Raw genomic sequence first — 111,506 nt, forward strand, 5'->3', positions numbered from 1 at the left:
GCCGAACGACATCTCGCGCGAGACGCGCATTCGCATGCTGCCGGGCCGTGCGGCGATGATCCCGATGATCACGCACTGCATCCTGGCGACGCGCGCTCATGGCCTCGAGATCCTCGACGGTCCCTATAGCGACATCGCCAATTCCGACGGCTTTGCCACCGAATGCGCGCAGGGCCGCGATCTCGGCTTCGACGGCAAGACGCTGATCCATCCCTCGCAGATCGAAGCCTGCAACGTGATCTTCACGCCGCCGGAGGAGGAAGTCGCGCGTGCGCGAAAGATCATCGCGGCGTTCGAGCTGCCGGAGAACGTCTCGCGTGGCGCGATCCGCCTCGACGGCGCCATGGTCGAACGCCTGCACGCCGACATGGCGCGCCGCACGATCGCGATCGCGGATGCGATCGCTGCGATGAGCAAGGGCTGAGATTGCTCGAACTACGCTTCGTCCTGCGCGACGGAGCAAGGGGAATTGCGGCTGGGAACTCGGCTAATCCATTGATTTGGCTGATGCTGCGGCAGCTTTCGATCACGTCCACGCGAAGAAGCGTCGCGGCGGCCGCCGTTGACTTGCGCAAGGCCCACGGCGCAAGGTAACTCCAGCAACAGTTGAACATATTTGGCCCAACTTGGACGAGGTGTCCCCATGACGGCGCTTGCGGAAGTCGCGGCTCCTGCCAACCTGGTTGACGAACTGACCGCACATGCGGTGCGCAGCATCGAGGCCGCCGATCATTCCGCGGCTCCGTTTCCGCACATCGTCTTCCGCGAGTTCTTTCCCGCCGACTTCTACCGTGACCTGATCCGGAGCGTGCCCACGCAGGGCTACGATCCGATCACCGGGACCGGGACGCGCATGGCGCTGCGCCTCTATGGCGAGAACGTCGACAAGATCGAGCCGTCGCTGCGGCCGGCATGGGCTGCGGTGTCGGCCATGCTGACGTCGAAGAGCATCGAGCAGGCGATCCGGAAGCGGCTGCACGACGGGCTCGAGATTCGCGCCCGTGGCGACAAGGTCGCCGGCGCCGACGACCTGACCCTGGTGGCAAAGCCGGTCGTCTACGTGGACAGGGACGGCTATCAGATCAAGCCGCATCCGGACACGCGCAAGAAGGTCGTGACGATGCAGCTCTATTGCCCGGCCGACGCCAGCCAGGAGGCTTTGGGGACGACGCTCTACAAGGCCTCGCTCAAGGGACTGCTTCACGTCGGCTCGTATTGCCTGGAGCCGGTGAAGACGATCCCGTTCCTGCCCAATGTCGGCTACGCCTTCGTGGTGCTGAAGGCCTATCACACGCTGACCAAGATGAGCTGGCACGGCCGCCCGCCGATCCAGACCGATCGCGACCGCGTCACCATCCTCAACACGTTCTATGTGAACGAAAAGGTCGGCTTCTGATCTGGTGCGCGTTAAGCGCGCCGCTGTCAGTGCGGCGCGATCGAACAATTCCAGATGACCGTCCAGCGTTCGACGCCCGGTAGCTCCCGGAGCGACCGCGCGCGATATCTCGTCGCGCAGCGATGTCTGATGTAATCCAGCAACTCATCTCGCGTCTCAAATCCTGTCTGGCGCTGCGACAAACACCCGCATTTGCGCGCGTGGCGGCCGCTCGATGCAGGGTTCGAACCGGCCTCGCGCATACGCACGCCATGCGGACATGCGCAGGAATTCACGGTGTCGCGCGTCATTGCGTGAAACCGAAACGTCAATTGGCGACATTCTCCTGCGTGTGAGGCGCCGGCGTCTGTCTCGAACATTAGATGGCTTCCATTAGGCGATGGCCGTCTCGCGGTTTATTGCACGTCGTGTCTCGTCGACGTGACGAGACGGGCGTCAAATAAGAAAGTCTCTGGCGTGTTATGGCTCGCGACTTGAGTTGCGCGCGCGCATTCGCGCTTGCGTGCGTGCCTATGCTGTTGTCTGCGACATCGTCGTTCGCGCAGCAATCGAACCATCCATCGTCGACGGAGACCGGGCAATCACTTCCTGCCGTGACCGTATCCGCACCGGAGCGTCACGCCAGTCCGGAGGCAGCATGCGTCGACCGCAATGCGCGCGAGACGTCAGGCCGCACGAATTGAAAGCGCGGCAGCGACAACAACGAGACCAGCGACGGTCGGCGCACAGCGGGCCGCATTGCCGCTGCCCTATGTCGGTGGACAAATCGCGCGCGGTGGTCAGCTCGGCCTGCTCGGCAACAAGGACTATATGGAAACGCCGTATAGCCTCACGAGCTATACGGAAAAGACCATCCGTGACCAGCAGGCGACCAGCGTCGCTGAAGTCCTGACCAACTCCGATCCGTCGGTGCGCGCCGCAATCGGCAGCAGCAACCGCTATGATGCACTGACCATCCGTGGCTTCCGTGTTGAAAACAGCGAGATCGCGTTGAATGGGCTGTACGGTCTCGTGCCGGCCTATCGCATCAACCCGGCACCGATTGAACGGATTGAGTTGCTCAAGGCCCCGGGGGCATTCCTCAGCGGCATGGCCCCGCAGGGAAGCATCGGTGGCAGCGTCAATGTCGTGACCAAGCGTGCCTATGAAGACCTGACGCGGTTGACCGTCGGGTACATCTCGAATGCCCGCCTCGGCACCGAGGTCGACGTGGCGCGCCGCTTTGGCGATCAGAAGGAATGGGGCGTCCGGTTCAATGGCGGGGTCGATGGTGGGAACACGACGATCGATCGCCAATCGGTGCGTGACGGCGTCGGTTCGCTCGGCGTCGACTATCGGGTGAGCGCTTCCGCTGGTCGGCCGACGTCATCTATCAGGACGACTGGATGAAGGCTGCGGCGCGTGGCTATACGCCGGTCAAGGGCATCGCAGTGCCGAATGCGCCCGACGCTCGCATCAATCTAGCCCAGCCTTTCGACTATGCTCGCGCCAAGAGCCTGACAGGCCTGACGCGCGCCGAATACGATCTGTCGAACTATGTCACTTTGTTTGGTGCCATCGGCGGCAACCAGTTCGGTTACGACAAGCGGCAAGCACCGGGAGCGACGCTGCTCATGGCCTCAGGCAATGCGCTATCAACGTCGCGGTTCCAGACCGGCAAGTCCGAGGGCGTGTCTGGCGAGGCCGGTGTTCGGGCCCGCCTCGACACCGGCCCGGTCAGTCATGAGATGGTTGTCAGCGGCAGCGCCTTGAACCGCACGGATTGGCTCGGTCAAACAAACTATGGAAACTATCTGACGAACATCTACACACCGACAATTCTGGCGAGCCCGGGTATGCCCTTGTCGTCATTCCCGGAGGGCAAGTCGGCCTTTCTTGGACTTCGCAGCGTTGGCGTTGCCGACACCCTCTCGACGATGAACGGGATGCTCCAGCTGATCGTCGGAGCCAGGCAGCAGCAGGTCATCGCGAACAATTACGACACCGTCAGTGGGTTGGAGACGACCCACTACGATCAGAGCGCCACATCGCCCTCCGTGGCGCTGTTGGTGCGACCGATCAAGGAGCTGTCGTTCTACGCCAGCTACATCGAAGGCCTCACGCCTGGGCCAACGCCTCCGTCCGGTGCAGCCAACACCAACCAGGTGTTTGCGCCATTCAAGACCAGGCAATATGAGGTCGGTACCAAGCTCGATCTCGGTCGCTTCGGCGCGAGCCTGGCGGCGTTCCAGATCAGCCTGCCCAGCGGCGTCACCGATCCCGTCGGCAAAATCTACAGCCTCGACGGTGAACAGAGAAACCGCGGCGTCGAGTTCAACACCTTCGGCGAAGTCGGCCCCGGCATTCGGGTGCTCGGCGGCGTGACCTATCTCGATGCGCGCCTGACGAAGACCGGTGGGCACCTCTATGACGGCAATCATGCGATCGGTGCGCCGGGCTGGCAGAGCAATTTCGGCATCGAGTGGGATGCCCCATTCCTGCCCGGACTGACGGCGACGGCGCGCAGCATCTATACCAGCCGGGCCTATGTCAGCGCCGACAACATCCAGAGCGTGCCGGCCGCGGACGCTGTGGCTGTCGATGTCGGTCGATTTCTAGAGCATGATTCGGAAAAGTGTGCAGCGGTTTTCGCTCGCGACAAACGCGGAACGCGTTTGCGCGGAGATCATGCTCGAACAATAGAACGCGGATTGGCTTCGTCGCGCCGTCAGTTCGGCGCGACGTCGGCGCGATCGAGCGACTCCAGCGTCGAGGCATTGCCGCAATAGCCGTGATAGGTCTCCGCGGCGGTGCCGCTGGCGAGATCGCGGTCGCACTGCCCCTTCTGATTGCAGAGCGAGCAGACCCGCTCCATGTCGCGCAACAGCAAAGGTTGCGCCTGTCCGAGCCGCTCTGCGTCGATGCCGAGCTGCTCCAGCATCCTCGGCAGCTCGTCGGCGGCATGCTTACCGTGACGGACCAGTTCCTCGAGATCGTCAGGCGCGATCCTGAGATCGCTCGCGATCCGGTCGAAATCGGCGCGGTCGAGCCGCCGCATCTCGTTCATCTCGCGGCGATGCTTCAGCCAGGCGGCAAAGGACTCGATGAGATCCTGGACGATGGGATACGGCCTGCTTGCGGTGCTCATGCGAGGCTCCATTCGGGTCGTGGAATTGGAGCGAGACTACGCACAATGATGCAGAGGCGCGTTGCGCTGGATCAAATTGGGAACGATTGGAGCGTGACACGTTGGCGATCGATCTCGTGTCCCGGACGCGGTGCGGCGCGAAGTGCCGCTCCGCGGAGCCGGGACCCATCTCACCGCTCACTGGGCACCGGTTCAGCGGCGCATCACTAAGGTGCTGCGCTACGTCCGGGGCACGAGCGGAGAGCTACGCGAACCGCTCCGCCGCCCACGCATACAGGCTGCCGGGCACCGCCGGCTGCTTGCTGCGTCCCTTGCCCGAGATGTGCAGGCCGATCACTTCGGGGTCGGTGACGATGCCGAGATAGTTCGAGGGCTCGAAGAACAGTTTCGGCTCGGAATGCACCGCGTAGAACGATTTCTTCGGCAACGCCTTTGAAAGATCGCCCGAACGCTTGGCGAGGATGGTGAGTGCCGGCGGCCCGTAAATGGCGATGCGCAGGTCGGACAGGCGCTGCGAGCCGCCGCTCAGCCGTCGCATCGCAAAGCTCAGGCGATGGCTCAGCGACAGCCATTCCGGCGTCAGCTCCTCCTGCTCCATCAGCGCCTCGAAGGCGCGAACGATCTGGTGTCCATGCGGCAGATAGAGCACGGAGTTGCCGAGCCGGCGCGATCGCTCCCAGGCGAAGTATGGTTTTGCCGGATCGATCTCGACCGGTCGCAACAGCACCACATCGGCATCGAGCCAGAGCCCGAGGCCCATCGCCATCAGCTTCATGCGGAAGAAGTCGCTGAACTGAAGCGTGGTCCAGTCGCGCCAGCTGCCGTCCGGCTGCGGCGGCCGCAGGCGTTCTGAGAACGCGTGCGGCAGCACCGCCTCGGCATCGGCGTTGGCGACGCCCGCGGGCAGGCCGGGAATGGGGTCGAAGCTGTAGAGCGTGACCTTGTGGCCAGCAGCCAGCTGCGAGCGCAGACAGGTCTGGCGCAGTGCATCCATCGGGCCGTGCCAGAAGGTGACGATGTCGGGCAGCATCAGGGAGAAGCTATAGGGTATATCGAGGGCAAAGAAAAAGCCCCGGCGCGTCAGGCGCCGGGGCTCGAACGGGATGTCGATCTCAGGCCCAGGCGCGTTCGCGCTTGAGCTTATCCTCGTAGCGGTCGATCGAGGCCTTCTTCTCCATCGTGAGACCGATGTCGTCGAGGCCGTTGATCAGGCAGTGCTTGCGAAATGGGTCGATCTCGAACTTGACCTTGCCGCCATCGGGGCCGCGGATCTCCTGGTTCGGCAGGTCGATCGTCAGCGTCGCGTTGGCGCCGCGCTCGGCGTCGTCGAACAGCTTGTCGAGGTCTTCCTGCGAGACACGGATCGGCAGAATGCCGTTCTTGAAGCAGTTGTTGTAGAAGATGTCGCCGAACGAGGTCGAGATCACGCAGCGGATGCCGAAGTCGAGCAGCGCCCAGGGCGCGTGCTCGCGGCTCGAGCCGCAGCCGAAATTGTCGCCAGCGACCAGCACCTTCGCATTGCGATAGGCGGGCTGGTTGAGGACGAAATCCGGGTTCTCGCTACCGTCGTCCTTGTAGCGCTGCTCGGAGAAGAGCCCCTTGCCAAGGCCGGTGCGCTTGATGGTCTTCAGGTACTGCTTCGGAATGATCATGTCGGTGTCGACATTGATGATCTTCAGCGGCGCCGCGACGCCTTCGAGCGTGGTGAACTTGTCCATGGTTGCGCTTTCCGGGGTGGTTAGGGAACGCGTATTTATCCCGATCGGGAGCCGAATCCTAGGCCGATTTCGGCAGATCTAGTCTGCCCGAGCCTCAATCGCCGCCATATCGTCGTCGGAGAGGCCGAAATGGTGGCCGATCTCGTGGATCAGGACGTGGCGGACGATGTGGCCGAGGCTCTCGTCGTGCTCGGCCCAGTAGTCCAGGATCGGCCGGCGGTAGAGCCAGACCATGTTGGGCAGCCGCGCGAGGTCGCCAAAGCTCTGCTGGGGCAGGCCGACGCCCTGGAACAGGCCGAGCAGGTCGAACTCGCTCTCGCATTCCATCTCGTCGAGGACCTCGTCGGTCGGGAAGTCGTCGACGCGAAGAATCACGCCCTCGCAGAGGCTGCGAAACTCGGCCGGCAGGCGCTCGAATACGTCATGAGCCATCGCTTCCATCTCGGCCAGCGAGGGCGCTTTCAATTCCGTCCACATGGGCTTCTCCAGAGCGTTTTCGAGCGAAGTGGACACCGGTTCGCGTCAAGAAAACGCGTCAAAATAGCAATCTAGAACCCCGCTCCGATTTTACCGGAACGGGGTTCTAGCGCGGGTTCCGCCGCGATGCATCCGGCTTTATAGATGGGGCGTTGACGCCGCGCGCGAAAACGGGGAGCGTACGGCGCATCAAGGGGTTGGCAGAGGTCAGCGGTGGTGTGATGCGGGCGGGAACAGCGATACGGGTTCTACTGTGCATGGGGTTGTTTTCGACTTTTTTTGTCGGCGCCGAAGCTCAGGCCCAAACCCAGGCTCAAGCCCAGACGGCCGGTCCCGAGATCCGGCTGGCCCAGGCGACCTTGCCCGACGACGTGCCCCCGCCGCGTAGGCGGCCTCCAGCGCGCTTGCGCGTCACGCCCTATTACAGCCCCGACGGCGTCTATCCGCGCTACAACCCGGGTCCCGATGCGGTCCGCGAATGCAACGTCGCCTATGTGCAGGAACACAGGCCCAGCGGCACCGTGATCACGCCGCATATGAGCTGCTTCTGGCGGCGGGGCTGACGGGCCGGTTCAAGAGGCAGCGTGGAGGCCTCGTGAGGGTGGTCATGGCGAGACGGATTGCACTAGCCGCCGTTGCCGTTGCGCTTGCCACCGGCCTGCCCCGCGCATCCGCAGCGCATAGGATGACGATCCCCGAGGCCTCGGCGGGGATCGCGGTTTTCGATGCGCGACACGCGCGAACCAGTGAGATTGCGCGGCCTGCCGTGCGCCGTGACCCCCGCTATTACGCGCGGCCGGTTTACTACCGTCCCTATCCTTACGCCGTGCCTGCGCCCTTCGTGCTCGGCTACGGGCCGTTCCGGTGATCCGCTAACCGGCCGGCGCAAATCCCTTCACCAGCAGCACCGTCGCCTGTGCGCCCGCCTTGCGATCGCGCGAGATCTCTTCGTACTCGGGTGAGTTCGACAAGGCGAGAAACGCGGCTTCGTCGGAAAACGACATCATGACGAGCTTGTCGTGCGGCCATGCGCCTTCGAGCACGCGCGGATGTTCATCGGCGGCGAGCAGACGTCCGTCGTACTTCCTGAACACGTCGAAGAACCGCGCCTGATAGCGGCCGTAGGCCGTGCGGTCCGTCATCTTCAATTGCGCAATCGCATAGACAGTCATCTCGACTCCTCACCTCGCGGCACGGCGTCGCAGCACGTTGCCAGCAACGTCGTTCATTCATGGCGCATTCACGTCGCCGTTCCTAACTTCATCTTGGGAGCGACTGCAAATGAACAGGGATGATGCGCGCCGATCACGAGCGTCGCAACTCCGCTGTCCAGTTTCAGGGAGAAGTCCATGCTGAGGAGTTTGGGTCTCAGAGCAAGCCCGATGCGCCTGCTCGGGATCGCGGCGGCCGCGACGTTGATGCTGTCGGCCGGCCCTGCGCGCCGTGCTGACGCGCTGACCATGATCAATCCGGCGACGTCACCCGCGACGAAAGCTGCGACCGACGATCTCGTCACGCAGGTTCGTCACGGCGGTGGTGGCGGGCATGGCGGTGGCTTCCACGGCGGAGGTTTTCACGGCGGCGGCTTCCATGGTGGCGGCGGACATTTCGGCGGCTTCCGCGGTGGTGGTTTCCATGGCGGCGGCTTCCGTGCCGCACCGGCGTTTCACGGCGGCGGCTATCGCTATGGCGGATTTCGTCATTATGGCGGCTACCACCGCCACTGGGGCTATCGTCCCTATTTCGGCTATCGCCACTTCCACCGGCGCTATTATTACGGCGGCTACTATCCCAACTACCACTATCCGCGCCGCTGCCGGATCATCTGGACCTATTACGGCCCGCGCCGCATCTGCCGCTGGCACCGCTGGCATTATCCGTACCGCTATTGGTGATGTGAGTCGTCATTCCGGGATGGCGCATCAGCGCCAGACCCGGAATCTCGAGATTCCGGGTTCGCCCTTCGGACGCCCCGGAATGACTGCGGATAGTGGCGACGGCGCTCGTTGGCTACAGCCAGTCCTTCAGCTTCCAGGACGCCGACTTCCATCGCATCAAATTCTCAATCTTCCACTGCCGAAACATCGCCGGCGGCCAGCGGCTGAGCTTGGATGTCTCCTCCACCTCCGGCTTGGCGACGACGTGCAAGCGCGCCGGGCGCCGGCGGTGTTGGCGCGTCGCCTCGCTGATCAGGTCGACATATTCAGGCTTGTTGGCCATCAGAGGTGTCCTCGCGAGATCGTCGCGAGGACACTGTCGGCGCTGCCGCTTAACGGCCGTTTGCCAGGTTAGCTCAAATTGCAGGGACGGGCTTAGCGCCAGTCCCTGATGTCGACGAAGTGACCCGCGATCGCGGCTGCGGCCGCCATCGCCGGCGACACCAGATGGGTGCGGCCCTTGAAGCCCTGGCGGCCCTCGAAATTGCGGTTCGAGGTCGAGGCGCAGCGCTCTTCCGGCTTCAGCTTGTCCGGGTTCATCGCGAGGCACATCGAACAGCCCGGCTCGCGCCATTCGAAGCCGGCCTTGATGAAGATCTTGTCGAGACCCTCGGCTTCGGCCTGCTCCTTCACGATGCCGGAGCCCGGCACCACCATCGCGTTGACGTTGGCTGAGACGGTCTTGCCTTCGGCGATCTTCGCCGCCGCGCGCAGATCTTCGATGCGGCCGTTGGTGCAGGAGCCGATGAAGACGCGGTCGAGCTTGATATCGGTGATCTTCGTCCCCGCGGTCAGGCCCATATATTTCAGCGCGCGGTGCTTGGAGATGCGCTTGGCTTCGTCCTCGATGTTGTCGGGATCAGGCACGATGCCGGTGACCGAGATGACGTCCTCGGGGCTCGTGCCCCAGGTCACGATCGGCGGCAGCTTTGCCGCGTCGAGGCGCAGCTCGTGGTCGAAATGCGCGCCTTCGTCGGAGCGCAGGTTCTCCCAATAGCGCATCGCCGCATCCCAGGCCGCGCCCTTAGGCGACTTCGGACGGTCACGCAGGAAGTCGTAGGCCTTCTGGTCGGGCGCAACCAGGCCGGCGCGCGCGCCGCCTTCGATCGACATGTTGCAGACCGTCATGCGGCCTTCCATCGAGAGCGCACGGATCGCCTCGCCGGCATATTCCAGCACGTAGCCGGTGCCGCCCGCGGTGCCGATCTCGCCGATGATGGCCAGGATGATGTCCTTGCCCGTCACGCCGTCGGGCAATTTGCCGTCGACGGTGACGCGCATGTTCTTGGCCTTCTTCTGGATCAGCGTCTGCGTCGCCAGCACGTGCTCGACTTCGGAGGTGCCGATGCCGTGCGCGAGCGCGCCGAACGCGCCATGCGTCGAGGTGTGGCTGTCACCGCAGACGATGGTGGTGCCGGGGAGGGTAAAGCCCTGCTCGGGGCCGATGACGTGAACGATGCCCTGGCGCTTGTCGAACTCGTTGTAATATTCGATGCCGAATTCCTTGGCGTTCTCGGCCAGCGCCTTGATCTGCTCGATGCTTTCAGGATCGGGATTGGGCTTGGTGCGGTCGGTGGTCGGCACGTTGTGGTCGACGACGGCGAGCGTCTTCTCGGGCGCATGAACCTTGCGCCCGGTGGCGCGCAGGCCTTCGAACGCCTGCGGCGAGGTCACCTCGTGCACCAGGTGACGATCGATATAGAGCAGGCAGGTGCCGTCCTCGGCTTCGTGCACCAGATGGTCGTTCCAGATCTTGTCGTATAATGTGGTCGGCTTGGACATGAGCGTTAGCTCCGGAGAATGTGTGTAGGCGATGAGCGCGATCACGCGCGGGCAACAAATCGTCAGCGCAGCTTTCAGGCTGCGCGCGTAAGCTCTGACGTTGCCGAGGTCGCGAAGCGTCCGAAGAACCGGCCAGGCAGCCGCGAGCGATCGTCGATGACGATGCGCTTGACGGGGGCGAAGCTGGTCAGATCTGGAAACATTCCAAGAATATATAGCAGGCCGATTTGGAATCGCGAGTGGTTTCAAATGAACCGCCACGCGCACCATGCATGAGGAGGCGCTGGACACGCCGCACAAGGCAACAAAAAAGCGCGGAGCCGAGCCCCGCGCTTTTGAAAAGCTTGCCTTCTGGCGAAAGCTTATTCGCCGACGGCAGCCTGACGGTCCTGCTTCTCGACGATGCGGGCCGACTTGCCGCGAAGGTTGCGGAGGTAATAGAGCTTGGCGCGACGCACCTTGCCGCGGCGCACGACCTTGATCGAGTCGATCATCGGGGAGAGCAGCGGGAACACGCGCTCGACACCTTCGCCATAGGAGATCTTGCGGACGGTAAAGCTCTCGTTGAGGCCACCGCCGGAACGGCCGATGCAGACGCCTTCATAGGCCTGCACGCGGGTGCGGTCGCCTTCGACGACCTTCACGTTGACGATCACGGTGTCGCCGGGGGCGAATTCCGGGATGTCCTTGCCGGCGGAGAGTTTGTCGAATTGCTCTTGTTCGAGCTGCTTGATCAGGTTCATGGGTAAATCTCCATCGACGCGCCCAGCCTTCGAAACGGGGGCTGCGTGAAATTCGTCTATCCAGCCATTGCGGATTTGGCCGCTCCTATAAGGCAAGCCGGAGCGTTTGTCACCCGTCTGTCTTGTTTTTTGGCGTTTTTTGGCGGCCGGGCCGATTCGGGGGCTTGTTCGAGATCTTGGGCGGGATTTGGGCCCATAAATCCGGCCGCCGGGCCGCGGTCAGGGCCTCCGATTGCGCCCGCCGCCAGGCCGCGACCTTGGCATGGTCGCCCGAGGTCAGGATCTCGGGGATCGGAACCCCCTCGAACAGCTGCGGCCGGGTGTATTGGGGGTATTCGAGGAGGCCGTCGGAGAAGCTTTCCTCGGTTCCCGAAGCTTCCTTGCCCATCACCCCCGGCAGCAGCCGGACGCAGGCATCGATCAGGGCCAGGGCTGCGATTTCGCCCCCTGAGAGCACGAAATCGCCGATCGAGACCTCCTCCAGGGCCCGGGCGTCGATCACCCGCTGGTCGATCCCCTCGAAGCGGCCACAGACGATCAGGGGGCCGGGGCCCTGCGCAAGCTCGGCCACGCGGGCCTGGGTCAATGGCCGACCGCGCGGGCTCATCAGCAGGCGCGGGCGCCCCTTTAAAGAATGTTGGCCGATCTCCGCGGCATCGATCGCCGCCGCCAGAACATCGGCCCGCAGCACCATGCCCGGGCCGCCGCCGGCCGGCGTGTCATCGACGCTACGGTGGCGGTCGGTGGCGGAGGCGCGGATGTCCCGCGCCTCGATCTGCCACAGCCCGGAGGCCAGCGCCCGGCCGGCCAGGCTCACGCCAAGCGGTCCCGGAAACATCTCCGGAAACAGCGTCAGCACCGTCGCGCGCCAGGGTGAGGAGTTCGTCATCGGATCTCAGTTCTCGTCATCCCTGGCGCGCGAAGCGCGAGCCCGGGATCCATAACCACCGCAGCCAGTCTTTTGACGGATCGAGCCACCAGCTTAGCCAAAAACCACGGCCTGTGGTTATGGGTCCCCGCCTTCGCGGGTACGACTCGCGGATAGGGCTTCGTCGCGATCCTCGCCCTCGATCTCCTGCGGCAGCGCGATCACGACGCGGCCGCCGTTGAGATCGACCTCCGGCACCACTGCGTTGGAGAACGGCAGCAGCAGCGTGGGCCCTTTGAGTGGAGCGATCTCGATGATGTCGCCGGCGCCGAAATTATGGATCGCGAGCACGCGGCCGAGCGCATCGCCGTCGATGGTAACGGCGGTGAGCCCGATCAGATCGGTGTGGTAATATTCGTCCTCGTCCGTCGCGGGCAGCTTGTCCCGTGGAACGTAAAGCTCGATGCCGTTGAGGCGCTCGGCCTCATCGCGGGTCGTGACGCCCTTGAACGTCGCGACCAGATGATCTCCGGCCTCGCGCGCCGTTGCGACCTCGAACTGGCGCTTGCCGTCCTTGGCGAGAAGCGGACCATAGCGGCGCACGGCAAAGGGATCTTCGGTGAAGGTCCATAGTTTGACCGCACCGCGCACACCATGCGCGGCGCCGATCCGCGCGACGCAGACCAGCGCCGACATGATCCTGCCTTAGGCCTTCGCGGCGGCTTCGGCCTGCGCCTTGCGCTCCTTGCGCGGCACGGCCTTCTCGGGGTTGTTGCGCGCTTCGCGCTTCTTGACGCCGGCGGCATCGAGGAAGCGCATCACGCGGTCGGACGGCTGCGCGCCCTTGGCGAGCCAGGACTTCACTTTCTCCATGTCGAGCTTCAGGCGGGTCTCGTTGTCCTTCGGCAGCAGCGGGTTGAAATAGCCGAGACGCTCGATGAAGCGGCCATCGCGGGGAAAGCGCGAATCGGCGACGACGACGTGATAGACGGGACGCTTCTTGGTGCCTGCGCGGGCGAGGCGGATAACGACGGACATTTAGTTCTCCTTCAAAGTACGTTTTGTTCGGTTGATTGGTATTCCGCGTCACGTGAGACCGCTGTGATCCCGTGCGACGAATTCCTCATTTCTTCTTGCCGGGGAAACCGCCGAGACCCGGCAGCGTCGGCTTGCCGCTCAGTCCGGTCAGTCCCGGAAGATTGGGCAGGCCAGTGCGGAGACCGGGCGGCAGATCCTTCGGCAAATTGGGCAGACCCTGTCCGCCGCCGCTCTGCATTTTTTCCTGCAGCGCCTTCATCTCTTCCGGCGAGGGCATCTTCATGCCGCCGCCAAAGCCCATCGCCTGCGCGATGCCGGCGAGCGGGCCGCGCTTGCCCGAGCCCATCGCCTTCATCACGTCGGCCATATTCCGGTGCATCTTGAGCAGCTTGTTGACGTGCTCGACGCTCTGGCCGCTGCCTGCGGCGATGCGCTTCTTGCGGCTGGCCTTGAGCAGGTCGGGATGACGGCGCTCGTCGCGCGTCATGGAATCGATGATCGCGACCTGGCGCTTCAAAATCTTGTCGTCGATGCCGGCGGCCGCGATCTGGTTCTTCATCTTGGAGATGCCGGGCATCATGCCCATCAGGCCGCTGATGCCACCCATGTTCGACATCTGCAGCAGCTGCTCGCGCATGTCGTTGAGGTCGAACTGACCCTTGCGCATGCGCTCGGCGGTGCGCGCCGCCTTCTCGGCGTCGATATTGGCGGCGGCGCGTTCGACCAGCGAAACCACGTCGCCCATGCCGAGGATGCGGCCGGCGATACGGTCGGGATGGAAATCCTCCAGCGCGTCGGTCTTTTCACCGGTGCCGATCAGCTTGATCGGCTTGCCGGTGACCGCGCGCATCGACAGCGCGGCGCCGCCGCGGCCGTCGCCGTCGACGCGGGTCAGCACGATGCCGGTGAGGCCGACGCGCTGATCGAAGGCGCGCGCGAGGTTCACCGCGTCCTGGCCGGTGAGGCTGTCGGCGACCAGCAGCACCTCGTGCGGGTTTGCAGCGGCTTTGATGCTCGCTGCTTCCGCCATCATCTCTTCGTCGAGCGTGGTGCGGCCCGCGGTGTCGAGCAGCACGATGTCGTAGCCGCCGAGCTTGCCGGCTTCCAGCGCGCGCTTCGCGATCTGCGGCGGCTGCTGGCCGGCGACGATCGGGAGGGTCGGAATGTCGAGATCGCGGCCGAGCACGGCCAGCTGCTCCATCGCCGCCGGACGATAGACGTCGAGCGAGGCCATCAGCACCTTGCGCTTGTCGCGCTGGACCAGGCGGCGGGCGAGCTTTGCGGTGGTGGTCGTTTTACCCGAGCCCTGCAGGCCGACCATCATGATCGGCACCGGCGGCACGGCATTGACGTCGATGGTCTGGCCTTCCGCGCCAAGCGTGTTGACCAGCTCGTCATGGACGATCTTGACCACCATCTGGCCGGGGGTGACCGACTTGACGACGGTGGCGCCGATCGCCTGTTCGCGGACGCGCTCGGTGAAGCTGCGCACCACTTCGAGCGCAACGTCAGCCTCGAGCAGCGCGCGGCGCACCTCGCGCATCGCGGCGTCGACGTCCTTTTCGGTCAGCGCACCGCGCCCCGTCAGACGATCGAGAATGCCACCAAGCCGTTCCGACAGATTGTCGAACAATGCCGTTGTCCTGTTGCTGTCTTCCCGACGGGAAGAACGCCGCTACTCTCACCGCTGTCATGTCCCGCGAAGGCGGGGCATCCAGTACGCCGCGGCGCCTCGGTTCCTGCCGCGACGCCTCTGGGGATACTGGATCCCCCGCCTTCGCGGGGGATGACCACGTTCTCGAACGCGATCTTCCAAACACCTTTGCGCCCGAGGGCGCACAGCGCTGTCGGGCGTTGACCTCCGGCCTCCAGGGCCGGTCGGCGGGTCGAAAAGAAAGCCTTTCCGAGAAAGTGACGGGGTTAAACGCCGCTCCCGCCCGAAAGTCAAGGAAAGTTAGGGTCACCGGGCGCCCTTGCCAGGGGCAAGCGACGAAATAAAGCTTTGAAATCTGGCCATTTCCGGCGGCGGGTTCCCTTTTCGCCCGTCCCGCCCATATAGCCGATCATGACTTACCTCCGCTATCATCGCTGAAGCCGCCCGTGCCCATCACCCGCCGCCGCCTGTTTGGAGTGTTGGCCGGCGCCGGCGCGCTGGTCGGCGTTCCGTCCTTTTGGATGTCCCGCATGAAAACCTATGATGGCCCCGTCTCCGATCATTTCGACGGCCTGCACTTCTTCGATCCCAACGGGGCGTCGCCAAGATCACTTGGCGAGGTCCTGCGCTGGCAGTTCGGCGGCGGCCGCAAGCGCGAGACTTGGCCGGACTGGGTCCCCAGCCCCCATGCCGACATCCCGCCCGCGCGGGTCGATGGCGACAAGGTGCGGCTCTCCTTCGTCGGCCACGCCAGCTGGCTGATCCAGACCGGCGGCCTCAACATCCTGGTCGACCCCGTCTGGTCGATGCGGGCCTCGCCGGTCGCCTGGGCGGGACCGAAGCGGCACAACGTTCCCGGCATCGCCTTCGAGAAGCTGCCGAAGATCGACGTCGTGCTGGTCTCGCACGGGCACTACGACCATCTCGACATCGCGACGCTGTCGCGGCTCGCCAAGAATTTCGCTCCGCGCGTGGTCACTCCGCTCGGCAACGATGTGACGATGCGGAGCGCCGATCCCACCATCAAGGTGGAAGCCTTCGACTGGCACGACCGCGTCGAGCTCGGAGGCGGCATCGTCGCGCACCTGGTGCCGACGCGGCACTGGACCGCGCGCGGCGTGTTCGATCGCAACAAGGCACTGTGGGCGAGTTTTGTGCTGGAGACGCCGGCCGGGAAAATCTATGTCGTTTGCGATTCCGGCTATGGCGATGGCGGGCACTTTCGCCGCGTCGCCGAGAAGCACGGGGCGCTGCGCCTTGCGATCCTGCCGATCGGCGCCTACGAGCCGCGCTGGTTCATGCGCGACCAGCACATGAACCCGGAAGACGCGGTGAAGGCGCTGGCCGATTGCGGCGCGCAGGCCGCGCTCGGGCATCATCACGGCACGTTCCAGCTCACGGACGAGGCGATCGACGCGCCGGCAAAAGCGCTGGTGGAAGCGCTTGATGCCGCGAAGATTCCGCAGGAGCGGTTCGTCGCGATGAAGCCGGGGCAGGTGGTGGAGATTTAGCGTTACTCTCCGCTGTCGTCCCGGGGCGCGACGAAGTCGCGAACCCGGGACCCCATAACCACAGGGAGACGCTTGGCGAGCACTCGGAGTGCGCGTTGCCCCACACTCCGCCCCGTGGTTATGGTCCCCGCGTGCGCCGGGGACGACACCGTTGTTGCGGCGAGCGGCGTGCCCTTAGCCCCGCCTTACTGTCCCTGCTTGATCGCCCAGCTCACGTTCACCGTCACCGACAGCGTCTCTTCGCCCGGCGCGACCGCGGCGGGCGCAGCCATCGGCGCTGTCGCCATCCGCGCCTTGAATAGCGGCACCGGGCCGCCACCCTCGGACACACTGAGCGGCGCGCCCAGCGTCACGCCGGTCGCCTTCGCGTAGATCTCGGCCTTGCGGCGGGCGTCGGCCACCGCCTGCTCGCGCGCATCGTCGAGCAGCTTTGACGCCTGCGTCACCTCGAAGGAAATGTTGCCAATGTCGTTGGCGCCTGCGCTGACCAGCGTGTCGATGATGCCGGCGACCTTGGTTACATCGCGAATTTTCACCGTGACGCGGTTACTGGCGCGGAAACCGACGACAGGAGAGGCGCCGGTGGATTTGTTCTGGCCGTATTGCGGCTGCAGCGACAGGCGCGAAGTCTGGTAGTCCTTCTCGGCGATGCCGGCGCCCTTCAGCGCCAACAGCACCTTGCCCATCGCGGCGTTGTTGGCGTCGGAGGCTTCTTTCGCCGTCTTGGCGTCGTTGGCGACGCCGGCATCGATGTGCGCGAGATCGGGCGCTGCAGAAACATTGGCTTCGCCGCTCACCGAGATGGCGGAGGGAAAATCGTCGGCGAGGGCGGGCGTTGCGAGCAGTGTGGCGGCGAAAGCGGCAGCAAGGGGCGTCAAAAGGACGACAGGCTTCTTCATCTCTCTCACTTCAATGGCACGAACACGTTGATCACGAGCTTGTCCTCGGCCGTCTTCAGGGGATCGGTCAGGTACTCCTCGATGAACGTGTCCTTGGCTTCCAGCTTCTTGTCGTCGAGGTGATTGGTGATCGCCTCGTAGGTGTTGTCCATGTTGTCGTAGGAGCCGCGATGGACGAACTTCAGCGCCTTGCCCTCCGGCGACTTGCCGATGCTCATGTCCTTGGACAGGTTCTTCGGGTCCTGATCGACCGGGATCTCGGCGAGGAAGGTGAAGCCGGTGTCGTCGGTCGAGGTATAAACGATCATCGAATTGCCTGATGGCTTGATGCCCTGCTTGTCCAGCAGCGTGTTCAGCGCCTTGAAGGCATCGATCAGGGTGTCGAAGGCCGAGTCCCAATTGGCAGTGCCCTTGATCATCACGACCTTCTTGGCCTCGAGCGTGGTCTCCTGGCCGAACGGATCGGCGGTCTGCACCGGGGCGGGCGTAGCGGCGGCTGCGGGCGGCGGCGCTGCCGGGCTGGGCGAAGCGCTCGCCGCGGGCGAGGGGCTTGCCGCAGGCGCGGGCGAGGCGCTCGCGGCCGGGGCAGGCGATGCGGAAGGGGCCGGCGAGGGACTTGCTGACGCAGCCGGTGCCGGGCTCGCGGTCTGCGCCAGGGCGCCAGACAGGCCAATCGACATGGCCGCCGCCGGGATCAGCGCGGCCAGAGCGAGACGACGAAAGCTGATCATTTGACTCTCCCCAAGACCTTGCACACCAAGGCCCAAATCCATCCTCGCGCCCGCCCGCGCGCCCCGGTCCACGCGAGTCGCGCCGTTCTAACACGCGAGCGCCGAATTCGTCCCATGACAGATGCGTCATGGCAGCTCACCTTGGCAGACATCCTCGGCCGCCGCCAAATGACTGGCCAAGCCGGTAAGGATCGCCATATAAGGCAGGCGAAATCGGGAAATTTCATGAGCGCGCTGGCCAACCACGCATTTGCCAAGATGAACGGCATCGGCAACGAGATCGTCGTTGTCGACATGCGCGATTCTGCCTCGCCGGTGACGCCGGACGACGCCCGCGCGGTGGCGTCCGCGCAAGGCGGCGTGCCCTACGACCAGCTCATGGTGCTGCAGAAGCCGCGGCTCGACGGTACCGAGGCCTTTATCCGCATCTACAACAATGACGGCTCCGAGGCCGGCGCCTGCGGCAACGGCATGCGCTGCGTGGTGCGGCGGATCTTCGAGAGGACCGGCCAGACCACGGCGACGTTCGAGACCGCCGCGGGCCTGCTCAATGCCTGGCAGGGTCCGGCGCCCGATCTCTACACTGTCGATATGGGCGCGCCGAAGTTCGGCTGGCAGGACATTCCGCTCGCCGAGGAGTTTCGCGACACCCGCTACATCGAATTGCAGATCGGCCCGATCGACAATCCGATCCTGCATTCGCCATCGGCGGTGAGCATGGGCAATCCACACGCGATCTTCTGGGTTGACGACGTCAACGCCTACGATCTCGGCCGCTTCGGTCCGCTGCTGGAAAATCACCCGATCTTCCCCGAGCGCGCCAACATCACGCTGGCGCATATCGTCGATCGCGAGCACATCACGATCCGCACCTGGGAGCGCGGCGCGGGCCTGACTAAGGCCTGCGGCTCGGCCGCGTGTGCCACCGCGGTCGCGGCTGCGCGGCTGAAGCGCGCCGAGCGCAACGTCGAGATCACGCTGCCCGGCGGCAAGCTCGGCATCGAATGGCGCGAGCGCGACGATCATGTGCTGATGACGGGCACGGCGACCTTCGAATATGAGGGCCAATTCGATCCGGCGCTGTTCGCGCCGGTCGCCTAATGGCCATCGACGTCGTCAGCTTCGGCTGCCGCCTCAACGCCTTCGAGGCCGAGGTGATCCGCCGTGAGGCCGAGGGCGCGGGGCTCGAAGACACCATCGTCATCAACAGCTGCGCCGTCACCAACGAAGCGGTGGCGCAGGCGCGGCAGTCGATCCGAAAGTTGAAGCGCGAGCGCCCTGAGGCGCGCATCGTCGTCACCGGCTGCGCGGCACAGACGCAAAGCGCTATGTTCGCCGAGATGGCCGAGGTCGACCGCGTCGTCGGCAATGACGACAAGCTGCGCGGCGAAGCGTGGCGCGAGACCCGGGGCGCTTTCGATCTTGGCGCCAGCGAGAAGATCGCCGTCAGCGACATCATGGCGGTCAAGGAGATGGCGCCGCATCTCTTGGATGGCTATGCGAGCGGCCAGCCGCGCGTGTTCGTGCAGGTGCAAAACGGCTGCGACCATCGCTGCACCTTCTGCATCATCCCCTATGGCCGCGGCAATTCGCGTTCGGTGCCGATGGGCGCGGTGGTCGATCAGGTGCGGACGCTGGTAGAGCGCGGCCATGCCGAGATCGTGCTCACCGGCGTCGATCTCACCAGCTACGGCACGGACCTGCCGGGCGCCCCCAAGCTCGGCAGGCTGACCAGGCAGATCCTGCGGCATGTGCCGGAGCTGAAGCGCCTGCGGATCTCCTCGATCGACTCGATCGAGGTGGACAGCGATCTGCTCGATGCCATCGCTGACGATGCGCGGCTGATGCCGCATCTGCATCTGTCGCTACAGTCAGGCGACGACATGATCCTGAAGCGCATGAAGCGGCGCCATACGCGGCAGGATGCGATCGCGTTCTGCAACGAGGTCCGCCGCCTTCGCCCGGACATCGCGCTGGGGGCCGACATCATCGCGGGCTTTCCCACCGAGACCGAGGAGATGTTTTCGCGCTCACTCGATCTGGTCGAGGAATGCGGCCTGACCTTCCTGCACGTTTTCCCGTACTCGCCACGCCCCGGCACGCCGGCCGCCCGAATGCCGCAGGTCGCGGGTGGTGTTATCAAGGAACGTGCGAGGCGGCTGCGTGCGGCCGGTGAGGCGGCCCTGCGGCGGCGGCTGCAAGCCGAGATCGGCGCGACGCGCGAGGTGCTGGTCGAGAGCGCGGGGCAGGGGCGGACCGAGCATTATCTGCCGGTGGCGGTTGCGGGCGAGCGAGTGGGCAGCGTGGTGCCGCTGAAGATTGCCGGCAGTGATGGCGAGCGGCTGACCACATAGACCGTGTCGTCGCCCGGCTTGACCGGGCGACCCAGTACGCCGCGGCTTCTCCGTATCCCACCAATGTCTCTGGAATACTGGATCACCCGCTCCAGTGCGCAATTGCGCACAAGGCGGGTGATGACAGCGGAGCGTGTGGTGTGCAAGTGCGTCTACGACGCCCTGACCTGCCAGAACCGCAGCGTCCGCCGCGCGTTCTCCGGCGTCATCCTCGCAAAATGCCCCTGCGCTCTGGCAAGGTCGGCCGGCTTCATCGCGCCGGTGGCATAACGGCTTTCGAGCACCGCGGCCGTCGTCTCCCAGCGGAGCTGCGCCGCCTTGCACGGCACCAGCAGGCCATCGTCGCGCAGGCTCTGCATCAGCGGGCGAATCACCTCGACGGTCGAGCCGGACAGCGCGGCCAGGGCGGCGACGGTCTCCTCGTAACGCCGCTGCGTGGCGAAGCCGAGCAGCGTCGCTTCGTTGAGCTGGCCGGCCGCCTTGAGGTTGGCGATCGCCCGCTTGGCGCCTTCGAAGTCGCGGACTGCAGACATCTCGCGCTCGACGCCGACGGTGACGGCCGTGATCGCGCCCTGGATTTCCTCGAACAGATGCGGCGGCGCGCGCGACAACAGGCGGGTGCGCACGGCATCGGTCGCCGAGCGCAGCAACTGCCGGCGCAGCTCCGACGGCAAATCGACGCGGACGCCGACGCTCACGGCGAGCTCCGGATCGGCCTCGGCCTGTCCGACGATGATGGCAAATCCGTTGCCCGACACGCGCGCACCCGGATTGGCCGCGAGGCGCCGGCTCACGCTGGGATAGCGGCGCGCCAGCAGCGCGTCGGTGACGACCTCCTTCAGCCACCAACGCCCGGCGACCGCGAGCAGATGCGGCTCGCCCTTGCTGGAGGCGATCTTCACTAGCTCGCCATCGTCGAGGCGCGCGGATTCCTGCAGCACGGGACCGGCGATGCGGATCTCGTCATTGTTGGCGAGACGGCGGATGACGGAGGGCGGCGCCTGCGCAAGCGGCGCGAGCTGCGCGCTGATCTCGGCCAAGGCAACGCGCGCGCCCATGTCGGCGATGGCGCGCAGCTCGATGGTGCCGATCAGGCGCTCGAGCACGTCGTCGAACAGCGCGATCTGCTCGTCGTCAAAGCTGCCGGCGGAGGACAGGAACAGGTCGGTGACGCGACGGGCGGTTTCCAGGCCCTTTTCCGCCGAGCCCATCCGGATTGCGGATTCGACCTCGTCGATGATCGATAGCTCGGCCTTGGACATGACGCGGGGCTCGTCCTGAGCGGATTGACGGAAGCTTGTTCTAAGCAACCGCTATCATTAGAGGCGAGCGCTGAAGGTTTCGTAAACCATGGAGCGGGAGCGGCTGGGAAAGGTAAAGAGCGGCGGCACCTACTCCCCATTCCATCCGCAGGCACGAAGCTTCTCGTGCATATGCGGCGGTGCCGGCGCGACGACGCGAACCGGCCCCTTGTTCCGCGAGATCGGCACCACGATCTCGCGCGAATGCAGATGAAGCTTCGGCTCGCCGAACCGCGGGCCGTTGCCGTAAATGTTATCGCCGAAGATCGGCCATCCGCTTTCGGCCGAATGCACCCGCAATTGATGGGTCCGGCCCGTGACCGGTTCCATGGCGAGCCAGGTAAAGCCCTCGCCGCGGCCCATCACCTTCCAGTTGGTGACCGCCTTCTGCCCGTCCGGATCCGGCTTCTGCCACCAGCCGCGCTCGGCATTGAGCCGGCCGAGCGGCATGTCGATGGTGCCTTCATTCTCGGCAGGGCCGCCCTCGACCACGGTCCAGTAGGTCTTGCCGATCTTGCCGTGCTTGAAAAGAAGGCCGAGCGACGCCGTCGCCTTGCGATGGCGGCCGAGCACGAGGCAACCGGAGGTGTCCTTGTCCAGCCGGTGGGCCAGCACCGGGGGCCGCGGCAGGCCGAACCGGAGCGCGTCGAACGAATCCTCCAGATTGGGGCCGCCCTTGGGGCCGCGGTGCACGGGAAGGCCGGCCGGCTTGTCGATGACCAGCATCAGCCCGTCGCGATGGAGCACGCGGGCCAGGATCTCATCAGCGGTCAATTGGGGAACATCGAGCAATCGCAAGACTTTCGGTCAAGACTTTCGTTTAGCAGCCGGAACGGCTAACACACCACCAGTGCGGTGGATTTGGCATTCGCTCAGCGGCAGCGGCAAAACGCGAAGCGAATGCCAAATCCAGGGCCGCACTGGCAACAATATTTTCTCGTGCCGCTCTTCGATTTGAAGTTCCTAACCGGACTTGCGGCAAGAGAGTAGGAACTTCAAATCGGCGGCACGAACCATGAACGATACCACGTCAGATCCCCCCAAGCTGAGCTGGTGGCGCCGCCTGTCCAACGGGCTGAAGCGCACCTCGTCCTCGCTCGGGACCGCGGTCGCCGATCTCGTCACCAAGCGCAAGCTCGACCGCGCCATGCTCGACGACATCGAGGACGTGCTGCTGCGCGCCGATCTCGGCACCTCCGTCGCGGTGCGGATCGCGGAGGCCGTCGGCACAGGCCGCTACGACAAGGCGATCTCGGCGGACGAGGTCAAGGACGTCGTCGCGACCGAGGTCGAGAAGGTGCTGGCCCCGGTGGCAAAGCCCCTGGTGATCGATGCGGCCAAGAAGCCGTTCGTCATCCTCGTGGTCGGCGTCAACGGCTCCGGCAAGACCACCACCATCGGAAAGCTCTCGCAGAAATTCGCCTCCGAAGGCCGCAAGGTGATGCTGGCTGCCGGCGACACGTTCCGCGCCGCCGCCATCGAGCAGCTCAAGGTCTGGGGCGAGCGGACCAAGACACCCGTGATCGCGGGCGCGCAAGGCTCGGATTCGGCGAGCCTCGCCTTCAATGCGCTGACGGCGGCGAAAGAGCAGGGCATGGACGTGCTGCTGATCGACACCGCCGGCCGCCTCCAGAACAAGGCCGAGCTGATGAACGAGCTCGAAAAGGTCGTGCGCGTGATCCGCAAGGTGGATGCGACTGCGCCGCATGCGGTGCTGCTTGTGTTAGATGCCACCGTGGGCCAGAACGCGTTGTCGCAGGTCGAGGCCTTCCATCGCACCGCCGGGGTCACCGGCCTCGTGATGACCAAGCTCGACGGCACCGCGCGTGGCGGCATTTTGGTGGCGCTTGCGGAGAAATTCAAACTGCCGGTGCATTTCATCGGCGTCGGCGAGGGCGTCGACGATCTCGCCGCCTTCACCGCGCGCGATTTCGCCCGCGCCATTGCCGGAATCGAGTCATAGGTTTTCTTTCGTCATCCCCCGCGAAGGCGGGGGATCCAGTATTCCGAGGCGCCTGTGGTCTGCAACGAGCGGCGCGGCGTACTGGATGCCCCGCCTGCGCGGGGCATGACAGCAACAAAGGTCAGGTAATGGACAAGACCCAGCCGCATCCGCTGTTCAAGCTGGCGACCGAGCTCGGTCCGCTGCTCGTGTTCTTCTTCGTCAATGCCAAGTTCAATTTGTTCGCCGCGACCGGCGCCTTCATGGTGGCGATCGTGGCGGCGATGATCGCGTCCTATATGGTGACGCGTCACATCCCGATCATGGCGATCGTAACCGGCCTCATCGTGCTGGTGTTCGGCACGCTGACCCTGGTGCTGCATGACGAGACCTTCATCAAGGTCAAGCCCACCATCATCTACGGCCTGTTCGCCGCGATCCTCGGCGGCGGCCTTTTGTTTGGCCGCTCCTTCATCGCCGTGATGTTCGACCAGATGTTCAATCTGACGCCGCAGGGCTGGCGCATCCTCACGCTGCGCTGGGCGCTGTTTTTCGCCGGCATGGCGGTGCTGAACGAGATCGTCTGGCGCACCCAGAGCACGGACTTCTGGGTGAACTTCAAGGTGTTCGGCGTTACCACGATCACGATGATCTTCGCCATCGCCCAGATGCCGTTGACCAAGCGCTACGGGATCGAGCCGGCCTCGCTGGAAGCGAGCGAGGCGGAAGCGGGGGATGTGAGGAAGGGGTGACTCTTTCAAGTCATTCCGGGGCACGCGAAGCGTGAACCCGGAATCTCGAGATTCCGGGTTCGGCTCTGCGAGCCGCCCCGGAATGACGGTGACTATTTCAACGCCTTCTCCATCTGCGGCAGCAGCACCGTCCGCAGATTGTCCGGCGTGATCGGCCCCACCAGCTTGTAGACGATCGTGCCCTCGCGACCGATGACGAAGGTCTCCGGCACACCGTAGACGCCCCATTCGATCGAGGCACGACCGGTGGCGTCGACGCCGACGCGGCCGAACGGGTTGCCGTAGCGGCCGAGGAAGCGGCGGGCGTTGTCGGCGCTGTCCTTGTAGTTGATGCCGACGAGCTCGAAGCGCTTGTCCTTGGCGAGCTCAGTCAGCAGCGGCGCCTCGTCGTGGCAGGGCACGCACCAGGACGCCCAGACATTGACGAGGCTGACCTTGCCTTTGAAGGCGGTGGGGTCGAGCCCCGGCACCTGCGCATTGCCGGCCTGCAATCCCTCGAGCGGCGGCAGCGTGGTCTGCGGCGCGGGCCGCCCGATCAGTGCCGAAGGAATGCGCGAGGGATCGCCACTGCCGAGCCGGAACCAGAACAACAGCGCCAGAGCGATGAAGGCGAGCAGCGGCAGCACCATCAGGAAGGTGCGGCGCTGCGGTGCGGAGGTCGATTGATCGCTCATGGTGTGTCTACAGCACTTCGGCCCGAACGACGCGAGACGCCGCTGCGGTCAAGCTCGCGCAACCGCTGAGTCTGATTGCGATAGTCGATGATGACCCAGCCGATCAGGATCGCGACCACGAGAGCGGCTGCCGCATAGGACGTCACGATGAAAGACGCGTAGGGACCAAGCGACATCGCTTATGCAGCTTTCTGACTTGCCTGCATCATCTGCAGCGAGCGGACACGGCGACGCAAAATCTCGTTGCGCATGGCGGCCAGATGCAGCGTGACGAACAGCAGCGTGAACGCGATCGCCATCACCAGCAGCGGAATCAGGAACGATTTGTCCAGTGTGGAGCCGCCCATGCGCATCACCGAGGCCGGCTGGTGCAGCGTGTTCCACCAGTCGACGGAGAACTTGATGATCGGCAGATTGATTGCGCCGACCAGGGTCAGCACCGCTGCGGCACGCGCCGCGCGCGAGGGATCGTCGACCGCGCGCCACAGCGCCATCAGGCCGAGATACATCAGGAACAGGATCAGCACCGAGGTCAGCCGCGCGTCCCATTCCCAATAGGTGCCCCACATCGGTCGGCCCCACAGCGAGCCCGTCAGCAGCGCAAGGAAGGTGAAGCTGGCGCCGATGGGCGCTGCCGCCTTCGCGGCGACGTCGGCGAGCGGATGCCGCCACACCAGCGTGCCCAGCGATGCAATGCTCATCACGCCCCACACGAACATCGACAGCCAGGCATTGGGCACGTGGATGAACATGATCTTGACAGTCGCGCCCTGCTGATAGTCGTCGGGTGCGAGCGCGGACTGGTAGAGGCCGATCGCGAGCAGGATCACGGTTGCACCCGCAAGCCACGGCAACACCCGCGCCGTCAGCGCGAGGAACCGTGTCGGATTGGCGAGATCGATCAGCGTCATGGTCTTCTGATTAGTCACAGGTCAGCGCTCAGGCAATCAGCATAAAAGCGCGCGGCGAAAGTTGATCGGGGTCAAGGCCGGCCGCGCCATGGTCAGTCGAGTCCATGTCGCAGGCTCGCCGCTGCCGCGAACGGTCCGATCACGAAGCTCACCAGCGACAGCGCGCACAGGATCGAGAACGGCGCGCCGAACGTCATGGGGCCGACGATCGCCGCCTGCGAGGCCGCCACGCCGAAAATCAGCACTGGGATAGACAGCGGCAGCACCAGCACCGCCATCAGGAGCCCGCCCCGGTGCAGCGTCACCGCCAGTGCCGCGCCGATCATGCCGGTGAAGGTCAGCGCCGGGGTGCCCGCCAGCAGCGTCAGCGCCACCGCAGCGGTGGCGACCATGTCGAGATTGAGCAACAGGCCCAGCACGGGGGTTGCGACAATCAGCGGCAGGCCGGCCGCCAGCCAATGCGCCAGCGCCTTGGCCGCGCAGGCGAGTTCCAGCGGGGTCCGGCTCATCGTGATCAGGTCGAGCGAGCCGTCCTCGTGGTCGGCCATGAACAGCCGGTCGAGCGTCAAAAGGCTCGCCAGCAGCGCACCGAGCCACAGGATCGCAGGCCCGAGCCGCGACAGCAGCGCCAGATCCGGTCCGACCGCGAACGGCATCAGGACGACGACGGTCAGGAAGAACAGCACGCCAATCAGCGCCCCGCCGCCGACGCGGAGCGCGATTCGGATGTCCCGGCGGATCAGGGCGGACAAGGCGGTCATCGGGGGGCCCCATCGTGCCCTGAGGACGGTGCGCTCCCTCCCCCGCTTGCGGGGGAGGGCCGGGGAGAGGGTGTCTCCGCTCGCGAGAACCCCCTAGCGGAGAGAACCCTCACCCGCGCCTTCGGCGCGGCCTCTCCCGCAAGCGGGAGAGGCGAGGGAGCCCGCGGCGACGGCTGCGCCCTGATTGCGAGAGCCCAGCCCGGCCGCTCGAAAAGCTGAGGGTGCTCGGACCTCATGCGCGCCCCCCGATCCGCAGCTCCCGCGATTCGATCCCCAGCGGCGCATGGGTCGCCGCGATGATGATCCCGCCACGCCCCAGATGCCCCCGCATCAGCGCGCCGAACATCTCCTGGCCGGCGACATCCAGCGCATTGGTCGGCTCGTCCAGCAGCCAGATCGGCCGTCGCACCGTCAGCAGCCGGGCCAGCGACAGCCGGCGGCGCTGACCGGCGGAGAGGAACGCCGCGGGCAGATGGCTGGCATGGTCGAGGCCGACGATGACGAGGCTCTCAGCCGCGTCGCTGCGCTCGCCGCCCAGGAAATCGGCCCAGAATGACAGATTCTCAGCCACGCTCAGCGCCGGCTTCAGCGCGTCGCGATGGCCGAGATAGTGGCACTGCTCGGGCAGCGTCATGTCGGCGTCGGCCCCGTCCAGTACGATCGTGCCCCCGGCCGGAACGAGCAGGCCGGCGATCAGCCGCAGCAGCGAGGTCTTGCCCGAGCCGTTGCAGCCGACCACCGCCACAGCCTCGCCGGAAACGGCCTCGAAATCGAGCCCGGCAAACACCTCCCGGCCGCCGCGCACGCAGGTGACCCCTCGCCCCGACAGCTGCATCTTGCCTGGTATCAACCCGTCCAATGCCGGGCCTCAGGAAAACTTGGGGTAGCGCATCAGAATTTTTGGCTCGCGACTTGCTGGGTCCGATTGTGGCTGTGGCGGTGCGGTTAGAAAGCTTCTATAAGCCCGGAACTACTTGATGCAGCAACTCAACCTGCCCCTGCAAGCGACCCCAGCCTGCTACGCTGACGGTGTTAAAATACCCTGCCGGGTATAACTAACAATTGGGATTTCCTACATGACCTCGCTCGACAGCTTCAAATGCAAAAAGACCCTCAAGGTCGGCGCCAAGACCTATGTCTATTACAGCCTGCCCACGGCCGAGAAGAATGGTCTGAAGGGAATTTCGAAACTTCCCTATTCGATGAAGGTCCTGCTCGAGAACCTCCTGCGCAACGAGGACGGCCGCTCGGTCAAGAAGGAAGACATCGTCGCGGTGTCGAAGTGGCTGCGCAAGAAGTCGCTGGAGCATGAGATCGCCTTCCGCCCGGCCCGCGTGCTGATGCAGGATTTCACCGGCGTTCCGGCCGTAGTCGACCTGGCTGCCATGCGCAACGCGATGCAGAAGCTCGGCGGCGATGCCGAGAAGATCAACCCCTTGGTCCCCGTCGATCTCGTCATCGACCACTCCGTGATCGTGAACTTCTTCGGCGACAACAAGGCTTTCGCCAAGAACGTCACGGAAGAGTACAAGCAGAACCAGGAGCGCTACGAGTTCCTGAAGTGGGGCCAGAAGGCATTCTCGAACTTCTCCGTCGTGCCGCCCGGCACCGGCATCTGCCACCAGGTCAATCTCGAATATCTCTCCCAGACGGTCTGGACCAAGAAGGAGAAGATGACGGTCGGCAAGAAGACCGGCACCTTCGAGGTCGCATATCCTGACTCGCTGGTCGGCACCGACTCCCACACCACCATGGTCAACGGTCTCGCCGTGCTCGGCTGGGGCGTCGGCGGCATCGAGGCGGAAGCCTGCATGCTCGGCCAGCCGCTGTCGATGCTGCTGCCCAACGTCGTCGGCTTCAAGCTGAAGGGCGCGATGAAGGAAGGCGTCACCGCGACCGACCTCGTGCTGACCGTGACGCAGATGCTGCGCAAGCTCGGCGTGGTCGGCAAATTCGTCGAATTCTTCGGCCCGGGCCTCGACAATCTCTCCGTCGCCGACAAGGCGACCATCGCCAACATGGCGCCCGAATACGGCGCGACCTGCGGCTTCTTCCCGGTCGACGCCGCCGCGATCGATTATCTCAAGACCTCCGGCCGCGCACCCGCGCGCGTGGCGCTGGTGCAGGCCTATGCCAAGGCGCAGGGCCTGTTCCGCACTGCCAAGTCGGCCGATCCGGTGTTCACGGAAACGCTGACGCTCGACCTCGCGGACGTCGTGCCGTCGATGGCCGGTCCGAAGCGTCCCGAAGGCCGCATCGCGCTGCCCTCGGTCGCCGAAGGTTTCTCGCTCGCGCTCGGCACCGAGTACAAGAAGGCCGAGGAGCCCAAGAAGCGCTTCGCCGTCGAAGGCAAGAACTACGAGATCGGCCATGGCGACGTCGTCATCGCCGCCATCACCTCCTGCACCAACACCTCGAATCCGAGCGTCTTGATCGGCGCGGGCCTGCTGGCGCGCAACGCCGCTGCGAAGGGCCTCAAGGCCAAGCCGTGGGTGAAGACCTCGCTCGCCCCGGGCAGCCAGGTGGTCGCCGGCTATCTCGCCGATTCGGGTCTGCAGAAGGATCTCGACAAGGTCGGCTTCAATCTCGTCGGCTTCGGCTGCACCACCTGCATCGGCAATTCCGGTCCGCTGCCGGAGGAGATCTCGAAGTCGATCAACGAGAACGGCATCGTCGCCGCGGCCGTGCTCTCCGGTAACCGCAACTTCGAAGGCCGCGTCTCGCCGGACGTGCAGGCGAACTATCTCGCCTCGCCGCCGCTGGTGGTCGCGCATGCGCTCGCCGGCAGCGTCACCAAGAACCTCGCCGTCGAGCCGCTCGGCGAAGGCAAGGACGGCAAGCCGGTGTACCTCAAGGACATCTGGCCGACGACGAAGGAGATCAACGCCTTCATGAAGAAGTTCGTGACCTCGTCGATCTTCAAGAAGAAGTATGCCGACGTGTTCAAGGGCGACGCCAACTGGCGCAAGATCAAGACGGTCGAGAGCGAGACCTATCGCTGGAACATGTCGTCGACCTATGTGCAGAACCCGCCCTATTTCGAAGGCATGAAGAAGGAGCCAGAGCCGATCACCGACATCGTCGAGGCACGCATCCTCGCCATGTTCGGCGACAAGATCACCACCGACCACATCTCGCCGGCCGGTTCGATCAAGCTCACCTCGCCCGCGGGCAAATATCTCAGCGAGCACCAGGTGCGCCCGGCCGACTTCAACCAGTACGGCACGCGCCGCGGCAACCATGAAGTGATGATGCGCGGCACCTTCGCCAACATCCGTATCAAGAACTTCATGCTGAAGGGTGCGGACGGGAATATTCCGGAAGGCGGCCTGACAAAACACTGGCCCGACGGCGAGCAGATGTCGATCTACGACGCCGCGATGAAGTACCAGCAGGAGCAGGTGCCGCTCGTCGTGTTCGCCGGCGCCGAATACGGCAACGGCTCCTCGCGCGACTGGGCTGCGAAGGGCACGCGTCTGCTTGGGGTACGCGCCGTGATCTGCCAGAGCTTCGAGCGCATCCATCGCTCCAATCTGGTCGGCATGGGCGTTCTGCCGCTGACCTTCGAGGAAGGCACCTCATGGCAGTCGCTCGGCCTGAAGGGCGACGAGAAGGTCACGCTGCGTGGCCTCGTCGGCGACCTCAAGCCGCGCCAGAAGCTGACCGCGGAGATCGTCTCCGGTGACGGTTCGTTGCAGCGCGTTTCGCTGCTCTGCCGCATCGATACGCTGGACGAGCTCGACTACTACCGGAACGGCGGCATCCTGCACTACGTGCTGCGCAAGCTCGCGGCGTAAGCGCGGATTTGTGAACGATGGCTCACTGCGAAGTGAGTAGAAGGTTAAGCGAAGGCGGCCTATCACAAGGCCGCCTTCGCGCGTTTGCGGCATGCTTCGGATGGGCTCGCCCGGCGGAAATTCCGCCCTGGACGATTGAACATGCCGCACCCCGTAAGATTACGGTGACCATCAGGCGATAAGCTTCCCCCAACGACTGACGATGTGTGACGTTCGACATGACGACAATGACGGCTTCTAATCTGGTTTCGCGCTGGTCCGGTGCACTCTGGTCGGGAGCGCTCAGCATCTGCGCCATCGTCGCCATCATCCGTCCCGCCCACGCCGATCCGCGCGCCGTTGTCGAATTGTTTACCTCGCAGGGCTGCTCGTCCTGCCCGCCCGCCGACAAGATCATCGGCGATCTCTCCAGCGATCCCTCGATCATCGCCCTGAGCATGCCGATCGATTATTGGGACTATCTCGGCTGGAAGGACACGTTGGCGGATTCGCGTTTCTCGGCGCGGCAGCGCGCCTATTCACGCATGCGCGGCGACCGCGAGGTCTACACGCCGCAGGTCGTCGTGAATGGCTCGGCGCATGTCATCGGCAGCGATCGTGCCGGCATCGAGAATGCGATCGGCAAGACCGACAAGAGCAGCGGCGTGATGAGCGTGCCGGTGACGATGTCGCTCTCGGGCAAGCAGATCAACGTGTCGGTGGCCGCGAGCAAGGAGCCGGCGGTCTCGCGTGGCGAGGTCTGGATCTGCTCGGTCGCCAAATCGGTGCCGATCTCGATCAGCCGCGGCGAAAATCGCGGACAGCAGATCACCTACCACAACGTAGTGCGCAATTTGCTCAAGGTCGGCGACTGGACCGGCAGTTCGGAAAGCTGGACCGTGCCGGTCGAGAACCTCGCGCGGGACGGCGTCGACGGCGCGGTGGTCTATGTCCAGGACGGCAGCCGCGACAAGCCCGGTCCGATGCTGGGCGCGGCGTACACGTCGCTGCATTGATTCGCTCTCGCGTCGTGCTCTGCTCTCAACCCTCATGGTGAGGGGGCGCGTCAGGGCCGTCTCGAACCATGCTGGCCCCGCTGATGCAGCTCGGCCTTTCATCCTTGGAGACGCCGCTTCGCGGCTCCTCAGGTGAGGAGAGAGTATCTTCGCGCGGATGTTTCGAGAGAATTCGTCGCGCCAGAAACAATCCGACACAAACAAAAAAGGACCAACTTGCGTTGGCCCTCCTTGTCGCGCGTACAGACCCGATCCTGTTCGACCCCGGGGGGCTGGGGGCTGAGGAATCCGGAACCGAAAGGACCGGGCCAACGCACACGAATCTTTTCGCAGTGCAGGGCGGCGGGCGCTGGGCGGAAAAGCGGCGACAGTATGATTCCTGCTAACGATCCCGTGACGGTTTGCCGCGACAGAGTTCCACTTTTGCGTGTGGGATTGTTCGCACCCGATCGGATCGGTTGAGCCCCGACGTCCTTTCCGAGTTCCTGCAACGGCCCTTGCGGCGAGGACCGGTTGGCGCAATCATGCGATTGTCATGATCCGCGGTTCCGGGGACGGTTTCGCGGGCACGATGGTGCTGTGCGATGAGGAGGCGCTCCCATGAACCTGACGTCGGAGGATGCCGATCCGAGCGAGCAGCGCGCGGCGGCGCGGCCCGCCGCGGCGAACGCGCAGCCGAGCCGGGTGACGTTCAACCGGCTCGAACTGCATCGTATTCTCAATCTCTACGGCCGCATGGTCGCTGACGGCGAGTGGCGCGACTATGCCATCGACTTCCTGAAGGACCGCGCCGTGTTCTCGGTCTATCGCCGCGCCTCGGAAGTGCCGATCTACCGCATCGAGAAGGACCCGCGCCTCGCGCGCAAGCAGGGCATGTACAGCGTGATCTCGGCCACCGGCCTGATCCTGCGCCGCGGCCACGAGCTCGAGCGCGTGCTGCTGGTGATCGATCGCAAGCTGGCGGTGGTCTAGCCGCGCGACCGGTGCCGTAGGGTGCAAGCGCCGTGCCCACGTTCTTTCTCTATCGCCGCGCCTGGTGGGCACGCTATCGCTTTGCCCACCCTACGAGACCTACTTCCCCGGCACCGTCTTCGCGCCCTCGCCGAGGTCGCGTTGCATCATCACCGTGTCCAGCCAGCGGCCGAATTTCAGCCCGACATTGGGATGGGTGCCGATCATCTTGAAGCCGCCCCTGGTGTGCACGCCGATCGAGCCCGCATTGGCGGAATCGCCGATCACCGCGATCATCTGGCGGAAGCCGCGCGCCTCGCATTCGGTGATGAGCCGCTCCAGCAGCAGCGAGCCGATGCCGCGGCGGTGGAAGCTCGGATCGAGATAGATCGAGTTCTCGACCGTGAAGCGATAGGCCGGGCGTGGCCGATAGGCGCCGGCATAGGCATAGCCGGCAATGCGGCCGTCGAGCACGGCGACGAGATAGGGATAGCCGCCGTCGATCAGCGCGCGGTAACGGCGCGTCATCTCGGCAAGGTCGGGCGGATCCAGCTCGAACGTCGCGGTGCCCTCGCGGACAGCCTGCTGGTAGATGGCGGTGATGGCGGGAAGGTCGGCCTCAGTGGTGGGCCTGATATCGGGTGCGGACATGGCCGCAGACTCTAGAGGCTTCGCCCGGTTGCTGGAAGAGGCTCCGCCGCTTCTTCACCCGGTCATTGCTCCACTTGCTCCGCCGCCATTCCCTGTGAAGGCGGGGGAATCCAGTGCGCCGCGGCCTCTCGGTCAATCACGACTGCATCTGGAAGACTGGATCGCCCGCCCCAGTGCGCAATTGCGCACAAGGCGGGCGATGACGCCGCGTATGTGGCTGCTACCGGCCCAAAACAAAAGCCCCGGCCTTTCGGCCGGGGCTCGTGTCCGTTCTCTCGGGTCTGGCGCTTAGTCGCGCTGGCCGAGGAGCTGTAGCAGCAGCGTGAACAGGTTGATGAAGTTCAGGTACAAGGACAGTGCGCCGGTGATGGCCGCGCGCTCCGCGATGTCACCGCCGGCCGAAGCGTAGCCGTAGATGTAGTCGTTCTTCAGCCGCTGGGTATCCCAGGCAGTGAGGCCCGCGAACACCAGCACGCCGACCACCGACACGATGAACTGCAGCATCGAGCTCGCCAGGAACAGGTTCACCAGGCTAGCGATGATGATGCCGATCAGGCCCATGAACAGGAACGAGCCCATGCCGGTCAGGTCACGACGCGTGGTGTAGCCATAGAGGCTCAGTGCACCGAAGGTCGCCGCGGTGATGAAGAACACCCGCACGATCGAGGTGTGGGTGAACACCAGGAAGATCGACGACAGCGAGATGCCCATCAGCGCCGAGAACACCCAGAACAGGATCTGGGCGGTCGAGGGAGCGAGACGGTTGATGCCTGCCGAGATCACGAACACCATCGCGAGCGGCGCGAGCATGAACAGCCACTTCAGGGGGCTGACGAACATCGCGTAGCCGAACGGCGTCAGGAACAGCTTGCCGACGCGGACGGCGTCCGCGGTCGGGACGTCCGTCACGGCAGCCATATAGACACCGAGCGCGGCCAGGCCGGTGATGGCAAGGCCAATGCTCATGTAATTGTAGATGCGCAGCATGTAGGCGCGCAGGCCGGCGTCGACCGTCGCGGCGTCAACACGCCCGGCGGCCCTGCCGAAAGGAGAAGCGTAGTTACGGTCTAGGTCCGACATGGTCGAATTCCCGTTGGTTGGCCGGTCCGGCATGAGGGTCGCCATGCCGCCGGTTCGTCAAGTTCTATCCGGATACCGTTGTCTGCCGACATTAAATTTGGCTAACAATCGGGGACTCCGAACCCATTCGATATGTGGGAAACTAACACATTCGCTGCAACCGTCCACGCGCGGCTGAATGTCGCCCTCGGGCACAATCCTGGCGAGCGGACGTGGTTAATCGCAGGAATCGTGCGAATCCGCTCCCGCGCGGCAATCCCGCTACATTTTGTCACAAATTCCGCAACACCGTAGCGGGCTTTTTGTTCAACGCCAGCAGCGTGCCGGCAAGGCCGAGCCCGACGGTAACGACCAGCGCGGCCGCGACCACGCCGGCCGCGCTGCCGGCCTGCCAGACGAAGCTCAGGGTCATCAGCCGCGTCACGATCATCCAGGCGGCGATGCTGCCGGCGATCACGCCGAACACCGCTGTGGCGAGCCCGATCAGGAGGTATTCGAGCGCATAGGCGCCGAGCAGCCGCAGCCGGGTGGCACCCAGCGTCTTCAGGATCACCGCATCGTAGACCCGGTGGCGGTGGCCGGCGGCGAGCGCGCCGCCCAGCACCAGGATCGCCGAGATCAGCGTCACGGCGCTGGCGCCGCGGATCGCCAGTGCCAGGTTGGTCACGACCGAGCCGACCGTCTCCATCACCTCGCGCACGCGCACGCTGGTCACCATCGGATAGGCATCCGCAACCTGCCTGATGATCTTGCCGTCGCCGGTCGCATCGCCGCCGGTCTCGGTCAGCGTTGCGATATGGGTGTGCGGCGCGCCCTTGAACGCGTTCGGCGAGAACACCAGCACGAAATTGATGCCCATGCCCTGCCAGTCGATGGTGCGCAGATTGCCGATCCTGGCCGGAATGTCGCGGCCGAGCACGTTGACCACGATCTCGTCGCCGAGCTTGAGGTCGAGCCCGTCGGCGATCTTCTTCTCCATCGAGACCAGCAGCGGGCCGGAATAGTCGGGGCTCCACCATTCACCCTCGACCACCTTGGAGCCCTTCGGCAGCTCGGCGGTATAGGTCAGGCCGCGGTCGCTTTGCAGGACCCACTCCGAATCCGTGGTGGGCTTGAGGTCCTCGGCGCGCACGCCGCGCGCGGCGACGATGCGGCCGCGGAGCATCGGTACGTCCTCGACCTTCGCGCCGGGCGCGATCTGCCGCAGATAATCGTCGAACTGATCTGCCTGCGTGCTCGGGATGTCGATGAAGAAGAACGAGGGCGCGCGATCCGGGAGCGCTGCCAGGAACTGGCGGCGCAGATTGCCGTCGATCTGGGTGATGGTGACGAGCACGGCGAGCCCAAGGCCGAGCGACAGCACGACCGAGGGCGTCAGCGCGCCGGGCCGGTGGATGTTGGCGATCGCCAGCCGCAGCATCGGCAGCCGCGTCCGCGGCAGGTGCCGTGCGATCGCCATCAGCAGCGCAGCGATGCCGCGCAGCAGGGCGAACACGACCACTGAGGAGGCGACGAACACCGCGGCGATGCGCTTGTCGAACGAAAGCCCGATCACGACCGCAACGAGCAGCGCGATCACGACGCCCATGAACACGAGATAGCTCGCGCGTGGCCGGTGCCATTCGGAACTGATGGTGTCGCGGAACAGCGCGGCCACCGGCACGTCGTGGACGCGTCCGAGCGGCCACAGGCCGAAGGCGAGCGCGGTGAGCAGGCCGTAGACGAAGGACAGCGCGAGCTCGTCGGCATGCACCGCCGGCACCACGGGCAACGGCAGCAATTTTCCGAACAGGCCGACGATCGCAAACGGGATTGCGGCGCCGAGCGCAAGGCCGATCACCGAGCCGATGGCGGCGAGCAGGAGCACCTGCGCCAGGTAAATGCCGAAGACGTCGCGGCCGGTGGCGCCGACCGCCTTGAAGGCCGCGATCACTTCCAGCTTGCGGTCGATATGGCTCTTCACGGCATTGGCGACGCCGACGCCGCCGACCAGCAGCGCGGCAAGGCCGACCAGCGTCAGGAACTGCGTGAAGCGGTTGATGTTGCGCTCGAGCTGCGGTGAGGCGTTGGAGCGGCTGCGGATCTCCCAGCCGGCCTGCGGCGCCGTGTTGCGCGCGTCGTTGATGAAGGCCTCGGTGGCCTGCTCGGTATTGGCGCCATCGGGGAGTTTCACCCGGTAAACCCAGCGCACCAGGCTGCCGGGCTGGATCAGGCCGGTGGCGCGCAGCCCCGCCTCGCTGATCAGGAAGCGCGGGCCAAAGCCGATGCCGCCGGCGAGCTTGTCGGGCTCCGCTTCGACGGTCGAGCGGATCTGGAAAGTCGCCGAGCCAATGCTGACGCGGTCGCCGGTCTTGAGAGACAGTCGCGCCAGCAGCGTCGGATCGGCCGCCGCGCCGAACGCACCGTCGCGCTCGGCGAGCAGATCGGACAGCGGCATCGGCGGGGACAGCGTCAGCTGTCCGAGCATCGGATAGGTGCCGTCGACCGCCTTCATCTCGACCAGCGCGAGCTTGCCCTCGGCCGAGCGCGCCATGCCGCGCAATGTCGCGGCGGTCGAGACGGTGCCGCGCGAGCGCAGGAAGGCGACCTCTTCGGGCTTGGCCTCGCGCTGGAACAGCACGAAGGAGACGTCGCCGCCGAGCAGCGTGCGGCCCTCGCGGGCGAGGCCATCGGAGAGGCTCGCCGACACCGAGCCGACGCCGGCGATGGCCATCACGCCGAGTGCGATGCAGGCAATGAAGACGTAGAAGCCGCGCAGACCCCCGCGCAATTCGCGCAATGCGTAGCGCAGCGACAGCGCGATCGCGCTGGGCTTCGCGAACGGTTCGGCCACAGCGCTCATGCCCGCGCGGTCTGCGTGTCGATGCGCCCGGAGCGCAGGCGGATCACGCGGTCGCAGCGATGCGCCAGCGAAGAATCGTGCGTGACCAGCACCAGCGTCATGCCGCGCTCGGCATGCTTGCTGAACAGGAGATCGACGATCTGCTTTCCGGTGGCCTCGTCGAGATTGCCGGTCGGCTCGTCGGCCACGAGGATGGCGGGATCGGGCGCCAGCGCGCGGGCGAGGGCGACGCGCTGCTGCTCGCCGCCGGACAGCTGCGTCGGATAGTGATGCAGGCGATCACCGAGCCCGACCGATTGCAGCTCCTGCGCCGCGCGCTTGGCCGCATCCGGATCGCCGGCAAGCTCGAGCGGCACGGCAACGTTCTCCAGCGCCGTCATGGTCGGGATCAGATGGAAGGATTGGAACACGATGCCGACCTGTCGGCCGCGGAAGCGGGCCAGCGCGTCCTCATCGAGGGCATTGAAAGGCGTGCCGTTCACCACCACCTCTCCACTATCAGGACGCTCCAGCCCCGCCATCACCATCAGCAGCGTGGATTTGCCCGAGCCTGACGGGCCGATCAGGCCGATCGTCTCGCTACGGCCGACCCGCAGGCTGATATCCTTGAGAATGTGAACGCGTGCAGCGCCCGTGCCCAATGAGAGATTGACGTTGGAGATGGCGATGGTGTCCGACGAGGTGTCGGCGAGCGAAGAGGGATCGATGCGAGTGTCCATGGCCCGGTCATATGGCAAGTCCGCACGCACGGTCGAGAGGCGTTACGGATTCTTCATGCACATAGCCGTGTTGATGCTCGCTTTGATGACGATGGCAAAGCCAGCCTGGGCCGAGGTGACCAAGCCGGTCAAGCTTGTTGTCCTCGGCGATTCCTTGAGCGCCGGCCTCGGCCTCCCGGGCCAGGAGGCGTTCCCCATCAAGCTGCAAAAAGCCTTGCAGGCCAAGGGCATAGCCGTCGACATGACCAATGCGGGAGTGTCCGGCGACACCTCCTCCGGCGGCCGCGACCGGCTCGACTGGTCGGTGCCCGATGGAACCGATGGCGTGATCGTCGAGCTCGGCGCCAACGACGCGCTGCGCGGCATCGATCCTGACTTGACGCGCAAAGCGCTGACAGACATCGTCGCGCGGCTGAAGGCGCGCAAGATCGCGGTGATGCTGTGCGGCATGCTGGCGCCGCCGAATTACGGTGCCGAATATGCTGCGCGCTTCAATTCGATTTATCCGGATCTGGCGAAGACGTTCGACGTGCCGCTCTATCCGTTCTTCCTCGACGGCGTCGCGGCCGACGCCAAGCTCAACCAGGCCGACGGCATTCATCCGACCGCGGCCGGCGTCGACATCATCGTCGGCAAGATCATGCCCACCGTGGAGGCATTCATTGGCACGATCCACGAGCAGCGGCGTTGAAAAACAGGCAGCGCTAACCCTAATTCCCAGGGTTTTGCCGGGGTGAGGCGCGGTGAGCTTCGCAGAGTCACACAACTGCGATAGGAATCAGGGTACCGGTGATTCGTCGCCGGCTCTAATTTGGATATGGTCCTTGCCTTGAGGGCCGTACCCAAGCATCGGGAGTGCTGAACGATGCCGCGTTTGTTCACTGGTCTGGAAATTCCGGCCGAGATCGGCCAGTCGCTTTCCAACTTACGGGGTGGCCTTCCCGGCGCCCGGTGGATCGATCCCGAAAATTATCACGTCACCTTGCGCTTCATCGGCGATATCGACGGCGCCTCCGCCAACGAGATCGCCTCGATGCTGTTTCGCGTCGACCGGAAACCGTTCGAGGTGAAGGTGCAGGGCCTGACGAGCTTTGGCGGTCGCAAGCCAAGGGCAGTCGTTGCGACGATTGCGCCGAGCAAGCCGCTGATGGAATTGCAGGCCGAGCTCGAACGCATGATGCAGCGGATCGGTCTCGATCCCGAGGGCCGCAAGTTCATCCCGCACGTCACGCTCGCACGGCTGCACGACGCCACCGACCGCGACGTCGCCGACTATCTCTCGATCCGTGGCTACTTCCCGAGCAAGGCCTTCATGGCCGAACGCTTCGTGCTGTTCTCCTCGCGCGCATCGACCGGCGGCGGGCCGTATGTGGTCGAGGACGCCTACGAGCTGTGCGCGTAGTGCCGCTCTCGTGCCCGGCCGTAGAGCCGGGGCCCAGCGCTCCGCGATGAACGAAATGGTGGGTCCCGGCTCTGCGCAGCAGCGCAGGAGCGCTGCAGCGCGTCCGGGACACGAAAGCGCATACCTCTGACCTCAATTCACGGCTTGCAATTTCCGCCCATCTCTGGCGGAAAGAGCCATGCTCTCCACCCCAAACTCCTCATTCCGCGAGGCATACCAGGCCGAGATTGCGTCAGGCGCGATCGAGCCCGATGCCGCGCAGGCCGAGGTCGCCGAGGCCTATGCCGCGCTCGACCTGCGGCTTGCGAGCTACAAGCCGCAGCGCAAGCAGGGCCTGCTCAGCCGCCTGTTCAGCAGCGACAAGGACGAGGCGCCGCGTGGGCTCTACATCCATGGCGAGGTCGGCCGCGGCAAGACCATGCTGATGGATCTGTTCTTTCAGCACTCGACCGTCGAGCACAAGCGCCGCGCGCATTTCCACGAGTTCATGGCCGAAGCGCATGAGCGCATCTACGACTATCGCCAGAGCATCGCGCGCGGCGAGATCGCGGATGGCGACGTCATCGCGCTGACCGCGACGGCGATCTTCGAGGAGAGCTGGCTGCTCTGCTTCGACGAATTCCACGTCACCGACATTGCCGATGCGATGATCCTCGGACGCTTGTTCGCAAAGCTGTTCGAGCTCGGCACCGTGGTGGTCGCGACCTCCAACGTCGCGCCTGACGATCTCTACAAGAGCGGCCTCAACCGGTTGCTGTTCCTGCCCTTCATCAAGCAGATCACCGACCACATGGACGTGGCGCGGCTCGACGCGCGCACCGACTTCCGCCTGGAGAAGCTCCAGGGCGTGCCGATGTGGCTGACGCCGGCGGATGGCGATGCGGATGCCGCGCTCGACCGCGCCTGGTCGAAAATGACCGGCAACGCCAAATGCAAGTCGCGCGACATCTCGATCAAGGGCCGCACCCTGCACGTGCCGTGCTCGGCCCATGGCGTCGCGCGCTTCTCGTTCGCCGATCTCTGCGAGAAGCCGCTCGGGGCATCCGATTATCTCAGGCTCGCGCACGACTATCACACCATCCTGGTCGACCATATTCCAGTGATGGACTTCTCCCAGCGCAACGCCGCCAAGCGCTTCATCACGCTGATCGACACGCTCTATGACAATGCCGTGAAGCTGATGGCCTCGGCCGACGCCAACCCGATCTCGCTCTATCTCGGCACCGAGGGCAACGAGGCCATGGAGTTCAAGCGGACCGCCTCGCGCCTGATCGAGATGAGTTCGGAATCCTATCTGGCGCTGGCCCACGGCCGCAAGGATTCCACCGCCAGCGGCTCCACCAAGGGATTGGTGGAGACTTAAGTCCTATCTTCGCCCCTTCCGTGATTCCGGGGCGCGCGTCAGCGCGAACCCGGACTCTCGCGCGACTATCTCGAGATTCCGGGTTCGCCCGCGCAATGGCGCGGACGCCCCGGAATGACGGGCTAGAGTTTGCTGGTCGGAATCGCGCCAAGCCCGACAAATGGGCATCCAGCGACTTGAACGGGGGAGACGAAAGGGATAACCACCCGTCTCAGTTTTCCCCTCCTTACGTGTCTAAAGGACAGGTTCACATGGCGCGCGACAAGATTGCTTTGATTGGCTCCGGTCAGATCGGCGGAACGCTGGCTCATCTCATCGGCCTGAAAGAACTGGGCGACGTGGTGATGTTCGACATCGCCGAAGGCGTGCCGCAGGGCAAGGCGCTCGACATCGCGCAGTCCTCGCCGGTCGACGGCTTCGACGCCCACTACACCGGCGCCAATTCCTACGAAGCACTGGACAACGCCAAGGTCTGCATCGTCACCGCCGGTGTGCCGCGCAAGCCCGGCATGAGCCGCGACGACCTCCTCTCCATCAACCTCAAGGTCATGGAGCAGGTCGGTGCCGGCATCAAGAAGTACGCCCCCGACGCCTTCGTCATCTGCATCACCAACCCGCTCGACGCGATGGTCTGGGCGCTGCAGAAGGCCTCGGGCCTGCCGCACAAGAAGGTTGTCGGCATGGCCGGCGTGCTCGATTCTGCGCGCTTCCGCTACTTCCTCGCCGACGAGTTCAACGTGTCGGTCGAGGACGTCACCGCCTTCGTGCTCGGCGGCCACGGCGACACCATGGTGCCGCTGGTGAAGTACTCCACCGTCGCCGGCATCCCGCTGCCCGACCTCGTCAAGATGGGCTGGACCTCGCAGGCACGTCTCGACGAGATCGTCGACCGCACCCGCAATGGCGGTGCCGAGATCGTCAACCTGCTCAAGACCGGTTCGGCCTTCTACGCCCCGGCAGCGTCCGCGATCGCGATGGCCGAGAGCTATCTGCGCGACAAGAAGCGCGTGCTGCCCTGCGCCGCCTATCTCAACGGCGAGTACAGCGTGAAGGACATGTATGTCGGCGTGCCCGTCGTGATCGGCGCCAAGGGCGTCGAGCGCGTGGTCGAGATCGACCTCGCCGGCAAGGACCGCGAGGCGTTCGACAAGTCTGTGGGCGCCGTGCAGGGCCTCGTCGACGCCTGCAAGAAGATCGCACCCGATCTTCTCGGCCGCTAAGGCGCAAACAACCCCGCCGAAGACCGAAACCCGGTCTTCGGCGGTTTCACTTCCGGGGCCCGGCTGCAAGTCTTGTTGAAGGCCTGGCGGGTACCGGCTCAGCAGTCCAAAGATCTCGACGTCAAAGAATCCGGGTTGCAGTTCCTGTGGTATATGGTATGCCAGCCACAAGACTGAGGTGGGCCCAAGAGGTCACCGCCCGCGGGTTCAGGGAGCGACCATATGAATATCCATGAATATCAGGCCAAAGCGCTGCTGAACGAGTTCGGCGTGCCGATCTCCAAGGGCGTGCCGGTCCTCAAGGCCGCCGACGCCGAAGCTGCGGCCAAGGCACTGCCCGGTCCGGTCTGGGTGGTGAAGAGCCAGATCCATGCCGGCGGCCGCGGCAAGGGCAAGTTCAAGGAAGCCTCGGCCGGCGACAAAGGCGGCGTTCGCATCGCCAAATCGGCCGCCGAAGTTTCGGAGTTCGCCAAGCAGATGCTGGGCGCAACGCTCGTGACCGTGCAGACCGGCCCCGCCGGCAAGCAGGTCAACCGCCTCTACATCGAGGACGGCTCCGACATCGACAAGGAGTTCTACCTCTCGATCCTGGTCGACCGCGAGACCTCGCGCGTCTCCTTCGTCGTCTCGACCGAAGGCGGCGTCAACATCGAGGACGTCGCGCACAACACCCCTGAGAAGATCGTGACCTTCTCGGTCGATCCCGCGACCGGCATCATGGGTCATCACGGCCGCACGGTTGCGAACGCGTTGAAGCTCTCCGGTGACCTCGCCAAGCAGGCGGAAAAGCTCACCGCGCAGCTCTACGCGGCCTTCGTCGCCAAGGACATGTCGATGCTGGAGATCAACCCGCTGGTCGTGACCAAGCAGGGCCAGCTCCGCGTGCTCGACGCCAAGGTGTCGTTCGACGACAACGCGCTGTTCCGTCACCCTGACGTGCTCGCACTGCGCGACGAGACCGAGGAAGACGCCAAGGAGATCGAGGCCTCGAAGTACGACCTCAATTACGTAGCGCTCGATGGCAATATCGGCTGCATGGTCAACGGCGCCGGTCTCGCTATGGCGACGATGGACATCATCAAGCTCTACGGCATGTCGCCGGCGAACTTTCTCGACGTCGGCGGCAGCGCCAGCAAGGAGAAGGTCGCGGCCGCGTTCAAGATCATCACCGCCGATCCCAACGTGAAGGGCATCCTGGTCAACATCTTCGGCGGCATCATGAAATGCGACGTGATCGCCGAAGGCGTCACGGCTGCGGTTCGTGAAGTCGGCCTCGGCGTCCCGCTGGTGGTTCGCCTCGAAGGCACCAATGTCGAACTCGGCAAGAAGATCATCCGTGAATCCGGTCTCAACGTGGTGCCGGCCGACAATCTCGACGACGCCGCGCAGAAGATCGTGAAGGCCGTCAAGGGAGGCTAAGGCCATGGCCCAGGACCATCTCGCCGCATCATCTCCGCTTGCAGAGCACGCGCGTCTCGCCGCGTTCGCCGGCGAATGGGATGGCGAAGAGACGGTCTTCCCGTCGCGCTGGACCGAAGGCGGCCGGGCCACCTCGCGCACCGTCGCGCGCATGGATCTCAACGGGTTCTACCTGATCCAGGACTCGGTGCAGATGCGTGACGGCAAGCAGGTCTTCGCGACCCACGGCATCTTCACCTACGATCGTGACGACCGGACCTACAAATTGTTCTGGTACGACTCGCTCGGCTACACGCCGCCGTCGCCCGCTTCCGGCGGGTGGGTCGGCAAGACCCTGACGCTGGTGCGCGGCTCGCTCCGCGGCAATGCACGCCACGTCTACGAGATCATCGACGACAATTCCTACTCGTTGAAGATCCAGTTCTCGCCGGATGCGGAAGGCTGGGCCGACGTGCTCACCGGCGTCTATCGCCGCATCCACTGACCCTCTCACTCGTTAGTTTCGCGAAAGCAGACCTCATGTCCATCCTGATCGACAAGAACACCAAGGTCATCTGCCAGGGCTTCACCGGCAAGAACGGCACCTTCCATTCCGAGGCTGCGATGGCCTATGGCACCAAGATGGTCGGCGGCACCTCGCCGGGCAAAGGTGGCTCGACGCATCTGGGCCTGCCGGTGTTCGACACCGTGCGCGAGGCGCGCGAGAAGACCGGCGCCGATGCGTCGGTGATCTACGTGCCGCCGCCGGGGGCCGCGGATGCGATCTGCGAAGCCATCGATGCCGAGATCCCGCTGATCGTCTGCATCACCGAGGGCATTCCGGTTATCGACATGGTGCGCGTGAAGCGCTCGCTGGCCGGTTCCAAGTCGCGCCTGATCGGGCCGAACTGCCCGGGCGTCATGACGGCCGGCGAGTGCAAGATCGGCATCATGCCCGCCAACATCTTCAAGACCGGCTCGGTCGGCATTGTCTCCCGCTCGGGCACGCTGACCTATGAAGCCGTGTTCCAGACCTCCCAGGAAGGCCTCGGCCAGACCACCGCGGTCGGCATCGGCGGCGACCCGGTCAAGGGCACCGAGTTCATCGACGTGCTCGAAATGCTGCTGGCCGACCCCAAGACCGAATCGATCATCATGATCGGCGAGATCGGCGGTTCCGCTGAGGAGGACGCCGCCCAGTTCCTCAAGGACGAGGCCAAGCGCGGCCGCAAGAAGCCGATGGTCGGCTTCATCGCCGGCGTCACCGCACCTCCCGGCCGCCGCATGGGCCACGCCGGCGCGATTATCTCGGGGGGCAAGGGCGATGCTGGTTCCAAGACCGAGGCGATGAAATCGGCCGGAATTACCGTCTCTCCGTCGCCCGCGCGCCTCGGCCATACGCTTGCCGAAAAATTGAAGAGCTAATTCACTTCTTCGTGCTTTTCCGGGCGAAGTTTCGCAGCAAATAGGGTAAAGGGTGCCTGTCGCGTCGAGCCCTGTCGGGGGAGCTCGGCGCCAGCGCCATTTGTTATGCGCGAACCGAAATCGCCAGGAACTCAAGTATGTCTCGCCAGGACGCGAACGCAGCCTTTGCCCTGTCATCCTTTTTGCAGGGCACCAACGCCACCTACATCGACGAAATCTACGCCCGCTACGAGAAGGACCCGTCCTCGGTTGACGCCGAGTGGCAGGAGTTCTTCAAGAGCCTCAACGATCAGCCGGCTGACGTCCGCAAGAACGCGGAAGGCCCGTCCTGGGAGCGCGACAACTGGCCGCTGACCCCGAAGGACGACCTCACCTCCGCCCTCGATGGCAACTGGGCTGAGGTCGAGAAGGCGGTCGGTGCCAAGATCGCCGCCAAGGCACAGGCCAAGGGAGCCGACATCTCCTCCGCCGACGTGCTTCAGGCGACGCGCGACTCGGTCCGCGCGCTGATGCTGATCCGCTCCTACCGCATGCGCGGCCACTTCCATGCCAAGCTCGATCCGCTCGGCATCGAAGCCCCACGCAATCGCGAAGAGCTCGACCCCCGCACCTACGGCTTCAGCGAAGCCGATTTCGACCGAAAGATCTTTCTCGATCACGTTCTCGGCCTCGAATACGGCACGCTGCGCGAGATCACCGCGATCTGCGAGCGCACCTACTGCCAGACGCTCGGTGTCGAGTTCATGCATATCAGCAATGCCGCACAGAAGGCCTGGATCCAGGAGCGCATCGAGGGTCCAGACAAGGAAATCTCGTTCACCCGCGAAGGCCGCCGCGCCATCCTGCAGAAGCTGATCGAAGCCGAGGGCTTCGAAAAGTTCTGCGACACCAAATTCACCGGCACCAAGCGCTTCGGCCTCGACGGCGGTGAATCCCTGATCCCCGCGCTCGAGCAGATCATCAAGCGTGGCGGCAATCTCGGCGTGAAGGAAATCGTGCTCGGCATGCCGCACCGCGGCCGCCTCAACGTGCTGACCCAAGTGATGGGCAAGGCGCACCGCGCGCTGTTCCACGAGTTCAAGGGCGGCTCGGCCAACCCCGACGCGGTCGAAGGCTCGGGCGACGTCAAGTACCACCTCGGCGCCTCGTCGGACCGCGAGTTCGACGGCAACCGCATCCATCTGTCGCTGACCGCCAACCCCTCGCACCTCGAGATCGTCGATCCCGTGGTGCTCGGCAAGGTTCGCGCCAAGCAGGACCAGCACGGTGATCCGCCGGATATGCGCATCTCCGTCATGCCGCTCCTGATGCATGGCGACGCCGCGTTCGCCGGCCAGGGCGTGGTCGCGGAGTGCTTCGGCCTGTCCGACCTGAAGGGCTACCGCACCGGCGGCTCCGTGCACTTCATCGTCAACAACCAGATCGGCTTCACCACCTATCCGCGCTATTCGCGTTCTTCGCCTTACCCGTCCGACGTGGCGAAGATGATCGACGCGCCGATCTTCCACGTGAACGGCGACGATCCGGAAGCGGTGGTGTTCGCGGCTAAGGTCGCGACCGAATTCCGGCAGAAGTTCCACAAGCCCGTCGTGATCGACATGTGGTGCTATCGGCGCTACGGCCACAACGAGGGCGATGAGCCGGGGTTTACCCAGCCGGTCATGTACAAGCGGATTGCGGCCCATCCGTCGACGCTGTCGCTCTATGCCAAGCGCCTGATCGCCGAGGGGGTGGTCACCGAGGGCGAGGTCGACAAGCTGAAGGCTGACTGGCGCTCGCGGCTCGATGCCGAGTTCGAGGCCGGCACCTCCTACAAGCCGAACAAGGCCGACTGGCTCGACGGCAAGTGGGCCGGCTTCAAGATCGCCGACCAGGAAGAGGATGCGCGGCGCGGCGTCACAGGCGTCGACATCGCCACGCTGAAGGATATCGGCCGCAAGATCACCAAGGTGCCTGATGGTTTCCGCGTTCACCGCACCATCCAGCGTTTTCTCGATAACCGCTCCAAGGCGATCGACAGCGGCAACGGCATCGACTGGGCGACCGGCGAAGCGCTGGCGTTCTGCACGCTGCTCGGGGAAGGTCACCACGTCCGCCTGTCCGGACAGGACTCGGAGCGCGGCACGTTCTCGCAGCGCCACTCGGTCCTGATCGACCAGGAGGACGAGAGCCGCTACACGCCATTCAACCATCTCGGCCACGAGCAGGGCCATTACGAGGTCATCAACTCGCTGCTGTCGGAAGAAGCCGTGCTCGGCTTCGAATACGGCTATTCGCTCGCCGAGCCGAACACGCTGACCCTGTGGGAAGCCCAGTTCGGCGACTTCGCCAACGGCGCGCAGGTCGTGTTCGACCAGTTCATCTCCTCGGGCGAGCGCAAATGGCTGCGCATGTCCGGTCTCGTCTGCCTCCTGCCGCACGGCTACGAGGGGCAGGGACCGGAGCACTCCTCGGCGCGTCTCGAGCGCTACTTGCAGATGTGCGCGGAAGACAACATGCAGGTGGTCTATCCGACCACGCCGGCGAACTACTTCCACGTGCTGCGCCGCCAGCTGCATCGCGAGATCCGCAAGCCGCTGATCATGATGACGCCGAAGTCGCTGCTCCGTCACAAGCGGGCGGTGTCGCGTCTCGAAGAGCTCGCGAAGGGAACGACCTTCCACCGCATCCTCTATGATGACGCCCAGATGCTGCCGAACGAAGCGATCAAGCTCGTTCCCGACGAGAAGATCCGCCGCATCGTGCTGTGCTCCGGAAAGGTTTATTACGACCTCTACGAGGAGCGCGAGAAGCGCGGCATCGACGACATCTACCTGATGCGCGTCGAGCAGCTCTATCCGGTGCCGCTGAAGGCGCTGGTGGCCGAGCTGTCCCGCTTCAAGAAGGCCGAGATGGTGTGGTGCCAGGAAGAGCCCCGCAACATGGGTGCCTGGCACTTCATCGAGCCCTATCTGGAATGGGTGCTGAACCAGGTGAACGGCGCGAGCCGGCGTCCGCGTTATGTCGGCCGAGCGGCTTCCGCCGCGACCGCGACTGGTCTGATGTCCAAGCATCAGGCGCAGTTGAAGGCATTCCTGGACGAAGCACTGAGCTGAGAAGATTTTTAGGATGCTGTCATCGCCCGCGAAGGCGGGCGATCCAGTACGCCGTGACGGCCGTGATGACCACGAACGCCGCGGAGTACTGGATGCCCCGCCTTCGCGGGGCATGACACCTGTAAAATTCATGACCGCGACTGCGATCTCCTTAAGGAAAAGACCATGACTGAAATTCGTGTGCCGACGCTCGGCGAATCCGTCACCGAGGCCACCATCGGCCGCTGGTTCAAGAAGGCCGGCGACCCGGTCGCCGTCGACGAGCCCTTGGTGGAGCTCGAAACCGACAAGGTTACCATCGAGGTCCCGGCGCCCTCCGCCGGCACGCTGAGCGAGATCATCGCCGCCGACGGCGCGACCGTTGCGGTCGGCGCGCTGCTCGGCCAGATCACCGACGGTGTCGGCGCTGCCAAGTCCGCCGCCGCGCCTGCCAAGCCTGCTGCAGCTCCCGCTCCTGCGGCTGCTGCTCCCGCGCCTGCTCCGGCCGCCAAGGCGCCGCCGGCCGATGCGCCGCTCGCCCCGTCCGTGCGCAAGATTTCGGCCGAGAGCGGCATCGACGCCTCCACCGTTCCGGGCTCGGGCAAGGACGGCCGCGTCACCAAGGGCGACATGCTTGCTGCGATCGAGCGCGCCGCCTCCGCGCCGACCCCGGTCAACCAGCCCGCCGCCGCCGTGCAGGTGCGCGCGCCGTCGCCGGCCGATGACGCTGCCCGCGAAGAGCGCGTCAAGATGACCCGTCTGCGCCAGACCATCGCGCGCCGCCTCAAGGACGTGCAGAACACCGCGGCCATGCTCACGACCTTCAACGAGGTCGACATGACCAATGTCATGGCGCTGCGCGCCCACTACAAGGATGCGTTCGAGAAGAAGCACGGCGCCAAGCTCGGCTTCATGGGCTTCTTCACCAAGGCCGTCGTGCAGGCGCTGAAGGATATCCCGGCGGTCAACGCCGAGATCGACGGCAGCGACCTGATCTACAAGAACTACTATCACATCGGCGTCGCCGTCGGCACCGACAAGGGTCTCGTCGTGCCCGTGGTGCGCGACTGCGACCACAAGTCGATCTCCGACATCGAGAAGAGCATCGCCGATTTCGGCCGCCGCGCCCGTGACGGCCAGCTCAAGATCGACGAGATGCAGGGCGGCACCTTCACCATCACCAATGGCGGCATCTACGGCTCGCTGATGTCGACCCCGATCCTGAACGCGCCGCAGTCCGGCATTTTGGGCATGCACAAGATCCAGGAGCGGCCGATGGTCGTCGGCGGCAAGATCGAGGTCCGTCCGATGATGTATCTGGCGCTGTCCTACGATCACCGCGTCATCGACGGCAAGGAAGCCGTCACCTTCCTGGTTCGCGTCAAGGAGAGCCTGGAAGATCCGGCGCGCCTGGTGCTCGATCTCTGATCCCCGATGCTCTGCGAGCGCCGTCGCCATGCGCGACGGCGCGTGTCGAACCATGGAGGCGCGCGTGACGGATAAGGTCGTTGTCATCACCGGCGGCAGCCGCGGCATCGGGCGGGCGACCGCGCTTGCGGCGGCCGCGCGCGGCTACCGCGTCGTGGTCGGCTATGCCAGCAACAAGCAGGCCGCCGACGAGGTCGTAGCCACGATCGCGGCCAGCAACGGCAAGGCCATCGCGGTGAAATGCGATGTCGCCGAGGAAAGCGACATCCTCAATTTGTTCAAGGAAGCGGACAAGTTCGGTACGCTTGGCGCGCTCGTCAACAATGGCGGCATCGTCGGCAAGAGCGGCGTGCGCGTCGACGAGATGTCGGCCGAGCGCATCCAGCGCGTCATGGCCGTCAACGTCACCGGCTCGATCCTCTGCGCGCGCGAGGCGGTGAAGCGGATGTCGACCAAGCACGGCGGCAAGGGCGGCGTCATCGTCAATCTGTCGTCCGTCGCTGCCAAGCTCGGCTCGCCCAACACCTATGTCGACTACGCGGCGTCGAAGGGCGCGATCGATTCCTTCACCATCGGCCTCGGCTATGAGGTCGCGAGCGAAGGCATTCGTGTCGCCGGCATTCGCCCCGGCCTGATCGACACCGAGATCCACGCCGCCGGCGGCGAGCCCGACCGCGCCCATCGTCTGGCCCATCTGGTGCCGATGAAGCGCGTCGGCACCGCCGACGAAATCGCCAATGCCATCGTCTGGCTGCTGTCGGACGAGGCGTCTTACGTCACCTCAGCCATTCTCGATGTGTCCGGCGGACGCTGACGCGCCGCGCGGACGCTGACACATCCTCATCACGCCAAACCTTACGGGACTTTCTCTCATGGCTACCTACGATCTCGTCGTCATCGGCACCGGACCGGGCGGTTATGTCTGCGCGGTGCGCGCCAGCCAGCTCGGCATGAAAGTCGCCGTGGTCGAAAAGAACGCGACGCTCGGCGGCACCTGCCTCAACGTCGGCTGCATGCCCTCGAAGGCGCTGCTGCACGCCTCCGAGATGTTCGAGGAAGCCGGGCACTCCTTCGCCAAGATGGGCGTGTCGGTCTCCTCGCCGAAGCTCGATCTTCCCGCAATGATGAACTTCAAGCAGCAGGGCATCGACGGCAACGTCAAGGGCGTCGAGTTCCTGATGAAGAAGAACAAGGTCGACGTGCTCAAGGGCACCGGCAAGATCCTGGGCACCGGCAAGGTCGAAGTCTCCGCCGACGGCAAGTCGCAAATCGTCGAGACCAAGAACATCGTGATCGCCACCGGCTCGGACATCGCGCGCCTCAAGGGTATCGAGATCGACGAGAAGCGCATCGTCTCCTCGACCGGCGCGCTGTCGCTGGACAAGGTGCCGGGCAGATTGCTGGTCATCGGCGCCGGCGTGATCGGGCTTGAGCTCGGCTCGGTGTGGCGCAGACTCGGGTCCGAGGTCATGGTCGTCGAATTCCTGGATCGCATCCTGCCCGGCATGGATGGCGAGATCGCCAAGCAGTTCCAGCGCATCCTCGAAAAGCAGGGATTTGCGTTCAAGCTTGGTTCGAAGGTCACCGGCGTCGAAGCGAACGGCAAGGCACTGCTTGCGAAAATCGAACCGGCTGCGGGTGGCGCGGCCGAGACCATCGAGGCGGACGTCGTGCTCGTGTGCATCGGCCGCGTGCCCTACACGGATGGGCTCGGCCTGAAGGAAGCCGGCGTTGCGCTGGACAATCGCGGCCGCGTCCAGATCGATCCGCATTTCGCCACCAGCCTGAAGGGCGTCTATGCCATCGGCGACGTCGTCGCAGGCCCGATGCTCGCGCACAAGGCCGAGGATGAAGGCGTTGCGGTTGCCGAGATCATCGCCGGCCAGGCCGGCCACGTGAATTACGACGTTATTCCAGGCGTCGTGTATACCACGCCGGAAGTGTCCTCGGTCGGCAAGACCGAGGAGGAGCTGAAGCAGGCGGGCGTCGCTTATACCGTCGGGAAGTTTCCCTTTACCGCCAACGGCCGCTCCAAGGTCAACCAAACGACTGATGGTTTTGTGAAGATTCTCGCAGATGCGAAGACCGATCGCGTGCTCGGCGTGCACATTATCGGCATCGAGGCCGGTGAAATGATCCATGAGGCCTGTGTTCTCATGGAATTCGGCGGCAGTGCGGAAGATCTCGCCCGCACCTGCCACGCGCATCCGACCCGCTCGGAAGCCGTCAAGGAAGCCGCGCTTGCAGTCGGCAAGCGGGCTATCCATATGTAGGCCGCGCCCAGCTCCGAATCGGGCGGGAAACACATGCTGCGCCGCCTCCTTCAACCGGTCTGGGTCCTGCTGGCGATCGTCTTCCTGATCGAAGCCTGGCTGTGGGACCATCTCGAGCCGATCGTCGCGCGGGTTGTCGCAGCCATTCCGCTCGCACGGTTCAAGCAATGGCTGACGGAGCGCGTAGATGCGCTGCCGCCGGCTATGACGCTGATCGTGTTCGCGGTACCGATCATCCCGCTGTTTCCGCTCAAGCTGATCGGCCTCTATCTGCTCACGCACGAATACTGGCTGAGCGGCGTCTCCACATTCCTGTTCGCAAAGCTGCTGGGCGTCGGCGTCACCGCCTTCGTGTTCGACGTCACCCGCGACAAGCTGCTGGAGATGCACTGGTTCGAGCGGCTCTATGAGCTGGTGCTCAAGGTCCGCGCCAAGGCCTCCGAGCTGGTCGACCCGGTCAAGCGCCGCGTCCGCGAGCTGGTCGCCGGCAACGGCGAAGGCTGGTCGTCACGCACGCTGCGCCTGATCCAGCGTTTCAGAAAGAGCGTGCACGAGGCGCGGTGAGCGCCGGCACATTCATCTCACACCGCCACCCTGAGGTGGCTCGCTTCTTCAGCGGCACTCGAAGGGCGACGGCCCGGCTCTTGCCTCGCGGCTATAGCGGTGGCCGTTCATCCTTCGAGGCTCCGCCCGCGGTGCGTTGTATCGCGGCCCTCGCACCTCAGGATGACGGAATTAGCAGTGTCGCCGCCGCGCCTTGAGCCCCCTCAATGCAGATGCAGCAGGTGCGGCCACCACAGGCCGAGCGCGGTCATGACGATGCCGGCGAGCGTCAGGATGCCGCCGACATAGGCGAGCGCGATCATGCCGGTGATGATGGTGGCCGAGGCCAGCACGATGCCGATCTGGAAGGCGGCCGATGCCAGCTCGAAATGATGGTACTTCGCGGTCGCCTCGTCGCGTTCGTGCTCGGCATGCCTGGCCTTCTCGGCGAGCTGCTCGGTGCCTTCGCCGGTCTCCGGCTCGGAGCGGTAGCGCTGCGCGGTCTTGGTCCAGTCGTCGATCTGTTTCTGCACCGCCGCCTTCTGCGCGTCCTCGGTGGTGGCGCCGAGCGTGAGCTTGCCCTGCTCGGCTGCGGTCACCACCACGGTGCGGCGGATGCTCTTGGCCTGGAAGAACGCCCAGAGATTGGCGGCCTCGACGTTCTTGCTGATCGCTTCGGTCTGCGCACCCTTGCCGAGCGTCTCCGAGATCGCCAAGAACAGCGCCAGCACGGCGATCAGCAGGGCGATCTTCTTGTTCGAGCCGGACGCGTGTTCGGCGTGCTCGGCATGCTCCATGCTTTCATGTGCGCTCATAAATCCTCCTGTCGTGGCTCCCAACGATTGACCGAACCGCGGGCGCTGCGCAAGAGGCACGCACGCTGTGACAGCTTCATGTCAGAACCGCGCGGCTATTCAGCGCTGGTTCAGAGGCAGCTCAGCGTCTTGGATGCGCGCTGGCATAGACTTCCAGCAACCGCTCCGAATCGATGCCGGTATAGACCTGCGTGGTCGAGAGCGAGGAATGGCCGAGCAATTCCTGGATGGCGCGTAAGTCGCCGCCGCGCGAGAGCAGATGCGTGGCGAAGGAATGGCGCAGCGCATGCGGCGTGGCGCTGTCGGGGAGCCCTAGCGCGCCGCGCAGGCGCTCCATCGCGAGCTGGATGATGCGCGGACTGAGCGGTCCGCCGCGTGCGCCGACGAAGATCGGCCCTTCCGCCGGCAGCGGATACGGGCACATCGAAACATATTCCTGCACCAGTTCGAGCACGTTCTGCAGCACCGGCACCATGCGGGTCTTGTTGCCTTTGCCCGTGACGATCAGCACGTCGCCTTCGCCCGGACGCGGCACCTCGCGGCGCTTCAATCCCAACGCTTCCGAGATGCGCAGGCCCGAGCCATACAGCAGCGCCATCACCGCGGCATCGCGTACCAGGATCCAGGTCTCGCGTTCTTCGCCGGCGCGCTCGTCGGCATCGGCAAGACGCTTTGCCGACGCCATCGGTAGCGGCTTCGGCAGGCTCTTCGCCACCTTCGGCGCACGGATCGCGGAGAGCGCGCCGACCTTGCCCTTGCCTTCGCGCTCGAGGAAGCGGCCGAACGAGCGCAGGCCCGCCAGCGCGCGCATCAGGCTGCGGCCGGCGATGTCGTCGGCGCGGCGCATCGCCATGAACGCGCGGATGTCGGTGGCTTCAAGCGATGCGAAACGCGCCAGCGTCACGCGCTCGCCCCAATGACCGCAAAGGAAATCGAGACACTGCCGCAAGTCGCGGCCATAGGCCTCCAGCGTCTTCGGCGAAAGCCGCCGCTCGGCACCGAGATGCGCCAGCCAGCGCGCCATCTCCTGCGCGATCGAGGGATCGGCACTGGCGAGCTCGATCTGGGGGGCGGCCGCTTTGCTCATGCGCTCTGGACGTAATGATTCCGCACAGTATATCGCATCACACCAGTTTACTGTTCGCTAAGGCCGCGCCACGGCGCTAGCCTGAAGGCTGCAGGGTTCCGATTCTCCCTCCAAAGACCGTTGATGGATCATTCGCCGCGCAGCAACGCCGTCCCCGCCAACGCGACCCGCATGGTCGACGTGCTGGTGCCGGTCGCGCTCGACCAGACCTATTCCTACAAGGTGCCACGCGGGATGGAGCTGAAGGCGGGCGATCTCGTCGGGGTGCCGCTTGGGGCCCGTGAGGTGCTGGCCGTGGTCTGGGGCGAGAACGCCAATCCCGATCCACGCCTGCACAACCGCCTCAAGGAGGTCAGCGAGAAGCTCGACATCCAGCCGCTGAGACCCGAATTGCGATCGGTCGTCGACTGGGTCGCTAATTACACCCTGAGCCCGCGCGGCATGGTGCTGCGCATGTGCCTGCGCATGGGCGAGAATTTGGGTCCCGAGCGGGTGCGCCCCGGCGTGCGCCTCGTCGGTGATCCCCCCAGGCGGCTGACGCCGGCGCGGGCGCGCGTGATCGAGCTGCTGTCGGACCGGCTGCTGCACGGCAAATCCGAGGCGGCCAAGGAAGCCGGCGTCTCCGCCGGCGTGATCGACGGCCTCGTCGATGAAGGCACGCTCACGGTCGAGCCGATGCCGCCGCCTCCGCCGCCGCCGGCTCCCGATCCCGAATTCGGCCGTCCGGATTTTTCGCCGCTGCAGCGTGCCGGCGTCGATGCGATGCGCGCGCTCGCGGCCAATGGCACGTTCCACGTCGCGCTGCTCGACGGCGTCACCGGCTCCGGCAAGACCGAGGTCTATTTCGAGGCCGTTGCGGAAACCATCCGCCGCGGAAAACAGTCCCTGATCCTGATGCCGGAGATCGCGCTCACCGGCCAGTTCCTCGACCGCTTTGCGCAGCGTTTTGGCGTACGCCCGATCGAATGGCACTCCGAGCTGACGCCGCGCACCCGCGCGCGCAACTGGGCGGCGATCTCCGAAGGATCAGCCCCCGTCGTGGTCGGCGCGCGCTCGGCGCTGTTTCTGCCTTATGCCAATCTCGGCCTCATCGTCGTCGATGAAGAGCACGACCAGGCCTACAAGCAGGACGAGGGCGTGCATTATCACGCCCGCGACATGGCGGTGGTGCGCGCGCATATCGCAAAGATCCCGATCGTGCTGGCCTCCGCAACGCCCTCGGTCGAATCCGAGGTCAATGCGCGCAAGAACCGCTATCAACGCATCGCGCTGCCCTCGCGTTTCGGCGGCCAGCACATGCCGCATATCGAGGCCATCGACCTGCGCCGCGAGCCGCCCGCACGCGGCCGCTTCATCTCGCCGCGGCTTGCGGGCGAGATCAGGACCGCGATCGAGCGGCGTGAGCAGGCGCTCTTGTTCCTTAACCGTCGCGGCTATGCGCCGCTGACGCTGTGCCGCGCCTGCGGCCATCGCTTCGCCTGCACCATCTGCGATGCCTGGCTGGTCGATCACAGATTCCGCCAGCGCCTCGTCTGCCACCATTGCGGCTTCTCGATGCCGCGACCGCATCTCTGTCCGAACTGCTCGGCAGAGGAATCCCTGGTCGCGGTTGGCCCCGGCGTCGAGCGTTTGCAGGAGGAAGCCGCCGCGCTGTTCCCGGACGCACGCACCATGGTGCTGTCGAGCGATCTCATCACCTCGATCGAGACGATGCGCTCGGAACTCGCCGAGATCGCGGAAGGCCGCGTCGACATCATCATCGGCACGCAGCTCGTCGCGAAAGGCCACAACTTCCCGCGGCTCAATCTCGTCGGGGTGGTCGATGCGGATCTCGGCCTTAGCAATGGCGATCCGCGGGCGGCGGAGCGCACCTGGCAATTGCTCAATCAGGTGATCGGTCGCGCCGGCCGCGAGCAGGGCCGCGGCGTCGGTTATCTCCAGACCCATCAGCCCGATCATCCCGTGATGAAGGCGCTGATCGCCTGCGACCGCGAGGCTTTTTACGACAGCGAGATCGAGCTGCGTGAGAAGACGCTCTATCCGCCGTTCGGCCGCCTCGCGAGCCTCATCATCTCCGCGGGCGACCGCCCGAGCGCGGATGGCTTCGGCCGCAAGCTCGTTGCGCTCGCCCCGCGCGACGAGCGCGTCGTGGTGCTGGGCCCCGCGGAAGCCCCGCTCGCCGTGATCAAGGGCCGTTACCGCTTCCGCATCCTGGTGAAGTCCGCGCGCGGCTTTGATCTCTCGGATTATTTGCGCAACTGGCTCGCGGTCTGCCCGAAGCCGACAGGCAATCTGAAGCTCGAAGTCGACGTCGATCCGCAGAGCTTTTTGTAGGTCCCTACCGTCATTCCGGGGCACGCGAAGCGTGAACTATGGTGCGCAGTTGCGCACCTGAGAATCTCGAGATCCCGGGTTCGATGCTGCGCATCGCCCCGGGGTGACGATAAAAAGCCCGCGGTCCCCCAAGACCGCGGGCTTGTTTCGCGCGCGCATCAAACTGATGAAATCTGCGCGGGCGATGTGAGGCGTCTTGAACGCCTTACGAGATGACTTCCGCGGTGACGCGGCCGACGCCGGCGCCGGTGAGACCGATGGCGCGGGCGGCGCCCGTGGAGAGATCGAGCACGCGGCCGCGGATGAACGGGCCACGGTCATTGATGGTGACGATGACGCTCTGGCCGCCATGGGTGACGCGGAGCTTGGTGCCGAACGGCAGCGAACGGTGCGCCGCGGTCAGGGCATTCTGATTGAAGCGCTGGCCCGAGGCGGTGCGGCTGCCGGATTCGTTGCCGTAGTAGGAGGCCATGCCGGAGAAGCTGCGGCCGGTGCCCGTGGACGGGTTCATCGACGCATTGGCGCTGCGCCAATCCGCGCCGGCGTTGGTGTCAGCCTGGGCGTGGTGGCGGTGATGATGCGAGTGCCGGTGATGCCGGGACTTGGCGGAAGCTTCGGTGGCAGTTCCACCGACGATGAGAGTTGCGGCAACAAAGGCAATCGCCGTGCGCGGCTGGGTCACGGAGCCCAGCGTCTTCAAAGACAGCATCTATTGGTCCCTAAGCTAGTATTGCCACATATGTGGCAAGTGGAGCCCCCATCAGTTTGTGAGCGGGACGGCGTTTCGATTCCCAATGAGGCATGAATTGGGCAGTAAATTCGTTATGTTTCGTCGTGAAACATCTTGTGACTGGCACCGATATTGCAGCCGATGTCCCGTGGTCTTGAATTTTAATAATTCGTTAACTTCCGCATTACTTACGAATACTGTGGATCGAAGTTGTCGTTCCCGATCTTTAGAATTCGATAAGTATTCGGGACGCGGAACAGGAGGGCCGGAGGTCACGCCTCAGCGATCCGTGTTCATGGCCGCTATGCGCTGAGGGCAGGAACAAAGTGGCGGGATGCGGTCGTAAGGCTCAAGGCAATTCCGTGGCACGGCAGGCTGCCGGGCAGGTCACCCGACAGCTCGTCATTTCGCGCGAGATGCTGCGACGAACTGGCGAACGAACCTCATGCCTTTAATTTGGCGTCATGTTGCACGTGCGCGCCTGCTATGTTAGCAAAGCCGCGATTTTAACGGACCCGGCACCTCCCGTGTCGGCCGAAAATCGAAGTCCCGCTTGAATTCCAAGGGCTTGGATCGCTAGGCGCCGCTTCGTGGCGACGGTTTTTCCCTTGCGAGTTTGACAGCAAAAAGAGCGCGTCTGTGGCTGCAGAAGATACGTCCGTTTCAGGTGTGTCGGGCCGTTATGCAACGGCCTTGTTTGAACTGGCCCGCGACCAGAAAGTGGTCGACGAGGTCAAAGCCGATCTCGACAAATTCGATGCAATGCTGAACGAGAGCGCCGATCTCAAGCGCCTCGTCCGCAGCCCGGTGTTCGCCGCCGACGCCCAGTCCAAGGCGCTCGCGGCCGTTCTGGACAAGGCCGGCATTGCCGGCATCTCCGCCAATTTCCTCAAGGTGCTGACCGCCAACCGCCGCCTGTTCGCGGTGGCTGACGTCATCCGCGCCTATCGCGCCCTCGTCGCCAAGTTCAAGGGCGAGACGACGGCCGACGTGACCGTGGCGGAGGCGCTCTCCGACAAGAATCTCGACGCCCTCAAGGTTGCCCTGAAGTCGGTGACCGGCAAGGACGTCGCGCTGAACGTGAAAGTCGATCCCGCGATCATCGGTGGCCTCGTCGTCAAGCTGGGCAGCCGCATGGTCGATGGTTCGCTTCGCACCAAACTCAATTCGATCAAGCACGCGATGAAAGAGGCAGGCTGATGGACATCCGCGCCGCGGAAATTTCCGCGATCCTCAAGGACCAGATCAAGAATTTCGGCCAGGAAGCTGAAGTCTCCGAAGTCGGACAGGTGCTGTCCGTCGGCGACGGCATCGCCCGCGTCTATGGTCTGGACAACGTCCAGGCCGGTGAAATGGTCGAGTTCGAGAACGGCACCCGCGGCATGGCGCTGAACCTCGAAACCGACAACGTCGGCGTCGTTATTTTCGGTGCCGACCGCGAGATCAAGGAAGGCCAGACCGTCAAGCGCACCCGCGCCATCGTGGACGCGCCGGTCGGCAAGGGCCTGCTCGGCCGCGTCGTCGACGCGCTCGGCAATCCGATCGACGGCAAGGGTCCGATCCAGGCCGACAAGCGCATGCGCGTCGACGTCAAGGCGCCCGGCATCATTCCGCGCAAGTCGGTGAACGAGCCGATGGCGACCGGCCTCAAGGCGATCGATGCCCTGATCCCGATCGGCCGCGGTCAGCGCGAGTTGATCATCGGCGACCGCCAGACCGGCAAGACCGCGATCGCGCTCGACACCATCCTGAACCAGAAGCCGCTGAACGCGCAGCCGGACGAGAACATCAAGCTGTACTGCGTCTACGTCGCGGTCGGCCAGAAGCGTTCGACTGTCGCGCAGTTCGTGAAGGTGCTGGAAGAGCAGGGCGCGCTCGAATACTCGATCGTCGTCGCTGCCACAGCGTCTGATCCGGCGCCGATGCAGTACATCGCGCCCTTCACCGGCTGCACCATGGGCGAGTACTTCCGCGACAACGGCATGCACGCGGTCATCATCTACGACGACTTGTCGAAGCAGGCCGTCGCCTACCGCCAGATGTCGCTGCTGCTGCGCCGCCCGCCGGGCCGCGAAGCCTATCCCGGCGACGTGTTCTATCTGCACTCCCGCCTGCTCGAGCGCGCGGCGAAGCTGAACAAGGACCAGGGCTCGGGCTCGCTGACGGCGCTGCCGGTCATCGAAACCCAGGCCAACGACGTGTCGGCCTACATCCCGACCAACGTCATCTCGATCACCGACGGCCAGATCTTCCTGGAAACCGACCTGTTCTTCCAGGGCATCCGTCCCGCGGTGAACGTCGGTCTGTCGGTGTCGCGCGTGGGTTCGTCGGCGCAGACTAAGGCCACCAAGAAGGTCGCCGGCAAGATCAAGGGCGAGCTCGCCCAGTACCGCGAAATGGCGGCCTTCGCGCAGTTCGGCTCCGACCTCGACGCCTCGACCCAGCGCCTGCTGAATCGCGGCTCGCGCCTGACCGAGTTGCTCAAGCAGCCGCAGTTCTCGCCGCTGAAGATGGAAGAGCAGGTCTGCGTGATCTGGGCCGGCACCAACGGCTATCTCGATCCGCTCCCGATCAACAAGGTGCGTGCGTTCGAGGACGGTCTGCTCTCGCTGCTGCGCGGCAAGCACGTCGACATCCTCAACGCGATCCGCGACAGCCGTGACCTCTCGGATGACACCGCCGCCAAGCTGAAGTCGGTGGTCGAAGGTTTCGCCAAGAGCTTCGCGTAATAGAGAACCGTCATGGCCGGGCTAAAGCGCGAAGCGCGTCTTCGCCTCTGATGTCCCGGCCATCCACGCGTCGCTGCGTGGGGGAGAAGACGTGGATGCCCGGGACAAGCCCGGGCATGACGAAAGGATAGGGTCGCGGTCAAGCCACAGGCTGGCCGCCGGGGTGAACGAAGAATGGCGTCACTTAAAGACATGCGCGTCCGCATCGCCTCCACCAAGGCGACGCAAAAGATCACCAAGGCCATGCAGATGGTCGCGGCCTCCAAGCTGCGCCGCGCGCAGACCGCGGCGGAAGCCGCGCGTCCCTACGCCGACAAGATGAGCGCGGTGATCTCCAACATCGCCAGCGCCGCCGCGGGCTCGCCCGGTGCGCCGACGCTGCTGGCCGGCACTGGCAGGGATCAGGTGCACCTGCTGCTGGTCTGCACCGGCGAGCGCGGCCTGTCCGGCGCCTTCAACTCCTCGATCGTGCGTCTCGCCCGCGAGCGCGCGCTGGCGCTGAGCGCGCAGGGCAAGGAAGTCAAATTCTTCTGCGTCGGCCGCAAGGGCTACGAGCAGTTGCGCCGCCAGTTCGACAGGCAGATCGTCGAGCATCTCGACCTGCGTAGCGTGCGCCAGCTCGGTTTCGTCAACGCCGAGGACATCGCCAAGAAGGTGCTGGCCCGTTTCGACGCCGGCGAGTTCGACGTCTGCACGCTGTTCTACTCGCAGTTCAAGTCGGTGATCGCGCAGGTCCCGACCGCCCAGCAGATCATTCCGCTGGTTGTCGAGGAAGGCGGTGCGAACGGCAGCGCGACCTCTTACGAATATGAGCCGGAGGAGGACGAGATCCTCACGCGCCTGTTGCCGCGCAATCTCGCGGTGCAGATCTTCCGCGCCCTGCTCGAGAACAACGCTTCGTTCTACGGCGCGCAGATGTCGGCGATGGACAACGCCACCCGCAACGCCGGCGAAATGATCCGCAAGCAGACGCTGGTCTACAACCGCACGCGTCAGGCTCAGATCACCAAGGAACTCATCGAAATCATCTCCGGCGCAGAAGCAGTCTGACCGGAAACGAAATTCGGATCGAAGGAGACAGTAAATGGCTACAGCAGCCACACAGATCGGTCGCGTTACCCAGGTCATGGGCGCCGTCGTCGACGTGCAGTTCGAAGGCCACCTGCCGGCCATTCTCAACTCGCTCGAGACCAAGAACGGCAACAACCGCCTGGTGCTGGAAGTCGCGCAGCATCTCGGCGAGTCGACCGTCCGCACGATCGCGATGGACGCCACCGAAGGTCTGGTGCGCGGCCAGGAGGTGACAGACACCGGTCAGCCGATCTCGGTTCCCGTGGGTGACGGTACGCTCGGCCGCATCATGAACGTCATCGGCGAGCCGATCGACGAGGCCGGCCCGATCAAGTCGGAAGGCACCCGCGCCATCCACCAGGAAGCGCCGACCTATACCGACCAGTCGACCGAAGCCGAAATTCTCGTCACCGGCATCAAGGTCGTCGATCTGCTCGCGCCGTATGCGAAGGGCGGCAAGATCGGCCTGTTCGGCGGCGCTGGCGTCGGCAAGACCGTGCTGATTCAGGAGCTGATCAACAACGTCGCCAAGGCGCACGGCGGTTACTCCGTGTTCGCCGGCGTCGGCGAGCGGACCCGCGAGGGCAACGACCTCTATCACGAGTTCATCGAGTCCAAGGTCAACGCTGATCCGCACAATCCGGATCCGAGCGTGAAGTCGAAGTGCGCGCTGGTGTTCGGCCAGATGAACGAGCCGCCGGGCGCCCGCGCCCGCGTCGGCCTGACCGGTCTGACCGTTGCCGAGCACTTCCGCGACCAGGGCCAGGACGTGCTGTTCTTCGTCGACAACATCTTCCGCTTCACGCAAGCGGGTTCGGAAGTGTCGGCGCTGCTCGGCCGTATTCCTTCGGCGGTGGGTTATCAGCCGACGCTCGCGACCGACATGGGCGCGCTGCAGGAGCGCATCACCACGACGCAGAAGGGTTCGATCACCTCGGTGCAGGCGATCTACGTCCCGGCCGACGACTTGACCGACCCGGCGCCCGCCACCTCGTTCGCGCACTTGGACGCCACTACGGTGCTGTCGCGAGCGATCTCGGAAAAGGGCATCTATCCGGCGGTGGACCCGCTCGACTCGACCTCGCGCATGCTCTCCCCGCTGGTCGTCGGCGAGGAGCACTACGCGGTCGCCCGTCAGGTCCAGCAGGTGCTGCAGCGCTACAAGTCGCTCCAGGACATCATCGCCATTCTCGGCATGGACGAGCTTTCGGAAGAGGACAAGCTGACGGTGGCCCGCGCCCGCAAGATCGAGCGCTTCCTGTCGCAGCCATTCCACGTCGCCGAAATCTTCACGGGTTCGCCTGGCAAGTTCGTCGAGCTCGCCGACACCATCAAGGGCTTCAAGGGCCTGGTGGACGGCAAGTACGATCACCTGCCGGAAGCCGCCTTCTACATGGTCGGCACCATCGAAGAGGCGGTCGAGAAGGGCAAGAAGCTGGCTGCTGAAGCGGCTTAAGCTTTCTCATCTCGTCATCGCCGGGCTAAAGCGCGAAGCGCGTCTTCGAACTGAAGTCCGGCGATCCATCGAAAGAAAATTTTGATGGATGGGCCCGCGGGGCAAGCCCGCGGGTGACAAGCGGAAAACAACGGATAGCCCATGGCCACCTTCCACTTCGATCTCGTCTCTCCGGAAAAGCTCGCCTTCTCAGGTGAGGTCGATCAGGTCGACATCCCCGGCGTCGAGGGTGATTTCGGCGTGCTGGCCGGACATGCCCCGGTCGTGGCTGCGGTCCGGCCCGGCATTCTCACCATCACCACCGCTGGCCGCCACGAGAAGGTCATCGTGCTCGGCGGCCTCGCCGAAGTCTCCGAAAACGGCCTGACCGTGCTCGCCGACGTCGCGACCTCGCTGGACGAGCTCGATCGCGCCCAGTTCGCCGAGACCATCTCGGAGATGGAAGAGGGGCTGAAAGAGCACGAAGGCAGCGAGCTCGATCAGGCGATCGAGCGGCTCGACCACTACAAGAGCATTCAGCAGCAGCTCAATTCCACGGCTATGCACTAAGCCCCGGCGCAGCCGCTCCGGGGCTCAAGCTTCAAAATTCCCGAACAAGTTCAGCGCTCGTCACTCACCGTGGCGGGCGCTGAAACCTTGTTGCACCGCGCCGAAGATAGCGGCATTCTGCGCCCGCGAATTTGTTCCGGGGCTGGGTGCAGATGAAACGCAAGATCGCGGCGATTTTCGCGGCCGATATTGCCGGTTACTCGAGGCTGGTTGCGGAAGACGAAGAGGAGACGCTGCGGCGTCTCGCCTCTTATCGCGAGGTCGTCGACGATTTCATCGCAAAGGCGGGCGGACGCATCTTCAACACGGCGGGCGATGCCGTGCTCGCGGAATTTCCGAGCGCGGTCGATGCGGTGCGCTGCGCGATCGACATCCAGGAGTCCTTGCGAACCCGCAACATGGCCTATCCGCCGAGCCGGCAGATGTCGTTCCGCATCGGCATCACCATCGGCGACGTGGTTGAGCGCGACGGCGATTTGCTGGGTGACGGCGTCAATATCGCGGCCCGGCTCGAAGGCCTCGCCGAGGTTGGCGGCATCTGCATCTCCCGCGCGGTGCACGAGCAGGTTGCCAACAAGCTCTCGGTGCAGTTCGCCGATATCGGTGCGCAGGAGGTCAAGAACATCCCAACGCCCGTTCACGCCTACATGGTGGCGATGCGCCGCGAGGACGGCACCTACACCAAGCCGCAGGTGAAGAAGGCGGGCGCGAAGCTCGCTGCCGCACCGGTGTGGATGTGGCCGCTCGTGGTTGCCATCGTCTCGATCGTCGCCATCGTCGTCTCGGGCTTCCTCTACAACACCAGGCTCAAGCAGACGGCGACCGCCGCATCGACGCCGGCGGTCACACCCACTGTCGTGCCGAGCACAACGCCGAGCGCGGCGGCCATGGCGCCGAGCCCAACGCCGAGCCAGGTTGTAAAGGCCCAGATGGCTCCGTCGAATGCCGGCGCTGCGATGGCGCCGATGCCGGCGCCGTCCCCATCCGCCGCGCCGATGGCGGGCAAGCTTGCCGCCGACAGCGTGCCTTTCATCAACGAGCGCGTCCGCAATTACCTCGCCGGCGACTATTCCGCGGCCGGCGACTACAAGGCCTTCGCGCTCAATGTCGGCGGCTTCACCGGCTCGGTGTTGAACCAGCCGAGCGAGGAGGCTGCGCGCAACGGTGCGATCGAGCAGTGCCAGAAGCGCGCCGATGCGGCGCAATCGCCGCGGCGCTGCGAGCTCTATGCGGTCGGCAACAATGTCGTCTACGCCCACGGCAAGCCGCCGATGCCGCCGTCGCCGTACTTCCGGCATGACGCCATGACGGAGCGGCCCTTCGCGTCGAAGGATTTTCCGATCGTGCGCGAACAGCAAAAGGTGCGGCTCGAGAACATGTTCGTGCCGGCAGCGAAATCCCGCTCGATCGCACTCGGCCCGGGCGGACAATATTTCATGGTGCTCGGAGCAGCTTCCGCCGAGGACGCGGCGCGGCGTTCGCTCGAATCGTGCGGCGCCATTGCCGGCGTCGCCTGCATGATCGTCGCGGTCGACGACAATTTCGTCGTGCCGATCCCGGCCCTGTTCAGGGTCACCGGCTTCTTCCATGCTGCCAGCAATCCCTCGATCGTCGCCGACGACCGCGACGACGTCGTGCGCAAGCTCGGCGATGCCATGGGCTGGAATGCCGTTGCCGTCGGCACCGCAGGCCGTCCCGGGCTCGGCCTGAAGGCCGCCGACGAGCAGACCGCCGTCAGCGCCGCACTCGCCGACTGCGCCAGGCGCGACAGCGATTGCCACGTCATCGCCATCGGCCCATTCACGGTGGGACCAATCAACTGATCAACTAAAGTCTGCTGCGCTTGGGCCCGACTAAAGCGCGATGGGATCAGGACGAATCATCATCGCGCTTGAGGTTATTGCTTGAGCATGATCTTTTCGGAAAACCGCTTCGCACTTTTCCGGATCATGCTCTAGCGCGCCCGCGGAGGTGCGTTCCCTCCCCCCTTGCGGCGGAGGGAGCGAGAGAGCGGTGCCGCCCTCACACGCAAATCTCAGCGAAAAAATTCTCAAATGATTTCAAACGCCATTCTACTGTGCATGGGGTTGTCTCAGTTTCCGAACGCCGCAAACTCGCGCGCCACGGCGCGGTAGACCTCGCGTCGGAACGGCACCACGAGGTCGGCGACGCGGTCGAGGCGCTCCCAGCGCCAGGCGTCGAACTCGGCGGGCTGGCCGTTGCGCGGTGTCAGCGGATCGATCTCGTCATCCTTGCCGGTGAAGCGCAGTGCGAACCATTTCTGGCGCTGACCGCGGAATTTTGCGAGGCGATGCGTCTGCGGCCCGTCATAGGGCGGGAATTCGTAGCTGAACCAGTCGGTCTCGCCGAGATAGTCAGCGCTGACGACGCTGGTCTCCTCCCAGAGCTCGCGAATCGCCGCATCGCGCAGGTTCTCGCCCTCGTCGACGCCGCCCTGCGGCATCTGCCAGTCGAGGCCGGGCAGGATGATCTCGGGCCCATCGCCCTTGAAGCGATGGCCGATCAGCACGCGGCCATCGGCATTGAACAGTGCGATGCCGACATTAGGGCGGTAGGGTTTTTGATCGGGCACTTGCAAATATCTCTCGTCGTCATTCCGGGACGCGCGCAGCGCGAAACCGGAATCTCGAGGTCTCGGGTTCGATGCTGCGCATCGCCCCGGGACGACAATAAGGCTCAATCCTCCGCCAGCGCGGAAAATTCCTGCACCACCCGCTCGTAGACCGGGCGCTTGAACGGGATGATCAGCCCGGGGAGGTTCTTCATCGGCTCCCAACGCCAGCTGACGAATTCGGCCTTGTGGCCGCCGCCGCCCGGCCTCTCGACATTGATCTCGCTGTCCTTCCCGGTGAAGCGCACCGCGTACCATTTCTGGCGCTGGCCGCGATAGCGGCCCTTCCAGGCGCGGCCCGCCACGGTGCGGGGAATATCGTAGGTGAGCCAGTCCGGAACCTCGCCGAGCCGCTCGACCGAGCGCACGCTGGTTTCCTCATAAAGCTCGCGCCGCGCGGCTTCCCAGGTGTCCTCGCCGGGATCGACACCGCCCTGCGGCATCTGCCAGACATGGCTGTCATCGACATGCTCGACGCCACCGGCGCGGCGGCCGATGAACACCAGTCCCTTTGGGTTGATCAGCATCACGCCGACGCAGGTCCGGTAGGGCAGATCCTCGTAACGCGCCATTCCGCCAGACCTCTCCGCGTGCTGTAGGGCTCGAACAGGCCCCGCCGGCCTCGTGCCGTCCCAATCCGTTGATTTAGCTGGATTTTGATTTCAGCATCACGGTTGTCAATGGCACCAAAAGGATACCTCGGTCGCTCAATGTCCGGGACCAGGCACTGATGCGCTCGATCGAGACGGGCAGGGCCGAGGCGGTGCCGATGGCAGCGCCGCGCTCGCGCGCTGCCGCTTCGAGCTTGTTGAGGGCGCGGTCGATCTCGGTCGGCGTCGGCACCGCGTCGATCGCAATGTCGCCCTTGCCGAACGGCATCGCCTGGCTGCCGGCAAGCTGCGGCGCGATGCTGCGCGGCGAGGAGCCGTCGTCGAAGAAGCCGAGGCCGCGCTTGGCGGCCTCGCGGATGACCGGCTGCATTGCCGCGTCCGTCGCGATGAAGCGGGCGCCCATGAAATTGGTGATGCCGGCATAGCCCTGCATCCGGCTGAGGTGCCAGTACAGGCGGTCCATGTTCTGGTCGGTGGTGAGCGAGGTCAGCAGCGTCTGCGGCCCGGGATCGTTGTCCGGGAAGTCGTAGGGCTCCATCGGGATCTGCAGGAAGATCTCGTGGCGCTGGGCGCGGGCGCGTTCGGCAAGCTTGCCGGGATCGGCGCCGTAGGGCGTGAAGGCCAGCGTCACCGCAGCCGGCAGCTTCATGATCGCATCGGTGGTTTTTGCCGCGCCGACGCCGAGGCCGCCAATCACGATCGCGACCACCGGCATCCTGGCGGCCTTGGCCCGATCGGCATCCGCTGCATAGACGTTGAAGGGCTTCAGGTCTCCGGCCACCACGGGGATCATCCCGTAGCGCGACTTCTCCAGCAGCTTCGGGTCGATCCCCGCCATCACGGGGGGCGGGGCGGATGCAGCGGCCGCATCGCCCTTGTCGGCGGCATCGGCGGCGCCGATCACGACGTCATGGCGCGCGCCGGTCGAGCCGTCGATCATGGTGACGGTCTTCTGCTCGCCTGCCAGCTTCGCCGCTTCCTTGGCCTCGTGCTTGCTCTCCTGCTTGCCTTCTTGGCCATGGCTGGATGCGGCCGGTTTCTCGTCGGTCGCCTTGGGCTCGCGGATCGCGATCCGCGTCATCGGCTCGCCGCCGAGCGGATCCTTGTTGAAGATGGCGAAGCCGGCGAAGGTGACGAGGAACAGGCCGAGCATGACGGCGAGGAACTGCATGGCCGTGAACGGCAGCCGCAGCCGGCGTTTGCGGCGCGGCTTGTCCTGTCCGAGCGGGGCGCTCAGATCATCGGCCGTTTCAGTCATGCGAGATCCCGAATCACTCGCCCCGACGATACCACGCCGGGGTCAAGTGGCGGCAGGCCGGGAGAGGGCGGAGACTGAGGAGTTCCAAGCAAAAAGGGCGGCTCCTCAAAGCCGCCCTTTTCTTTGGATCGCTTGATGCGCCGACTTAGTTCGCGGCTTTGGGCCTGTCGGCGGTCGCCTTGCTGTCGCCGCCCGGCGTCGGCGCGGCGGACGCGCTATTCTTGATGCCGTGGAGCAGATCGTCGGCGAGCTTGAGCGCCTTGTCGTCCTTGGCATCCGGCGGGACGTAGGACTGCGAACCGGTCTTCTCGTCGCCATCGTTCTTGAGATGGCCGCGCAGCGAAGCCTCGCCCTTGGTGTCGGTGCGCGACTTCAGCTCGTCCGGCACGTCCTGGAGCACTTCGATGTCAGGCACGATGCCCTTGGCCTGGATCGACTTGCCCGACGGCGTGTAGTAGCGCGCGGTGGTCAGGCGCAGCGCGCCGTTGCCCGAGCCGAGCGGGATGATGGTCTGCACCGAGCCCTTGCCGAACGAGCGCGTGCCGACGATGGTCGCGCGCTTGTGGTCCTGCAGCGCGCCGGCGACGATTTCCGACGCCGAGGCCGAACCGCCATTGATCAGCACGATGACCGGCTTGCCCTTGGTGAGGTCGCCGGCATGCGCGGTGCGGCGCTGGGTCTCCTCGGCATTGCGGCCGCGGGTCGAGACGATCTCGCCCTTCTCCAGGAACGAGTCTGAGACGGTGACCGCTTCCTCGAGCAGGCCGCCCGGGTTGTTGCGCAGATCGATGATGTAGCCCTTGAGCTTGTCGCCGATCTGATTCGAGAGATTGGCGACCTCGCGCTTCAGGCCTTCGGTGGTCTGCTCGTTGAAGGTGGTGATGCGGACGTAGGCGATGTCGTCGGCCTCGACACGGGCGCGCACCGAGCGGACGCGGATGTTGTCGCGCACCAGGGTGACGTCGATCGGATTGTCCTGGCCCTTGCGGATGATCTTCAGCTTGATCTTGGTGTTGACCGGACCGCGCATCTTCTCGACCGCCTGGTTCAGGGTCAGGCCCTGCACCGCCTCGTCGTCGAGATTGGTGATGATGTCGTTGGCCATGATGCCGGCGCGCGAGGCGGGGGTGTCGTCGATCGGCGAGACCACCTTGATCAGGCCGTCCTCCATCGTGACCTCGATGCCGAGGCCGCCGAACTCACCGCGGGTCTGCACCTGCATGTCGCGGAAGCTCTTGGCGTCCATGTAGCTCGAATGCGGATCGAGGCCGGTGAGCATGCCGCTGATGGCGGATTCAATCAGCTTGGTGTCGTCGGGCTTCTCGACATAATCGGAGCGCACGCGCTCGAAGACGTCGCCGAACAAATTGAGCTGGCGATAGGTGTCCGCGGTCGCGGCTCGCGCGCTGGAGCCCATGAATACCGCGCGGGGCTGGGTCACGAACAGCGTCAGCGCCGCACCGGTGGCCGCGCTGAGGAGAATAACTGAAGTCTTGCGCATCATCCGCGAACCTTCTCGCCTTCATTTGCGGCCCACCATGGGCCTGGATCGATTGGAGTGCCGTCTTTGCGGAACTCGACATAGAGCACAGGTTGGCTCGCGTTCGTGGCGAGAATGGAGGCGACTTGAGAGGTCGACCCCATGGTCGCGACTGGCTCCCCCGTGAGCACAAACTGTCCGATGTTTACCGAAATGCGCTCCATCCCGGCGATCAGGACATGATACCCGCCCCCGGCGTTGAGGATCAAGAGTTGTCCATAGCTGCGGAATGGGCCGGAATAGACCACCCAGCCGTCACACGGCGTTGTGACCTGGGAGCCGGGCTTGGTCGCCAGGGAAATGCCCTTCTGGACCCCGCCGACCCCGTCGGAACCGCCAAAGTCCCTGATCTTGTTACCGTTAACCGGAAGCGGCAGGAGCCCCTTGGCCGAGGCGAAGGCAATCGCCGGGGTGGTCCGCGAGCGGTCCTTGAAAGCGGCTGGGCCGGACTTTGCGCTGGCATTGGCGCTCGCGGCCGCCTTGGCCTCGGCCTGCCTTGCGGCCTCGGCCGCCTTCTCGGCGGCCTTGGCGGCGCTCTGCAGGTCCTGCTCCATCCTGGTGATCAGCCCCTGGAGATCGCCGACCTGTTTTGAAAGCGCGATGGCGCGCGAGCTCTCGGCATCGAGGTCCTTTTCGCGTGCCGCCTGCTGGCGCTGCCGCTCGTCGACCAGGGCCGCGAGGCGGGTCTGATCGCTCCTGACGCTGTCGCGGTCGGAGGCGAGCTGGTCGCGTTCGCTCGCGATGGTCTTGCGCAGGGCGACGAGCTCGCCGATCTCACTTGCGATCTTTTCCGCGCGGCCGCGCAATTCCGGCACAACCGCGCCGAGCAGCATCGCCGTGCGCAATGATTGCAGCGCATCCTCGGGCCGCACCAGCAGCGCCGGCGGCGTGCGCCGGCCGGCTCGCTGCAACGCCGCCAGCACCTCGACGATGTCGGCGCGGCGCGAATCGAGCGAGCTGCGCATCTCCTGCTCGCGCCCATTGAGTGTGCGCAGCCGCGCTTCGGCCTCGTCGATCTTGGTCTCGACAGTGCGCACATTGGCGGCGGTGTCGATCAATTGCTGATTGAGCTGGGTGCGGTCCTGGCCGAGCGAGGTGATCTCGGCCTTGAGCTTGGCCTGCGCCTCCTCCGCGCTCTTCTGCCGTGCGCGCGCGGCCTCGAGCTCCTGCTCGCGCTGCTTGATCGCCTCGGGCGAGACGGCCGCGGTCTGCGGTGCCGGTGCTGCGGCCTGAGCTTGCGCGAGGCTTACGTGGGCTTGCGCGAGGCTTGCGCCTGCGAGGCTTGCAATCAGCAGGTTGAGGACAGGCGCTCGCATCGCGTCAGGTAAAGGTGTTCGTTGTGGCGCGCCTCACGCGCGGTGATAGGGGTGGCCGGCCAGAATGGTGGCGGCCCGATAAAGCTGTTCCAGAAGCATGACGCGGACCATTTGATGCGGCCAGGTCGCAGCGCCGAACGCGATCGCGAGCTTGACCTTACGGCGCAATTCGGGCGAAAGTCCGTCCGCCCCTCCGATCACGAAGATAGTATGACCGGCACCCTCGTCGCGCCAGCGGCCGAGGTGCCGTGCGAACACGGTGGAGTCGAGATTCTGGCCGCGCTCGTCCAGCGCCACCAGGATCGATTTTTCGGGAACATGCGCGGAGATCGCTGCGGCCTCTTCGGCCATCCGCGTCGCGGCGTCGCGCGCACGGCTTTCTGGGATCTCGTGAATGCTGAGCTCGCGGAATCCGAGCTTGCGGCCGGCCTCGTCGAACCGCTCGAAATAGCGGTCGGCGAGCTCCCGTTCGGGGCCCTGCTTCAGCCGGCCCACCGCAATGACAGCAACGCGCATGATATCTTCAGGGGTCCGATATCTTCGGAGTCGTGTTTCGAGACCGCGCGCAGTTTGCGCGCGCACGACGCTAGCATGCGCGTCAGCCGATTCGAAATCGGCTCGTTGAGCCTAGATCGCCTTCGCCGCCCCTGGGCCCTGCGTGTACAACCGCTCAAGGTTGTAGAACTCGCGGACCTCGGGTCTGAACACGTGCACGATCACATCGCCGGAATCGATCAGCACCCAGTCGCAATTGGGCAAGCCCTCGACGTGGATGCTCTTGATGCCGTTTTCCTTGAGGCCCTTGGTGACGTTGTCCGCGATCGCGCCGACGTGCCGGTTCACCCGGCCGGTGGTGACGATCATGTAGTCGGAGTACGTCGATTTGCCGCGAAGGTCGATGGTGACCGTCTCTTCCGCCTTCATGTCCTCGAGGCGGGAGAGGATCAGGCTCAGCGTCTTGTCGGCGTCGGGTTGCGCCTGCAAGGCCGCTTTGGTCGATGTTTTACGCGTAGGCTTAGCAACCTTGGGTAAAACAGACTTGGACAATACAGATGTGGTCAGGGACCATTCCTTTCACTGTATCGCGAACGCCGAATCCGGCGCCCACCGGTTACACTACATCATGTGGGGTTAAGGGTTTCAATATGCCAGAGAGCCCCAAATCCCCACCACGCTCCGCACACGCCGTCTCACGTTGTTCCCTTCCAGCTCCCGTCCGGGTTCCGCAGGCCCGTTGAGGAGAGATTCAGCTTCAAACCGGTCAGAAAGACCCAGGCCGGCGCCGGCCGGTCCGCGAGCAATGCTGCCTTTTCCTCGGGCAGGCGGTAGCGCGCGAGCGCCTTGGCGGCGGGCGAGGCGAGGGCACGAAAGCTCTGCGGCGGCCGATCGATCACTGCCATCGGAACTTGGGCCGCGATACGCCGCCAGTCCTGCCAACGATGGAATTGAGCGAGGTTATCGGCGCCCATAATCCAGACAAAGCGCAGGCCCGAGAAGCGGCGGCGCAAGGTGTTGATCGTGTCGATAGTATAGCGGGTACGAATGACGGATTCGAGACAGCTCACCTCGATCCTGGGGTCGTCGGCGACGTCGCGCGCGGCCTGCACCCGCTCGCCGAGCTCATGCAGATTGCCGTTCTCCTTGAGCGGATTGCCGGGGGTCACCAGCCACCAGACGCGATCGAGTTGCAATCGCGTCAAGGCGAACCGGCTGATCGCGCGATGGGCCTGATGCGGCGGATTGAACGAGCCGCCGAGCAGGCCGATGCGCATGCCCTCGGTGTGGGGCGGGACTGCTTGCGCCACGAAACGCGGCACGACGAAATTGTTGCTCAATGCCCGCCCTGCGACTTTACGGCCGCGTCTGTCCGGTGCCGTGAACGCGATATTTGAAGCTCGTGAGCTGCTCGGCGCCGACAGGACCGCGGGCGTGGAAGCGGCCGGTGGCGATGCCGATCTCGGCGCCGAAACCGAACTCGCCGCCATCGGCGAACTGTGTCGAGGCATTGTGCAGCACGATCGCGGAATCGACTTCGCTGAGAAACTTCTTCGCCGCCGTCTCATCCGCACTCACGATCGCGTCGGTGTGATGCGAGCCGTGGCTCTGGATATGCGCGATCGCGCCGTCGACGCCGTCGACCACCTTCGCCGCGATGATCGCGTCGAGATATTCGGTGTCCCAATCGTCGTCGCTGGCAGGTCTTACGCGGGGGTCGGTCTTCTGCACAGCATCGTCGCCGCGCACTTCACAGCCGGCATCCAACAGCATCTCGACCAGCGGCTTCAGGTTTGTGCCGGCAGCGGCGCGATCGACCAGCAGCGTCTCGGCCGCACCACAGACGCCGGTGCGACGCATTTTTGCGTTCAGCACGATCGACTTCGCCATGGCGAGGTCGGCGCTGGCATCGATATAGACGTGGTTCACGCCTTCGAGATGCGCGAACACCGGCACGCGCGCCTCCTGCTCGACGCGCGCGACGAGGCTCTTGCCGCCGCGCGGCACGATCACGTCGATGGCGCCGTTCAAGCCTGACAGCATCATGCCGACCGCCGCGCGGTCGCGCGTCGGCACCAGCGTGATCGCCGCTTCGGGCAGGCCGGCTTCGCGCAGGCCCTGCACCAGGCAGTCATGAATGGCGCGGCAGGAACGGAAACTGTCGGAGCCGCCGCGCAGGATCACCGCGTTGCCGGACTTGAGGCACAGCACGCCGGCATCCGCCGCAACGTTCGGCCGGCTCTCGAAAATCACGCCGACGACGCCGAGCGGCACGCGCACGCGCTCGATGGTCATGCCGTTCGGCCGCTGCCAGCTCTCGGTGACGACGCCGATGGGATCGGCAATGCCGCGTACGATGCCGATGCCCTCGGCCATCGACTCGACGCGCGCCGGCGTCAGCGTCAGGCGATCGATGAAGGAGGGGGTCATGTTGCTCGATCCGCGTGCTTCCGCGACGTCCTCGGCATTGGCGGCAAGGATCGCGGCGGAGTTCGCGCGAATCGCCCGCTCCATGGCTTCCAGCGCCCGGTTCTTCTGCTCCGGCGGCGCCAGCGCCAGCACGCGCGCGGCGGCGCGGGCACGGGTGGCGAGATCGGACATCAGCGCCTGGAGATCGCTGGTCCGATCGGCATTGCCGTCAACGGCTTTGAGGGGGGCGGCCATGGGGTCAAACCTTCTGCTAAGGCGGTGTCCTAGCACGGAAATCCCGCGTCTGCGAAGGGCGGGGAGGGAATGGCTGGGGCCCGCTTCCTGCCGTCGGGTCGGCCCTTGGGGCGATTGGCGCTAGAGGCTGGAGGAAGCCTTGCGGGCTACCGAAATATCAATAAATATCATCATTTGCTAACGGAGTCTCCCCATGGCGAGCAGCTACAGCATCGGCAAGCATTTCGAAGATCTGATCGACAATCTGGTCGAGAGCGGCCGCTATGCCACCGCCAGCGAGGTGATGCGCGAAGGCCTTCGGCTCGTCGAAGAGCGCGAGGAGCAGCGCAAGCTCAAGCTGGAGGCGCTGCGGGAGGAGATCCAGAAGGGCTTCGATAGTGGGCCGATGGAAGAGGTCGGCGTCCAGGAATGGATGAACGACATCAAGGCGCGGGGCCGGCAACGGTTGGCCGCGCGCAAGCGTGGCGAATAGATTCCGCAAAGCCCCGCAAGCAGACCTCGATCTCGATTCGATCTGGGACTTCATCGCTTCCGATAGCATTCGGGCTGCCGAGAAGCAGATCGAACGCATCGGCGAGATTTTCGAGATGCTGGTCGAGAACCCGCTTGCGGGGCGGGAGCGGCGGGAATTGCGCGCAGGCTTGCGCAGCTTCCCGGTCGGCAGCTACGTGATCTTCTATATCCCGCTACCAGATGGCGTGGAGATCATTCGCGTCATGCACGGTCGGCAGGATATTGATGCCGACGACGTGCAATAGACGTCGCTCGGTTCTTACCCGCCCATCACCAGATCGTCGCGATGGATCATCTCCGACCGCCCGCTGATACCGAGGATGGCCATCACGTCCGGGGAAGAGCGGCCCTTGATCCGCTCGGCGTCGTCGGCGTCATAGGCGATCAGGCCGCGGCCGACTTCGCTGGTGTCGGGGCCGCGCACGATCACGGCATCGCCGCGCGCGAACTGGCCCTCGACCTTGATCACGCCGGCCGGCAGCAGGCTGGCCCCGGCGCGCAGCGCGGCGACCGCGCCGGCATCGATGGTCAGCGTGCCCTTCGGCTCCAGCGAGCCCGCGATCCAGCGCTTCCGCGAGGTGATGGGATTGGCCGGCGTCAGGAACCAGGTGCAGCGGCCGCCATTGGCAATCGCCTGCAAGGGATGCTCGATCTTGCCGGAGGCGATCAGCATATGCGTGCCGCCGGTGGTGGCGATCTTGGCAGCCTCGACCTTGGTGCGCATGCCGCCACGCGACAGCTCGGACTCGGCGTCTCCCGCCACCGCCTCGATCTCGGAGGAGATGCTTTCCACGACCGGAATCAGCCTTGCGTTCGGATTGTTCTTCGGCGGAGCGTCGTAAAGCCCGTCGATGTCGGACAGCAGCACGAGGAGGTCCGCGCTCGCCATGGTGGCGACGCGCGCGGCAAGGCGGTCATTGTCGCCATAGCGGATCTCGTTGGTGGCGACCGTGTCGTTCTCGTTGATCACGGGGATCGCGCGCCATTCCAGCAGCTTGCCGATGGTGGAGCGGGCGTTGAGATAACGGCGGCGCTCCTCAGTGTCCTGGAGCGTCACCAGAATCTGTCCGGCGCCGATGCCGTGAGCCCCTAACACCTCCGACCAGATCCGCGCCAGGGCGATCTGGCCGACGGCGGCGGCGGCCTGGCTCTCTTCCAGCTTCAGCGGGCCGCGCGGCAGCTTGAGCCGGCTGCGGCCGAGCGCGATCGAACCAGAGGAGACGACGAGGACGTCGCGGCCTTCGCGGTGCAGCTTGGCCATGTCGTCGGCGAGCGCAGCGAGCCACGAGGCACGCACCTCGCCCTTGTCGGAATCGACCAACAGAGCGGAGCCGACCTTGACGACGATGCGGCGGAATTGACTGAGTTCGGGGCTGGCCATGTGTGTATGTCTTGGCAGCGGTGCTGCGACTTGCCCTGCATTGGAAACGGCGGAGCGACAAGGCGGCGCCGATGAGCCCTGCTTTTGCAGCAGGACGATGGCCGGCGCAAGCCGGTCGGGACGGTAAACGGCGAAGGTCGGCCTTGTCTTGAACGCTGGCCCCGCTCTAATGCCGTCAAGCAATATTGGGCTGGAGGGGATGCGAATGGATCGCCGCAAGTTCATGGCCGGATGTCTCGGTCTGCCGCTGCTGGCGCAGGCGGGTGGGGCGCGGGCGCAGGCCGGGCTGAGCAAGATCATCTTTCCGTTCGCGGCGGGAGCCGGCGGCGACACGCTGTGCCGGCTGATCGCGCAGGAGATGGCACCGGTGCTGCAACGGACCATCGTGGTCGAGAACCGTACCGGCGGCGACGGCCTGATCGGCATCAAGGCGGTGAAAGGCGCGAGCCCCGACGGCAGCATGGTGCTGGTGACGACGGGGCCGACCATGTACCTGCTGCCGATGGTGGAGACAACGCCGAGCTTCGACACGGCGAAAGACTTCATGCCCGTGTCGCTGCTGGCGCGGTTCGAATTCGCGCTGGTGGTCAGTCCGGCGATAGACGTCGCCGATTTCAAGGGATTTGTCGCCTGGCTGAAGGCACATCCGGACAAGACGTCGTTCGGCGTGCCGAGCAACGGCACCATTCCGCATTTCATGGGCTCCAAGCTCGAGAAGGATCTCCGCATTCCGCTCACGCGCGTGCCCTATCGCGGCAGCGCCCCGATCCTCAACGACCTCGTCGGCGGCCACATCTCGTTCGGCATCGTCACGCTGGCCGATGCGCTGCCGCAACATCGCGCCAAGGGCGTCAAGATCATCGCGGTCGCGAGCGCCGAGCGTTCGCCGTTCGCGCCTGACGTTCCGACGCTGAGGGAGAGCGGCATCGATCTCGTCGCGGACGCCTGGTACGGCATGTGGCTCCCAGCCGGCAGCCCGCCGGACTTTGCCAGCAGGCTCGGTGCAGCGGCGAGCGCGGCACTCGCCAAGCCCGAGGTGAAGGAGAAGCTCACCGCAATCGGCTTGATCCCGGTCGGCAGTAGCGCGGATGGGCTTTCGAAAGAGCTCGCCGCGAACGCGGCGTTCTGGCAGCCGATCGTGAAGGCGACGGGCTACAAGATCGAGAATTAGGCTCCGCTCGCGCCCTACACTCCGCCGTATGGCCGGGCTTGACCCAGCCATCCACGCGTCACCGCGACTGACGCAAGACGTGGATGCCCGGGTCATAGGCGAGCGGAGGCGACGCCGTCCTTTGGACGGCTATGCCCGGGCATGACGAGCTGAGAGAGCTGCGCCCTGTTCGGTCACATCTTCGCGCGCTGTTCGATGCCGTTCTTGATCGCCGCAAGCTCCGCTTCATCCCAGATGCCGATCAAGACGCCGCCCTTTACTTGGAGCTGGTTATCCGCATAGGCCGCGATCTTCTCGCGCGGCGTGGTGATGTGGTCGTTCGGATGCAGCGCCCAGTCGAACAGCTCGGCCTGGAGCCGGGCGATGATCGCAGCACATTCGGGATCGTCACCGCGGTCGACATATTCCTGCGGATCGGTTTCGAGATCGTACAGCATCGGGCGGAAGCCGGAGGCGTGGATGTATTTCCAGCGGCCGTCGAAGACCATGAACAGGCGGCAGCGCTCGATCGGCTGGTTCAGCTTCAGCCGCACGTCCTGCATGGCATAATCGTATTCGGAGAACGCCACTTTGCGCCAATCGCCCGGGGTCGGGCCGCGCAGCAGCGGCAGCAGCGAGCGCCCTTCGAGGATGTGGCCCGGCACCTTGCCGCCGAAATAGTCGACGAAGGTCGGCGCAAGGTCGATGCCTTCCACCAGCGCGTCGCTGCTGGTGCCGCGCGTGGCGTCGGCCTCTTTCGACGGATCGATGATGATGAGTGGAATCTTTGCCGATTGCTCGTGGAACAGATCCTTCTCGCCCATCCAGTGATCGCCGAGATAGTCGCCATGATCGGAGGTGAACACGATCATGGTGGTGTCCAAGAGGCCGCGCGCTCCCAAAAACTTCATCAGCACGCCCATCTGGTCGTCGATCTGGGTGATAAGGCCCATATAGGTCGGGATCACCTTCTCCCGCGCCTCGTCGCGCGCCATGTTGCGGGAGTAGCGCATGTCCATATAGGCGCCGAACACCGGATGCGGGTTCTGCCGCTCGCGCTCGGAGCGGATCACCGGGATCATGTCATCGGTCGAATACATGCTGGCGTAAGGCTCGGGCGCGATATAAGGCCAGTGCGGCTTGATGTAGGACAGGTGTAGGCACCACGGCCGGCCGTCGGTTTCGGCCTCCCTGATGAAATCCATCGCGCGCCGCGTCATGTAGGGCGTCTCTGAATGCTCGTCCGGCACGCGCGCGGCCTTGTCGGCGTGGACCAGCAGCCAGCCGTTCTGCAAGGAACCGTCTTCCGCGGCGCCGGAATTGGCCCAGTGCTCCCAGGGATTGGTCGCCTCGAATCCTTGGCTGCGCAGATAGTCATCGTATTTCGGGCGCGGCCGTCCGGTCGGATGCAGGCCGTCGTCGCGCTCATAGGGCTCGAAGCCGCATTCGGCGACGTGCACGCCGATGACAGATTCCGGCGGGATGCCGAGTGCCTTCATGCCTTCGATATCTGGCGCCATGTGGGTCTTGCCGACCAGCACGTTGCGCACGCCGATCTTCCCGAGGTGATCGCCGAGCGTGGGCTCGCCGACACGCAGCGGCCAACCGTTCCAGTGCGAGCCGTGCGAGCGCATGTAGCGTCCGGTGTAGAACGACATCCGCGACGGCCCGCAGATCGGCGACTGCACATAGGCCTTCGAGAATAGCACGCCGCGCTTCGCCATGGCGTCGATGTTCGGCGTCTTCAGCGTGGGATGGCCGGTGCAGCCGAGATAATCGTAGCGAAGCTGGTCGCACATGATCCAGAGAACGTTCTTCGCGCGCGCCATGCCGGCATCCCTGAAGTTTCTTGATTGTTTGATGCTGCGCTATCGCGCCAGCGAAGACAAGCCACTGATGCCCAGGCCCGCAGTCCCCCTGCGAACGCAGGGACCTATAACCACAGCTAGCGGTTTGGCAAAGATTCGCCGGGCGGTACTACAATCGTTCCAATCGAGAGATCACGCGGTATGGGTCGCCGCGTGGAGAGAGATCAGGCCGACCACGGCTCCGCTTCGGCCGCGCTCTTGGCCTTGGCTGACACTGGGCTTTCGCCGATCACATCGGCCAATGCGCGCAAGACTTCCTTGACGCCGTCGCCGGTAACGCCCGAGAGCAGCAGCGGCGTCTTCTTGGCGGCGCGCTTCAGGCGTTCCTTCTGCTTCTTGAGATCGTCCGGCGCGACCGCGTCGATCTTGTTCAGCGCGACGATCTCGATCTTGTCGGTGAGCTGCCCGCCATAGGCATCGAGCTCCTTGCGCACGGTCTTGTAGGCCTTGCCGGCATGCTCGCAGGTTGCGTCGATCAGATGCAGCAGCACGCGGCAACGCTCGACATGGCCGAGAAAGCGATCGCCGAGGCCGGTGCCCTCATGCGCGCCTTCGATCAGGCCGGGAATGTCGGCGAGCACGAATTCGCGGCCGTCGGCGTTCACAACACCGAGCTGCGGATGCAGCGTGGTGAAAGGATAGTCGGCGATCTTCGGCCGCGCTGCGCTGACCTTGGACAGGAAGGTCGACTTGCCGGCATTGGGCATGCCGACGAGGCCGGCGTCCGCGATCAGCTTCAGCCGCAGCCAGATCCAGCGCTCTTCGCCGGGTTGGCCGGGATTGGCGTTGCGCGGCGCGCGGTTGGTCGACGATTTGAAATGCGCGTTGCCGAAGCCGCCATTGCCGCCCTCCGCCAGCACGAATTTCTCGCCGACCTTGGTGAAGTCGTGGATCAGCGTCTCGCGATCCTCGTCGAAGATCTGCGTGCCCACGGGGACCTTGAGCACGATGTTCTTGCCGTTGGCGCCGTGGCGGTCGGAGCCCATGCCGTTCTCGCCCTTCTGGGCCTTGAAGTGCTGCTGGTAGCGGTAGTCGATCAGCGTGTTGAGGCCGTCGGCGACCTCGATGATCACATTGCCGCCGCGGCCGCCATTGCCGCCGGAGGGCCCGCCGAACTCGATGAACTTCTCGCGGCGGAACGCCACGCAGCCGTTCCCGCCGTCACCGGAGCGGATATAGACCTTTGCTTCATCGAGGAATTTCATGGGCCATAGGTAGGCCAGCCAGGCTGGCGCGGCAACCCGGATTGATCCGTAAACCGGTCGAAAATCCGCGAATTGCGCCCCTTGCTTAACCGGGCGGCCGACGGCGGATCAGGAATTTCTGCGTGCCCTCGAGCACCAATTCCTTGCGCTGGTTGAACACGGTGCTCTTCAGCGTGACCGTGCCGGTCGTGCGGCCCGGCACCAGCTCGGTGACCTCCAGCGCCGGATAGATCGTATCGTCGGCGTAGACGGGCTTGAGGAACCGGCTCGACTGCTCGAGGAAGCCGACCAGGGACTCTTCCACCATGAACGGAAACAGCCCGGCGCCGGGCGCGGTGTGAATCAGGGTCTGGAAGCCGTGCGCCAGCAGATGCGGCATGCCGCGGCTGCGGCAATATTCCACATCATAATGCACCGGATGGGTGTCGCCGCTCGCGGTCTGGAATGCCGCGAATACCGCCGAGGTCTGAGTGCGGCTCGGCAGCACGAAGCGCTCGCCGACGACGAAATCTTCAAACCAGCGTTGCTGGGAAATCATGCGATGCTCGGTCGGATCGAAGTCGGTCATGCGCTGCACCATCGGGACGAATTCAGAGAGCGATCCGTATCGCGTGCCGCGCAGTGCGACAATGCGTTCAATTCGTCAGAGGCGGGCTTGTCCCGCGCGCCCACCTGATTAAAACGGCGCCGATGCCCTTCTTCAAGAATCTCTCCGCCTATGACGAGCGTTCGGCACGGCTGGCCGGCATCGCCCTCATGGTGCTGTCGATCTTCATGTTCTCGTTCGGCGACGCCATGGGCAAGTTCCTGGTCGGGACGTATTCGGTGGGGCAGCTTCTGCTCCTGCGCGCCTGCGCGGCGCTGCTGCTGCTGGCGCCGCTGATCTGGAAGCAGCGTTACCAGTTCCTGAATCTGGAGCGGCCGCGATTGCAGCTCTTCCGCGTCATCCTGTCGACGCTGGAAGTGGCCGCCTTTTTCCTCGCGACAGTCTATCTGCCGCTCGCCGACGTCATCACCTATTATCTCGCCGGTCCCATCTTCGTCACCGCGATGTCGGCGATCTTTTTGGGCGAGAAGGTCGGCTGGCGGCGCTGGACCGCGATCCTGATCGGCTTCTGCGGCGTCTTGATCGCGCTGCGGCCATCGGCGCAGACGGTGAGCCTGCCGGCGCTGATCGCGCTCGGCGGCAGCTTATCCTTTGCAACCTTGATGCTGATCACGCGCAGCCTGCGCAAGACGCCCGACATCGTGATGGCGTCCTCGCAATTCATCGGCACGTTCTCGCTCGGCGCCGTGCTGTCGGCATTCCACTGGGTGCCGCCGACGCCCGGAAGCCTCGTCTTCTTCGCGCTGGCTGGGCTGATCTCGGTCACGGCGCTGTTCTGCGTCAACCGCTCGCTCAAGCTCGCGCCGGCGAGCGTTGTGGTGCCGTATCAATATTCGATGATCGTCTGGGCCGTGATCTTCGGCTTTTTCGTGTTCGGGGATGTGCCACAGGTCGCCACCATCGTCGGCGCTGCGATCATCATCGGTGCCGGTTTCTACATCTATCTGCGCGAGCGCGATCTGGGGCGCGAGGGCGCTGAGATGAATCCGCCGGCGTAAGAGCGGACGAATCATTCCGCTGTCGTCCGGACAACGCGCCCAAAGCATGATCCGGAAAGTGCGCAGCGGTTTTCCGAAAAGATCATGCTCGAACAACAACCTAAAGCGCGATGACGATTCATCCTAATCTCATCGCGCTTCAAAGCGCGCGCCGATCCGGAAGTGGTTTGGCGAAGAACTCTGAGTGGGCGTCTCGTGTCACACTCCTCTGTGTGGCTACGGGTCCCGGCCTTCGCCGGGACGACACTTTTTGTGTGGCAGCGCCTCGCGCCCTATCTCATCCGTCGCGCGCTGCTCCAGCTCTTCAGCGACGACCACACGCCGCGCGAGAGGCGGAAGCAGTCGACCGGCGTCGATGAGCCGAGCGCCAGGAAACGGTGCAGCTGCACGCCGCTCCACTGGAACCCGCACTTCTCCAGCACCTTGCGCGAGGCCGGGTTGGTGACGCGCGCGCCGGCATAGAGGTGGTCGTCCTCGAACTCCTCGAAGAAGAAGTCGATCGCGCCGCGCGCGGCCTCGGTGGCAAAGCCCTGGCCCCAATGCTCGACGCCGAGCCAGTAGCCGAGCTCGGCATTGTCGGGCGTCGAGCAGTCGATGCCGACCATGCCGACGGGCGTGGTGTCGTATTCGATCAGGAACACGGTCTCGCTGCCGAGCGCGGACGTGGCCCGGATGAACTCGACGGCGTCGTCCTGCGAATAGGGATGGGGGAGCCGGCGGGTATTCTCCGCGATGCGGCGATCGTTGGCGAGCTGGGCGATGCTTCTGACGTCGGCGAGTGTCGGCCGCCGCAAGGTCAGCCGCTCGGTGGCGACGACATCAGGTCTCGCCTCCCGCAAGGTCACGCTCGAGAAATCCTGTAACATGTCCGGCTCCGTGAAAGTCACTAAGTCAAAGCGAGCAAGTCAAAGAAAAGGGGAGGCCGGTTTCCCGCCTCCCCTTGGAGCCTTCGATCTTTTGATCTCAAGGACTCCGCCGGTTTGGTAGGACCCGGCGGACTCCGAATTGATCCACCGTCTATTCAGCCGCCTCTGTGATCGGGAGCACCGATACGAAGGTGCGGCCGTTGGCTTTGGCCTGGAACGCAACACGACCTTCGACCTTGGCGAACAAGGTATGGTCCGTGCCCATGCCGACATTAAGGCCCGGGTGCCAGGTGGTGCCGCGCTGACGCGCAATGATGTTGCCGGGAGTGACGATCTCCCCGCCGAACGCCTTGATGCCGAGGCGCTTACCCTTCGAATCGCGTCCGTTGCGCGATGAACCGCCTGCCTTTTTGTGAGCCATGGCTCGTCTCCGAAATCCTGCGTAGTTCTAGGTCAATTCCTTGACGGAATCATTTCAAAACGTCGCACGCATCAATTCGTGAATTGGCGTGATCGGCTTCCGTTACTCGGCGGCTTCCTTTGCCACCTTCTCCTTCTTCGGCCGCGGGCCCTTGGTGGGCTTGGCGTTGTCCGTCAGGATCTCGCTGACGCGCAGCACCGTGATCTCGTCGCGGTAGCCGCGCTTGCGGCGCGAGTTCTTGCGGCGGCGCTTCTTGAACGCGATGACCTTCGGCCCGCGCTTGTGGTCGAGCACCTCGACCGCAACGGACGCGCCTGCGACCGTCGGAACACCCAGCACCGGCGTGTCGCCGCCGAGCACCAGAACTTCATTCAACTGCACGATCGAGCCGACTTCGCCTTCGATCTTGCCTACTTCGAGAACATCATCCGGCACGACGCGGTATTGCTTGCCGCCGGTTTTGATGACTGCGAACATCGTTTTTGTCTCCGTGTTCAATCCCGGCCTCGGGACACATCGTCCGGGCCGGCTTTTTGTCAGTCGCTATGGATTTATCTGCGTTTTGTGCGGGTGGGAGTTATCCCTTTGAAAACCCACGCAAAAACAAGCGGCGCGAGAAACGCCCCGCGCCGGGTGTGGGACTTATAGCGGCCAACAGCCGCAAGTCAAGGAAAACCGCCCAAAAGGGCCGGGATTTGAAGCATTTGGCCTCATTCAGCACCGCCAGCCGAACGCGCGGCCGGTTTGCAACCAAATGGGTTCCCGCGCCGTTGTCCCGCCAAATCAGCGTGGGCAAGGGCTTCCATGGCAACGGACGAATTGGTCAACACAACGGGCATCGCCCAACACGGGGCGAGCCGCCTGCCGTCGGTCGACGTCGACAGCTTCAATATCGAGATCAAGGACGATGACGGCTTTCTCGGCGACCGCGCCAGCAAGGGGGCGTTCCGCGAGATCCTCGAAGAATGGCGCAAACCGCTGCGCAAGAGCGGCGACGATCCGTTCGGTGACGAGCCCTCCGAAAACATCAGCAAGAAGGCCCTCGACGCCGTTCTGAGCGGCGACGACACGGAGGCTGCGGCCGTCGTGCACAGCGCGATCGAGGACTTCGCGCAGGAGCTCGCTTACGTGACGCGGCGATTCCTCAAGACCAAGGCCTGGGACAAGACCGAATGCATCGTGGTTGGCGGCGGTTTTCGCGCCAGCCGGCTCGGCGAGATCGCCATTGCCCGGGCCGAGATCATCCTCAAGTCGGAAGGCTTCAAGGTAGATCTGGTGCCGATCCGCTTCGATCCCGACGATGCCGGCTTGATCGGGGCCTTGCACCTCGCGCCGTCCTGGATTTTCGAAGCCTATGACAGCATCCTCGCGGTCGATATCGGCGGCACCAATATCCGCTGTGGGATCGTCGAGACGCGCTGGAAGAAGGCGCCGGACCTGTCTAAGGCGGCGGTCTTCAAATCCGATCTGTGGCGCCACGCCGACGACGAGCCGAGCCGCGAGGCCGCGGTGAAGCGGCTGGTCAAGATGCTCGAAGGCCTGATTGAGGACGCCGAAGCCGAGGGCTTCAAGCTCGCCCCCTTCATCGGCATCGCCTGTCCGGGCGTGATCAATGCGGACGGCTCGATCGAGAAGGGCGCGCAGAACCTGCCGGGCAATTGGGAGAGCAGCAAGTTCAACCTGCCGGCGAGCCTCGTCGAGGCTATCCCCGTCATCGGCGGGCACGACACCGCGATCCTCATGCACAATGACGGCGTGGTTCAGGGCCTCTCGGAGGTGCCGTTCATGCAGCACGTCGCGCGCTGGGGCGTCCTCACCATCGGCACCGGACTTGGCAACGCCCGCTTCACCAACCGCCGCAAGGAGGGCAACGGCAAGGACCGGGATTCTCCGGAGAACGGGAAGAAAAAGGGTAAGAACGACAAGGAGTAACCTTGACTGGTTAGGTTAAGGACCGCTTTGCGTTGCCGCGCACCGGCTGCACGCTACGGTCGAATCGTCGCCTCACCCTGGCCGGCGAAGCCGCCCTTCCTGGCCAGCATTTCAATGAGCGGCACCGGGACCGCCAGTGTTTACCGCGTCTGGCGGTCCCACCCGTTTTGGCCTCTCGATGAGGCTCAACTCCAGCCGATGCGCTGAAAGAACGCCGCGATCTCCTCAGCCGCGCGATCGGGGTCTTCCCGGTGCGGGAAGTGTCCGACGCCGGGAAACATCGCCAGATCGAGCGCGGCAAACGTCTCGCCCAGCCGGTCGGTCCAGGCATAGGGAAACAGCGGATCGTGCTCGGCCCAGCGCACGCAGGTCGGCACAACGATCGGCGGGAGCGGCCGAGCCTCGCCCTTCATCATCGCGAGGCGCCCGGCATGCGAGGCGCGATAATGCGCAAAGCCGCCGGCGAGGTTACCGTCCTTGAAGTAGTTGTCGCCGAACGTGTCGAGGACATCGTCGAAGGCATCTTTCCGGTGCGCCCAGCCTTTGAGGAAGTGGCTGATATAGAGCCGGCAGCTCTCGCGGCTCGCACCGATGAGCGCAGGCGCCATCTCCATCTGGTGGAAGGACTGGTACCAGATGTGGTTCAGCCTATCAGGGGCCGCCATGCGCGGTCCGATGCCGGGATAGACGAAATCGAAGAAGAACAGCCCTGCCAGCCGTTCCGCCGCCCGGCGGGCCAGCGGCTGCATCACGGCGCCGCCGACATCATGGCCGACGACGCCGAATCGGTTCATGCCGAGCGCCTCCATCAGCGCCAGCATGTCCGCCGCATGGCCGTCCGGACCGTACGCCCCGTCCGGCTTGGCGCTGTCGCCGAAGCCGCGCAGATCGGGCGCGATCAGCATGAAGCGGTCCGCCAGGCGGGCCATCACCGGCTCCCAGGTCAGCCAGAATTCCGGCCAACCATGCAGCAAAAGCAGCGGCTTTCCTTGTCCAGCGCGGATCAGGTGGAAATTGGCCCCATTGGCCTTGACCGTGAGATGCTCCATCGCGGTTCCCTCGATGTGAAAAGACGGAGGTGTATGAGGCAGCGGATTTTCGCCTTTCGCGCCTTGTCTGGCCCGCCATCCTCGCCTATTACACGCCCCGACCACAGGGGTTCCTGCCCCTCACCGGCACCTTCAGGAGAGGTGGCAGAGTGGTTGAATGCACCGCACTCGAAATGCGGCATAGGTGCAAGCCTATCGGGGGTTCGAATCCCTCCCTCTCCGCCACGTCACTCGCACCCGACCGCCACTTTGGAACGCCGAAAACCTCGAAAAACAACGCTTCCGGCCTGCCCCAGGTGCGCCAGTGTCGAAGCGTGTATCCACCAATGTAGTCCACGAAGTAGTCCACCAGAAAAGGGCGTCCAAGGGCGCGCGATGGCCGAGAGGGCCGGGCCGGGCGCCAACCTATCTGGTGCGCCGGCTTTCCACGTATTTCTTCCAGATTCGGCCCCCCTCAAACCTTGCAGCCAGACTGCCGTCATGCGCTCCTATTCGGGTGCGTCTCGGGGTGCTTCCGCATCGTGAGGCGCAGCGGCGGGCGTCTTGGCTGGGCGCGCTGGCGCAGACCGGTTTCAGCCAGTGGAGAGGCGGGGTGAGTACTGACATCGGGGGACAGATGCCGTGCAGCGACGTCGGGTTTCCGAAGGGCAACAGCCCTGAGGAATTCCTTGCGAACATGCTCGCCTTCCTCGAGGCGGCCGCGGCTAAAATTGCCAATCCGCCTCCGTGGCCGGATTTCTCGCCGGACGCGCTTCGCGACATCGCCTCGATCCAAGAGGCGGTGCTGATCGAAAAAGAGGTCAGCAAGGGTGCAGCGGGGAATCCAACGGTCGTGGCCCGAGCCGACCTGTTGCGCCAAGACGTCTGGAATCGTTGGCGGGCTGGCGCGGGAATCGCCCCTGGCGGCGAGCCGCTCTCAAACGTGCTCGGCAAGCTCACTGAAGTTGCCGACCGGCAACTTGCCATTCTGGAGCAGACCTCGGCGACGTCGACCAGCCGCAGGCCGCGTGACTTCAGGCCGGTCAAGCCCGAGCCGGCGCCAGCGGTCGCTGCGCCTAACATCGAAACCTCGACTGCGCCAAAGTTCAGCGAATTGGAAGACGAGTATTTCGAGCTCCGAAAGGCCGGAGGAGCCTCTGACAGTGCCATCAGCACGGGTCGGATGCGTGCGGCAACCTTCAAAGCTCTTGTCGGAGATCGGCCGATCGATTGCTATTTGCCGATTGACCTGCAGAACTTCGTCAACGAGCTTCAGTACGTCCCGGTCGAGCTTTCGCGTGAAGGCGAAAATACCGAAGAGCTGCGACAGATGGGCATCCATGCAGCGATCGAAAAGAATAAGGTCGAAAGCTGCTACGAGCCCCTCGCGCTGAAAACGATTCAGGACGGATATGTTCAGACGGTGCGTGCTATTATCAACGGCGCCGTTGGCTTGCACCGACTTCGCAATCCGTTCGAAGGCTATCGGGTACGGTGGCCGGACAACGCCAAACCTTCAGTCAAGCGCGAAGCACTCGACTACGAAAAAGTCGACAAAGTCTTCCGCCTGGGGGTGGACAGCGGCTATCTCGACGACGCGATGCTGGGGCCCCTGTGTCTCCTCTCGTCGCGCCGAATCGGAATTCTTCCGTTCATCCGGGGCAGCGATATTGACCGCAAGCACGGCGTCGACATCGTTCGTGTCAACGGCATCGTTTATGACAAAGAGAAAGGGATGTACAAACGGGTTGGCTTCAAGACAGAAGCCAGTCTACGCTTCTTCGTGCTGCATGACTTTTTCCGCCGCATCGGTTTCGTCGAGTGGGCAGCCGCACAGGGCGATAATTTCATCTTCCGCTTGCTCGCAACCATGACCGATCCGGGTGACGTCGCTTCGAAGCGCGTAAATCGTCTCCTCAAGAAGGCTGGCGCGATCGGTATGAACATCGAAGTGGCCCACTCCTTGAGGCACGGCGCAAAAGAAATGTTCATCGAGGAGGATCTCGATGACGAGGCCACCAGGTTGCAAATGGGCCACGAGGCGAATGACGTTCACAGCCATTACGGCCAGCAATCTGCGCTGCGCCGGAAACAATGCCAAGAGCTGGCAAATTTCGAGCTGCCGAATGAAATCAATTGGTCGATGTTCGAGGGCTTGGATTTTGACGCCATGGCGCGTCAACCGCGCAAGATCGGACGGCCGAAGCGGAGAGGTTGATGAGGTCAGGAGTCGAAGCTGGCCCCCGTAACCAATTTTCTATTGTTGCCGATCGCGGCGTCCCCGCTTGCAACCGGCGCTCGCGGACTAACGCGAAAGCTGTGAGCTCGACAGCGGGATTAGGCGGGTTTGATGTCCGCTGAACCCGCAATAGCGGCGCAGAAACGGACATCGCGTGACGTCAAGGGCAGAAGCAATCTGTCGATGCCGTCGTTTGCGCAGGAATGGACATCCTATTCAGAAGATCCGCCTTTCGCATGGCATCAATTCCGCTCCCGGTCGGTATATTCGCCGTGCTGGATTGCGACCGCTGAGTGCCATGCTCTGAAAGCTCGAAAGCATAATATCGCGGTGGCAATCGGAAAAAGTACTTGCAACCACGCCTGCAAGAAGACCGGCCAAAAGAGCCACGGACCCTGAGCTTGAATTTGTGGGTCTAGTCCCATGCAGTATTCTGGCTGAACCTCTTTGATGGTGATCAGGTACTTCCATCGCGGGAACGTCGGACACTCTCCGGGTGGCGCCAGCAGCAGAAAGAACTGGAGTGCGAGAAATGCCGATGTGAGAGCTGGCAGTGAAAAGAGGATTCGGGCCAGATGCAGGTCGGCCCGCCGCCAACGACCCGTCGCCCGATGCCCGCGAAACGAAACCCAGGCGGAAGCGAGAAATAAAAGCACTGGGCCAAATTCAAGAATGTATCCGGCATTTATTGGCAGCGCGCTTGGTGTCCTCACGGATACACATCCGACGAGTGCCAGGGCATCGACTATCGCTAAGTAGCGCAAGGTCGTGTCCGACAAGACAGGAGTCTCGGACGTGAAATCTAAGTTCTGCCCCTCTATATCGTCGGCGGCGCTCGCAGTGGCCCAAGGTGGCCTGGCTTCAACAGAGGCCGTTGGAACGTTAGCTACCAGCACATGTCTGAGGGGCGCCAGAGGTTTCGTTGCCAAATTGATTGAAGAGTCATCTCGACTCTCCGACATCTCCTCGTGCACAGGTGTGTAGGCGTTATCTACGCCCGCAGCCCGCTCAGACGCAATCATTGGGGGATGTTCCGAATCGGTTGAAGGTTGATTCGCGTCACTGGTTGCAAGAACGGCCGTCTGCTGTTGCGACTCCGCTGCATTCCCTTCGCTCTCGGTGGAGTTGAGGACATCCAACTGCGAGGGCGAAGGTTCATTCGGGGCTCTCAGCCGGTCTACCGTGGTATTCAGCGCGGCACCCACAGCTCTCACAGTATCGCGTTCAACGGGTTCGCCTCTTTCCATCCGCTCAATTGACGATAAGCTAATACCCGCCTCCGCTGCGAGCTGCTTCTGAGTCCACTTCCTCCCCTTGCGCAGGCTTCGCATTGTGATCCGATTGACGGCCACAAGATCCGTTTCTTTCCCACTCATGTGGCGATTCCTTCGTCAAGCACAGGTAAAACGTTTGCGTTCATCCCGTCGAGAGTCATCGTTCAGATCACTGGCCGATGCAAATAGGTGCTATCCTCGTCCCGTTGACTGAAATAAGCTAGGACAAGGTCCTTCAGCCGCATTGATCGCTCGTCGAGGAAATCCGCCAAGCGATACAGACCCTGGGTGGTGCGCATAAGATCGCGCGTTGGATCGAACTGCGTAGAAATCAGAACGTCCCAGCGCTCGACATACTTGCGATTGGCTTTGTCGCCATGCCAGTGGTGGGTGATGAGCCCCGGCACATATCCGACATTCCGCCGCAAATGTAGCTCAGCCATAGCCCCCCAGTTTTCCACTTGGTTCCGATAACCAGCGGAGATGCTTTTTGGAATCGAGAGCCCGGCCCTTCCAACAAGCGCCATCGCCATATGATGGTCGGACGATCCGAGAATGCCCTGATCAAACAGCGGCCCCGGCAGCTTGTCCAACGCAGTCAGCCGTGCCGCCCACGCGTAGCCCGGGTGCCAAAAGGGCCCCTGAGCATAACGGCCCTTCGCCGTCGTGGGCGGTTGCATGCCATTCTGATGGTATTGATACATGAAACCAGTGTCGCTGCGGATATTTTGTCCCTGCGGTCCCAGGTCGACGGCATGGCTGAACATCTGCACGACAAGATAATGCTGCAATTGTTCTACGGTCTCGCGGATGATATCGCGTCGCTGGAACATTACATCTCCGTCGACCCACGCGACATATTTTGCGCTCGGCCTCACTCGCCGAAGGTGGGCGATGCCAAGATTTATGGCATTTTCCTTTAACCAGAGCACGTTATCTGTTCTGAGCTGCAGGTGGAGTGCATTGTTCGGGGTCGTCACCTCGAACGGCCTCTCCCCGAACGCGACTTCGACAATCAGAACATTGGCCCCGACATCATGCATGTGCGCGATAAAATCGCGAAACAACCTATAACGAGTTTGATAACGCATCGGATTCATGTAGACCACGATCACGTAGAAATCGTCGGCTATCTGGTACATGTCCTCAATCTCCATACCTCGACCCCAAGAGGGGCTCGCTTCGATGGGCGATATCAACGACGACCGCGCCCGTTGTGTCTACGGAGCGATCCTTCATATGAAGGGTGATTGATCTGAAGGTTTTTTTCCTTCAGAACCCTTCAGAACCCTTCATCGAGAAGCTGTCGACGGTCACGCGGTGCGATGGCGCGTCGGGTGATGGTCGATGCGAGCCCATGCGGAAGTTGCCGCCGCACAACGTCACCGGGCCCCGACGAAGCTGATAAAGACGGTGCGGGCGTGGATGATTTTAGCCATCTAGAAAGCGCTGCTGAAACGCTATCGTGCGCTGCGCGCGAGCATGCGTCGTAGAACGATGCCGCTCGGCGATCACACGCAAACTTGGCTGCTGGAGGCAACCTTAAGGGCCCCCTCAAGCTCATCGAGGTCCTGCATACCGGCATCGCCCAAGATGACGTCAACGGCCTCAGATCGATCAGCGGCAGCCCACTCGCCCTCCTCGGCAGTCGGAAGGCCCCTTGCCTTCAGCGAGCGCACGGCTGCTTCGATGAGAAGATCGCTGCTGATGTCGTTTGGTTTCTCCGTTTCGAACACACCGTATCACTCACATATGGGGCAAGGATGAGCGAAAGCAGTAAGCCGGAAGACGAAAACACAAGCGCACAACCGTCGATCCCGGCGAGCTTGGTGCTGAGTGGCGAACACCGTGAGACGCTGCAAAAAATGCAGTCGGAATGGGTTAGGGTGGTTAAACAGTTTAGCGAAGGATACAGGGCCTTTGCTGATGCGCTATTGCCTAGGGCGTTCGAACTGCGCGAGCAGACGAACGCCTTCTCTCGCCACATCGCGCCGCTTCTCGCACAGCTGAAGGAGGTGGCGGAAAAGGCTCCTCCCGCTTACAGGAAGGCGCTTTTACTCCTCGGAGAGAACGGCTGGTACATGGACTTGGAGATGAGCCTTGCCGCCCCCTTGGATCTCGGCAGGGCGCTCAAGAGGGGAGAGATTGAGCATGCAGAGCATGCACTTGTAACGTACTTCGAGGCTCGAGTGGATCAGATCGAGCGATTCTTGGTAGAAGCGCATCCGAGGCGAGCGAAGGTGCTTACCTCTGCATTCGCAGCACACAAAGCGGGTCAGTTTGACCTCTCGATCCCGGTACTCCTTGCCCAGACTGACGGAATTTGCAGAGATGAAGCAGGCCAATATCTGTTCATGGGGCCCAGGACCAGGGAGAGGGACAAGCGGTACAAAGGCAAGCCTGGTATAGTGGCCTATGCCGATGAAGTGGTCAGCGACACATTCCTGAGTGTGGTGTTGAGCCCGCTTGGCGAGAAGCTTCCCATCAATGCCTCCGAGTCAGAACGCGCAGATGGTTGGATCGCACTAAACCGGCACATGGTTTTGCACGGTGAATCAGTCGACTACGGCACGAAAATCAATAGCCTGAAAGCGATTTCACTTATCAACTACGTGGCTTCTAGCCTGAAACTCATCAAGCGCGGTGCGACTTGAGTTTCGGTTTTCCAGCCTCAGCGGCGCTGTCCATAGTTGCGTTTCTATCGCTCTAGGCAGCATCTCTTGTACTTCAGCCCGCTACCGCAGGGGCATCGGTCATTGCGGCCAATCTTGCCTGACATTGCTGGTTTGCTGGGGCGCGGAGGCGGTACGAACTGGTTCACCCGATCATTATGCTGGCGCAAGTTTGGAGTGCCGAAAAAATTCCAATGCTTGTTGTGTTCCTCGTAGTAGCTCCTCATCTCTTCGGTCCAGGTCTCACAGGGCATGAGGATGAAATCCTCCGCGTTCTAGCCGCCAGAAAACTTTGGCGCGTCGATGCCGATGCCGATCACCTTTACGAGGTTGGGGAATTTGTTCTTGGCCGCTCCACATGCGATCTCAAGCAGGCCCGTCCGCTTCTCGCGGTAGTCTGGCTCAGCGCGGTACGCATCAGGGGCGCGCAGTTGTAGTAAGACGTAAGCGACATTTGGCTGGTATGACGGCAGCAACGTGACCTGCCGGGCGAACTGGCCGGTGTCAGGGAAGCGCTGAGCTGCGTTTAGCATCTTTTCAGCAAGGCCGCGGCGCATGAAGCGCGGCTCCTTCACCATCTCATAGATGGCGCTCTCGCCGCGAAAAATGTTGGAGTTCCCGCCGAGCGTCCCGTCCAGGCTGTTCTGGCACGTGCGCTGAATCAGCTCGTCCCAGAAGTAAGAGACGCGATCCACCCTCTTCGTGTTCTTGTAGAGATCAGTCTGAATGAAGTCGTACCATTCGCCTTCGCCGATCATGATGCCGTTGACGGACTCATTTTCATTCTTCGGCCCGATAACATGGCGTTTGTTGACCTCGTCGTAGTTCAGGAGGTAGTGGCCGAGGAGGTCTTCCTCTCCGCAATAGGTCAGATGGTCGAAAGCTGAAGCGGCCCGCACCTTTTCGTCGAGATACGTCGAAAGGTCACTGACCGTATCAAGCTCTCCCAGCACGATAGGCATGTTGTGGCTGTCCAGGATGTGGACCGGGTTGAGCCTGTCGATTTCGATATGGAATGGCTGGGTTGGGCCGCCATTGGTTTCAGTGTAGGCGATGGCGAGACTGCCGTAGACGTTGTCTGGTGACGCGCGTTCGCATGCCTCTTTGGCCCCATGCGCAACAATGATCTTGTGAATGACCGCCTTTCCCGCATTTATGTGGAGTGGAAAGGGTGCCGTCCTCTTGGCATCTATAAAGATCGGCCTACCGCTGCGGATGTACCGCTCCGCGCCGTGTGCAGTTTTCACCTGGCGGTCGATAACGTTGCGCTTCCATCGGTCCCATACGATCTTCGGGTCCTTGTCGGGCCCTTCCGGTAGTTCGTTCTCGCGGTCGAAGAAGATGAAGACGTGGTTATCGAAGACGGCAAGCAGGTCACATAACTCGTGCCCGTCGTCCTTGAAGGGGTTAGGATAGCTCCAAAGCTTGAGGAAGGACCTCTCGCAGAAATCAGCAAGCATCCGTTCCGTTTCCGTTACGCCAGCCGATTTTCCGTTCACGGGCTACCTTCTCATTCCTGTGATTCGCAGGCCGCTGGGGCACTCGGACCTTACTAGCTGTGAATGCTCATGAAAATTGCCCCCTCACTAACGCTGACTAATAATGAAAGGCCTCCCAGTTGGGGCGATACGGTGCAGCGTAAGCTGTGCTACAACGGCTCGGCACAAAGGCACACGGTCACCATGTGCATGTACGATGATGTCAGGTCGACGCCGCCGCTTTGGCGATCGGAAATAGGCCGGCACGGCCTTCCTCGTCGGGATTGCCGGTAAATTTTTGTGCGTTGGGCAGTATCCGCACGTTGTCTGGCGGATCAGTGTTCTCGATGATGATGACCTGGCGGTCGACGCCGATCTTTTTCAGGTACTCGTAAAACTGTGCCTTAAGGTCGGTGTGGCGCATATCATCATCTTCGCCGTCAGGTTCTTTGTATGACAGCAGCGGGGAATCCAACAAAGCAAAGCCAGTGTGGGGTGTCTCTTGCTCCATGCAGTATTGCAGGAGCCCGATCGTGAATGCGGACTGCGTGATCGCCCTGAGGCCTTTGCCAAACGAAGTCCGGTTCTTGCCCCCTATGACGAGGTCACGGGCCTTTTGGTCAAAGTGGACCCGGTCGGCGTTGGGGAAGTGCCAAGTTTTGAGGATATCCTGAACAATCGTCGCAAACTTGTCGAGGCTGCTGGCCGGCAGGCCGGCATCAGGCGTGTTCCCGCCGGACTCCTCAGCTTCTTCCAGTTCCAACTTGGTACGACGATCTTCCAGATCTTTCAGGCTCTGAAACAAGCCCAGCGCTTCTCGCACTTCCGCGCGCTTATCGGCCAACTCAGCGTAGCTCGTACGCGCGGCCCTTAGCTTCGGTGCCAAATCTTCCTGGATTTGCGTATTGACCGCAAATACGTCCGCTTCGAGCTTCGGAATGCGGCTCTGCAGGCTTCGCGCCTCCGTCGTCAGATGGCGTACCGTTTGTGCGAGGTCTTGCTGCAAGGCCGCGATTTTGCTGAGTTCAGCCTCTGCTGCCATCACCACTTGTTCGACGTTGCCTTCGCAGTCCTCAGAACGATGCTGATGTTTGGGGTGAGCGCCGCAAAGCGGACAGACGCCGTCAGACAACGCTGAGAACAGCGTGCCGCCTTCGCGAATGCCTTCCAACCGCTCAACATCGGATTGGTAGTGTTTGCCGAGCAAATCAAAGCGGTCGAGTAGCACGCTAACCTCTGCAAGGCGTTCGTTAGCTTGTTCCAGCTTTTGGCGTGCATCCCGACGACGCGAGGCCGCGTCTTTGTACAGGCTTTCGTGTGCCGCCAGGACCTCCATGCGGCTGCGCAAGGTCTCTTCCAGCCTCTCATCCTGCTCTTCAAGTTGCTTCGGTGGCCCTGACAGCTGCCTGATCTTGTTTTGGTTCTCGGCAATCAGTTGGCCCAAGAGCTCGATTTGACCTGCTCTGGAATGCTCTTGAGGTGAGCTTCGCACTGCGACGAGAGCGGAGTCGTCAGCGCCGGTCAAAAGTAGCTTAAACGTCGCGGTATTCGGCGTGTCCGCTACAAGGTTGCCATCAGACAGGGGCGAACGCTTCTGAATGATTTCCTCTTCGTCCACGATCGCGAGGCGCGCGAGATTTCTGAAGCTGAGACTATTCGTTTCGTTGTGCTTGTTGCGCTTCACGCGCCTATTGAGAAGGCCGATCTTGCCCAGGAGAAACCGCGACAGGTTATCGTCCTTGCGCTCGTCGTGCTGTTCACGGAGCTCAGTCACGCCCTCTTTGGGAAATGTCGTTTCGTGTAAGCCGTCGGCTTTCAGAAAACCACCGCCGCCCGTGCTTCGCTGCAGGGTGAAGAATTCGCCCGAGCTTGTCTGCATACCGAGGAGAATACGGTCGTAACCCTCTCGCTCCGGGAAATCCCGCAGCGGGCCTTTGCCACCGAGCATGTAGTCAATGGTGTCGAGGATAAATGACTTGCCGGTGTCGGAGGCGCCGTAAAGTACGTTGAACCCAGGCTTAAAGTGAATGGTGGCCGCCGGCTTGTCGGGACCGAGAAAGCTCACGTGTTGGATCTGCAGGCGGGCATATTGGGTCATGCGACGCCGATGCTCCGCTCGAATTCCTGAAATTCAATGATCCAGTCCTCGAAGTAGCGGCGTATGATCGCGTTGAACTCAGCATCAGTGTAACCGCTGAAATGCCCGATCAACCAATGTGCCCGGTCTTTAACCTTCAGAAGGTAAGGCGACCGCAGAGCATCGAGAAACGCCGCCGCGTTTTCACCGGCCACGTACATCAAGCCGGCTTCCCGGGCTTCCTGTTCAACGAGGTCGCGCGACATCATCAGCACTAGCCCTTGGTGGACGATACGCCGTCTCACCTCGGCGTCAGGCGAGCGCAATGGTGTCGGCGGATGCAAGCTTTCCGGCCCACCCTCGATGGTTTTGGTTCTGACGAGCAGATAGTCGAGCGCCGTCAGGCGCTGCAGATCGAACGCCTTCGGGTATGCGGCGCCGAGGAGGGCCACGGCGCGGATGCCGGCTTCTAGCGGGCCATTGAACGTGACCTGCCGCCGAGAGGGCTCTATCGCGTCCATTTCAGTTTGTCATCGTTAGCGAGTTGATGGCAAATGCCGTGTCGATCCTGCGTTTGCGCGATCGGTGCAATGGGATTTGCCGCAATGGACATCTCCTGCGCCGCTTTTGTGACCGCGACAACGCGTTTGTAGCCGTCCGGATGATCGCCATCGTTGGTATCGACCACACCCGCGTAGATTTCGTCCTGGAGCCGTTCAAACGTCCCAGGCTCGACCTTGTCGCGAACAAATACCCTGAGCGCTTCCGCCTGATAGAATGCCTCGCGCTGCCGCGAAAAATGTTCCCGCAGGGCCGGCTTGCCGAGGTCAGCGATCGATGCAACGGGATTCTTGAGGTGATCCCCATATGCGAGATAAAGCTGCTCAACATATTTGGTTTCATGTGCGGCAATGGCCGCTGGCGGGCTCGAGGTCACGGGGCGTGCCGGAAGACCGCCGCCAAATCGTGTCGCGTGATAGGGTGATGCCCTGTGCTCATCGATTAGCGCCAGGGGTTGCTTGCCCTTGAAGATCGTAAAGTCGAAGGCATTCACGTAGTCGAGGAAAGCACCCTGCAAGGGGATTTCCTGGGCGTTCGTGATTTCGGTGCGACAGTGCTTATCCCAGTTGGCGATCAGCTCCTGCCTGAGCTTGTCGGGATTCATCAGCCGGCTATTCAGCTTGGTGCCGATCCCGCGCGGTGCAATGAAAGTGTGGCTGCGGGGGGTGGAATACTCACCGCTGAATGAGAACCACAGCACCTTGCCAAGTTCGACGTAGATATCGGAGGGCCGCAGCGGATCGTCGTAGTGCTTGCACTGATAACCGTCCCAAACGCCCGTGAAATTTTGACCGGGGTCGAAAACGGCGATATCGACGCCTTTGTCACCCGCGCCGGTGAACCTCACGACCGTTTTGCCTTGGAAGAAATAGTGCGCCCATTCATTGGTGAAGGCCTCCCACTCCTCGGCGGAATACAGCCGTATCCGCGCGATCGCCGCAATAGGCGGCCCATTGGTCACCTGATGTGCGGCCACAACCGTGGTTGCGGTCGGAAGAACGATCGGCGCGAAACCCTGCATGGAGATTACTGTCGCCCGACAGCACGCGTACTGGTTCGCCGGGAACGGCTGACGAAGGTGCTCGTTGGCAAGGTTGAATCGTCCTCTTGTTGCAAGCTGGAGTATGACGTAGCCGTCCTAGACTGCAATATCAATCGGTCTTCCTGTTTTATTTAATGTCATCAAAGCCTTATCGACAGCGGAGTGATGTTTCGATTGCCCTCACGCTTGCGTTTTGCTCGGCGGTTCGGCCCGACTGGCCGCGATGGCCGGGCCGATAATGAACGGGAGAACCTCACGACACCCGTGTCCGCCGATTGATCCGCTGCCGGCGCACTGTCGGCATTCTGACGTGTTCCGCACGTCGGGCCCGGCTTATGCTTCGGGTTAGTACGGGAACTCTTTTGGCGAACAATGTCTTTGCAGCTTCGAGGAGGCGCGGCCGGTTGCGCTCGCTATCCGCCCTCGGTTTACGAGCTCGAAAAGTTGTTTTGCCGCGCAACGGTTGTCACAAGCATGAGATGAAAGGGCGTCCAATAGGGAGCATGCGCTCCGCCCAAACAACTGCGAAGGCTCTCATTGAGCGGCCGACAAACTTGGGAAAGCCTCCGCTTTTAGGACAGCCCCATGCCTGCTGATAGACGAAGCTTTAGGAGGCCCTTCCCTAATCCAGAAGCTCAGTAACCCACGTCGCTGCCAATTTATAGAAGGTCGGGCAGTAGCGGGAGCGTCCGTCCGGCTGTGAGCACGCTGTTTGGGACAATCTCTGGCTCCTGTTCGACCACAGCTCGGAGCTCAGGCCCGCCAATAATCAGTTCTACTAAATCACGCAAACCAGAGTTGATTGTATTTGCATACTCCAAATCGGCTACGGGTGTTCCTTCAGGGAAACAAAGCGCTCTCGCATTCCGAACAAGCTGTCGCGTAACCGCAATTTCCCCATTGCGCGCAAGCCGGCCGACCGCTGCCACCATTGCGAGGGCTGGCGAAAAAATCCTAAGGGCCGCCACGCACCAACTCGGATCATAATCTCCGTAGTAGGCGTTGAGTACAATTCTAGAGAACCACGAATCTTCTCTAAGAGATGTGGGCAGGAATTCGATCCTCTCGGCGGCAGCATGTCCATAGGTGGCAGTCAAGCTGTCGCGTGCTCTGACTGCGGCGCTTGAGATAACTTCGCTTCTAAATTCCGCGCTATAAACTTCTACAAACTGGTCGACGTTGGATATGGCGGCGGTTGTCCACTTCGTGACTTGGTCCTCACCGTATTTCCGCACCAGGTTATTTAGTTGTTTCTCATCGAACCAATTTTGTTGGATGGCCCAAGCCTCCCACTGTTCTGATCGCACGGGAAGGCCGGCAGCTCCGACATTCGCCGCGGCAAGCAGATGAGAGGAGATCAATGTCTGCCGATCTCGAGCTCTGCGGATGCTGTTCGCAGCCAACTCCACACTAGAAAGTCTTGGGCGCCAGACGGCGAAGCCATCCTGAAGCACATCTTCCCACTCAGTTTTGTAACGCTCGATCCCGTCCGGATCGTCACGGTCAAACACCCCGCAAGTATCGAACTCGCGCACATCGATGTTTTTGGGCAGCCGAGATCCCTCCAGCAGCAGCAAATGAGGCCTGCTGCATTCCAGAGCCTCGAATGCGCCGAGTTGAGCGGCAAAGGATGACCTTTTAATTGGCATATGATCTAGATCCTTGCTGCATGCTCTTGCGTTCCAAGAGAGAGCCGAGCACCGCATCAAACAAACGTTCGATATTGCGTAGGCGGTCGACGTTGAGAATTACTAGACGTTGCAAAGAAATTTATTAACGTCAGGTTGAAGAAGTGCAACGTTGCTTTCCAGCATCATTTCTGGCGACGGGAGAGACAAGTTGAGTCCCATTCAAATTCTCAAGTGAGCGTTCATGCGCTGAGCTCACCGGCCTCTATCGCTATGGCAGCCACTTCACCATCCTCAACTTGCATGGATGATGTCCTGGACTGCGCAGCGATGTGACGTAAAGCGATCAGTCGCTACGAATTCTTGAACAAAACGTAACTAGTATCCCTCTATACATCCAGGGGACGTTGCCCCGAAGAGGAGAGGGACGTGTCGCCCAGGACTAAGAACTTTCAGTCGCTTCGCGAACGGACGCAGTTTCGAAAGGGAGGCCCTCGAGAGCGGTGGTCGACCGTCCAGATCCAATTCGCGTTGAATAGGCAACTGCCAAGAGCCCTGAATCGGGAATGGTCAACCTTTCTTTCGATGATTTGCATCCGCTTTTGCGTTTTACTCCGCTTGACGATCAATTCCGATGCCTAAGTCGACGCGCATTTTTCTTGTCATAGCTATAGTTATTGCCGTGCTCGCTCTAGGCTATCCGACGGCATTCATGATCCAGCACGGTTGGAATGCTGACGCGTGGCCTGGCAACGTGCCTCTGACGCCCCTTTTGTGGTTCCGAGAGTGGTCAACGCAGCTTGGCGCTCACTATGTCAACTTGCCTCTGATCATTGGCACCTATCGAGATATGTTTCTTGGGGAGTCGATCGCCTTTGCAGGTGGCGGCACGCGCGAGGCCATGACGCTAGGAATAGCGACTATTTTCGTGAGCTCCTTGATCTTCTTTGGCGGCAAGCTTAGTCCGCTCCGTGATCTGTCAAATATGTATGGCAGCGCACAATGGGCTTCGATGCAGGACCGCGCTAAACTGAATCGCGGATTGGAGATGGGGATCGATCCCGATACAGGTCGAACCATTCGCGTTCGAGTCGAAGGCAATCTGTTGACCATTGCGCCTCCGCGCACCGGCAAGACAAATGGGTTCATCCTTCCGAACCTCGTATTCCCGGAGCCGGATGCTTGGGCCGGGCCCGCCGTTGTGATTGATCCGAAGGGAGACGCATTTCGGGCGACGCGGCGTCGACGCGAAGAGATTGGAAAGACAGTCCGATGCATTGATCCTTTGGATCTAGTGGGCGGCACGGATCGATGGAATCCGCTGTCGCGTAAAGACCCGAATGATGTGATCTATCTGCAGAGCATGGCACGCGCACTATTGCCGCCGAGCAGTGATGGGGATCATTCGTACTTCCGAGACCGAGCTGTCGACCTTATCGTCGCCTCAATCACCGCGACCATTCGCAACAATAGGGCTGATCCAGTCAGTGCTGCGGCGCTGCTCATGGATCGAGCGGCCTTCCTCTCTGCGCTTGAGGGTCGCATGGATCAGACTTCGGTTGCAGCGCGCAATATTCTGTCTATGGAGGAGAAAAATCGCGCGAGTATCGTCTCGACAGCTGAGCAAGCGACGCAGTGGCTGCGAGACGAGCGGTTGCAGACCGCAGTTCAAAACCACACGTTCGAATTAGCCGATTTAAGAGGCGGGGAAGTTGACCTATTTATCATATTGCCGGCCGACGACCGTAAGGAAATGTTGGCTCCTTATATTCGCTGGCTGCTCGGGGACCTGTTTACAACAGTTCGCAAACAGAAGCCCCGCGAGCGCATCATAGTTTTCATCGATGAGGCATTCGTGCTCGGGCGGTACGACGCAATTTTAAAGGGAACTGGCGAATTGCCTGGCTACGGCATCTCACTATGGACGTTTTGGCAATCCAGGCACCAAATAATCGAAACGTACGGCGCCGCTGGCGCCGAGACCTTCATTGGCACAGCTGAGGTCGTCAACCTTTTCAATCTGTCGGCAGCCCAACCCGACGAAATGGAGCATTGGTCGAAGGCTATCGGTACCTACACAGGGGTGCGGGTCACGACAGCTCGGGATCCTAACGGACGCATCAACGAAACGCGAACGCCCGAGGCCGTTCGTCTGGTGCCACCGAGCGATCTACCAAAGTTCTTGCATCAGCGGCAGGTCATGCTTCTAACAAGCAGATCCTATGCGCCCGATCCAATCGAATTGCGTCGCACTCTAGCTTATAACGATGCGCGTTTTGATGGTCTCGTAGATTTAGTCGCGCCCGTTGGGCAAAATTGACGGGCACTGTCTCGCTTACTACCAGAACACCCGCGCCGTGGCATAGCCCTTCCCCGGGATCCAGCGGCGGGCAACTGCGGATGTGCTGTCGACGGGCCGGACCGCCAAGTTGCCGCCAGCGAGCATGGTTTTCAGTTCATGAGAACCGTTGGGCAGCGTCCATTCAAGAGGAAGTGGTTCGGTCAGCGGCGCAGTTTGATACGTGTTTTTGCCGGCCAAAGCTACGAAGAGGCCTGGGACCGAGCAGGCCACGATCGTGACCGCAAGCCTAGGAGTGGACCGCAGCCACTGCTTGCTTCGACGTAACAGCCCTTGTTTAGCAAACGGGATGCGAAAGCGTCGACCCCGCGGGAGCGACGCCTCTATGGAGTGTCGCAATTTAAGCCGATCCTGCGCCGTCAGCGCCGGATCTTCCAGTTGTTGGAGCCGTTGCTTAGCAGGAAGCTTCAATAAATCGGCGAGGCGGCTCTTACTTGCACGCCGCACTTCCGCTTCGGCCGCCTTCACGCGGCTCTCTGCTGAATCAAAGCGCGCCGACAGTGACCGTACGAGCTTGTTCATCCGATCAGCCACTCTGCAGCGGGACGGACGGCTTGCATGGCTTCCAGACGGAAGCGCTCAAGATCCTTGCGGATACGCACAGCAGAGGCGATGCCATGCTTTTCCCGCAGCTTGCTGGGATCGAGCTTGCCGATCATGAGGAGACCGCCGGCCTGGAGGTACTCGTCGGCCCCGTCTTCCAGAGATTGGTGCTCAAACGACGTCGCCTTGGCGCCGTCGCTGAATTTCTTGAGCCAGGTTGCATCGACACCGCCGTGCAGGCGGTTCTCGATCAGGAAGCGTGCTTTCGTCCATGGCTTTGCAACTGACAGCAGTTTCGGGGCCTCCGCAAGCGCTCCCGGTTCGTTGGTCACGACAACGCAGGCGCCAAACTCGAGGCCGTCATCGGCGAGGGCAGGAGCGATATCGGACAACATAGTAAGGAAGGTTATTGAGGTATTCGCGCCGACATCGACGATGGTCGACGTCTTGGTATGTGCGATTGCGTCAATCACGGCGTCGAACTCTGCCCGCGATGCCTTGCCGCCGGATCGCTCGATATCCTCTCGCGTGGCCCTCATCTTGAAGAAGCTGACACGCTCGCCAAGCTCATGCATCCGACGGCTCGCGTCGATTTCGAACACCGGTGCGCCGTCGATCGCCTCCGCGAGAGCCCGGGCGAAGACCGTTTTACCAACGCCGCCCTTCTCCTGGGTGATCAACAAAATGCGGGGCATTTATTCATTCCTTCTTCAATACGGTTTGGAGTTTTTCCAGGGCCGAACGCCTCAGGTCTTCTTCTGTGTCGAACTGGGAGGCGTTGGAGGTCTCTGTGCTGCTAACGAGGTCCGGGGAGAGGACCAGGCGCTTCACGGCCCGGTGCTCGACGGTGTCGCTTCTGTCGCGGGGACCGGCCTTGAGGGCTTTCTTGCGCTGCTGTGCCTCAATCTGGGTGACAAGCGCCGTCAGGCGACTGGTGGTCAGAGGGATGCGATCCTTGCCTTGGACGACGCCCTGCTCGGCGAGAGCCTGGGCGATCACCGCCCACGACACGCCGTCTTTACGAAGTTGATGGATGGTCGGCAGGGCTTCCCGGACTGCTCTTGATGTGCCGGTGGTTTCCCGGCCGATAGACGACGTGCCGCGCGCCTTCTGTAGGCGCAGCGCGTCGCGTTGGAGCTTTTTGGAATCCAGTGGCATTGACGCCCCGACGTTAGGTCGTCGGGGTCGTACTAGCCAGCACTAGTCATGCTAGTGGTTACTAGTCGCTTTGCTAGTTTATTACTATTGAAGTTGGTTTTCACACCACACGCACTAAAGTTGCCATCCACTAACCACAACGGAATACGGAAGCGAATCGAGGGTTGATGCACGGTCCATCTCATGCGACCTGCATGGCAGCGGTCAAGTTGCCATCATTGCCAATTGCTGGAAGAGCGCATGCAGACCTACACGGTGCAGATCGAGCCGAAGCTCTCCGACCGGCTTGAACAGGCCGCTCGGGTGGCGAAAATCACGCCGGCCGAACTGATTGCGCAATGCGTTGAGCAGCATCTCGACATCGCTCTTCGGTACGTCGCGCTCCTCGATCGCCTGGACACGGTCGACCAGGGACTCCTGGACTTGGCAACGCTTGTCGGCGAGGCTTCTGCAGGCGGCGCTGTCGAGGTGTCCAGTATCTGCCGGTATTCGCCCCCGAAAGTATGACCGCCTCGCTCCATACGTTGGGCGCAGGCCGCGACGCTGGTTTGTACTATGTCAACGATCCCAATCGCGAGGCGCGTCCGAGGAGCCGCGACGAGTATTACATTCGGGACGGCGGCGGCGTTTGGTGGACGACGGGCGAAACGATCGTTCGGCACGGTGCTGCGATCGATAAGGAGAGCTTTCGAGATCTTTGTGCCGGCATTGATCCGCGCACTGGCGAGCGACTCGTCCGCGGTGCCGGAGCGAAGCATCGAGCCGGATGGGACGTCACGTTTTCTGCCCCGAAATCCCTATCCATTTTGTGGATGGCGGGAGACGAGCAGCAGCGTGCTACGTTGCACGCGGTGCACCGTGCTGCAGTTGAGGATGCTCTCAGATTCTTAGTGGATGAACGACTCGTGGAGATCCGCTTAGGTGCAGGCGGATATCTCCGCGAACCTGCCGCCGACGTTATTGTCGGTCGTTTCGATCACTTCACTTCGCGTGAGGGGGACCCCAACATCCATACACACGCCGTTCTGCTGAACGCAGCTCGATCCGGCGAAAAATATCGTACCCTTGAGCCCGAGAAATTGTTCGAGCACCAGCTCGTCCTTGGTGCGGCGTTTAGAGCCTCGTTGGCCCACCGCCTAGCGGCTATCGGATTTTCGTTGCGCGAAGCTGGACGCAACCAATTCGAGATTGCTGGCATCCCACAGAGTCTATTCGAGACCTTCTCGAAGCGATCGCGCCAGATAGAGCAGCTTGTCGGACGGGATGCGTCCGGTGCTCAAAAGGAATTAGCAGCGCTGGCAACGCGCGGGTCAAAAGATGAAGTCCCGGTGGGTGAGATACTGGAGACTAGCTGGAAAGAAGAGCTCGCGCAGACTGGTACCGATCCATGGAAGGCGGTGCGGGACTGCGTGCCTGGTCAGGAGGTCCACTTGGCCGTCGAAGTCGACCTTGATCCTCCAGAAATCGAGGGATCGGGTCCGGTTGCGGTTGCCGCCTCGAAGCTCTTCCGGCACCAGAGTGTGATCACCCGCAAGGAGTTGGTGCATGGAGCACTCGTCGAGGCGGCGATTCGCGCGGTCAGCATAGATCAGGTTTGGGCAGAGCTGCGGTCGTACGAGGAACGTGGAATTATTCGTAAGCTCACGGGCGAAGGACGAGCCGAGTACTGGACCACGCCAGGTATCGCCGCCGCCGAAGCAAGCCTGCTACGGTCCGCGGATCGCCTGAATGAGCAGGACTGGTTTCCACGGGACGCAGTTGAGGCGGCGCTCGCCAGCGCGCCCTATTTGTCTCAGGAACAAGCCGATGCGATCAGGTTTGCCGCTAATCGCGATGGCGTGACTATATGCGAGGCGCCCGCCGGCACAGGGAAAACGGTGATGACGCAGGCGCTGGTGGAAGCTGCCCGGCGCTGCGGTCGCAAGATTTTGGGATTAACGCCCACCTGGGTGGCTGCTGACGAACTTTCAAAATCTTGCGGCATTGAAGCATCGGCGATCGCTAAATGGCGATACGACCATGAGCGTAAAATCGGATCCGAGATTGATGCCAACACACTGATTGTTATCGATGAGACCGGCTTGGCCGGCGTGCGGGATCTCGAGACGGTTTTAAGGGTAGCTCATGACGCGCACGCGAAGGTTGTGTGCCTCGGAGATCGGCGTCAGCTCCAGGCCGTGCCAGGAGGCAGCGCGCTGAAAGCGATTTCCGATGTGATCGCGCGGGGTGCAGTTTTATCGCAAGTGCGTCGACAAACGGTGGACTGGCAGCGCGCAGCATCGATGGTAATGGCCAGAGGTGATTCGGACGCAGGTCTGCGTGCCTACGCGCAACATCGGAAGCTCGAAGTTGTGTCTGGCGAAGCCAAGGCGCAAGCTCGGGTGATCGAAATGTGGAACAGCTATCGCCGTGCGCACGGCGATGATGTTTTGATCGTAACGCGCCGGAATTCTGATGCAGCAGCTCTCAATAGAGCCGCCCGTGCTGTCCTCCGTTCTGAAGGACGGCTGGTCGGTGAGGATTTATCTCTCCTTGCCATTGGCCGTGACAAGAAAATTGGCACGATTGAGCTTGCCCAAGGTGACCTCATCCGGTTCAGCGAAAATCTTCCCCAATTCCGCATTCGCAACGGAACCCGTGGTACAATCGAGCGCCTGGCGCGAGACAATGCTGATGTGAAGGTCGCCCTTCGGCTCGATGACGGGCGCACGATCGAAACTGAATGGGGATCCCTGGCTCGCGAGCGCGTCGAAGGTCCACCTAGGCCGCCGCGTATTTCCCTGGCCTATGCGGGCACGGCGTATTCAGTGCAAGGCCGAACGTCCGCTGCCACCGTGTTGTACGTGGCGAAGCCGACGGACGCACGGGAGGTTTATGTCGGACTTACGCGACATAGGATCGATGCTTACGTTGTCGCCGAACGCGACCGACTTGAGGCTGCTGTAGCGAAGCACCAACTCGACCCCCGCCTGGTCCCAGGGGAGGCTGCAATTCGTGAGCGGCTTTTCGACGAAGCGACATCTTACGCAGAAAAAGTGAACGTTGTGGACTTCGTCGACGATCGCGTTGAGTTCGCAAGTACCGGGCAACTTCAATTGCGACGTGAGGCAGGGTCACTGAACGTCGGTCGAGTTGCACGGGCAGCACGGCGGATGTTGGAGGCCTCGCGCGAGTTCTCGGCTGACTCTCTCACCATTCCCGTTTGGCGGTTGATCGACAGTGCGCGCCACATAAGGCAAGATATTGCGCAACGCGTGCGCCAGACTGTTCTGGCGATCAAGAACCGCATAGGTTTTAGAGCCGAAGAGCGCACGGTAGCTCCCGACTTGGACCGAGGGCGCTGACGTGAGCCGACTTCACTACTCCACCGTGACAATCGCTGCGCTTGTTTCGCTGAAGGGCCTAAGTCCACTCGAAGCGCTAATTCCGACGGTCGGAGCGATCGTCATCGGCGCACTCGTCGGTTGGACATCCGAACGTGAAGGCTCGACCTTGGCGAGACCAACCTGAGCGCCATCGGTCTGGCCCACGCTGATCAACAAATGGCGGATCAGCATATATCTTGTCCCAACCGGGACGAGGATAGCACTCGCCAACCTAGGACATACTCAGTCGATTTGGCGCAGGTCGCTATCATCCAAGGGAAGCCAAGCCATCCAAATCGAGAAAAGCGGATTTCGCCGCGCGATTACGGAGTATGCCGTTAGCCGTTCGCATGGCCAAGCTTCTGATCAGACCGAGTTGTTCCTCACTTGGACTATGTTGGCCGTGCGTCGAAAGTACCCCGACGAGGGCGCCAGAGGATGTCATAAGCGGGGTTGATTGGACGGCCTTGAATCCCGCGCGTTCGGCCACATTCCGAAAGGGCAGAAATCGCCGGTCCAGCGTCACGTCATCGAGAATGACTGGCTGTCGATTGAAGAGCGCACGACCGCAGGCACACCCATCCCGGATCGTTACGCGACGAAAGCACTCGAGAAACTCTTCGGTAAAACCCTGCTGAGCCATGATCTCCAGATGGCCCGCCTTCCAGTCAATCAGTTGAACGTTCCCCAGCTCTTGGCCGGTAATAACCAAGGGCCTCGCTCAAAGCTGATTGCAGGAGCGGCAGTTCCGAAACGTCATGCATGATGGGAGCCTTCCGCAACCCAATTGGCATCAGTTGGACGCTTTCACCTTTAGCCGGAGCCCTGAGGAGGCAAACTCTCCTCGATCAACGCGCGAGATACCAAGATTGCCTCGCAAGTTTCCCTTACAATCTCGCGCGCCTCGAAAATCGCCCTGTCTGCCGACTGCAAGAGCGCCTCAGACGAAGACGGAGGCGGACCGGCTCTCTCAGCCTTTCTGGCCAGAACAGCGGTCGTTGCGTCGGTCACATGATGGACCACCGCGACGATCGCGCCGCTGTCATCGAGGACCGGCCAGTTTTTGGGGTGCCAATAGCGGACTTGCCAAGGGCGTCCTTCAGGCTGGATGTCATATCTCTGCAGAGGCATGACCTGCCCGCGCCTTTCGTGAAGGACCTTCCCAAACGACGCCGCCAGATTGGCAACGCCGTCGGCATGCGCCAGGTGCGGATTGTCAGGGAAGGCGTCGAACATATCAAAACCAGCCAGCGTATCTCTCGAGCGGGAGACACCGCCGAGATATGCGTCGTTGCCATTGACGATCTTCAGGTCGGGCGTAAGCAGAAGTATCGGACGGGGCAATGTTCGAAGAACCGATGCCACGCATCTTGTGCGCCGGCCATCAAAGCTTTCGGGGAGCGGAAGTTCGGTTGCATCGTCGTCATGATAGACCCGTGCCTCTGAGATCCCCTAAACGCGATTTTAGCTGAAACCGGCTCTGACGCCATCGAAAAGGCGGCACCGTAGAACTGCGGTCCCCCGCCAGCTCGGGAACCGCCATCCAAGGTGCTGAATCAAAAGCGCCGTCCAGACAACGAGTTCAATGACGACTGCACAGCTGGAGAATTCGCTTTGCGACGCTGGAGGGCGCGAAGGGCTTTTCAAACCTCAACACGTCTGAGAACCGCGCCGGGATCATTTCCGGGGAGTAGCCGGTCGCGAACACGAATGGGATCCGTTGCCGATTCAGTTGGTCGGCAACGCTATAGGCGTAGTCGTCATGCAAGTTGATGTCGATAATTGCGGCATCGAAACCGCCTTTGAGAACTTCGCGAAAGGCGTCGGCCAAGTCGCCCACGGGACCGACAACCTCAACGCCTTGGGACCTCAGCACGGTTTCGAGATCGGCGGCGAGGCAATACTCGTCCTCTACGATCAATACACGATGGGTCTTGGTTGCTTCGACCATTGAAGCGCTCCTCCTGTGCGGGCGGGAGCCCAACTGGTCTCTCTGTCACCGATAGTAGCCACGTTCCGGTCGGTGATGCAGGCAGTCTCGACCTCGGACCTCTGGCAGTCAATGGGATAAGAGCGCCAAAAGCGGTGGGTCGGCGAGACGCCACCGGCCAGGGCGACCCTACTTCTCGTGGCGTTGCTTCAATCGCTCGAGCGTCCAGGATTGCCGTGCTCTCGGCAAGCATCGCATAGCTGTCGGCCAGGGCCATGAGTTCGACGGAAGAACTCGGCATGGATGCAGTGGCAGCCGCCCTCCTGTAGTGCTCGGCCTTCTCCAGATATTCGTCCGGTCTGGTCATGAAAGCCGAACGGCCAGATAGGACAGCCGTTCCTACTGTTCTGCGGCCACGTGGCGATCAGTCGCCAAGGGCTCGTCACGGGCTAGGTTGCTCTTCTCGCCGGTTGCCGCGAAGCTTAACATGTGTGAATCCACAGTGGCCAAAACCGGCTAGGATAGGGTTTTCCCTTTGGGGGCACCCCATGTTGGACCCGGCCACGACCGCGCTTTTGCGCGCGGTGTGTGGCGCTGATCCGGAGGAGCGGGCGTGAACTTCCAGGTGACCGTCCTCAAGATCCTGGTGGCATATCCGGAAGGGTTTGCCGTAATGGAGGACCTCAAGAGGGACATGGCGATCCTGGCGACCAGCGGTCGAGACTGGGCGGATCGAACCAGGCGCCTCGCGGCGCGGGTCCCGGACCTCGACATCTGGTCTCAAGGGCTGGTCGAACGCATCAGCGGTGGTTGGAAGATCACCTCCAAGGGACGGGCGACGCTTGAGCTCATGGAAGCCCGCCCTGCTGCATCCGAACCGACACAGGTGGTCGAGGAGACTGGAGCAGCAGTGGTGGTCGCGACGGAAGTTCCTCCCCTGCGGCAGCGTGCAGATCGCGCTAAGCGGCGCCGCGAACGTCGGGAGCGTCGTCGCGAGGCTCGTGAACGAGCCAGGGCGAACGCCTCCTGAGGCGATTGAGCTCAAGAAAAAAGGCCGCCAGCGAGGCTGTGCGGCTTGATAGTCGCGGACCGTCGATTGCCTCCCCAGCCCCAAGCGTACCGCCGTTACCTAGTTTGCGGCCATGCCAGTCCGATCTAGCGAGCGCTTTTCGATTCGGCCATCGATCGGCTGAGTTGTGAACCGGGCACTTACGCGCCGAGTTGGTTCCGCTCTGAGGTCGGTGGCAGCGCAAATTATCTGAAGCGTAGATGAGAACCGGCCCGGTTCCTTTCAAAAAGGCGCTGCTCGGTCGATGAGGACATCGCTTAGCTTCAGACAATCGCCACAAACTTCATCGACACGCTCCTCACAGGTCAATCTCTGCTAAGGCCGCGATGTCCCAGTATTCACTTGATGTATTGCGCCAGCGCTATGTCGTCGAGAAAAGACCGCTCGAGGCCCCTATCGAGCAGATCTTAAGGGCCGACCGCCGCGCGGGAGCGCGTGCCATCCTGGCTGCAATCGATAAGCGCCGCTTCGAAAATCGGTCCGAAGGGCAGCGCCTCCGCAAGATGCTCCGTTTCGAGACCTCTCTCTGGGAGAGTTGCCATCATGCCGTGGCAGGCGTGGACGAGGCTGGAATGAGCCCTCTGGCCGGGCCGGTCTCCGCCGGCGCCGTGATCCTGAAACCCGGCACGCGGATCATCGGGATCGACGATTCGAAAAAACTTGACGCAGCGGCTCGCGAAGAACTCGCGAGGGAGATCAAGGAAAAGGCAGAGAGTTGGTGTGTGGCGTTCGTCGAGGTCGAGGAGATCGACGCGATCAACATCTATTGGGCGGGCATCCAGGCTATGCAGCGCGCGGTCCGTGGGCTAGGGCTGACGCCGCAGCACTTGCTGATCGATGCGAAGCGGCTGAAGGAAATCGATATCCCTCAGCAGGCGATTATCAAGGGCGATGCCAAGTCCGCCAGCATCGCGGCCGCCTCCATCCTCGCGAAAGTCGAGCGCGACGCCGTCATGCGGGCGCTCGACGTGCGACACCCCGGCTACGGCTTCGCGGATCACAAGGGCTACCCGGTGCCGGCTCATTATGAAGCGCTCGCCAGGCTCGGTGCATGCGCAGCGCACCGGCGGTCGTTCGGACCTGTACGTAAGGCTCTCGGGTTGCCGCCCCTGCCGCCGTGGCCGTCGGCATCCGAGCGAGAGGCCGGCTGATCCGCTCTCTCGCAAGCTTCGTCTCAGCGGCGCGATTTTCGCGACCACTGCTTTTCGCGTACGACGTCCTTCGCGTTTTTGTCCGTCCGCAGCCCGAGATAGACCGGCTGGCGCAACTCGCCCTTGCTGGTCCACTCCGCGAACTTCACCTCTGCGACTAACGCTGGTCGCACCCAGGTCGTGACCTGCTCATCCTTTACCTTGGCAGGAAAGGGCGACTTGGCACTCTTGAGTCTCATGAGCTTGCCGTGAAGCTGTTCCAGAACTTGGTGGCTGAAGCCGGTGCCGACGTGGCCGATGTACCGCCACCCATCATCTTCGCGGACCGCCAGGACGAGCGCGCCGAAGAAGGGCCGCGTTCGCCGCGGCGCCGTGAAGCCGACGATCACAACCTCCTGCCGCTGCGCGGTCTTCACCTTCAGCCAGTCGGCGGTCCGGCGTCCGGATGCGTATGGGCTGTTGGCGCGCTTGGCCATGATGCCTTCGAGATGTCTCAGCTCGGCTTCTGCGAAGAACTTCTTGCCACTGCCTTTGCGGTGCTTGCTGAATGCGATCAGCTTGTGGCGCGGCAGGATGGCCTTTAGCCGCTTCTTGCGCTCGAGGAGCGGCAGCGCACGCAGGTTCTCACCGTTTGCGAACATCATGTCGAACGCGCAGTACAAAAGCTTAGCTTCGTGGCGCAGGGCGTTTTGAAGCAACTGGAAATGGGATACGCCGTCCTTCCCGATCGCGACGAGCTCGCCATCGATCACGGCATCCGCCTTCACGCCCTCAAGCGCCTTCGCGACCTCGACATAGGAGTGGCTGATGATTTTCCCGTTGCGGCTGTAGAGCGCCACCCGCCCACGCCGGATTTCGGCGACCATGCGGAAACCATCGAACTTGTCCTCGAAGACCCAGTTGGGATCGTCGAACGGTGAGTCGGTCAGCGTGGCCAGCATGGGCTGCAGGCGGTGAGGCAGGGTCGATTTTCGGGGCATGGCCGGCCTTTCTACAGAGCTGGCAAGGCCCGAAGCGAGGAGGGCGGAAGGCGAACCCGCGCGGCATCACCAGCCGCGACCGTCCCGCCGGTCCGTACCACGCCCAGCACGCCGCATTTGAATGGAGGGCCCGTTTCCGCCGACGAGAGCACCTGCCGCTTAAGGCCGGCTCGGAAGCGGTCGATGAGGACGCAGGGCGTCCGGAGTCCGGTCAGCTCAACGACCGCGGCCGGCCCGAGCTCGATCAGCGTCCCGAGCGGCATCCGTTCGAGGTCCAGGCCGGCGGTGGTGATGTTCTCGCCGAGCTCTCCCGCTGCAACTGAGAAGCCGGCATCCGAGAGGGTCGCGAAGAGCTCGGATGGGATCAGGTGAACCTGCCGCAGATTGGGAAGGTGCGGCTGACGACGGGCGAGGTATCGGTGCCGGACAAACGGGCCGGCGTGGGCATCGCCATCAACACCGTGGCGTTCCACCAGCACGATCCGGTCCCGGGGTGGCTTACTGAAGTGGTGACCGCGATCGGAGGCGACAGCCACCACTTTTCCCCACAGTGAGAGATCCTCCGCTAACGACATCAGGCGGCGCGGGCGAGCGAGCGCCGCTTCTGGCGGAAGTAGCGCGTGATTTCCGGCAATGTCATCGCGTTCAGGACCCGGTCGGCAGGGACGCCACCCTTGCGGGCCATCTCGACGCCCCAGTGCATGTGGTCGAGCTCCGGAATCGAGTGCGCGTCCGGATTGATGCTCAGCATGCAGCCAAATTCGAGCGCCGCCTGGTGCCAGCGCCAATCCAGGTCAAGCCGCCATGGATGGGCGTTGATCTCGACGACAACGTCATGCTTCGCGCAGGCCCGCAGCACCTTCTCGACGTCGATTTCGTAGCCCGGCCGCCGCCGCAGCTGCCGCCCGGTCATGTGGCCGATGATGGTCGTGTGAGGATCGTAGATGGCCCGAAGCAAGCGCTGCGTCTGTGCCTTGCGGTCCAGCT

General features: G+C 63.3%; 108 protein-coding genes and 1 tRNA gene (2 of these 109 cut by a window edge). 47 read left to right on the forward strand and 62 right to left on the reverse strand.

Annotation, left to right across the window (positions count from 1 at the left end; translation table 11 throughout):
• From AC5V87_RS01625 to AC5V87_RS01640, 4 genes are all read left to right on the forward strand, one after another.
• On the forward strand, positions 1 to 424 hold the 3' portion of the coding sequence (locus AC5V87_RS01625; RefSeq protein WP_495369793.1) for an HpcH/HpaI aldolase/citrate lyase family protein. Its footprint begins 458 nt before the window's first position; only the last 424 of its 882 coding nucleotides appear in the window; the start codon falls outside the window, past its left edge; the stop codon is at positions 422 to 424.
• Between the two features lie 219 nt (positions 425 to 643).
• Positions 644 to 1,396 (forward strand): hypothetical protein, encoded by a 753-nt coding sequence (locus AC5V87_RS01630; protein ID WP_495369794.1) that lies wholly within the window; start codon positions 644 to 646, stop codon positions 1,394 to 1,396.
• Positions 1,397 to 2,134: 738 nt separating this feature from the next.
• Entirely contained in the window at positions 2,135 to 2,785 is a 651-nt protein-coding gene (locus tag AC5V87_RS01635; RefSeq protein WP_495369795.1) for a TonB-dependent receptor plug domain-containing protein, read from the forward strand.
• Entirely contained in the window at positions 2,782 to 4,164 is a 1,383-nt protein-coding gene (locus tag AC5V87_RS01640) for a TonB-dependent receptor (protein WP_495369796.1), read from the forward strand. The genes AC5V87_RS01635 and AC5V87_RS01640 overlap by 4 nt, the downstream gene beginning before the upstream one ends.
• Here AC5V87_RS01640 and AC5V87_RS01645 read toward each other — a convergent pair.
• From AC5V87_RS01645 to AC5V87_RS01660, 4 genes are all read right to left on the reverse strand, one after another.
• On the reverse strand, positions 4,104 to 4,523 hold the full coding sequence (locus tag AC5V87_RS01645; RefSeq protein WP_456841858.1) for a DUF6455 family protein: 420 nt from the start codon (positions 4,521 to 4,523) through the stop codon (positions 4,104 to 4,106). The genes AC5V87_RS01640 and AC5V87_RS01645 overlap by 61 nt on opposite strands.
• A gap of 244 nt (positions 4,524 to 4,767) precedes the next feature.
• Entirely contained in the window at positions 4,768 to 5,553 is a 786-nt protein-coding gene (locus AC5V87_RS01650) for a hypothetical protein (RefSeq protein ID WP_495369797.1), read from the reverse strand.
• An 82-nt stretch (positions 5,554 to 5,635) separates the two neighbouring features.
• On the reverse strand, positions 5,636 to 6,241 hold the full coding sequence (gene leuD / locus AC5V87_RS01655; protein ID WP_456841860.1) for a 3-isopropylmalate dehydratase small subunit: 606 nt from the start codon (positions 6,239 to 6,241) through the stop codon (positions 5,636 to 5,638).
• A gap of 78 nt (positions 6,242 to 6,319) precedes the next feature.
• Positions 6,320 to 6,718 carry a metallopeptidase family protein gene (locus tag AC5V87_RS01660; RefSeq protein ID WP_495369798.1) on the reverse strand — a complete coding sequence of 133 codons (399 nt, stop codon included), beginning with the start codon at positions 6,716 to 6,718 and terminating at the stop codon, positions 6,320 to 6,322.
• A 257-nt stretch (positions 6,719 to 6,975) separates the two neighbouring features.
• Between AC5V87_RS01660 and AC5V87_RS01665 the strand changes: the two genes are divergently transcribed.
• Positions 6,976 to 7,281 (forward strand): hypothetical protein, encoded by a 306-nt coding sequence (locus tag AC5V87_RS01665; RefSeq protein ID WP_495369799.1) that lies wholly within the window; start codon positions 6,976 to 6,978, stop codon positions 7,279 to 7,281.
• A gap of 44 nt (positions 7,282 to 7,325) precedes the next feature.
• Positions 7,326 to 7,586, forward strand: a complete 261-nt coding sequence (locus tag AC5V87_RS01670; RefSeq protein ID WP_495369800.1) for a hypothetical protein — start codon at positions 7,326 to 7,328, stop codon at positions 7,584 to 7,586.
• A 4-nt stretch (positions 7,587 to 7,590) separates the two neighbouring features.
• Here AC5V87_RS01670 and AC5V87_RS01675 read toward each other — a convergent pair whose 3' ends face one another.
• Entirely contained in the window at positions 7,591 to 7,890 is a 300-nt protein-coding gene (locus AC5V87_RS01675) for a DUF1330 domain-containing protein (protein ID WP_495369801.1), read from the reverse strand.
• A 177-nt stretch (positions 7,891 to 8,067) separates the two neighbouring features.
• Here AC5V87_RS01675 and AC5V87_RS01680 point away from each other — a divergent pair, with 177 nt between their 5' ends.
• Positions 8,068 to 8,613 (forward strand): hypothetical protein, encoded by a 546-nt coding sequence (locus AC5V87_RS01680; protein WP_495369802.1) that lies wholly within the window; start codon positions 8,068 to 8,070, stop codon positions 8,611 to 8,613.
• A 115-nt stretch (positions 8,614 to 8,728) separates the two neighbouring features.
• Here AC5V87_RS01680 and AC5V87_RS01685 read toward each other — a convergent pair whose 3' ends face one another.
• From AC5V87_RS01685 to ffh, 7 genes are all read right to left on the reverse strand, one after another.
• Positions 8,729 to 8,938 (reverse strand): hypothetical protein, encoded by a 210-nt coding sequence (locus AC5V87_RS01685; RefSeq protein ID WP_456841866.1) that lies wholly within the window; start codon positions 8,936 to 8,938, stop codon positions 8,729 to 8,731.
• Positions 8,939 to 9,030: 92 nt separating this feature from the next.
• The gene (gene leuC / locus AC5V87_RS01690) at positions 9,031 to 10,437 is read right to left on the reverse strand and encodes a 3-isopropylmalate dehydratase large subunit (RefSeq protein WP_456841867.1); all 1,407 of its coding nucleotides are present in this window, start codon (positions 10,435 to 10,437) and stop codon (positions 9,031 to 9,033) included.
• Between the two features lie 362 nt (positions 10,438 to 10,799).
• The gene (gene rplS, locus AC5V87_RS01695) at positions 10,800 to 11,180 is read right to left on the reverse strand and encodes a 50S ribosomal protein L19 (RefSeq protein ID WP_130221017.1); all 381 of its coding nucleotides are present in this window, start codon (positions 11,178 to 11,180) and stop codon (positions 10,800 to 10,802) included.
• A 109-nt stretch (positions 11,181 to 11,289) separates the two neighbouring features.
• Positions 11,290 to 12,069: a tRNA (guanosine(37)-N1)-methyltransferase TrmD gene (trmD, locus tag AC5V87_RS01700; RefSeq protein WP_456841868.1), complete on the reverse strand. Its 780-nt coding sequence runs from the start codon at positions 12,067 to 12,069 to the stop codon at positions 11,290 to 11,292.
• Between the two features lie 117 nt (positions 12,070 to 12,186).
• Entirely contained in the window at positions 12,187 to 12,744 is a 558-nt protein-coding gene (rimM, locus tag AC5V87_RS01705) for a ribosome maturation factor RimM (protein WP_495369803.1), read from the reverse strand.
• A gap of 9 nt (positions 12,745 to 12,753) precedes the next feature.
• The gene (gene rpsP / locus AC5V87_RS01710; RefSeq protein ID WP_027561838.1) at positions 12,754 to 13,086 is read right to left on the reverse strand and encodes a 30S ribosomal protein S16; all 333 of its coding nucleotides are present in this window, start codon (positions 13,084 to 13,086) and stop codon (positions 12,754 to 12,756) included.
• An 85-nt stretch (positions 13,087 to 13,171) separates the two neighbouring features.
• The gene (gene ffh / locus AC5V87_RS01715; protein ID WP_495369804.1) at positions 13,172 to 14,719 is read right to left on the reverse strand and encodes a signal recognition particle protein; all 1,548 of its coding nucleotides are present in this window, start codon (positions 14,717 to 14,719) and stop codon (positions 13,172 to 13,174) included.
• A gap of 467 nt (positions 14,720 to 15,186) precedes the next feature.
• Here ffh and AC5V87_RS01720 point away from each other — a divergent pair, with 467 nt between their 5' ends.
• Positions 15,187 to 16,251 (forward strand): MBL fold metallo-hydrolase, encoded by a 1,065-nt coding sequence (locus tag AC5V87_RS01720; protein WP_495369805.1) that lies wholly within the window; start codon positions 15,187 to 15,189, stop codon positions 16,249 to 16,251.
• A 185-nt stretch (positions 16,252 to 16,436) separates the two neighbouring features.
• On the opposite strand, the gene AC5V87_RS01725 is transcribed toward AC5V87_RS01720, so the two are convergent.
• Both AC5V87_RS01725 and AC5V87_RS01730 read right to left on the reverse strand, forming a co-directional pair.
• Positions 16,437 to 17,150, reverse strand: a complete 714-nt coding sequence (locus tag AC5V87_RS01725; protein WP_456841871.1) for an SIMPL domain-containing protein — start codon at positions 17,148 to 17,150, stop codon at positions 16,437 to 16,439.
• 5 nt (positions 17,151 to 17,155) lie between these two features.
• Positions 17,156 to 17,881: a GyrI-like domain-containing protein gene (locus AC5V87_RS01730; RefSeq protein WP_456841872.1), complete on the reverse strand. Its 726-nt coding sequence runs from the start codon at positions 17,879 to 17,881 to the stop codon at positions 17,156 to 17,158.
• Positions 17,882 to 18,106: 225 nt separating this feature from the next.
• Between AC5V87_RS01730 and dapF the strand changes: the two genes are divergently transcribed.
• Positions 18,107 to 18,982, forward strand: coding sequence for a diaminopimelate epimerase (gene dapF, locus AC5V87_RS01735; RefSeq protein ID WP_456841873.1), 876 nt, complete (start codon positions 18,107 to 18,109; stop codon positions 18,980 to 18,982).
• Positions 18,982 to 20,235 carry a tRNA (N(6)-L-threonylcarbamoyladenosine(37)-C(2))-methylthiotransferase MtaB gene (mtaB, locus tag AC5V87_RS01740; RefSeq protein WP_495369806.1) on the forward strand — a complete coding sequence of 418 codons (1,254 nt, stop codon included), beginning with the start codon at positions 18,982 to 18,984 and terminating at the stop codon, positions 20,233 to 20,235. The genes dapF and mtaB overlap by 1 nt, the downstream gene beginning before the upstream one ends.
• A 152-nt stretch (positions 20,236 to 20,387) precedes the next feature.
• Here the strand turns inward: mtaB and AC5V87_RS01745 are convergent, their stop codons facing one another.
• A complete protein-coding gene (locus AC5V87_RS01745) occupies positions 20,388 to 21,497 on the reverse strand; it encodes a DUF2336 domain-containing protein (protein ID WP_495369807.1) in 1,110 nt (369 codons plus the stop codon).
• 129 nt (positions 21,498 to 21,626) lie between these two features.
• On the reverse strand, positions 21,627 to 22,328 hold the full coding sequence (locus AC5V87_RS01750; RefSeq protein WP_495369808.1) for an RluA family pseudouridine synthase: 702 nt from the start codon (positions 22,326 to 22,328) through the stop codon (positions 21,627 to 21,629).
• Positions 22,329 to 22,551: 223 nt separating this feature from the next.
• Here AC5V87_RS01750 and ftsY point away from each other — a divergent pair, with 223 nt between their 5' ends.
• Positions 22,552 to 23,499: a signal recognition particle-docking protein FtsY gene (gene ftsY, locus AC5V87_RS01755; RefSeq protein ID WP_456841876.1), complete on the forward strand. Its 948-nt coding sequence runs from the start codon at positions 22,552 to 22,554 to the stop codon at positions 23,497 to 23,499.
• A gap of 128 nt (positions 23,500 to 23,627) precedes the next feature.
• The gene (locus tag AC5V87_RS01760) at positions 23,628 to 24,230 is read left to right on the forward strand and encodes a septation protein A (RefSeq protein WP_495369809.1); all 603 of its coding nucleotides are present in this window, start codon (positions 23,628 to 23,630) and stop codon (positions 24,228 to 24,230) included.
• Between the two features lie 92 nt (positions 24,231 to 24,322).
• Here the strand turns inward: AC5V87_RS01760 and AC5V87_RS01765 are convergent, their stop codons facing one another.
• The 5 genes from AC5V87_RS01765 to ccmA form a co-directional block, all read right to left on the reverse strand.
• Positions 24,323 to 24,904 (reverse strand): DsbE family thiol:disulfide interchange protein, encoded by a 582-nt coding sequence (locus AC5V87_RS01765; RefSeq protein WP_456841877.1) that lies wholly within the window; start codon positions 24,902 to 24,904, stop codon positions 24,323 to 24,325.
• A complete protein-coding gene (ccmD, locus tag AC5V87_RS01770) occupies positions 24,901 to 25,080 on the reverse strand; it encodes a heme exporter protein CcmD (RefSeq protein ID WP_456841878.1) in 180 nt (59 codons plus the stop codon). The genes AC5V87_RS01765 and ccmD overlap by 4 nt, the downstream gene beginning before the upstream one ends.
• Positions 25,081 to 25,083: 3 nt before the next feature.
• Complete coding sequence (locus AC5V87_RS01775) at positions 25,084 to 25,815, reverse strand: heme ABC transporter permease (RefSeq protein ID WP_456843500.1); 732 nt, start codon at positions 25,813 to 25,815, stop codon at positions 25,084 to 25,086.
• A gap of 92 nt (positions 25,816 to 25,907) precedes the next feature.
• Entirely contained in the window at positions 25,908 to 26,576 is a 669-nt protein-coding gene (gene ccmB / locus AC5V87_RS01780; protein ID WP_456841879.1) for a heme exporter protein CcmB, read from the reverse strand.
• Between the two features lie 232 nt (positions 26,577 to 26,808).
• Positions 26,809 to 27,411, reverse strand: coding sequence for a heme ABC exporter ATP-binding protein CcmA (gene ccmA, locus AC5V87_RS01785; RefSeq protein WP_495369810.1), 603 nt, complete (start codon positions 27,409 to 27,411; stop codon positions 26,809 to 26,811).
• 241 nt (positions 27,412 to 27,652) lie between these two features.
• Between ccmA and acnA the strand changes: the two genes are divergently transcribed.
• The 3 genes from acnA to AC5V87_RS01800 all read left to right on the forward strand — a co-directional run bounded on the left by acnA (position 27,653) and on the right by AC5V87_RS01800 (position 32,340).
• Positions 27,653 to 30,373: an aconitate hydratase AcnA gene (gene acnA, locus AC5V87_RS01790; RefSeq protein ID WP_456841880.1), complete on the forward strand. Its 2,721-nt coding sequence runs from the start codon at positions 27,653 to 27,655 to the stop codon at positions 30,371 to 30,373.
• A gap of 218 nt (positions 30,374 to 30,591) precedes the next feature.
• A complete protein-coding gene (locus AC5V87_RS01795; RefSeq protein WP_495369811.1) occupies positions 30,592 to 31,368 on the forward strand; it encodes a DUF1223 domain-containing protein in 777 nt (258 codons plus the stop codon).
• 600 nt (positions 31,369 to 31,968) lie between these two features.
• Positions 31,969 to 32,340, forward strand: a complete 372-nt coding sequence (locus AC5V87_RS01800) for a DUF2794 domain-containing protein (protein ID WP_456841882.1) — start codon at positions 31,969 to 31,971, stop codon at positions 32,338 to 32,340.
• Between the two features lie 99 nt (positions 32,341 to 32,439).
• Here the strand turns inward: AC5V87_RS01800 and AC5V87_RS01805 are convergent, their stop codons facing one another.
• The 4 genes from AC5V87_RS01805 to AC5V87_RS01820 all read right to left on the reverse strand — a co-directional run bounded on the left by AC5V87_RS01805 (position 32,440) and on the right by AC5V87_RS01820 (position 37,611).
• Positions 32,440 to 32,970: a GNAT family N-acetyltransferase gene (locus AC5V87_RS01805; RefSeq protein ID WP_495369812.1), complete on the reverse strand. Its 531-nt coding sequence runs from the start codon at positions 32,968 to 32,970 to the stop codon at positions 32,440 to 32,442.
• Between the two features lie 288 nt (positions 32,971 to 33,258).
• Complete coding sequence (locus AC5V87_RS01810) at positions 33,259 to 34,050, reverse strand: Bax inhibitor-1/YccA family protein (protein ID WP_456841884.1); 792 nt, start codon at positions 34,048 to 34,050, stop codon at positions 33,259 to 33,261.
• A gap of 271 nt (positions 34,051 to 34,321) precedes the next feature.
• A complete protein-coding gene (locus tag AC5V87_RS01815) occupies positions 34,322 to 36,892 on the reverse strand; it encodes an ABC transporter permease (protein ID WP_495369813.1) in 2,571 nt (856 codons plus the stop codon).
• On the reverse strand, positions 36,889 to 37,611 hold the full coding sequence (locus tag AC5V87_RS01820) for an ABC transporter ATP-binding protein (protein ID WP_495369814.1): 723 nt from the start codon (positions 37,609 to 37,611) through the stop codon (positions 36,889 to 36,891). Before AC5V87_RS01820 ends, AC5V87_RS01815 begins: the two co-directional genes overlap by 4 nt.
• A gap of 55 nt (positions 37,612 to 37,666) precedes the next feature.
• Between AC5V87_RS01820 and AC5V87_RS01825 the strand changes: the two genes are divergently transcribed.
• From AC5V87_RS01825 to AC5V87_RS01880, 12 genes are all read left to right on the forward strand, one after another.
• Positions 37,667 to 38,302: an arylesterase gene (locus AC5V87_RS01825; RefSeq protein WP_456843502.1), complete on the forward strand. Its 636-nt coding sequence runs from the start codon at positions 37,667 to 37,669 to the stop codon at positions 38,300 to 38,302.
• Positions 38,303 to 38,476: 174 nt separating this feature from the next.
• Complete coding sequence (gene thpR / locus AC5V87_RS01830; RefSeq protein WP_456841887.1) at positions 38,477 to 39,013, forward strand: RNA 2',3'-cyclic phosphodiesterase; 537 nt, start codon at positions 38,477 to 38,479, stop codon at positions 39,011 to 39,013.
• Between the two features lie 178 nt (positions 39,014 to 39,191).
• A complete protein-coding gene (gene zapE / locus AC5V87_RS01835) occupies positions 39,192 to 40,376 on the forward strand; it encodes a cell division protein ZapE (protein WP_495369815.1) in 1,185 nt (394 codons plus the stop codon).
• Between the two features lie 251 nt (positions 40,377 to 40,627).
• A complete protein-coding gene (gene mdh, locus AC5V87_RS01840; protein WP_456841889.1) occupies positions 40,628 to 41,596 on the forward strand; it encodes a malate dehydrogenase in 969 nt (322 codons plus the stop codon).
• A 222-nt stretch (positions 41,597 to 41,818) separates the two neighbouring features.
• Entirely contained in the window at positions 41,819 to 43,015 is a 1,197-nt protein-coding gene (sucC, locus tag AC5V87_RS01845; protein WP_456841890.1) for an ADP-forming succinate--CoA ligase subunit beta, read from the forward strand.
• 4 nt (positions 43,016 to 43,019) lie between these two features.
• Positions 43,020 to 43,499, forward strand: coding sequence for a DUF1579 domain-containing protein (locus AC5V87_RS01850; protein ID WP_456841891.1), 480 nt, complete (start codon positions 43,020 to 43,022; stop codon positions 43,497 to 43,499).
• 35 nt (positions 43,500 to 43,534) lie between these two features.
• Entirely contained in the window at positions 43,535 to 44,419 is an 885-nt protein-coding gene (gene sucD / locus AC5V87_RS01855) for a succinate--CoA ligase subunit alpha (protein WP_495369816.1), read from the forward strand.
• Between the two features lie 137 nt (positions 44,420 to 44,556).
• Positions 44,557 to 47,514: a 2-oxoglutarate dehydrogenase E1 component gene (locus AC5V87_RS01860; protein ID WP_456841893.1), complete on the forward strand. Its 2,958-nt coding sequence runs from the start codon at positions 44,557 to 44,559 to the stop codon at positions 47,512 to 47,514.
• 165 nt (positions 47,515 to 47,679) lie between these two features.
• Positions 47,680 to 48,921 (forward strand): 2-oxoglutarate dehydrogenase complex dihydrolipoyllysine-residue succinyltransferase, encoded by a 1,242-nt coding sequence (gene odhB / locus AC5V87_RS01865; protein ID WP_495369817.1) that lies wholly within the window; start codon positions 47,680 to 47,682, stop codon positions 48,919 to 48,921.
• A 52-nt stretch (positions 48,922 to 48,973) separates the two neighbouring features.
• Positions 48,974 to 49,735 (forward strand): SDR family oxidoreductase, encoded by a 762-nt coding sequence (locus tag AC5V87_RS01870; protein WP_456843503.1) that lies wholly within the window; start codon positions 48,974 to 48,976, stop codon positions 49,733 to 49,735.
• 58 nt (positions 49,736 to 49,793) lie between these two features.
• A complete protein-coding gene (gene lpdA / locus AC5V87_RS01875; RefSeq protein WP_456841895.1) occupies positions 49,794 to 51,194 on the forward strand; it encodes a dihydrolipoyl dehydrogenase in 1,401 nt (466 codons plus the stop codon).
• 33 nt (positions 51,195 to 51,227) lie between these two features.
• A complete protein-coding gene (locus AC5V87_RS01880) occupies positions 51,228 to 51,758 on the forward strand; it encodes a hypothetical protein (protein ID WP_495369818.1) in 531 nt (176 codons plus the stop codon).
• Positions 51,759 to 51,961: 203 nt separating this feature from the next.
• On the opposite strand, the gene AC5V87_RS01885 is transcribed toward AC5V87_RS01880, so the two are convergent.
• Together AC5V87_RS01885 and AC5V87_RS01890 are read right to left on the reverse strand one after the other, a co-directional pair.
• The gene (locus tag AC5V87_RS01885; protein WP_456841897.1) at positions 51,962 to 52,552 is read right to left on the reverse strand and encodes a DUF4337 domain-containing protein; all 591 of its coding nucleotides are present in this window, start codon (positions 52,550 to 52,552) and stop codon (positions 51,962 to 51,964) included.
• 121 nt (positions 52,553 to 52,673) lie between these two features.
• On the reverse strand, positions 52,674 to 53,639 hold the full coding sequence (locus AC5V87_RS01890) for a tyrosine recombinase XerC (protein ID WP_456841898.1): 966 nt from the start codon (positions 53,637 to 53,639) through the stop codon (positions 52,674 to 52,676).
• A 123-nt stretch (positions 53,640 to 53,762) separates the two neighbouring features.
• On the opposite strand from AC5V87_RS01890, the gene AC5V87_RS01895 reads away from it, so the two are divergent.
• Entirely contained in the window at positions 53,763 to 55,973 is a 2,211-nt protein-coding gene (locus tag AC5V87_RS01895; protein WP_456841899.1) for a primosomal protein N', read from the forward strand.
• A gap of 205 nt (positions 55,974 to 56,178) precedes the next feature.
• Here AC5V87_RS01895 and AC5V87_RS01900 read toward each other — a convergent pair whose 3' ends face one another.
• On the reverse strand, positions 56,179 to 56,682 hold the full coding sequence (locus AC5V87_RS01900; protein ID WP_495369819.1) for a septal ring lytic transglycosylase RlpA family protein: 504 nt from the start codon (positions 56,680 to 56,682) through the stop codon (positions 56,179 to 56,181).
• Positions 56,683 to 57,342: 660 nt separating this feature from the next.
• Between AC5V87_RS01900 and AC5V87_RS01905 the strand changes: the two genes are divergently transcribed.
• From AC5V87_RS01905 to AC5V87_RS01930, 6 genes are all read left to right on the forward strand, one after another.
• Complete coding sequence (locus AC5V87_RS01905) at positions 57,343 to 57,903, forward strand: F0F1 ATP synthase subunit delta (protein WP_456841901.1); 561 nt, start codon at positions 57,343 to 57,345, stop codon at positions 57,901 to 57,903.
• Positions 57,903 to 59,432 (forward strand): F0F1 ATP synthase subunit alpha, encoded by a 1,530-nt coding sequence (atpA, locus tag AC5V87_RS01910; protein ID WP_456841902.1) that lies wholly within the window; start codon positions 57,903 to 57,905, stop codon positions 59,430 to 59,432. Before AC5V87_RS01905 ends, atpA begins: the two co-directional genes overlap by 1 nt.
• 174 nt (positions 59,433 to 59,606) lie before the next feature.
• Entirely contained in the window at positions 59,607 to 60,482 is an 876-nt protein-coding gene (locus tag AC5V87_RS01915) for a F0F1 ATP synthase subunit gamma (protein ID WP_456841903.1), read from the forward strand.
• Between the two features lie 34 nt (positions 60,483 to 60,516).
• On the forward strand, positions 60,517 to 61,959 hold the full coding sequence (gene atpD / locus AC5V87_RS01920; protein WP_456841904.1) for a F0F1 ATP synthase subunit beta: 1,443 nt from the start codon (positions 60,517 to 60,519) through the stop codon (positions 61,957 to 61,959).
• A 141-nt stretch (positions 61,960 to 62,100) separates the two neighbouring features.
• Positions 62,101 to 62,508 (forward strand): F0F1 ATP synthase subunit epsilon, encoded by a 408-nt coding sequence (locus AC5V87_RS01925; protein ID WP_456841905.1) that lies wholly within the window; start codon positions 62,101 to 62,103, stop codon positions 62,506 to 62,508.
• A gap of 152 nt (positions 62,509 to 62,660) precedes the next feature.
• Positions 62,661 to 64,331: an adenylate/guanylate cyclase domain-containing protein gene (locus AC5V87_RS01930; RefSeq protein WP_456841906.1), complete on the forward strand. Its 1,671-nt coding sequence runs from the start codon at positions 62,661 to 62,663 to the stop codon at positions 64,329 to 64,331.
• A 269-nt stretch (positions 64,332 to 64,600) separates the two neighbouring features.
• Here the strand turns inward: AC5V87_RS01930 and AC5V87_RS01935 are convergent, their stop codons facing one another.
• From AC5V87_RS01935 to AC5V87_RS01975, 9 genes are all read right to left on the reverse strand, one after another.
• Positions 64,601 to 65,101, reverse strand: a complete 501-nt coding sequence (locus tag AC5V87_RS01935; RefSeq protein WP_495369820.1) for an RNA pyrophosphohydrolase — start codon at positions 65,099 to 65,101, stop codon at positions 64,601 to 64,603.
• Positions 65,102 to 65,205: 104 nt separating this feature from the next.
• A complete protein-coding gene (locus AC5V87_RS01940) occupies positions 65,206 to 65,712 on the reverse strand; it encodes an RNA pyrophosphohydrolase (RefSeq protein WP_456841908.1) in 507 nt (168 codons plus the stop codon).
• Between the two features lie 73 nt (positions 65,713 to 65,785).
• Positions 65,786 to 67,009: a divergent polysaccharide deacetylase family protein gene (locus AC5V87_RS01945; protein ID WP_456841909.1), complete on the reverse strand. Its 1,224-nt coding sequence runs from the start codon at positions 67,007 to 67,009 to the stop codon at positions 65,786 to 65,788.
• A 145-nt stretch (positions 67,010 to 67,154) separates the two neighbouring features.
• Complete coding sequence (locus AC5V87_RS01950; protein ID WP_456841910.1) at positions 67,155 to 68,513, reverse strand: S41 family peptidase; 1,359 nt, start codon at positions 68,511 to 68,513, stop codon at positions 67,155 to 67,157.
• The gene (locus AC5V87_RS01955) at positions 68,510 to 69,865 is read right to left on the reverse strand and encodes a murein hydrolase activator EnvC family protein (RefSeq protein WP_495369821.1); all 1,356 of its coding nucleotides are present in this window, start codon (positions 69,863 to 69,865) and stop codon (positions 68,510 to 68,512) included. The genes AC5V87_RS01950 and AC5V87_RS01955 overlap by 4 nt, the downstream gene beginning before the upstream one ends.
• A 33-nt stretch (positions 69,866 to 69,898) precedes the next feature.
• On the reverse strand, positions 69,899 to 70,381 hold the full coding sequence (gene rlmH, locus AC5V87_RS01960) for a 23S rRNA (pseudouridine(1915)-N(3))-methyltransferase RlmH (protein ID WP_495369822.1): 483 nt from the start codon (positions 70,379 to 70,381) through the stop codon (positions 69,899 to 69,901).
• A gap of 111 nt (positions 70,382 to 70,492) precedes the next feature.
• On the reverse strand, positions 70,493 to 70,849 hold the full coding sequence (rsfS, locus tag AC5V87_RS01965) for a ribosome silencing factor (protein WP_456841913.1): 357 nt from the start codon (positions 70,847 to 70,849) through the stop codon (positions 70,493 to 70,495).
• A gap of 206 nt (positions 70,850 to 71,055) precedes the next feature.
• Positions 71,056 to 71,700, reverse strand: coding sequence for a nicotinate-nucleotide adenylyltransferase (locus tag AC5V87_RS01970; RefSeq protein WP_495369823.1), 645 nt, complete (start codon positions 71,698 to 71,700; stop codon positions 71,056 to 71,058).
• A 16-nt stretch (positions 71,701 to 71,716) separates the two neighbouring features.
• On the reverse strand, positions 71,717 to 73,024 hold the full coding sequence (locus AC5V87_RS01975) for a glutamate-5-semialdehyde dehydrogenase (RefSeq protein WP_495369824.1): 1,308 nt from the start codon (positions 73,022 to 73,024) through the stop codon (positions 71,717 to 71,719).
• 193 nt (positions 73,025 to 73,217) lie between these two features.
• Between AC5V87_RS01975 and AC5V87_RS01980 the strand changes: the two genes are divergently transcribed.
• On the forward strand, positions 73,218 to 73,496 hold the full coding sequence (locus AC5V87_RS01980; RefSeq protein WP_456841916.1) for a type II toxin-antitoxin system ParD family antitoxin: 279 nt from the start codon (positions 73,218 to 73,220) through the stop codon (positions 73,494 to 73,496).
• Complete coding sequence (locus AC5V87_RS01985) at positions 73,486 to 73,782, forward strand: type II toxin-antitoxin system RelE/ParE family toxin (RefSeq protein ID WP_495369825.1); 297 nt, start codon at positions 73,486 to 73,488, stop codon at positions 73,780 to 73,782. The genes AC5V87_RS01980 and AC5V87_RS01985 overlap by 11 nt, the downstream gene beginning before the upstream one ends.
• 14 nt (positions 73,783 to 73,796) lie before the next feature.
• Here the strand turns inward: AC5V87_RS01985 and proB are convergent, their stop codons facing one another.
• Entirely contained in the window at positions 73,797 to 74,918 is a 1,122-nt protein-coding gene (gene proB, locus AC5V87_RS01990; RefSeq protein WP_456841918.1) for a glutamate 5-kinase, read from the reverse strand.
• A gap of 205 nt (positions 74,919 to 75,123) precedes the next feature.
• On the opposite strand from proB, the gene AC5V87_RS01995 reads away from it, so the two are divergent.
• Positions 75,124 to 76,089 (forward strand): Bug family tripartite tricarboxylate transporter substrate binding protein, encoded by a 966-nt coding sequence (locus AC5V87_RS01995; RefSeq protein ID WP_495369826.1) that lies wholly within the window; start codon positions 75,124 to 75,126, stop codon positions 76,087 to 76,089.
• A 173-nt stretch (positions 76,090 to 76,262) separates the two neighbouring features.
• Here AC5V87_RS01995 and AC5V87_RS02000 read toward each other — a convergent pair whose 3' ends face one another.
• The 3 genes from AC5V87_RS02000 to AC5V87_RS02010 form a co-directional block, all read right to left on the reverse strand.
• Entirely contained in the window at positions 76,263 to 77,897 is a 1,635-nt protein-coding gene (locus tag AC5V87_RS02000) for an alkaline phosphatase family protein (RefSeq protein WP_495369827.1), read from the reverse strand.
• 203 nt (positions 77,898 to 78,100) lie between these two features.
• Positions 78,101 to 79,141 (reverse strand): GTPase ObgE, encoded by a 1,041-nt coding sequence (obgE, locus tag AC5V87_RS02005; RefSeq protein WP_456841921.1) that lies wholly within the window; start codon positions 79,139 to 79,141, stop codon positions 78,101 to 78,103.
• Positions 79,142 to 79,226: 85 nt separating this feature from the next.
• Positions 79,227 to 79,709, reverse strand: a complete 483-nt coding sequence (locus AC5V87_RS02010; protein WP_495369828.1) for a MaoC family dehydratase — start codon at positions 79,707 to 79,709, stop codon at positions 79,227 to 79,229.
• Between the two features lie 122 nt (positions 79,710 to 79,831).
• On the opposite strand from AC5V87_RS02010, the gene AC5V87_RS02015 reads away from it, so the two are divergent.
• Positions 79,832 to 80,746 (forward strand): DMT family transporter, encoded by a 915-nt coding sequence (locus tag AC5V87_RS02015; protein ID WP_495369829.1) that lies wholly within the window; start codon positions 79,832 to 79,834, stop codon positions 80,744 to 80,746.
• A 272-nt stretch (positions 80,747 to 81,018) separates the two neighbouring features.
• Here the strand turns inward: AC5V87_RS02015 and AC5V87_RS02020 are convergent, their stop codons facing one another.
• The 3 genes from AC5V87_RS02020 to rplU form a co-directional block, all read right to left on the reverse strand.
• Positions 81,019 to 81,612, reverse strand: a complete 594-nt coding sequence (locus AC5V87_RS02020; protein ID WP_456841924.1) for a GNAT family N-acetyltransferase — start codon at positions 81,610 to 81,612, stop codon at positions 81,019 to 81,021.
• Positions 81,613 to 81,763: 151 nt separating this feature from the next.
• The gene (rpmA, locus tag AC5V87_RS02025) at positions 81,764 to 82,033 is read right to left on the reverse strand and encodes a 50S ribosomal protein L27 (RefSeq protein WP_456841925.1); all 270 of its coding nucleotides are present in this window, start codon (positions 82,031 to 82,033) and stop codon (positions 81,764 to 81,766) included.
• A gap of 102 nt (positions 82,034 to 82,135) precedes the next feature.
• Positions 82,136 to 82,510: a 50S ribosomal protein L21 gene (gene rplU / locus AC5V87_RS02030; RefSeq protein WP_235541884.1), complete on the reverse strand. Its 375-nt coding sequence runs from the start codon at positions 82,508 to 82,510 to the stop codon at positions 82,136 to 82,138.
• Between the two features lie 327 nt (positions 82,511 to 82,837).
• Here rplU and AC5V87_RS02035 point away from each other — a divergent pair, with 327 nt between their 5' ends.
• Positions 82,838 to 83,965 carry an ROK family protein gene (locus AC5V87_RS02035; protein ID WP_456841926.1) on the forward strand — a complete coding sequence of 376 codons (1,128 nt, stop codon included), beginning with the start codon at positions 82,838 to 82,840 and terminating at the stop codon, positions 83,963 to 83,965.
• Positions 83,966 to 84,150: 185 nt separating this feature from the next.
• On the opposite strand, the gene AC5V87_RS02040 is transcribed toward AC5V87_RS02035, so the two are convergent.
• Positions 84,151 to 85,014: an alpha/beta fold hydrolase gene (locus tag AC5V87_RS02040; RefSeq protein ID WP_495369830.1), complete on the reverse strand. Its 864-nt coding sequence runs from the start codon at positions 85,012 to 85,014 to the stop codon at positions 84,151 to 84,153.
• A gap of 135 nt (positions 85,015 to 85,149) precedes the next feature.
• Between AC5V87_RS02040 and AC5V87_RS02045 the strand changes: the two genes are divergently transcribed.
• Both AC5V87_RS02045 and AC5V87_RS02050 read left to right on the forward strand, forming a co-directional pair.
• Positions 85,150 to 85,239: transfer RNA gene (locus AC5V87_RS02045), tRNA-Ser, on the forward strand.
• Positions 85,240 to 85,606: 367 nt separating this feature from the next.
• Positions 85,607 to 87,211, forward strand: a complete 1,605-nt coding sequence (locus tag AC5V87_RS02050; protein ID WP_495369831.1) for a site-specific integrase — start codon at positions 85,607 to 85,609, stop codon at positions 87,209 to 87,211.
• Positions 87,212 to 87,474: 263 nt separating this feature from the next.
• Here the strand turns inward: AC5V87_RS02050 and AC5V87_RS02055 are convergent, their stop codons facing one another.
• On the reverse strand, positions 87,475 to 88,608 hold the full coding sequence (locus tag AC5V87_RS02055; protein ID WP_495369832.1) for a helix-turn-helix domain-containing protein: 1,134 nt from the start codon (positions 88,606 to 88,608) through the stop codon (positions 87,475 to 87,477).
• A 62-nt stretch (positions 88,609 to 88,670) separates the two neighbouring features.
• Positions 88,671 to 89,648 (reverse strand): hypothetical protein, encoded by a 978-nt coding sequence (locus tag AC5V87_RS02060; RefSeq protein WP_495369833.1) that lies wholly within the window; start codon positions 89,646 to 89,648, stop codon positions 88,671 to 88,673.
• A 381-nt stretch (positions 89,649 to 90,029) separates the two neighbouring features.
• Here AC5V87_RS02060 and AC5V87_RS02065 point away from each other — a divergent pair, with 381 nt between their 5' ends.
• On the forward strand, positions 90,030 to 91,160 hold the full coding sequence (locus AC5V87_RS02065; protein WP_495369834.1) for a hypothetical protein: 1,131 nt from the start codon (positions 90,030 to 90,032) through the stop codon (positions 91,158 to 91,160).
• A 44-nt stretch (positions 91,161 to 91,204) separates the two neighbouring features.
• On the opposite strand, the gene AC5V87_RS02070 is transcribed toward AC5V87_RS02065, so the two are convergent.
• From AC5V87_RS02070 to AC5V87_RS02095, 6 genes are all read right to left on the reverse strand, one after another.
• Positions 91,205 to 91,432, reverse strand: a complete 228-nt coding sequence (locus tag AC5V87_RS02070; RefSeq protein WP_495369835.1) for an SEC-C metal-binding domain-containing protein — start codon at positions 91,430 to 91,432, stop codon at positions 91,205 to 91,207.
• 21 nt (positions 91,433 to 91,453) lie between these two features.
• Positions 91,454 to 92,677 carry a hypothetical protein gene (locus tag AC5V87_RS02075; RefSeq protein ID WP_495369836.1) on the reverse strand — a complete coding sequence of 408 codons (1,224 nt, stop codon included), beginning with the start codon at positions 92,675 to 92,677 and terminating at the stop codon, positions 91,454 to 91,456.
• Positions 92,678 to 92,879: 202 nt separating this feature from the next.
• A complete protein-coding gene (locus tag AC5V87_RS02080; protein ID WP_495369837.1) occupies positions 92,880 to 94,754 on the reverse strand; it encodes an ATP-binding protein in 1,875 nt (624 codons plus the stop codon).
• A complete protein-coding gene (locus tag AC5V87_RS02085; RefSeq protein ID WP_148742421.1) occupies positions 94,751 to 95,254 on the reverse strand; it encodes an ABC-three component system middle component 2 in 504 nt (167 codons plus the stop codon). The genes AC5V87_RS02080 and AC5V87_RS02085 overlap by 4 nt, the downstream gene beginning before the upstream one ends.
• The gene (locus AC5V87_RS02090; protein WP_495369838.1) at positions 95,242 to 96,315 is read right to left on the reverse strand and encodes an ABC-three component system protein; all 1,074 of its coding nucleotides are present in this window, start codon (positions 96,313 to 96,315) and stop codon (positions 95,242 to 95,244) included. The genes AC5V87_RS02085 and AC5V87_RS02090 overlap by 13 nt, the downstream gene beginning before the upstream one ends.
• A gap of 680 nt (positions 96,316 to 96,995) precedes the next feature.
• A complete protein-coding gene (locus AC5V87_RS02095; protein ID WP_495369839.1) occupies positions 96,996 to 97,985 on the reverse strand; it encodes a hypothetical protein in 990 nt (329 codons plus the stop codon).
• A 613-nt stretch (positions 97,986 to 98,598) separates the two neighbouring features.
• Between AC5V87_RS02095 and AC5V87_RS02100 the strand changes: the two genes are divergently transcribed.
• On the forward strand, positions 98,599 to 100,284 hold the full coding sequence (locus AC5V87_RS02100; RefSeq protein WP_495369841.1) for a type IV secretory system conjugative DNA transfer family protein: 1,686 nt from the start codon (positions 98,599 to 98,601) through the stop codon (positions 100,282 to 100,284).
• An 18-nt stretch (positions 100,285 to 100,302) separates the two neighbouring features.
• Here the strand turns inward: AC5V87_RS02100 and AC5V87_RS02105 are convergent, their stop codons facing one another.
• From AC5V87_RS02105 to AC5V87_RS02115, 3 genes are read right to left on the reverse strand one after another with little or no spacing between them, the layout of a single operon-like run.
• Complete coding sequence (locus tag AC5V87_RS02105) at positions 100,303 to 100,845, reverse strand: hypothetical protein (RefSeq protein WP_495369842.1); 543 nt, start codon at positions 100,843 to 100,845, stop codon at positions 100,303 to 100,305.
• Positions 100,842 to 101,561 carry a P-loop NTPase family protein gene (locus tag AC5V87_RS02110; RefSeq protein ID WP_495369843.1) on the reverse strand — a complete coding sequence of 240 codons (720 nt, stop codon included), beginning with the start codon at positions 101,559 to 101,561 and terminating at the stop codon, positions 100,842 to 100,844. The genes AC5V87_RS02105 and AC5V87_RS02110 overlap by 4 nt, the downstream gene beginning before the upstream one ends.
• Before the next feature lie 4 nt (positions 101,562 to 101,565).
• Positions 101,566 to 102,024 carry a hypothetical protein gene (locus AC5V87_RS02115; RefSeq protein ID WP_495369844.1) on the reverse strand — a complete coding sequence of 153 codons (459 nt, stop codon included), beginning with the start codon at positions 102,022 to 102,024 and terminating at the stop codon, positions 101,566 to 101,568.
• A 240-nt stretch (positions 102,025 to 102,264) separates the two neighbouring features.
• Between AC5V87_RS02115 and AC5V87_RS02120 the strand changes: the two genes are divergently transcribed.
• On the forward strand, positions 102,265 to 102,531 hold the full coding sequence (locus AC5V87_RS02120) for a hypothetical protein (protein ID WP_495369845.1): 267 nt from the start codon (positions 102,265 to 102,267) through the stop codon (positions 102,529 to 102,531).
• Positions 102,528 to 105,368, forward strand: coding sequence for a MobF family relaxase (mobF, locus tag AC5V87_RS02125; protein ID WP_495369846.1), 2,841 nt, complete (start codon positions 102,528 to 102,530; stop codon positions 105,366 to 105,368). The genes AC5V87_RS02120 and mobF overlap by 4 nt, the downstream gene beginning before the upstream one ends.
• Positions 105,369 to 105,657: 289 nt before the next feature.
• Here the strand turns inward: mobF and AC5V87_RS02130 are convergent, their stop codons facing one another.
• From AC5V87_RS02130 to AC5V87_RS02140, 3 genes are all read right to left on the reverse strand, one after another.
• Positions 105,658 to 106,032 carry a GAF domain-containing protein gene (locus AC5V87_RS02130; RefSeq protein ID WP_495372022.1) on the reverse strand — a complete coding sequence of 125 codons (375 nt, stop codon included), beginning with the start codon at positions 106,030 to 106,032 and terminating at the stop codon, positions 105,658 to 105,660.
• Positions 106,033 to 106,202: 170 nt separating this feature from the next.
• Positions 106,203 to 106,754 (reverse strand): PAS domain-containing protein, encoded by a 552-nt coding sequence (locus AC5V87_RS02135; RefSeq protein ID WP_495369847.1) that lies wholly within the window; start codon positions 106,752 to 106,754, stop codon positions 106,203 to 106,205.
• 217 nt (positions 106,755 to 106,971) lie between these two features.
• Entirely contained in the window at positions 106,972 to 107,340 is a 369-nt protein-coding gene (locus AC5V87_RS02140; protein ID WP_495369848.1) for a response regulator, read from the reverse strand.
• A gap of 592 nt (positions 107,341 to 107,932) precedes the next feature.
• Between AC5V87_RS02140 and AC5V87_RS02145 the strand changes: the two genes are divergently transcribed.
• Entirely contained in the window at positions 107,933 to 108,349 is a 417-nt protein-coding gene (locus tag AC5V87_RS02145; protein ID WP_495369849.1) for a hypothetical protein, read from the forward strand.
• 365 nt (positions 108,350 to 108,714) lie between these two features.
• Positions 108,715 to 109,539, forward strand: a complete 825-nt coding sequence (gene rnhB / locus AC5V87_RS02150) for a ribonuclease HII (RefSeq protein ID WP_495369850.1) — start codon at positions 108,715 to 108,717, stop codon at positions 109,537 to 109,539.
• 23 nt (positions 109,540 to 109,562) lie between these two features.
• On the opposite strand, the gene ligD is transcribed toward rnhB, so the two are convergent.
• The 3 genes in view from ligD to AC5V87_RS02165 are tightly spaced (at most 11 nt apart) and all read right to left on the reverse strand, a layout consistent with a single transcriptional unit that may run on beyond the window.
• Positions 109,563 to 110,519, reverse strand: coding sequence for a non-homologous end-joining DNA ligase (gene ligD, locus AC5V87_RS02155; protein ID WP_495369851.1), 957 nt, complete (start codon positions 110,517 to 110,519; stop codon positions 109,563 to 109,565).
• A gap of 11 nt (positions 110,520 to 110,530) precedes the next feature.
• Positions 110,531 to 111,094 (reverse strand): MOSC domain-containing protein, encoded by a 564-nt coding sequence (locus AC5V87_RS02160; RefSeq protein ID WP_495369852.1) that lies wholly within the window; start codon positions 111,092 to 111,094, stop codon positions 110,531 to 110,533.
• On the reverse strand, positions 111,094 to 111,506 hold the 3' end of the coding sequence (locus AC5V87_RS02165) for a DNA polymerase/3'-5' exonuclease PolX (RefSeq protein ID WP_495369853.1). It continues 1,267 nt past the right edge of the window; only the last 413 of its 1,680 coding nucleotides appear in the window; its start codon lies off the right edge, out of view — the gene reads right to left on this strand; it ends in the stop codon at positions 111,094 to 111,096. Before AC5V87_RS02165 ends, AC5V87_RS02160 begins: the two co-directional genes overlap by 1 nt.

It is taken from the genome of Bradyrhizobium sp. SOJA106 (assembly GCF_059448745.1).

Excerpts from the sequence above, each read along its gene's own strand:
- AC5V87_RS01630 (WP_495369794.1), top strand. The coding sequence starts at position 644 with ATGACGGCGCTTGCGGAAGTCGCGGCTCCTGCCAACCTGGTTGACGAA.
- AC5V87_RS01640 (WP_495369796.1), top strand. The coding sequence starts at position 2,782 with ATGAAGGCTGCGGCGCGTGGCTATACGCCGGTCAAGGGCATCGCAGTG.
- AC5V87_RS01645 (WP_456841858.1), bottom strand. The coding sequence starts at position 4,523 with ATGAGCACCGCAAGCAGGCCGTATCCCATCGTCCAGGATCTCATCGAG.
- AC5V87_RS01650 (WP_495369797.1), bottom strand. The coding sequence starts at position 5,553 with ATGCTGCCCGACATCGTCACCTTCTGGCACGGCCCGATGGATGCACTG.
- leuD (WP_456841860.1), bottom strand. The coding sequence starts at position 6,241 with ATGGACAAGTTCACCACGCTCGAAGGCGTCGCGGCGCCGCTGAAGATC.
- AC5V87_RS01660 (WP_495369798.1), bottom strand. The coding sequence starts at position 6,718 with ATGTGGACGGAATTGAAAGCGCCCTCGCTGGCCGAGATGGAAGCGATG.
- AC5V87_RS01665 (WP_495369799.1), top strand. The coding sequence starts at position 6,976 with ATGGGGTTGTTTTCGACTTTTTTTGTCGGCGCCGAAGCTCAGGCCCAA.
- AC5V87_RS01670 (WP_495369800.1), top strand. The coding sequence starts at position 7,326 with ATGGCGAGACGGATTGCACTAGCCGCCGTTGCCGTTGCGCTTGCCACC.
- AC5V87_RS01675 (WP_495369801.1), bottom strand. The coding sequence starts at position 7,890 with ATGACTGTCTATGCGATTGCGCAATTGAAGATGACGGACCGCACGGCC.
- AC5V87_RS01680 (WP_495369802.1), top strand. The coding sequence starts at position 8,068 with ATGCTGAGGAGTTTGGGTCTCAGAGCAAGCCCGATGCGCCTGCTCGGG.
- AC5V87_RS01685 (WP_456841866.1), bottom strand. The coding sequence starts at position 8,938 with ATGGCCAACAAGCCTGAATATGTCGACCTGATCAGCGAGGCGACGCGC.
- leuC (WP_456841867.1), bottom strand. The coding sequence starts at position 10,437 with ATGTCCAAGCCGACCACATTATACGACAAGATCTGGAACGACCATCTG.
- rplS (WP_130221017.1), bottom strand. The coding sequence starts at position 11,180 with ATGAACCTGATCAAGCAGCTCGAACAAGAGCAATTCGACAAACTCTCC.
- trmD (WP_456841868.1), bottom strand. The coding sequence starts at position 12,069 with ATGACGAACTCCTCACCCTGGCGCGCGACGGTGCTGACGCTGTTTCCG.
- rimM (WP_495369803.1), bottom strand. The coding sequence starts at position 12,744 with ATGTCGGCGCTGGTCTGCGTCGCGCGGATCGGCGCCGCGCATGGTGTG.
- rpsP (WP_027561838.1), bottom strand. The coding sequence starts at position 13,086 with ATGTCCGTCGTTATCCGCCTCGCCCGCGCAGGCACCAAGAAGCGTCCC.
- AC5V87_RS01725 (WP_456841871.1), bottom strand. The coding sequence starts at position 17,150 with ATGAAGAAGCCTGTCGTCCTTTTGACGCCCCTTGCTGCCGCTTTCGCC.
- AC5V87_RS01730 (WP_456841872.1), bottom strand. The coding sequence starts at position 17,881 with ATGATCAGCTTTCGTCGTCTCGCTCTGGCCGCGCTGATCCCGGCGGCG.
- dapF (WP_456841873.1), top strand. The coding sequence starts at position 18,107 with ATGAGCGCGCTGGCCAACCACGCATTTGCCAAGATGAACGGCATCGGC.
- mtaB (WP_495369806.1), top strand. The coding sequence starts at position 18,982 with ATGGCCATCGACGTCGTCAGCTTCGGCTGCCGCCTCAACGCCTTCGAG.
- AC5V87_RS01745 (WP_495369807.1), bottom strand. The coding sequence starts at position 21,497 with ATGTCCAAGGCCGAGCTATCGATCATCGACGAGGTCGAATCCGCAATC.
- ftsY (WP_456841876.1), top strand. The coding sequence starts at position 22,552 with ATGAACGATACCACGTCAGATCCCCCCAAGCTGAGCTGGTGGCGCCGC.
- AC5V87_RS01760 (WP_495369809.1), top strand. The coding sequence starts at position 23,628 with ATGGACAAGACCCAGCCGCATCCGCTGTTCAAGCTGGCGACCGAGCTC.
- AC5V87_RS01765 (WP_456841877.1), bottom strand. The coding sequence starts at position 24,904 with ATGAGCGATCAATCGACCTCCGCACCGCAGCGCCGCACCTTCCTGATG.
- ccmD (WP_456841878.1), bottom strand. The coding sequence starts at position 25,080 with ATGTCGCTTGGTCCCTACGCGTCTTTCATCGTGACGTCCTATGCGGCA.
- AC5V87_RS01775 (WP_456843500.1), bottom strand. The coding sequence starts at position 25,815 with ATGACGCTGATCGATCTCGCCAATCCGACACGGTTCCTCGCGCTGACG.
- ccmB (WP_456841879.1), bottom strand. The coding sequence starts at position 26,576 with ATGACCGCCTTGTCCGCCCTGATCCGCCGGGACATCCGAATCGCGCTC.
- ccmA (WP_495369810.1), bottom strand. The coding sequence starts at position 27,411 with ATGCAGCTGTCGGGGCGAGGGGTCACCTGCGTGCGCGGCGGCCGGGAG.
- acnA (WP_456841880.1), top strand. The coding sequence starts at position 27,653 with ATGACCTCGCTCGACAGCTTCAAATGCAAAAAGACCCTCAAGGTCGGC.
- AC5V87_RS01795 (WP_495369811.1), top strand. The coding sequence starts at position 30,592 with ATGACGACAATGACGGCTTCTAATCTGGTTTCGCGCTGGTCCGGTGCA.
- AC5V87_RS01800 (WP_456841882.1), top strand. The coding sequence starts at position 31,969 with ATGAACCTGACGTCGGAGGATGCCGATCCGAGCGAGCAGCGCGCGGCG.
- AC5V87_RS01805 (WP_495369812.1), bottom strand. The coding sequence starts at position 32,970 with ATGTCCGCACCCGATATCAGGCCCACCACTGAGGCCGACCTTCCCGCC.
- AC5V87_RS01810 (WP_456841884.1), bottom strand. The coding sequence starts at position 34,050 with ATGTCGGACCTAGACCGTAACTACGCTTCTCCTTTCGGCAGGGCCGCC.
- AC5V87_RS01815 (WP_495369813.1), bottom strand. The coding sequence starts at position 36,892 with ATGAGCGCTGTGGCCGAACCGTTCGCGAAGCCCAGCGCGATCGCGCTG.
- AC5V87_RS01820 (WP_495369814.1), bottom strand. The coding sequence starts at position 37,611 with ATGGACACTCGCATCGATCCCTCTTCGCTCGCCGACACCTCGTCGGAC.
- AC5V87_RS01825 (WP_456843502.1), top strand. The coding sequence starts at position 37,667 with ATGCACATAGCCGTGTTGATGCTCGCTTTGATGACGATGGCAAAGCCA.
- thpR (WP_456841887.1), top strand. The coding sequence starts at position 38,477 with ATGCCGCGTTTGTTCACTGGTCTGGAAATTCCGGCCGAGATCGGCCAG.
- zapE (WP_495369815.1), top strand. The coding sequence starts at position 39,192 with ATGCTCTCCACCCCAAACTCCTCATTCCGCGAGGCATACCAGGCCGAG.
- mdh (WP_456841889.1), top strand. The coding sequence starts at position 40,628 with ATGGCGCGCGACAAGATTGCTTTGATTGGCTCCGGTCAGATCGGCGGA.
- sucC (WP_456841890.1), top strand. The coding sequence starts at position 41,819 with ATGAATATCCATGAATATCAGGCCAAAGCGCTGCTGAACGAGTTCGGC.
- AC5V87_RS01850 (WP_456841891.1), top strand. The coding sequence starts at position 43,020 with ATGGCCCAGGACCATCTCGCCGCATCATCTCCGCTTGCAGAGCACGCG.
- sucD (WP_495369816.1), top strand. The coding sequence starts at position 43,535 with ATGTCCATCCTGATCGACAAGAACACCAAGGTCATCTGCCAGGGCTTC.
- AC5V87_RS01860 (WP_456841893.1), top strand. The coding sequence starts at position 44,557 with ATGTCTCGCCAGGACGCGAACGCAGCCTTTGCCCTGTCATCCTTTTTG.
- odhB (WP_495369817.1), top strand. The coding sequence starts at position 47,680 with ATGACTGAAATTCGTGTGCCGACGCTCGGCGAATCCGTCACCGAGGCC.
- AC5V87_RS01870 (WP_456843503.1), top strand. The coding sequence starts at position 48,974 with ATGGAGGCGCGCGTGACGGATAAGGTCGTTGTCATCACCGGCGGCAGC.
- lpdA (WP_456841895.1), top strand. The coding sequence starts at position 49,794 with ATGGCTACCTACGATCTCGTCGTCATCGGCACCGGACCGGGCGGTTAT.
- AC5V87_RS01880 (WP_495369818.1), top strand. The coding sequence starts at position 51,228 with ATGCTGCGCCGCCTCCTTCAACCGGTCTGGGTCCTGCTGGCGATCGTC.
- AC5V87_RS01885 (WP_456841897.1), bottom strand. The coding sequence starts at position 52,552 with ATGAGCGCACATGAAAGCATGGAGCATGCCGAGCACGCCGAACACGCG.
- AC5V87_RS01890 (WP_456841898.1), bottom strand. The coding sequence starts at position 53,639 with ATGAGCAAAGCGGCCGCCCCCCAGATCGAGCTCGCCAGTGCCGATCCC.
- AC5V87_RS01895 (WP_456841899.1), top strand. The coding sequence starts at position 53,763 with ATGGATCATTCGCCGCGCAGCAACGCCGTCCCCGCCAACGCGACCCGC.
- AC5V87_RS01900 (WP_495369819.1), bottom strand. The coding sequence starts at position 56,682 with ATGCTGTCTTTGAAGACGCTGGGCTCCGTGACCCAGCCGCGCACGGCG.
- atpA (WP_456841902.1), top strand. The coding sequence starts at position 57,903 with ATGGACATCCGCGCCGCGGAAATTTCCGCGATCCTCAAGGACCAGATC.
- AC5V87_RS01915 (WP_456841903.1), top strand. The coding sequence starts at position 59,607 with ATGGCGTCACTTAAAGACATGCGCGTCCGCATCGCCTCCACCAAGGCG.
- atpD (WP_456841904.1), top strand. The coding sequence starts at position 60,517 with ATGGCTACAGCAGCCACACAGATCGGTCGCGTTACCCAGGTCATGGGC.
- AC5V87_RS01925 (WP_456841905.1), top strand. The coding sequence starts at position 62,101 with ATGGCCACCTTCCACTTCGATCTCGTCTCTCCGGAAAAGCTCGCCTTC.
- AC5V87_RS01930 (WP_456841906.1), top strand. The coding sequence starts at position 62,661 with ATGAAACGCAAGATCGCGGCGATTTTCGCGGCCGATATTGCCGGTTAC.
- AC5V87_RS01940 (WP_456841908.1), bottom strand. The coding sequence starts at position 65,712 with ATGGCGCGTTACGAGGATCTGCCCTACCGGACCTGCGTCGGCGTGATG.
- AC5V87_RS01945 (WP_456841909.1), bottom strand. The coding sequence starts at position 67,009 with ATGACTGAAACGGCCGATGATCTGAGCGCCCCGCTCGGACAGGACAAG.
- AC5V87_RS01950 (WP_456841910.1), bottom strand. The coding sequence starts at position 68,513 with ATGATGCGCAAGACTTCAGTTATTCTCCTCAGCGCGGCCACCGGTGCG.
- AC5V87_RS01955 (WP_495369821.1), bottom strand. The coding sequence starts at position 69,865 with ATGCGAGCGCCTGTCCTCAACCTGCTGATTGCAAGCCTCGCAGGCGCA.
- rlmH (WP_495369822.1), bottom strand. The coding sequence starts at position 70,381 with ATGCGCGTTGCTGTCATTGCGGTGGGCCGGCTGAAGCAGGGCCCCGAA.
- AC5V87_RS01975 (WP_495369824.1), bottom strand. The coding sequence starts at position 73,024 with ATGGCCGCCCCCCTCAAAGCCGTTGACGGCAATGCCGATCGGACCAGC.
- AC5V87_RS01980 (WP_456841916.1), top strand. The coding sequence starts at position 73,218 with ATGGCGAGCAGCTACAGCATCGGCAAGCATTTCGAAGATCTGATCGAC.
- proB (WP_456841918.1), bottom strand. The coding sequence starts at position 74,918 with ATGGCCAGCCCCGAACTCAGTCAATTCCGCCGCATCGTCGTCAAGGTC.
- AC5V87_RS01995 (WP_495369826.1), top strand. The coding sequence starts at position 75,124 with ATGGATCGCCGCAAGTTCATGGCCGGATGTCTCGGTCTGCCGCTGCTG.
- AC5V87_RS02000 (WP_495369827.1), bottom strand. The coding sequence starts at position 77,897 with ATGGCGCGCGCGAAGAACGTTCTCTGGATCATGTGCGACCAGCTTCGC.
- obgE (WP_456841921.1), bottom strand. The coding sequence starts at position 79,141 with ATGAAATTCCTCGATGAAGCAAAGGTCTATATCCGCTCCGGTGACGGC.
- AC5V87_RS02010 (WP_495369828.1), bottom strand. The coding sequence starts at position 79,709 with ATGACCGACTTCGATCCGACCGAGCATCGCATGATTTCCCAGCAACGC.
- AC5V87_RS02015 (WP_495369829.1), top strand. The coding sequence starts at position 79,832 with ATGCCCTTCTTCAAGAATCTCTCCGCCTATGACGAGCGTTCGGCACGG.
- AC5V87_RS02020 (WP_456841924.1), bottom strand. The coding sequence starts at position 81,612 with ATGTTACAGGATTTCTCGAGCGTGACCTTGCGGGAGGCGAGACCTGAT.
- rpmA (WP_456841925.1), bottom strand. The coding sequence starts at position 82,033 with ATGGCTCACAAAAAGGCAGGCGGTTCATCGCGCAACGGACGCGATTCG.
- rplU (WP_235541884.1), bottom strand. The coding sequence starts at position 82,510 with ATGTTCGCAGTCATCAAAACCGGCGGCAAGCAATACCGCGTCGTGCCG.
- AC5V87_RS02035 (WP_456841926.1), top strand. The coding sequence starts at position 82,838 with ATGGCAACGGACGAATTGGTCAACACAACGGGCATCGCCCAACACGGG.
- AC5V87_RS02040 (WP_495369830.1), bottom strand. The coding sequence starts at position 85,014 with ATGGAGCATCTCACGGTCAAGGCCAATGGGGCCAATTTCCACCTGATC.
- AC5V87_RS02055 (WP_495369832.1), bottom strand. The coding sequence starts at position 88,608 with ATGAGTGGGAAAGAAACGGATCTTGTGGCCGTCAATCGGATCACAATG.
- AC5V87_RS02060 (WP_495369833.1), bottom strand. The coding sequence starts at position 89,648 with ATGTACCAGATAGCCGACGATTTCTACGTGATCGTGGTCTACATGAAT.
- AC5V87_RS02070 (WP_495369835.1), bottom strand. The coding sequence starts at position 91,432 with ATGCCCTGTGAGACCTGGACCGAAGAGATGAGGAGCTACTACGAGGAA.
- AC5V87_RS02080 (WP_495369837.1), bottom strand. The coding sequence starts at position 94,754 with ATGACCCAATATGCCCGCCTGCAGATCCAACACGTGAGCTTTCTCGGT.
- AC5V87_RS02085 (WP_148742421.1), bottom strand. The coding sequence starts at position 95,254 with ATGGACGCGATAGAGCCCTCTCGGCGGCAGGTCACGTTCAATGGCCCG.
- AC5V87_RS02090 (WP_495369838.1), bottom strand. The coding sequence starts at position 96,315 with ATGCAGGGTTTCGCGCCGATCGTTCTTCCGACCGCAACCACGGTTGTG.
- AC5V87_RS02095 (WP_495369839.1), bottom strand. The coding sequence starts at position 97,985 with ATGCCAATTAAAAGGTCATCCTTTGCCGCTCAACTCGGCGCATTCGAG.
- AC5V87_RS02100 (WP_495369841.1), top strand. The coding sequence starts at position 98,599 with ATGCCTAAGTCGACGCGCATTTTTCTTGTCATAGCTATAGTTATTGCC.
- AC5V87_RS02105 (WP_495369842.1), bottom strand. The coding sequence starts at position 100,845 with ATGAACAAGCTCGTACGGTCACTGTCGGCGCGCTTTGATTCAGCAGAG.
- AC5V87_RS02110 (WP_495369843.1), bottom strand. The coding sequence starts at position 101,561 with ATGCCCCGCATTTTGTTGATCACCCAGGAGAAGGGCGGCGTTGGTAAA.
- AC5V87_RS02115 (WP_495369844.1), bottom strand. The coding sequence starts at position 102,024 with ATGCCACTGGATTCCAAAAAGCTCCAACGCGACGCGCTGCGCCTACAG.
- AC5V87_RS02120 (WP_495369845.1), top strand. The coding sequence starts at position 102,265 with ATGCAGACCTACACGGTGCAGATCGAGCCGAAGCTCTCCGACCGGCTT.
- mobF (WP_495369846.1), top strand. The coding sequence starts at position 102,528 with ATGACCGCCTCGCTCCATACGTTGGGCGCAGGCCGCGACGCTGGTTTG.
- AC5V87_RS02130 (WP_495372022.1), bottom strand. The coding sequence starts at position 106,032 with ATGGCTCAGCAGGGTTTTACCGAAGAGTTTCTCGAGTGCTTTCGTCGC.
- AC5V87_RS02140 (WP_495369848.1), bottom strand. The coding sequence starts at position 107,340 with ATGGTCGAAGCAACCAAGACCCATCGTGTATTGATCGTAGAGGACGAG.
- rnhB (WP_495369850.1), top strand. The coding sequence starts at position 108,715 with ATGTCCCAGTATTCACTTGATGTATTGCGCCAGCGCTATGTCGTCGAG.
- ligD (WP_495369851.1), bottom strand. The coding sequence starts at position 110,519 with ATGCCCCGAAAATCGACCCTGCCTCACCGCCTGCAGCCCATGCTGGCC.
- AC5V87_RS02160 (WP_495369852.1), bottom strand. The coding sequence starts at position 111,094 with ATGTCGTTAGCGGAGGATCTCTCACTGTGGGGAAAAGTGGTGGCTGTC.